Below are 115,343 nucleotides of genomic sequence, written 5' to 3' on the forward strand. Positions count from 1 at the left end.
GGCCTGGGGCCCGGTCCGGGTCGCCATCGCGGCCGAGCAAGCCGTCGGCTCGGACGTGCTCGCGCCCCTGTACACCGCGATGGGCACCCGGATTCACAACCAGGGCAACAAGAATTTCCCTGAGGTCATCGCCGAGTCGCTCGAAGAACTCGGCCTCCCCGCCGAGCTGGCCGAAGCGGCCACCAGCGACAAATTCGACGAGGCGCTGCGCAAGAGCCACCACGCCGGGATGGACGCCGTCGGCCCCGATGTGGGGACGCCGACCATCCACGTCAACGGCGTCGCGTTCTTCGGTCCGGTGCTGTCGCGCATCCCGCGCGACGAAGAAGCCGGCAAGCTGTGGGACGCGTCGGTGATTTTCGCTGCGTACCCCCACTTCTGGGAGCTCAAGCGCTCCCGCAACGAGGCTCCCGAATTCGACTGAGCGCAAACCGCCGCTAGTCACGCTCACCAGGGTCGGCCCAGGTAATCTCGTCGGCGTTCCGCAAGGAACGTCTGGACGCCGTTACGGTGGTCAGACACATCCGAAACATGAGCCACAACGATGCAACTGGTGGGGAGCGACGTGCCGACGGACAGTTTCGTCCTTCGACGTGCGGGTTTGAGTAGGATGCGCTGATGTCGCTGGAGACGGGCGCAACCTTCGCCGGGTACACCGTGCGTCGGTTGCTGGGTTCAGGGGGAATGGGCGATGTGTACCTCGTCCAGCACCCCAGGCTGCCCCGCCTCGACGCCATGAAGGTGCTCCGGGAAAACGCCTCCGTCAACGAGGAATTCCGCATCCGGTTCGAGCGCGAAGCGAACATCGCGGCCGGCCTGTGGCACCCGCACATCGTCGGCCTGCACGACCGCGGTGAGTTCGAGGGCCGGCTGTGGATCACCATGGACTACGTCGACGGCACCGACGCCGCGCAGCTGGTCAAGTACGAGTACCCGAACGGCCTGCCGCTGGAGCTCGTCGTCGACATCGTCAAGGCCATGAGCTCGGCCCTGGACTACGCCCACCAGCGCGGTTTGCTGCACCGCGACATCAAGCCGGCCAACATCCTGCTCAGCAACATCGACAGTGATGAGCGGCGAATCCTGCTGAGCGACTTCGGCATCGCCCGCCAGATCGGCGAGGTGACCGGCCTGACGTCGGCCAATCTGGCGATCGGCACCGTCTCCTACTCCGCGCCCGAGCAGCTGATGGGCGGCGACATCGACGGCCGTGCCGACCAGTACGCGCTCGCCGCCACCGCCTACCGGCTGCTCACCGGCCAGACGCCGTACCAGGACACCAACCAGATCGCGGTCATCAGCCAGCACCTCAGCGCACCACCGCCCAAGGCCAGCGACCTCAAGCCGTGGCTGGAACCGCTGAACGACGTGCTGATCAAGGCCATGGGCAAGTCGCCCGAGGACCGCTTCGATTCCTGCACCAAGTTCGCGCGGGCCTTCCAGCGCCAGGCCGAATCGGTCACCGAATCGCCCACGCTGAACCTGCGCACCGCCGAGCTGCGGCTCCCGACCGTCACCCCGGTGGTGGCCGAGGCTCCGGTGGCTCCGGCCGCCGAGCCGCCCTCCGCTCCTGAGGTGACGCCGCCGCCGGTCGCCCCGCCGCCGGTGCCTCCGGCCGTGGCCGCCGAACCGGTGCCCGAGCCTGAGCCGGAACCGGCGCCTGCCCCGGAGCCGGAAGCCGAGGTTGTGCAGGAGCCCGTCGCGCCGCCGCCGGCCCCGGAACGACCCACGCCGCCGTCGCAGCCCGATCCGTCACCGACGATCGAGCCGGTTTCGGAACCGACACCGCCTCCGGTGCCGGTCTCGGAGCCGACGCCGCCACCAGTGCCGCCGCGCGGTCCCGTCGGTCCGCCGCCTGAGGCGAAACCGTTTCGGCCGGAACCGGATTCGTCACCGTCGGCCCCGCCGTACCGGCAGCCGGTACCTGCGCCGCCGCCCCTGCCGCCGCAGCGGCACGTCCGGCCGACGCACGAGACGGTGTCGCCGACCGTCGTGCTGCCGGTCATCCCGGCCGATCCGGCGGCGCACGCGGCGTCCGGGATGGGCCGTCCCAGCGCACCGCCGCCGTCGTACTCGCAACTCGCGGCCGACATCGGCAAGACACCACCGGGCCGCGGCCAGTCGTCGGGCGGCAAGACCACCAAGATGTGGGTGATCGGCGGCGCGATCGCAACTGTCGTGGTCGTGTTGATCGCCGTCGTCCTCTTGAACTCCGGTGACGACTCGAGCGGCACCTCGGACGCATCCGGCACCAGCAGCCAGAGCAGTGGAGCGGACAAGCCGTCCTCGTCGTCGCACAAGCCGACACCACCCGTTCTCGTCGGCACGCCCGGCAACTACCAGACCATCGCCACCTACCTGAAGAGCAACAACATTCAGGAAGCGCTGGTGCATCGCAACGAGCCGGGCGCACCGGTGGTGACGCTGCCGATGCCGCCGGGGTGGGCCGACGCCGGACCGCAGACGCCGGCTTTCGCCTACGAATCGATCGTGTACAACGGTCCGAGCGCGGGCACGTACCGGCCCAGCGCCACGGCGCTGATCTCCCGGCTCGGCCCGACCGCCGATGCCCAGAAGATCCTCGACTTCGCGCCGGGTGAGCTGAACAACCTGCCGGGATTCACCGCAACCGATCCCGGCACGCCGGGCACGGTCGACGGCCACAAGTCGTTCCAGATCGCGGGTTCGTGGAATTCCAACGGGGTGACGAAGCTCATCACTCAGAACACCGTCGTCATCCAGGACGGGACCGGGCTGTACGTCATGCAGATCAACATCGACGGCGTCGCCGACCAGGCGGAGATCATCAAGCAGATCACCGAGGCCGTCGACCGCGACACGAAGATCGCCTCCGGCTGAGCCGGCGATTCTGTCCAGCGCCTCTGTTCTGCCAGAATGTGCGCCATGCGCGTATATCTCGGAGCGGACCACGCCGGATACGAACTCAAGCAGGCTCTGCTCGACCATCTGACCGCCGGCGGCCACCAGGCCGTCGACTGCGGTGCCTTCGCCTACGACGCGGAGGACGACTACCCGGCGTTCTGCATCGACGCCGCCAAGCGCACCGTCGAGGATCCGGGCAGCCTGGGCGTCGTCATCGGCGGCTCGGGCAACGGCGAGCAGATCGCGGCCAACAAGGTTCCGGGTGTGCGCTGTGCGCTGGCATGGAGCGTCGAGACCGCGCAGCTGGCCCGCGAGCACAACAACGCGCAGGTGATGGGTATCGGTGGCCGTATGCACAGCACCGAAGAGGCCTTCGCCATCGTCGACGCCTTTCTGGCCGCCGAATGGTCGCAGGCCGCGCGGCACCAGCGCCGCATCGACATCCTGGCCGAATACGAGAAGACGCACGTCGCTCCCGAGGTTCCCGGCGCCCAAGCCTGATCCCGGGGCCTGACTCGTGCCGGAGGGTCACACCCTGCACCGGTTGGCCCGCCTGCATCAACAGCGTTTCGGGCGGGCGCCGGTGCTGGTCAGCAGTCCGCAGGGCAGGTTCGCCGATGCCGCGGCCACCATCAGCGGCCGGGTGCTGCGCAAGGCCGACGCCTGGGGCAAGCATCTGTTCCACCACTACAACGGTGGGGCGGTGGTGCACATCCACCTCGGTCTGTACGGCACGTTCACCGAACAGCCGCTGCCGATGACCGCGCCCGTCGGGCAGGTGCGCATGCGCATGCTCGGGTCCGAATTCGGGACCGACCTGCGTGGCCCGACCGTCTGTGAACTGATCGACGAGGCCGGCGTCGACGACGTGGTCGCGCGGCTCGGTGCCGATCCGTTGCGCCGCGACGCCGACCCGGGATCGGCCTGGGCGCGAATCAGCAAGTCCCGCAGGTCAATCGGATCGATGTTGATGGACCAGACGGTGATCGCCGGGGTCGGCAACGTGTACCGCAGCGAGTTGCTGTACCGGCACCGGATCGATCCGCACCGGCCGGGCGCCGCGCTGACGGAGGCCGAATTCGCTGAGTTGTGGACCGATCTGGTGGCCCTGATGAAGGTCGGGGTACGGCGCGGCAAGATCGTCGTGGTCCGCCCGGAAGACGACCATGGCGCGCCGTCCTACGCCGCCGACCGCCCGCGTACCTATGTGTACCGGCGGGCGGGGGAGGCGTGCCGCGTATGCGGAGCCACGATCCGCACCGAGGTCATGGAGGGGCGAAACCTGTTCTGGTGCGCCGGTTGTCAGGTGTGACGGGCTAGTCGCCGCCACCGCCGCAGCCGCCACCGCAACCACCGCCACCGCAGCTGCTGCCACCACCGCCGCAGCTGCTCCCGGAGTCGCTGCTCCCGGAGTCCCCGCTGCCGGCGTCCCAGCCGTTGTTGTCGTTCCAGCTGACGTCCTGCCCCTGGCCGGAGTCGGCGAACTGGCTCTGGTCGAGGCCCTGCTGGTAGCCCTGGTCGAATCCCGATCCGTATCCGGACTCGAAACCCGTTGCGCCGTAACTGACTCCGTGCATGCCGTCGAACAGCGCATCGAACAACAGCACCGAGCCGACGCCCCATGCGCCGGCCACCAGCGCGGGCTTCCACCACGGCTCGGAGTACCAGCCCTCGGGCACCGGCCGGCCGGCCACCCGGCCACCGGGGTAGTAGTTCGGTGTCGCGGCCGTCGGCCCGGGTGAGGCTTGAATCTGCCTGCCGTCGAACTGGATTCGGCGGTCTTCGGTGACCTCGCCCGCGCCGCGCTGGCCGGCCAGCGCCTGCAGCGGCGGCCCGGGGTCGATGCCCATGGCGGTCCGCGCGGCCCGCACGTAGTACAGCCCTTCCATCGCACTCTGCTTGGCGAACGCCGCCTGCTGGGCAGTGGTGGCCTGCTCGATCTGCGACGCGGCGGCGTTGTAGCGCTCGGACGCGTCGGCCAGGGCCTGACGCGAGGCGTCGTCGGTGCCGGTCAGATTGAACACCTGGCCGCCGAGCATCTCGATGATGCGGCGGGCGTCGGCCTTCGCGTTGGCCAGGGCGGCGGCCTTGTTGGCCTTGCTCTGCCTGCTGAACAGGAAGAACCCGACAGCTGCGATGACGATCAGGATGAGCACGAACTCCATGCAGGAAGCTTACCGATGAGGTGTCGCCCACATAGTTATGGACATTTATGTCCGTATCTATTACGGTCGTCATCATGAACCTGACATTCCACGTCTTCGACACCGAACGCGGTGCGCTGGCGACCGCACCCGGAATCGTCACCAGTTACCCGGGTGGCGACACCGCAGTCCGAGAACTGGAACCACTCGGCGCGGGAGCGCGTCCCATCGCCTGGAACCACGGCGGCGCCATCGACTACGCCGCTTTGGGGCAGTGGGTGGCCTTCCACCGCAACCGATCTGCGGAGGCCCCGGTACTCGTGGCGCCGTACCTGCCGTCGGCTCGCGGTGATCACGACCCGACCGATGACGCCCGCGTCGCCGCCCGGCTGACCGCCGCAACCGGCGTCGCGCACGTCGTGACGGTGGACCCACACTCGCCGGTCTGGGCCGACGAAGCCCGGCGCGGGGGAGCGGCCGTCACCGTCATCGAGGCAGTCGACCTCGTCGGCTGCGGTGCTGCGCACCAACCGGGCTGGGCAGGCGTCGTGGCACCTGACAAGGGGGCCCGCGACCGCGCCGGACGGGTGGCCGCCCGGTTGGATGTACCGCTGTATGTCGCTGGTAAGCAACGCAATCCGGCCAACGGCAAGCTGTCGGGTTTCGTCGCCCCCGAAGGTCTGCCGGACGACGGCCGGTTGCTGGTGATCGACGACATCTGCGACGGCGGGGGCACCTTCGCCGGGCTGGCCGATGCCATCCGCACGAGCAAACCCCAACTGGCGCTGCACCTGTGGGTCAGCCACGGCTGTTTCACCGGGCGCTGGCGGGAGAACCTCGCCGGCTACGCCTCGGTCACCAGCACCGACTCCCGTGGCACTCCGGCCGGCGTGCACGTCCAACCGCTGGAACCGTTCATCGTCCAAGCGCTGACCAATCTGATCTGAGGAACTCATGACCATCGAAGCAACCACCACGTACCGGCCGGAAACCATTGCGGCCCTGGACGTTCTGATGGATACCGACGCCTACAAACTGGACCACCGCCGGCAGTACCCGGTCGGCACGGAGTACGTCTACTCCAACCTGACCGCCCGTGGCAGCCGCATCCCCGGGGTGGCCTGGACCGCGTTCTTCGGCCTGCAGGCCTACCTGCGGGACCTGAACCAGCGGTGGAGTGTCTTCTTCGCTGCCGACGTCGACGAGGTCTGCCGGGCCTACGTGGACCGGGTGACCCAGGTGTTGGGTCCCAACGACGTTGGTGCCGAGCACATTCGGCAACTGCACGCCTACGGGCGGTTGCCGCTGCGGGTGCGGGCATTGCCGGAAGGCGCCATCGTGCCGGTCGGCGTCCCGTACCTGACCGTCGAGAACACCGCGCCCGAGTTCTTCTGGCTGACCAACTACATCGAGACCGAGATGTCGGCCGCGCTGTGGCAGCCCATCACGTCTGCGACAACCGCGTGGCGTAACCGGACGCTGCTGGATGCCCGCGCACTGGACAGCGGCGCCGACCCCGCCGCGGTCGACTGGCAGGGGCACGACTTCTCCTTCCGGGGCATGGCCGGCGGCGCGGCCGCCGCTGCATCGGGGGCCGCGCACCTCCTGGCGTTCACCGGGACCGACTGCCTGCCGGCGCTGGGCTGGGTCGACCGGAACTACCCGGGCTCACCCGAGGGCACCGTGATCGGCGGCAGCGTCCCCGCCACCGAGCACAGCGTCATGTGCGCGGGCACCCAGGACGACGAGGTCGCCACGTTCGCCCGGCTGCTGGACCTGTACCCGGCCGGCATCGTGTCGATCGTCAGCGACACCTGGGACCTGTGGCACGTCTGCACCGGCATCCTGCCGACGCTGAAAGAGACGATCACCGCGCGCGCCGGCAAGGTGGTGATCCGACCCGACAGCGGCGATCCCGAACGCATCCTGTGTGGCGACCCGCAGGCCCCAGTGGGCAGCCCCGCGAACAAGGGCGTGGTGAACCTCCTGTGGGAGGTTTTCGGCGGCACGGTCAACGCTGCCGGCTACCGGGAGTTGGACCCGCACATCGGCGTCATCTACGGCGACTCGATCACCCACGACCGGGCCGACGCCATCACCGCCAACCTGATGGCCCAGGGGTACGTGTCCACCACGCCGGTACTCGGATTCGGTTCGTACACATACCAATACGTCACACGCGACACCTTCTCCATCGCGATGAAGGCCACCTGGGTGCAGGTCGACGGGCGCGGCCGGGACATCGCCAAGGCCCCGGTCACCGATCCGGGCAAGCGCAGCGCGCGGGGCCGGCTGGCCGTGGTCCGCGACGAGCGTGGACGTCTGACCCTGGTGCAGGGTGCGGCCGGTGCCGTCGAGACGACGGACGCCATGCGGACGGTGTTCGAGGACGGGGTCGTCGTCAACCCCGTGTCCTTCGCGGAGGTGCGCGCTACCGTGCGACGTGACTGGGCGACATACGTCGCCGGCGAGGAGGACGCCCGTCATGGCTGAGTCGCCGGCCACCTGGCTGAGCGTCGACGTCTTCGCGGTGAGCCCCGGCGATGAGCCGGGGCTCATCCTGGCGCGTCGGCAGCGCGAGCCGCATCAGGGGGACTGGGCACTGCCCGGGGTGGTGCTCGATGCCGCCAACGGGGAGACGGTCGCCGCCGCGGCAGCCCGTGCGCTGCGCGACCGGGCCGGCGCCGAGCCGATCGAAGGACCGCCGACAGTGGCCCTCGTCGTGTCCGACCCGAAGCGCGACGAGCGTGGCCACACCGTGTCGCTGGTCAATGTGATGCGCGCGCACCCCGGCGACGACGCCATCGTGGTGCGCGACGGAGAGCCCGTGCCGCCCTTGCCGTTCGGGCACAACGCGATGATCCGAGAAACCGCGGCCACGGTGTCGCAGCGGCTGTTGTCGGATCCCGCAACCGTCGCGGCGATGTTCGGCGCCGGGTGCACGGCCCTCGAGGTCTGCAGGCTGACGGAGTTGCTGTTCCACCTGTCGGGTGGCACGGGGGCCGAGCCGATTCCGCTGGCCGCGATGCGGCGCCGGCTGGAACGCGCGGCGCTGTTCGCCCCCGATGGCAACCGGCCCGCCCACACCCGGCCGGTGACGGTGTTCAGGGTGGCCGGATAAACGTCTCCTGCGTAAAAGCTGGCAAATTGCTGGTGCATGCGGTGAGGCGCGGCGCGGAGCGCGCACGTTACGTTCCTGTGAACACGGCGGCGACCTGGGAAAATGGTTCCAGTACAAGTCGCGACCTGCTAGTTTACGAGTTACGCTCCCGGCACCCTGCTGGGAGGAGATCAGCTTATGGCAGACGCAGAGACCGCACCCGTGGCAAACGTCGACACCGAGTCGGCGCCGACGCGATGGTTCAACACCGACACCGGCAAGGTGCTGATAATCGGCGTCGGTGCCGTCGTCATCTTGTTGATCCTGCTGGCGATCGGAGCCCTCGCCGGATTCAAGATTCCGCCGCCCGCGCCGGAGACACCGTCCGCGCCCAGCAGCTCCACCACGTCGGCCCCTGCATTCACGTCGGCGGCCTCGACGACCGGCACGCCGGCGCCCGCACCTCCGCCTGTCACCACACCGACAGCGACGGTCCCGGCGAGCCCGAAGCCGGCACCACCGACCGGCCCCTCGACGCAGATCACGCAGGCCCCGACGACGTACACGGCGCCTCCACCCAGGCAATACACGCCGCCTGCCGGCGCACCGGCGTCCTCGACCACAGCCGCGTCACCGACGGCGACGGCGACGGCGTCTGCGGCACCGAGTTCCGAGGCTCCCGCCCCGGCCAATCCGCCGCAGTTCAACGTCATTCGCACGACGAACGGCGTCGCGCGCCCGATTCCGGGTAGCAGCTAGGCGCCGGGTCCGGCGCACGAACAAAACTGCACGGCCGTTAATGTTGGTGAAGTGTCACAGCAACTTCCCAGCATCACGGTGTCCCCGTCGTGGCAGAAGCGATTCGACTTCTTCAACGCGTATGGTCTGCCGAATTCGTCGCCGGAGTCCAAGGCCGCCTACAAGACCCTGACGTTCCTGGAGCGGGTGAAGCTCACCTCGAACATCCTGGCGTTCCTGTTCGGTCCCATCTATTTCTTCGTGAAGGGCATGTGGCGCAAGGGCCTGACCCTGTTCGGAATCTTCGTGGCGGTCGAGGTGGTCCTGGTCGTGCTCAACGTGTCGGACACCCTCGTCCGGGCCATCGGGTTCGGCCTCGCCGCAATGGCCATGACGACCGCGAATTATGCGTACTACCTGCACGTGGTGCGGGGCAGCCAGTCCTGGAACTTGTTCGAGGGGCACGGCAGGCGGCACTAGCCGCCGAGCTGCAACTGCTTCTGCTGTCGCGGGCTCAGTGCAGTCAGTCGGATGTCGCCGCCGTAGATCGCGAGGACCCGCGGATCCATCACCCGGCGCCACAGCATCGGAACCAGGCTGAGGACCAGCATCGCGGTGTAGTTGCTGGGCAGCTGCGGCGCGTTGTCCGCGTGCCGGATCCCCTGGTAACGATGGGACGGGTCGGTGTGGTGGTCTGAGTGCCGCTGCAGATGCAGCAGAAACACATTCATGATGATGGTGTTGCTGTTCCAGCTGTGCGTGGCGCGCAGCCGCTCGTAGCGGCCCGACGGCAGTTTCTGCCGGCGCAGCCCGTAGTGCGACAGGTAGTTCATGGCCTCCAGCAGGAAGATGCCGATGAGCGCCTGCCCGAACAGCCACGGCAGGACCACGGGCCGGAACCACAATGCCAGTCCGGCGAACAGGATGACGCTCAACAGCCACCCGTTGAGCACATCGTTGCGCAGGCTCCAGCGTGAATGGCCTTGACGGTCAAGGCGTTTGGCCTCGATCCGCCAGGCCGAGCGAGTGCTCCCGACGACCGACCGCACCACGAAGAAGTACACGTTCTCACCGAAGCGGGCACTCGCCGGGTCCTCCGGCGTCGCGACGCGCACGTGGTGGCCGCGGTTGTGCTCGACGTAGAACTGCCCGTACCAACTCTGGGCGAGCGCCAACTTGCTGAGCCACCGTTCGGCGCGCTCGCGCCGGTGCCCCAACTCGTGGGCCGCGTTGTTGGCGATGCCGCCGGACAGACCGACCGCGACCATCAGCCCCAGCTTGTCGGTGAACGCCAACGTCAGCCAGCCGCCGCCGGCCCACACCCAGCAGCCGAAAGCCAGCGCGAGGTACTGCGTGGGTAGGAACATGTGGGTGGCGAAGCGGTAGTACTTGTCCTGCTGCAGCTCGGCCAGGATGCGGTCGGGCGCCCGGCCGGGCTTCTCCCGCCCCAGCAGATGGTCGATGCCGGGCCCCGCCACCAGAATCACGAAGAGCGCGGTCCACCAGAAAACGTGCAGCCGGGTGGTCCACACCAGGAGCCAGGACAGCGTCACGACGCCGGGGGCGGACGGGACCAATAGCCAGAGGTATCGCTTCGGGTCTCGCCACGTGCCCTCAGCAACTTCTGAGCCCACGTCGAAAGGCCGCCTGTTTCGGCGGTCCGATGGGGTGATCGACGCGGTCATCGGAGCATTTATACCGCCACTGCCGGCGAGTCTCGACTCGGATGGCAAAAATATTTGCCAGGCAGCTTTGCATTTTTGTAGAAATTGGCTTTGAGCTGCGTTTTATGGTTGGAAAGCACCTCGAGTTCGACATTGCGGCAATTTGCATTGAATTGCCAGGAAACTCCCAGAATCGGACGGAATTGACGCGGCGACAAAATCGATTAATCGGCCGCCTGGTCAATAATCATCGGAAACTCTTCGGGCAAAGTCATTAGGCGGGGGAAGTATCGAAGTCGTCGAGTCGCCTGGGGTCAGGTGGCCCGACGGTCTCCTGGCGGCGGAAAGTGAGACCCAAAAGAAAAGGACCGGCCTGGTCAGGCCGGTCCTATGGAGCGGGCGACGGGAATCGAACCCGCGTAGCTAGTTTGGAAGACTAGGGCTCTACCATTGAGCTACGCCCGCGTGCACTGCTGCGATCACAGTACCGGCAGACAGTACCGGGACAGCGGCCGCCAATCCAATTGATGGTGTCGTGTGTCTAGGACGTAGTATCTCGACCGCGGTAATGCGACCGCGACGAGGCACGGGGTGTAGCGCAGCTTGGTAGCGCATCCGCTTTGGGAGCGGAAGGCCGCAGGTTCAAATCCTGTCACCCCGACCACCGACTGATGGCAAGTATCAAAAAACAAGGAGTAACGCTGTGAAGAGCACCGTGGAGCAGTTGAGCCCCACCCGGGTTCGCATCAACGTGGAGGTGCCCTTCACCGAGCTTCAACCCGAGTTCGACCAGGCCTACAAGGAGCTGGCCAAGCAGGTCCGCCTGCCCGGCTTCCGTCCCGGCAAGGCCCCGGCCAAGCTGCTCGAGGCCCGTGTCGGCCGCGGCGCGGTGCTGGAGCAGGTCGTCAACAGCGCCATCCCGGCCAAGTACGGCGAGGCCGTCACCACGCAGGACGTCAAGCCGCTGGGCCAGCCCGAGATCGACATCACCAAGCTCGAGGATAACGACGAGCTCGTCTTCACCGCCGAGGTCGACGTCCGTCCGGAGATCACCCTGCCGGACCTGAAGGCCATCAAGATCACCGTCGACCCGATCGTCATCAACGACGACGAGGTCGACGCCGAACTGCAGAACCTGCGCGCCCGCTTCGGCACCCTGACCGGTGTCGAGCGCGCCGCCGCCGACGGCGACTTCGTCTCGATCGACCTGTCGGCCACCGTCGACGGTGAGGACGTGCCGGAGGCCAAGACCGAGGGCCTGTCGCACCAGATCGGTTCCGGTCAGCTGATCGAGGGCCTCGACGAGGCCATCATCGGCCTGAAGGCCGGCGAGTCCAAGGACTTCCCGACCACCCTGGCCGCCGGTGAGCACGCCGGCAAGGAGGCCGTGGTCTCCGTCACCGTCAAGTCGGTCAAGGAGCGCGAGCTGCCCGAGCCGGACGACGACTTCGCCCAGCTGGCCAGCGAATTCGACACCATCGACGAGCTCAAGGAGAGCCTGGTCACCCAGGTTCGCCGGGTGAAGCAGGTCGGCCAGGCCGAGCAGATCCGCGACAAGGCCGTCGAGACGCTGCTGGAGCAGATCGAGGTGCCGCTGCCCGAGGCCATCGTCCAGGCGACCGTCGACGAGACCGTCCACAACGCCATCCACGGACTCGACCACGATGAGGCCAAGTTCGACGAGCAGCTCAAGGAGCAGGGCAGCAGCCGCGAAGAGTTCGACGCGGACTCCCGCACCAACGCCGAGAAGGCCGTCAAGACCCAGCTGCTCATGGACGCCATCGCCGACGAGCTGGACGTCAAGGTCGGCCAGGGCGATCTGATGGAGCGCATCGCCCTGATGGCCCGCCAGTACGGCATCGAGCCGCAGCAGCTGATCCAGATCCTGCAGCAGAACAACCAGCTGCCGTCCATGTTCGCCGACATCCGTCGCGGCATGACCATCGCCGCTGTGGTTTCCGGCGCGACCGTCACCGATACCGACGGCAACGCGGTCGACACCGCGGAGTTCTTTGGCCCCGCCGCTGGCGCAGAGGTCGAGGCCGCTGACGAGACCGAGGCTGAGGCTCCGGCCGCCGACGAGGCTCCGGCCGAGGAAGCCAAGGATGAGAAGCCTGCCAAGGCCAAGAAGGCGAAGGCCGAGGCCAAGGATGAGGCAGCCGAGAAGCCGGCCAAGGAGAAGAAGGCCAAGAAGGCTGCCAAGGACTCGAAGGACGAGGACTAAGTCTTCAAAATCTGAGCGTGGTTCAGGTGCCGCAGGTGTCTTGATTGATGCCTGCGGCACCGTCCGCTCTACGGCGTCAGTGACGCTGTGAGCGAACTAGGCCGCGTCGGGGACTCGCGGCCGTCGGCCGTTGGTTAGTGTCGTGTGGACGAACTCGAGAAAGCAGGTATCCAGTCGTGACTGACATGCGTTCAAGCGCACCGGGGCTCAACCTCACGGACTCGGTCTATGAGCGTTTGCTTGCCGAGCGCATCATCTTCCTGGGCTCGCAGGTCGACGACGACATCGCCAATCGGCTGTGCGCCCAGATCCTGCTGCTGACGGCCGAAGATCCGTCCAAAGACATCCACATGTACATCAACTCGCCGGGTGGCTCGATCAGCGCCGGCATGGCGATCTTCGACACCATGGAGTTGTCGGAGTGCGACATCGCCACCTACGCGATGGGCATGGCCGCGTCGATGGGTGAGTTCCTGCTGGCCGCCGGCGCCAAGGGCAAGCGTCATGCGCTGCCGCACGCGCGCGTCCTGATGCACCAGCCGCTCGGTGGCGTGACCGGTAGCGCGGCGGACATCGCCATCCAGGCCGAGCAGTTCCACGTCATCAAGAAGGAAATGTTCCGGCTCAACGCCCAGTTCACCGGCAAGAGCATCGAGCAGATCGAGGCCGACTCGGACCGCGACCGCTGGTTCACCGCGCAGGAAGCGCTGGAGTACGGCTTCGTCGACCACATCATCACCCGCGCAAACCTCAACGGCGGTAAGGGAGCCTCGAAGTGATCTCCAAGCACCTGAACCCGGAGCTCGCCCCGCAGGCGCGCTACATCCTGCCGCAGTTCACGGAGCGGACGCACACCGGCGAACGGATCGTCGATCCCTACGCCAAGCTGTTCGACGAGCGCATCATCTTTCTGGGCGCCCAGGTGGACGACGTGTCGGCCAACGATGTGATGGCCCAGTTGCTCGTGCTGGAGTCTCAGGACCCTGACCGCGACATCACCATGTACATCAACTCGCCGGGTGGCTCCTTCACCTCGCTGATGGCGATCTACGACACCATGCAGTACGTCCGCGCCGACATCCAGACGGTGTGCCTCGGACAGGCGGCCTCGGCCGCAGCGGTGCTGCTGGCCGCGGGTACCCCCGGCAAGCGCCTGGCCCTGCCCAACGCCCGCGTGCTGATCCACCAGCCGTCTCTCGGTGGCGTGATCCAGGGTCAGTTCTCGGACCTGGAGATCCAGGCCGCCGAGATCGAGCGCATGCGCACCCTCATGGAGGAGACGCTCGCGCGCCACACCGGCCGCAGCGCCGAGCAGGTCCGCAAGGACACCGACCGCGACAAGATCCTCACCGCGGCCGACGCCAAGGAGTACGGGATCATCGACACGGTCCTGGAATACCGGAAGCTCTCGGCCCAGAAGGCCTGAGTCTCACAACGCGTAGCGGCCGCCAACCTGTTCAGGTTGGCGGCCGCTGACGTTTGTTCAGTCCTTGGCCGAGGTGGCCTTCGAGGCGGCGGCGGACGATGCGCCGCTCTTGGCGGCCTTCTTGTCCTTGGTCATCTTGTCGGTGGCCTTCTTGTCGGTGGCCTTCTTGCCCTTCGTCGAATCATGTTGCGCTGACGACGAATTGCCGGTGCCGGACTTCTCGGATTCCGGCTTGGTGTCGGGCTTTTCCGGCTTGCCGGCGGGTGCCGGATCGGTGTCGGACTTGGCGGACGAATCGTCGGTCGCCGCGGTCGGGGTCGTGGTTGCGGTCGACGCCGACGAAGTCCGCTTGGTCCGCGGTTTGTGCACGGTCTTGGTGGACTTCTTCTCGGTCTGGGTGGACGGCTTCTCGGCGCCTGCGGCGTCATTCGTGCCCGGGTCGCCGGCAGCGGGGGAGTCCGGCCCCGACGCCTTGTCGGTCGCGGCGGTCGCGCGCGGGGCGGTCGACGCCAGCGACAAGGTGGGCGACAGCTGCGGCTTCAACACGTTGAACGGCAGCGCCTTGCCCGTCACCAGTGCCGAGATGAAGTTCGCGACGGCGATCGCCGGTGACAGGGCCGCGAACGCCGCGCCGGCGATGGGCGCGAGCGGAGCGAGTGCCGGCGGCAGCTGCAGCGCTGACGCCAGTGCGGACGGCGCGGCGGCCAAGGCCGAGCCGGCGGCGTTGGTCGCGTCGGTCACGCGCGTCTTGACGGTCTCGATGGCCTGCTGGACCGGGTTGGCCGCGGCCGGGGGTGCCGGGCTGTCGGCTGCCGCCGGTGCCGGGCCGGCGGCAGCCGGGACCAACGACGTCACCACCTGCGTCAGGTTGCGGACCAAGTCGTACGCGAACGTCCCCACCACCTGGAACGGGAGGGTGAACGCATAGGACACCAACGCGATCGGTAGCCACGGGAGATAGAAGGGATCAGTGGCCGCGCGATTCAGCATCACCAGCGGTATGGAAACCACGGAGACGGCGGTGCTCTTGGCTGCCTCGACCACGGCTTGTCCGAGGGCTGTGATCGCGTTGATGACAACGCTGCCGGCAGTGGCGAGCGGGTCGGTGGCGGCCAGGGGCGCCGGCGCTGCGAACGTGTTCGTCGCCGCGGTGGACGTGATCTGCTCGAGCAACGCCTGCTCGCGGGTCGTCATTTCCTGGACGAACGCGGCGAACTGGACCGCGCGAGTGTCCAGTCGCGGGGCGCTGATCGGCGCGGCGTGGGTCTGGATTGCGAGCTGGCCGTTCGGCGTCAGGACGCAGGCCGCCGCGACGACGCCGGCCAGGGGCAGGCATTGGAGCCGCCGGCGCGCGGTGGAGGTCGTGGCAGGGCTGGGGTGATTCATCGCGCGGTGCCTTCCCGTATTCGATTGCGTGCGTTGGTCGCAGGGGAGTGGTCCTCCCCGGCATGAAGACTAATTGACGCAGTTGGAACATTATGTCGAATGTCGAAGGCCGCCGCTCGCCGCGCGCCAAGAATTCGCCAAGGCGCCCACCGCACGCTGTGACGCGACCACGAATTCCGGCCTATGAACAGGACCTGCGATGAGCCGACACCCACACCGCACCGCCGCCGCTCTGGCTGCGGCCGCTCTCGCCGTGTCCCTGACGGTCGGATTGCCTGTGGCCCAGGCGAATCCCACTCCAGATGCCTCGCTGCATGTGCCGTGGAGCCAGGTCGGTGACGGCTGGACGCTGGCCACCTGGAACCCGGTTCGCGGACGCCTTCCCGGGGAGCCCCGCGATGCTGACGAGGCCCCGCCCGCCAAGACCGCCAACACGCTGTTCCTCATCGACCCCGCGGGGCACCGGTACGCCATTACCACCTTTGCCCCGAACGACAAGGGGTGGAAACCGACTCTGGTGGACTGGTCGGGCGATGGCGGTCGCGCGCTCTTGTCGATGGGCGACTCGGTCATCGTTGTCGACCTGCACACCGGCAACCAGACGTCTTTTCCGTCCGACGCGTCCGCCCGCTTCAGTCGGCCGAATGGCGAAGCGATCGTGCTGTCGACCTCCGTCCCGGACCGGCCCGGCACCTTGCGGCGCGTCGACCTCGCCGGCAACGTGCAACTGACCTACCCGACCGAGAATGCCGCGGGCGCGGGCCGCTTCAGCGGCAATTACCTCGAAACCCCGGACGGCACCACCCTCGTGCTGTCGACCAACAACCGCGGCCATGACGAACCGGCGCGGACCGACAACAGCTTCGTGCTCATGGGTAACGACGGGACCGTCGAGCGCGTACTGCCCGTGCCGATGCCTGACGCCGTCTGCCGGACGACCCGGTGGCTGGCACCAACGGATTTCGTCGCCAGCTGCTCCACACAGAAGTCCGCGGCCAGCCAGCTCTGGAAGGTTCCGATCGACGGATCGGCTCCGACCGCGCTGACGGCAGTCAACAACGCCAAGAACGAACCCGGATTCGAAGGCGACTACGGCGACGTCGGGCTCTGGCAGCTGCCGTCCGGCACCTTCGTGCAATCCCTCGGCGCCTGCGGCGTGGTGTTCCTGTCTCGGGTGACGGCCGATGGCCACACCCAGCGGGTCAAGGTTCCCGGCGCCGGAAACAACATCGACGTCATCGGTGCGTCCGGCGGCGCGCTGGTCCTGAAGTCGACGAGCGGGTGCAGCCCGTCGGAGGCGCTGCTGTCCTATGACCCGGCGGCGAATGCCACCAAGGTGCTGCTCGGCCCTACCGTCAACGACGGGCACGTCGTCGACGCCCTGACCTTCGGTCAGGGTTACCGGTCATGAGGCGGTTCGCCGCCGCAGCGGCGGCAATGGCGGCAATGGCGGCGGCGGTGATCCTGTCGCCGGCGGCGTATGCCGACGACGGTCGCACCACCGAAGCCTGCGCCTGGGTGCACACCGACGAGGCCGCGGTCTTTCTCGAAGGCCCGGCGACCGCCGATCCGATTCGGACTCAGCTACCTGAATTGTCTTGTGGCTACCGGGTATTGGACGAACCGGTGGGTGGACGCAGCCTGGAATCCGACGTCCGGTTCGCCGACGCGTTCCCGTCGGACGCCGCGACGACATTCCGGCAGGTGGCCGCTTGGCCCGGGGCCACCGAGGTCGACGGCGTGGGCCTGCGGGCGGTCTGCGCGTATGAACCGAAGGTCACGCCGCCGTCGACGACGCTCACCGTGTTGTTGACGGGCGACCGGCTCTACCGGGTGACCGGCAGCTACGTGTGGCGTTGCGACACTTTGAAGACGTTCGCGGAACTGGCAATAGCCCGCATCGGCCCATAGCACCCGATACCCTCGGCCAATGCGGCCGACCGGAATCGATTTCGGTGTGCTCGGCACTCTGCGAATGGCGGTCGACGACCGCGATGTATCGCTGGGCGCACCCAAACAACGGGCTGTTTTCGCGATGCTTCTGCTCAATCGCGGTCGCGCGGTGTCGGTGGATGCGTTGATCGAAGCCGTCTGGGAACTGTCACCTGCCGCGGCTGCCCGCACCGCTCTGCACTCCTATGTCTCCAATCTCCGAAAGGTCCTGGCGGAGTCCGGAATGCCGCGCGAGACGCTGGCCGCCGCGCCGCCCGGCTATCGGCTCGACGTGCCGGAAGAGGTAACCGACCTGGGGCGCTTCGAGAAGGAAAAGGTCGCCGGCGTGCGGGCCGCGGCGGCCGGCCACTTCGCGCCCGCCGCCGCGCACCTGTCGGCCGCGTTGGCGCAGTGGCGCGGACCGGTCCTCGGTGATCTGTCCGACTTCGCCTTCGTCGGAACGGTCGCCGCCGCGCTGGTCGACGATCGGATCGCGGTGGAGACCGCCCGAGCGGAAGCCGAAATAGCCTGTGGCCAGGCAGCTCTGGTGATCGGCCCGCTGGAATCGCTGGTGGCTGACCATCCGTACCGGGAGCCGCTCTGGGCGCAGCTGATCACCGCCTACTACAGCTGCGGGCGGCAAGCGGACGCGCTCGATGCGGTCCAGCGGGTGAAGTCGATCTTGGCCGACGACCTCGGTATCGACCCCGGCCACGCGATAAGCGCTCTGCAGCAACGCATTCTGCGGCAGGAACCACTCGACGTGCAGGGGACTGCGCAAGCGACCGCGGTGCACACCATCGGCCGGCTCAGATCGGGCACCACGCGATCGGCCTCGTCCAGAGCCGGCCTACGCGACGCCACCGGGCGATGGTTTGCCTTGCGCGCGATGGCGACCCGCATCGGCCGCCTGGCGGACAACGACATCGTGCTCGACGCGGCAGACGTCAGCCGGCACCATGCCGTCATCGTCGATGCCGGGACCGGTCCGGTGATGGTGGACCTGCGCTCGGCCAACGGCGTGTATGTGCAGGGCGCGCGGATCGAGGCCAACACCAATCTGTTCGACGGTGATCGCATCCGCATCGGTGCACATGAGTTCACCGTCGAACTCGGGTAGGGGCACACCAAGAATCTGCCAAGGGCGGCGGCGAACGCTGGGGGCATGAGGATTACGGCTCTTGCCCTGGCCGCGACGGCGACCTTCCTGAGCTTGGCGCCGATCGCGTCGGCCCTGCCGTCGTGCGGCGCTCTCGGTGGGACGGCCGACGGCACCGGCATGTGCCGCATCCGCGAGGTCGGGACCGGGTATGAACGGACCGTCGCTTTCCCAGTCGACTATCCCGACCAACAGGCGGTAGCGGACTTCCTGGCCCGGGACCGCGACGGGTTCGTCGGCTGGGTGGACAAATTCAACCGCGGCCGGGTGTACACCGAGACGGTGACGCCGACGGTGTACCGCGCGGCGCGCACCCAGAGTCTGGTGCTCAAGATCGTGGACCCGACGGGCTTCGCCCACGAAGGACATCCCGACATCCGGTACCGGACCTTCACCTACGGGGACGCTGGGCCCATCACCATCGACACCCTGTTCGGTCCGGGCTCCGATCCGGCGGCGATCCTGACGCCGGTGGTGCAGCACGCGTTGAAGACGCGCAATGCGGCGCTGATCGACCCGGACCGCGGCTCGTACCGGAACTTCGCGCTCACCGACGAGGCCGTCACGTTCTTCTTCGGTGAAAGCCAACTCGTGGGCAACGGCGGCCCGCTCACCGTGGCGGTGCCGGTGGGGGAGCTGGGCGGTCGGCTGCAGGGGTAGGCCCACGGCCACGAGCTTGCGCCGGCCGCGAAATGCGTCGGCGGCTTCGATGTGCACACGGTAGGGTTGCGGATAGGTGAACAGCCCTGATCAGAGTCCTGCCGAGCCGACGCCGACCGGCGCCGGAAAGACACGCCAGAATCACGGTCAGCGCGCCGACAGGTGGCAAGCCACCGATCGGGCTATGTTCTCCAGCACACGGATAAATACCACCGAGCGATTCGACCCTTTCGGTCGCACCGCAACGGAGCGAACGGGTAGCGTCGGGTTCACACCCGAAATAACCCACTATCTGGTGTAACGACTGACGGCGACCGGAGAAAGTAGGGCCTCACCCCATGGCGCGCATCGGAGACGGCGGTGACCTGCTGAAGTGCTCGTTTTGTGGCAAGAGCCAGAAGCAGGTAAAGAAGCTGATTGCTGGACCTGGCGTCTACATCTGCGACGAGTGCATCGATCTCTGCAACGAGATCATCGAAGAGGAGCTCGCCGACGCTGACGACGTCAAGCTCGATGAGCTGCCCAAGCCCCAGGAGATCCGGGATTTCCTCGAGGGCTACGTCATCGGTCAGGACAACGCCAAGAAGACGCTCGCCGTGGCCGTCTACAACCACTACAAGCGCATCCAGGCGCAGGAGAAGTCGCGCGATGCCCGGGGTGAGCCCGTCGAGCTCGCCAAGTCGAACATCCTGATGCTGGGCCCCACCGGCTGCGGTAAGACCTACCTGGCGCAGACCCTGGCCAAGATGCTCAACGTGCCGTTCGCCATCGCCGACGCGACAGCGCTGACGGAGGCCGGCTACGTCGGCGAGGACGTCGAGAACATCCTGCTGAAGCTGATCCAGGCCGCCGACTACGACGTCAAGCGTGCCGAGACCGGCATCATCTACATCGACGAGGTCGACAAGATCGCCCGCAAGAGCGAGAACCCGTCGATCACGCGCGACGTGTCCGGCGAGGGCGTGCAGCAGGCGCTGCTGAAGATCCTCGAGGGAACGCAGGCGTCGGTGCCGCCGCAGGGTGGGCGTAAGCACCCGCACCAGGAGTTCATCCAGATCGACACCACCAACGTGCTGTTCATCGTCGCCGGTGCGTTCGCGGGCCTGGAGAAGATCGTGTCCGACCGCGTCGGCAAGCGCGGTCTGGGCTTCGGCGCCGAGGTGCACTCCAAGGCCGAGATCGACACCCAGGACCACTTCGCCGAGGTGCTGCCCGAGGACCTGATCAAGTTCGGTTTGATCCCCGAGTTCATCGGCCGTCTCCCGGTCGTGGCTTCGGTGACCAACCTGGACAAGGAATCGCTGGTGTCGATCCTGTCCAAGCCGAAGAACGCTCTGGTCAAGCAGTACGTCCGGCTGTTCGAGATGGACGGGGTGGAGCTGGAGTTCACCGAAGACGCCCTCGACGCCATCGCCGACCAGGCCATCCACCGCGGAACCGGTGCCCGTGGCCTGCGCGCCATCATGGAAGAGGTCCTGCAGCCGGTGATGTTCGACATCCCGAGCCGCGACGACGTCGCCAAGGTGGTCGTCACGAAGGAAACCGTGCAGGACAACGTGCTGCCGACCATCGTGCCGCGCAAGGCGTCCCGCTCGGAGCGCCGCGACAAGTCCGCTTAGTTCTCTACAGGAAACGCCCCCGCCACGGCGGGGGCGTTTCCTTTTGGACCGTTATCGGACTACGCGATCCGGGCGGGTGTAGACGTTCATCGACTCGTCGCGCAGGAACGCCACGAGGGTGAGCCCCGCCTGGCTGGCCAGGTCGACCGCCAACGACGACGGCGCGGACACCGCCGCCAACAGCGGGATGCCGGCCATGACGGCCTTCTGCGTCAGTTCGAACGACGCCCGGCCGCTGACCAGCAAGACCGTGCCGGTCAACGGGATGCGGTCGTTCTCGAGTGCCCACCCGATCACCTTGTCCACGGCGTTGTGCCGGCCGATGTCCTCGCGGGCGACGAACATCTCGCCGTCGCCGCTGAACAGCGCGGCGGCGTGCAGCCCGCCGGTGCTGTTGAACACCTTCTGTGCCCGGCGCAGCTGCTGGGGCATCGCCGAGAGCGTGGCGTTGGTGACGGTGGACGGATCGTCGCCGGGGGAGTAGTGGCTGACGGTTCGGACGGCGTCGATGGACGCCTTGCCACATACGCCGCACGACGAAGTGGTGTAGAAGTTGCGCGTGACGTCGACCGACGGCGGCGGGACATGGGGTGCCAATGTCACGTCGAGCACGTTGTAGGTGTTGGTGCCGTCGTCGGTGGCGCCGCGGCAGTACGCGACGCGGGCGATGTCGTCGCGGCGGGCTATCACGCCCTCGGTGAGCAGAAACCCTTGGGCCAGTTCGACATCCGAGCCAGGAGTCCGCATGGTGACGGTGAGGGGAGTGCCGTTGACCCGGATTTCCAGGGGTTCCTCGACGGCCAGGGTCTCCGGCCGGGATACCGCGCCGCCGGCGGTGACGTGTTCGGCCCGGCGCCGGGCGGTTACGCGCCCCATGGCTGGTCCGATCCGTCCTCGCTGCGCTCGACCCCCGGTGCCAGCCTGATCACGACGGCCTTGGATACCGGGGTATTGGATTTGCGGGCGGTGTGGTCCAAGGGGATCAAGGGATTGGTCTCCGGGTAGTAGGCCGCGGCGTTGCCCGCGGGCGTCGAATAGGGCACCACCAGAAAGTCTTTCGCGCGGCGCTCCTGGCCGTCGAATTCGGATACCAGGTCGACGCGGCTGCCGCCGGTCAGGCCGAGGGCCGCGATGTCGGCCGGGTTGACGAACACCACGCGCCGACCGCCCTTGACGCCCCGATATCGGTCGTCCAGGCCGTAGATGGTGGTGTTGTACTGGTCGTGGCTGCGCAGGGTCTGCAGTACCAGCCGCCCTTCGGGCACCGGCACCCACTCGACGGGTTCGATCGAGAAGTTGGCTTTGCCTGTGTGCGTGGGGAATTCGCGGGAGTCGCGCGGCGGGTGGGGCAGCTGGAAGCCGTCGGGCTCACGGACCCGGGTGTTGTAGTCGGCGCAGCCGGGGACCACGTCGGCGATGGCGTCGCGGATTCCGTCGTAGTCGGCGTTGAAGGATTCCCACGGCACCGGGTGCTCGGGGCCCAGCAGCGTCCGCGCCAACTGGCAGACGATCGCGACCTCGCTGCGTACCTGGTCGCTGGGTGGCGTGAGGCCACCGCGCGACAGATGCACCATCGACATCGAATCCTCCACCGACACCACCTGTTTGCCGCCGGCCTGGAAATCCTTGTCGGTGCGTCCCAAGGTGGGCAGGATCAGCGCCGTGCGGCCGTGAACGAGGTGGCTGCGGTTGAGCTTCGTCGAAATCTGTACCGTCAGAGCGCAATTGCGCATCGCCGCGGCGGTGACGTCGGTGTCGGGGGTGGCCGAGACGAAGTTGCCGCCCATCCCGACGAAGACTTTGGCCCGTCCGTCCCGCATGGCCCGGATCCCGTCGACGGTGTCGTGACCGTGCTTGCGCGGCGAGCTGATCCCGAACCGGGTGTCCAGCGCGCCCAGGAACTCGTCGGGCATCTTCTCCCAGATCCCCATGGTGCGGTCACCCTGCACGTTGGAATGCCCGCGGACCGGACATACGCCCGCGCCGGGCTTCCCGATCATGCCGCGCATGAGCAGGAGGTTGGTGGCCTCACCGATGGTGGCCACCGCGTGCGTCTGCTGCGTCAGGCCCATGGCCCAGCAGATGATGGTGCGCTCCGATCGGATCAGCGCATCGGCGACCCGCTGCAGCTGGTCGCGGCTGATCCCGCTGGCCTCGGTGACGGTATCCAGTTCGACTGTGCGGGTGCGGGATTCGTACTCGACGAAGCCTGCGCAGTGCCGGTCGATGAAGTCGCGGTCCAGCACCGTCCCCGGCGAGCGGTCTTCGGCTTCCAGGAGCAGCCGGCCCAGACCGGCGAACAGGGCCATGTCGCCGCCGATCCGGATCTGCACGAACTCGTCGGCGATCGGCACACCGTGGCCGACGACGCCGTGCACCTTCTGCGGATCCTTGAACCGCATGAGTCCGGCCTCGGGCAGCGGGTTGATCGCGATGATCGTGGCGCCGCCCGCCTTTGCCTTCTCCAGTACCGACAGCATGCGCGGGTGGTTGGTGCCCGGGTTCTGTCCGGCGATGACGATGCAGTCGGCGTGCACCATATCTTCGACGGTGACCGAGCCCTTGCCGATGCCGATCGATTCGACCAGCGCAGCGCCTGACGACTCGTGGCACATGTTCGAGCAGTCCGGCAGGTTGTTGGTGCCATAGCTGCGCGCGAGCAGCTGGTACAGGAATGCGGCTTCGTTGCTGGTGCGGCCGGAGGTGTAGAACAGCGCTTCGTCGGGGCTGCCGAGAGAGTTCAGTTCGGCGGCGATCAGCGCGTAGGCGTCGTCCCAGTCGATCGGCCGGTAGTGGGTGTCGCCGGGTGCCAGCACCATCGGATGGGTGAGCCGGCCCTGCTGGGACAGCCAGTATTCGGGCTGGTCGGCCAGGTCGGCAACCGAATGCCGGGCGAAGAATTCGGGGGTGACGCGGCGCAGCGTGGCTTCCTCGGCGACGGCCTTTGCGCCGTTCTCACAGAACTCGGCGAGCTTGCGGCCGCCGTGCTCCTCGGGCCAGGCGCAGCCGGGGCAGTCGAAGCCGTGCCGCTGATTGATCTTGCTCAGCGTCTCGGCGGTGCGCAGCGGCCCCATCTGTTCGATGGCGCGCCGCATGCTGACCATCACGGCCTTGACCCCCGCGGCTTCGTGTTTCGCACCGGTGACCGCTACGTCGTGTTCGTCATAGGAGGCGTCGACGTCGTTGCCGCTGGCGGTGGTCATCTTCCCAATCTAATCGCCGCGATCGACGAGTCACGGGGGAAAGAAGGTCATCGGCGATCGGCATTTCAGATGCCGTGATAGGCGGCGCCTATCGCCGCGCGGTACGACGTCGGGCGAGGTCGAGCGGCAGACGAAAAGTAGACGGCCTGAGTGACCTAAGCCTCTAGAGGAACGTGCCCAGTCGGAATAAAATACCCCCAGGGGTATATTGATATACCCGTAGGGGTATAGCTCAGAGTGGTGCTACCCAACGAGGAGAAAGAAGCCGGTGATGATCCTGCAGCAGTACTACCTGGATTGCCTGTCACACGCGTCCTACCTGATCGGTGACGAAACCACCGGTCGCGCAGTCGTCGTGGACCCGCAGCGTGACGTGGCCGGATACGTTGCCGATGCCAAGGAACACGGGCTGAGCATCGAATTGGTCATCGAGACCCACTTTCACGCCGACTTCCTTTCTGGGCACCTCGAGCTGGCGAAAGCCACCGGAGCCAAGATCGTCTACTCGTCCGTCGCCGAGACCGAGTTCGAGTCGATGGGTGTCGCCGACGGTGAGCGGTACTCGCTGGGCGACGTGACGCTGGAGTTCCGCCACACCCCCGGGCACACCCCCGAGTCGATGAGCGTGGTGGTCTACGAGCACGCGGATGACCAGGCGCCGTATGGCGTCATGACGGGGGACACGTTGTTCATCGGCGATGTGGGTCGCCCCGACCTGCTGGCCTCGATCGGCTTCACGCGAGAGGAGCTGGCGGACAAGCTCTATGAGTCGCTGCACAACAAACTGATGACGCTGCCCGATGCGACCCGGGTGTACCCGGCGCATGGCGCGGGCTCGGCCTGCGGCAAGAATCTGTCGACCGACCTCTCGTCGACGATCGGCGAGCAGAAGGCGACGAACTACGCGCTGCGGGCCGCCGACAAAGGGTCGTTCCTCAACCTTGTCACCGAAGGGCAGCCGCCCGCGCCGGGCTACTTCGTCTACGACGCGATCCTCAACCGCAAGGACCGCGAGCTGCTGGACGAGACCAAGACGCCCTCGGCGATGACCTACGAGCAGGCTCGTGCGGCGATCGACGCCGGTGCCGTCCTGGTGGACGGTCGTGGCCCGGAAGAATTCGCCCTTGGGCACCTGCGGGGCGCGGTCAACATCGGCCTGCAAGGTCGTTACGCGGAGTTCGCCGGCTCGGTCCTGCCGTCCGACGTCGACATCGTGCTGTTCACCGAGCCCGGAGCGGAACTCGAGGGCAAGAACCGGCTCGCCCGAATCGGCTTCGACCGGGTGATCGGCTACGTGGCCGAGCCGTACCAGGCGTTGGTCGACCACGAGGGTGACGTCCAGGTGGCATCGAGGCTGACCGCCAAGGCTTTTGGTGACCGGGCAGCCGAACTGCCGAATCTGCAGATCGTCGATGTTCGCAACCCCGGTGAGGTCGCGGCCGGGACCATCCCGAACGCCATCGGCATCCCGGTGGGGCAGCTGCCCGCTCGGCTCGGTGAGCTCGACCCCGCCAAACCGACCGTCGTCTATTGCGCCGGTGGATACCGCTCGTCGGTGGCGGCAAGTCTGTTGCGGCGGAGTGGATTCAACGACGTGAGTGACATTTTGGGCGGGTATGGCGCCTGGGCAGAAGCCGTCGAGAACGCCTGAAGATAGGAGACATCGCAGATATGACCATCACTGCCAAGCACCAGATCGTGATCGTCGGCGGCGGAACCGCCGGCATCACGGTCGCGGCGCGACTGCTGCGCAAGGGCTACTCCGACGTCGCGGTCATCGAACCCTCGGACAAGCACTACTACCAACCGCTGTGGACGCTTGTCGGCGGCGGGCAGGCACAGGCCTCCGCGACCGAGCGCGCCGAGTCCTCGGTGATGCCCAAGGGTGCGACGTGGATCCGGAACGCCGCGAGCGCTTTCGATCCCGACGCCAACACGGTGACATGTACGGACGGCGCCACGTACGAATACGACGCGCTCGTGGTCTGCCCGGGCATCCAACTCGATTGGGATCGCACCGAGGGGCTGACAGAGACCCTGGGTCGCGACGGCGTCTCATCGAACTACCGGTTCGATCTCGCGCCGCGGACCTGGGATTTCATCCGGAACTTGCGGTCGGGTACCGCCGTGTTCACCGTTCCTTCCGGAGCTATCAAGTGCGCCGGCGCGCCGCAGAAGATCGCGTATCTGGCGTCCGACTACTGGCGGTCACAGGGCGTGCTCAAGGACATCGACGTCCACCTGGTCATGCCGGGCGCACGGCCTTTCGGAATTCCCGCGATCGCAGACAGTCTCGACAAGGTGATCGCCGACTACGGCATCACCTTGCACACCAACTCCGAGGTGAACCTGGTCGACGCGGCGGCACACAAGGTCGGCCTCACCAGTGTTGCGGCGGGTGGTACCGACGCCATGCTGCCGTACGACGTTCTTCACGCCGTGCCGCGCCAGTCCGCACCGGACTGGATCAAACGCAGCGCGCTGTCGACGGGCGATGCCATGGGCTATGTCGACATCGACAAGTACACCATGCAGCACGTGCGGTACCCCAACGTCTTCAGCCTCGGTGACGCCGGTTCGTCGCCGAACTCGAAGACCGGCGCCGCCATCCGCAAGCAAGCCCCGGTAGTGGTCGAGAACATCGACTCCTTCCTGAATGGGCGTCCGCTCCGGGCGTTCTATGACGGCTACTCGTCGTGTCCGATCGTCACCTCGTCGGACGCGATGTTGCTCGCCGAATTCGACTACGACCTCAACCTGGAGCCCTCGTTCCCCCTACTCGACCCGACCATCCCACACCGGGCGTACTGGTATCTGAAGAAGTACGGGCTGCCGTTCATGTATTGGAATCTGATGCTGAAAGGCATTGTCTAGCAGTGCAATTGAATGACCACGAAAGGAGATCCCAATGACCGTCAAAACCCTGACCGCCGCCGATTTCGAGGCGACCATCACCGATAACGCCATCGTGCTCATCGATTTCTGGGCGTCGTGGTGCGGTCCGTGCCGTGCCTTCGCACCGGTTTTCGATCGATCGGCGCAGTCACACCCAGATGTGGTGCACGCCAAGGTCGATACGGAAGCACAGCAGCGGCTTGCCGCGGCGCTCGAAATCCAGGCGATCCCGACGATCATGGCGTTCCGCGACGGCGTCCTCGTGTATCGCCAACCCGGCGCGATGCCCGCTGCGGCCCTCGAAGATCTGATCACCCGCGTCAAGGCACTCGACATGGCCGACGTGCGGGCTCAGATCGCGGGCAAGACGCACTGACCGAATGAATATCGTTCTCGCCCTGGGTCTCGGCGCCGTGATCGGCGTTCTGCTCGGCCTGCTCGGCGGAGGCGGGTCCATCTTGGCGGTTCCGGCGCTGGTCTATGTCCTGGGGCTGGGGATCGAGCAGGCAATTCCGTTGTCGCTGTTGGTCGTCGGCATCGCGTCGGCGACAGGCGCGCTGCCGAAGATTCGTGCCGGCCAGGTCCAATGGCGGTTGGCTGCCATCTTCTCGGCCGCCGGGATCCCGGCAACCGTCGTCGGTAGCGTCATCGGCCGCCACCTGCCGCAGCCGGCACTACTCGTCGGCTTCGCGATGGTGATGGTGCTGGCCGGAATCCGGATGTTGCAGGACAACGCCGGCACCGGCACCGCATGCAGAGTCGGCAATTCGGGAATCGACTGGCGGCGCTGTGCCTCGAGATCGATCCCGGCCGGATTCGTCGTCGGCCTGCTGACCGGACTCTTCGGTGTCGGCGGCGGGTTTCTGATCATTCCGGCGCTGGTGTTGATGCTCGGGGTGGAGATGCCCGTCGCGATCGGTACCTCGCTGCTCATCATCGTCGTGAACTCGTTGGCGGGTCTGTTGTCCCACCTCAGCGGCACCACCATCGACTGGACCAGCGCGGCGGCGTTCGTCGGCACCGCAATGGTCGGTTCGCTGATCGCCGGCCACCTGGGCACCCGGCTCGACACCCGGCGGCTGCAGCATTGGTTCGCCTACCTCGTCTTCGCTGTCGCCGCTTATGTGCTCATCGACACGATCGTCGTGAGCTTCTCGTGACCCGATCGGCGGCCGTCCGCGAATCTTCACCAGACCGACATGTCGCCGCCCCGTTGCGTGACGTGCGCGGTTGCGCAGCTTCTGGACAATGGCCGTATGGATACCGATACCGGCCGCAATACGCCGGGTCGCCGCGTCTGGGCCGACCCGCTGGCGTTGGGATTCCAGGCGCACCGGCAGCTGATGTTGCTGCGCCTACGCTGGCATGGCCGCCGTCTGGACACCCGTCCAGACGGCCAACCGGACTGACGCCTAATCGCTTGTGCCGCCGGGTATTTCCGGTGTGGCCAAGTGTTAGCGCAGACGGCTACTGATCGGTAACTCGTTTCTTAGGAATCCCACCTGGAAGAACGTGACGAAAGCCACATTTTGACAGGTGTCAAGCGACTGCAATCCATTTGACGTGCGTATTCATGTGGTCGCCACCCGGCCTGCAATGGCGCGTCCTGGCTAGTGCACCCTAAGAGAAGTGCAATAATCGGTACTAGCAGTGACATCAAAATTTTGGCGGCGCCGAGCTGGCGATCGTGAGCACCGTTCTGCGGCGTCTCCGGAAACAGTGCGACGGACTCCGAAACAGAGTGTGAAAGGCAGGCGTCGTGGGTCTTAACGACGGCGACAACGGCACCTCGCGGCAGAAGCTCGAGAAGGTCGTCATCCGCTTCGCTGGTGACTCCGGTGACGGTATGCAGCTGACCGGTGACCGGTTCACTTCGGAAGCCGCCCTCTTCGGCAATGACCTTGCGACGCAGCCGAACTACCCCGCCGAGATCCGCGCACCACAGGGCACCCTGCCCGGTGTTTCGTCGTTCCAGATCCAGATCGCGGATTACGACATCCTCACCGCCGGCGACCGCCCCGACGTGCTCGTCGCGATGAACCCGGCCGCGCTCAAGGCCAACGTCGCCGACCTCCCGCGCGGCGGCATGATCATCGCCAACTCCGACGAGTTCACCAAGCGCAACCTGGCCAAGGTCGGTTACGCCGAGAACCCGCTGGAGAACGATGAACTGTCCGAGTTCGTCGTCATCCCGGTGGCCATGACCACGCTGACGCTGGCCGCGGTAGAAGCCATCGGCGCGACCAAGAAAGACGGTCAGCGCGCCAAGAACATGTTCGGGCTCGGCCTGCTGTCCTGGATGTACGGCCGCGAGCTGGAGCACAGCGAGGCCTTCATCCGCGAGAAGTTCGGTCGCAAGCCCGAGATCGCCGAGGCCAACGTCCTCGCGCTCAAGGCCGGCTGGAACTACGGCGAGACCACCGAAGCCTTCGGCACCACCTACGAGGTGGCCCCGGCCAAGCTCAAGTCCGGTGAATACCGTCAGATCTCCGGCAACACGGCCATGGCCTACGGCATCGTCGCCGCCGGTCAGCTGGGTGACATCCAGGTGGTGCTCGGCACCTACCCGATCACCCCGGCCAGCGACATCCTGCACGAGCTGTCCAAGCACAAGAACTTCAACGTCCTGACCTTCCAGGCCGAGGACGAGATCGCCGGTATCGGCGCGGCCATCGGTGCCTCGTACGGTGGCGCGCTCGGTGTGACCAGCACGTCGGGCCCCGGTGTCTCGCTGAAGTCGGAGGCCATCGGGCTCGCGGTGATGACCGAGCTGCCGCTCATCGTCATCGACGTTCAGCGCGGTGGCCCGTCCACCGGTCTCCCGACCAAGACCGAGCAGGCCGACCTGCTGCAGGCGCTGTACGGCCGCAACGGCGAATCGCCCGTCGCGGTCCTCGCGCCGGCCTCTCCGTCGGACTGCTTCGACATCGCGGTGGAGGCAGTGCGGATCGCCATCGGCTACCACACCCCGGTGATCATCTTGTCCGACGGCGCGATCGCCAACGGCTCCGAGCCGTGGCGCATCCCGGACATCAGCAGCTACCCGGCCATCGAGCACACGTTCGCCGAGCCGGGCAAGCCGTTCCAGCCCTACGCGCGTGATCCCGAGACGCTGGGTCGCCAGTTCGCCATCCCGGGCACCCCGGGCCTGGAGCACCGCATCGGTGGTCTGGAAGCGGCCAACGGCTCCGGCAACATCTCCTACGAGCCCAAGAACCACGACCTCATGGTCCGGTTGCGCCAGCTCAAGATCGACGGCGTCAAGGTGCCCGATCTCGAGGTCGACGACCCGAGCGGCGAAGCCGAACTGCTGATGCTCGGTTGGGGCAGCTCGTACGGTCCGATCGGTGAGGCGTGCCGCCGCGCCCGTCGCAACGGCATCAAGGTTGCGCACGCTCAGCTGCGCCACCTCAACCCGTTCCCGGCCAACCTCGAAGAGGTCCTGCGCAAGTACGACAAGGTCGTCGTGCCCGAGATGAATCTTGGCCAGCTGGCCCTGCTGCTGCGCGGCAAGTACCTGGTCGACGTCCAGTCGGTGACCAAGGTCGAGGGCATGGCGTTCCTGGCCGACGAGGTCGAGGGCATCATCAGCGCGGCACTGGACGGATCGTTGCGCGAAAAGGAAACTGACAAGGCCAAGTTCGCACGGCTGGCAGCCGCCACCGTGGAAACCGGTGTGGGAGCAAACGCATGACGGATCTGATCGGTGCTGATCTGGGCCTGACCGAAGCCCTCAGCAAGAATGCCCTGGTTCCGACCACGGACCAGCCGCAGAAGGGCAAGGACTTCACCAGCGACCAGGAAGTGCGCTGGTGCCCGGGCTGTGGTGACTACGTCATCCTCAACACCATCCGTAACTTCCTGCCGGAGCTGGGCCTGCGCCGCGAGAACATCGCGTTCATCAGCGGCATCGGCTGCTCCAGCCGGTTCCCGTACTACCTGGAGACCTACGGCTTCCACTCGATCCACGGTCGTGCCCCGACCATCGCCACCGGCTTGGCGCTGGCGCGTCCGGACCTGTCGGTGTGGGTTGTCACCGGTGACGGTGACTCGCTGTCGATCGGTGGCAACCACCTGATCCATGCGCTGCGCCGCAACATCAACATCACGATCCTGCTGTTCAACAACCGGATCTACGGTCTGACCAAGGGTCAGTACTCGCCGACCTCCGAGGTCGGCAAGGTCACCAAGTCGACCCCGATGGGTTCGCTGGACCAGCCGTTCAACCCGGTGTCGCTGGCGCTGGGTGCCGAGGCCACATTCGTCGGCCGGGCGCTGGACTCCGATCGCAAGGGCCTGACCGAGGTGCTCAAGGGCGCGGCTGCGCACCGCGGTGCCGCCATCGTCGAGATTCTGCAGGACTGCCCGATCTTCAACGACGGCTCGTTCGACCCGCTGCGCAAGGAAGGCGCCGAGGACCGGCTGATCAACCTGGTCCACGGCCAGCCGATCACCTTCGGCGCAGAGAACGAGTTCTGCGTCACCAAGTCCGGCTATGGGCTGGAGATCGGTAAGACCGCTGACGTCGACCCGTCGGACATCGTGGTGCACAACGCTCAGCTCGACGATCCGGCCTACGCCTTCGCGCTGTCGCGCCTGTCGGAGCAGAACCTCGAGCACACCGTGATGGGTATCTTCCGTTCGGTGAACCGGCCGACCTACGACGACGAAGCGCGTAATCAGGTCAACTCGGCGATGGAATCCAAGGCGCACGACACCGCTGCTCTGCAATCCTTGCTGCGTGGCAAGGACACCTGGACCGTCGACTGATAGCGACGCATTGATCGAAGACGCCCCGCTGGCCGCAGTAGTACTGGCCGGCGGGGCGTCTCGTCGTATGGGACGAGACAAGGCCACCGTGCGTTTCCGCGGAGTGGCGGGGGAGACCACCTTCGTGGAGCAGGCGGTGGCGACCCTGCGTTCACGATGTGAGGCGGTGTTCGTGATCGCCGCGCGCGGCCAGGCGCTGCCCGACCTCGATGCGGAGGTGTTGCGGGACGCGACGCCCGGCGTGGGGCCCCTGTTGGCCACCGCCCGCGGGTTGCGGGCTGCGGCCGACGCCGGATACCCGAGTGCATTCGTGTGCGCCGTGGACATGCCGTATCTGACGGCCGAGCTGATCGATGAGCTGGCCGGACACGCGGCCCGGGTGGGCGCCGACGTGGTACTGCCCTGGGATGGGCGCGATCACTACCTGGCGGGTATCTACCGGACCGCGCTGGCCACCCGGGCCGACGAACTGGTGGCTCACGGGCGGCGCAGCATGCGGGCTCTCGTCGACACCTGCGACACTCAGCGGGTGGTGCTGGACCGGCAGCGGGCGCTGGTCAACGTCAACAGCCCGGACGACTTCGCCTGAGCATCTCAGCAAAGACCCGTGAGCGTGCTGCTCCATTATTGAATTTATCGCCGTGTGGCGAATTTAAATTTGAGCAATTACCGCAGTGTGCGATTAACGTGCAAATAGGATGTCGCAATTCCGGTGTATTCATGGATCTATTCGTCTGCGAATTCTGAACACGTTGCAGGACAACGGTTTTGGCTGTCGTGCCAGAGGGATGCTGGTTAACGGTAACTGAACACATCGCGTCGTCAGCCCGAAAAGTCCTGATCGGCGGCGGTGTCGGGCGGCCATACCCACTCTATTGCGGTTTGACGCATCCGTCGGCAGCGAATCGAGGCGTGCGCGCGTATTGATCGCACTCCGCGACACGCCGGAGGTTTAGCCTGAAGCGCGGCAAAATGTGGCGCTGACCTGCGACGACTGTGACCAATGTGAATTGAATTCTGTGTGCCAGGCCACAATTTCATGGTGACCTCTATCACGAAATGTTGCCGAACTGTGATTTGTTAGCGGGGCTTTATATGTCGCGTGACCTGCTTATGTTCCTCTCAGGTTCGGTCGTGATCTGCTTGTTATCTGGACGGGATGGGTTCGACATCGCGCAGTGAATTCTTGCTACGGTCCTCGTGCTGCTCCAAAAGAGCAAATAACTGAAAAACCATGAACCTGCGTGTGAGCGGGATCGCGGTGGGACCAGAGCAGATGGCCTGTTGCCCGTAGTGTCCGCCGGCTTCGAGCCCGGACCGATCAAACCGCCCCCGCTGTCGTGTCTGACCGAGACGGCACGATTCAGCCCCCCTAACGCCTGCCCGGCAGGCAGTAGTTCGCACCGCCTATGCGCGGGCGATGTTTGGCGCGCGCTCGGCGAGAGGAAGAACGTGAAGAACATCCGCACAACGCTTGGACTGGTTGCCGTTGCCGGGGCCGTTGCAGTTGCCCCGATGGTCATCGGTACCGGTACCGCGAATGCGGACGGCGGCCACAACTGGGACGCCGTTGCAGCCTGTGAGTCCGGTGGGAACTGGGGCATCAACACCGGCAACGGTTACTACGGTGGGCTGCAGTTCAACCTGGGCACCTGGCGTGCCAACGGCGGCTCGGGCATGCCCCACACCGCCAGCAAGGACGAGCAGATTCGAGTTGCCGAGAACGTCGCGTCCCGCCAGGGCATGGGCGCTTGGCCGGTCTGCGGTCGTCGGGGCTAGTTTCCAGCCCGGATAATCCCGCACCGGAGCGCCACAAGCGCTCGAACGAGACATCAGAGGGTGTCGGACCACACGGTCCGACACCCTTTGTCGTGTCTTGTCGGGTCGGCCTGGGTGATACGTCACTTGATGAAACGATGGGGGCATGGCGACGCACGACATCGCGACCGGCCTCGGCACCCTGAGGGTCCACGTCAGCGGCTCCGGTGCCCCGATTCTCCTGATGCCCAGCCTGTTGACCGACCACACGCTGTACGCAGCCCAGGTGGCCCACTTCTCCGCGAGCTACACCACAATCGCGGTGGATCCGCCAGGGCAGGGCGGCAGCGAACCGTTGCGCAGAACCTTCACCTTCGAGGAGAGCGCCCGCGCGTACCTCGATGTGCTGGACTGGTTGGGGCTGTCCTGGGCGCATCTGGTGGGCAACTCCTGGGGTGCCATGGTCGGCGGCACGATTTCCGCGATGTTCCCGGACCGGGTCGGGCGTGCGGTACTGCTCAACGGGACCGCGTCGGAGGGCCCCCGATGGGATCGTCTGCAACTCGCGCTGGCGGCGTGGATGACCCGACTGGCCGGGCGTCCACTCTTCGTGCGGTCTACGGTCGTGCCCCGCTTCCTCGGGCGGACCACGCGCCGGCAGCGGCCTGACCTGGTCGACGGACTCGTGGCGATGATCAGGCGCAACAACGCCCGGTCGGCGAGCTTTGCGGTCGAGAGCATCGTGGTCAGACGTCCCGACCAGCACGCGCTGTTCGGCCGGATCGTTGCCCCCACCCTGGTCGTCGCCGGTAGCGAGGACGCGAGTTTTCCGGTCGCCGAAGTGCGCCGCATGGCCGAGGCGATTCCCGGCTCGGAGCTGGTGATCCTGGATCAGATCGGACACCTGGCCGCCTACGAGGCGCCCGACGCCGTCAACGCGCTCATCGACGACTTCCTCGACGACGACCCCGGGCGTTGATCGCGCGAGCGACGCGCCGTCATGTGCTAACAACGGAGCATGGCCCTGACTCCGTTCGATGACCTGGATTCGTACCTCTCTCTACCCCGGGTGTCCGGGCTCGCGGTCTCGCCCGACGGCCGCCGCGTCGTCACGATGATCAGCGAACTGAACGAGAAGGCCACCGAATTTGTCAGCGCGGCTTGGGAACTCGACCCGGACGGACACCGCGAGGCGCGCCGGCTGACCTACGGCGCCAAGGGGGAGTCCCAGCCGACCTTCACCGCCTCCGGCGACCTGCTGTTCGTCGCGGCGCGACCCACCGATTCCGACGATGATCCACCGGCGGCTCTGTGGCAGTTGCCGGCGAACGGTGGTGAAGCGCAACGGGTTCTCGAGCTGGCGGGCGGCGTCGGTGCGGTGCACGCGGCTCGCGCCGCGGACGTCGTGGTGGTGACGGCGTCGATGCTCCCGTCGGCAGGCACGCCCGACGACGACAAGCGACTGCGCACGCTTCGCAAAGACAAGAAGGTGACGGCGATCCTGCACGCCGGCTACCCGGTGCGGCACTGGGATCACGACCTGGGACCGGACCACGCGCACCTGCTCCGTGTCGAATCCGGTGCGGCCCATGACATCACGCCGGAGCCGGGGATGGCGCTGAACGAGGCCACCGTCGACGTGAGCGCGGACGGGACGTTCGCGGTCACGTCCTGGGCGGTGCCGGCTCCGGGGGCCGCGCTGCGGAACGTCCTGGTCCGCATCGACATCGGCACGGGGGAGCGCACCGTGATCGCCGACGACCCGGGCGCCGACCTGGGCGGCCCGGCCATCTCACCGGACGGTAGCGCGGTCGCGTTCCTCCGTGAGACGCACTCGACGCCGGCGCAAGCGCCGCAGATCACCTTGTGCCGGCAGTCTTTTGGTGGCGAGCAGGTGGAACTCACCGCCCAATGGGACCGTTGGCCGACATCGGTGGTGTGGTCGCACGACGGGTCGACGCTGCTGGTGACCGCGGACGACAACGGCCGGGCGCCGATCTTCGCCGTCGACCCGTCGAGCGGAGCGGTCACCCAGTTGACCCACGACGACTTCGCCTACGGCGAAGTCCGCCCCGTCGCCGGTGGTGCGCTGTACGCCCTGCGCAGCAGCTACCTGACCCCACCCCATCCGGTCCGTGTCGACGCCGACGGCTCGGTCACCGTATTGCCGTGCGTCGAATTTCCTGAATTGCCAGGCGAATTGGCCGAGCTGACGGCCACGGCGGACGACGGCACCCCCGTCCGGTCCTGGCTGACGCTGCCCACGGGCGACGCTCCCGCGCCGCTGCTGCTGTGGGTGCACGGCGGACCGCTGGGCAGCTGGAACACCTGGCACTGGCGGTGGAATCCCTGGCTGCTCACCGCGCTCGGCTATGCGGTGCTGATGCCGGACCCGGCGCTGTCCACCGGATATGGTCAGGAGTTCATCCAACGTGGCTGGGGTGCTTGGGGTTTCGCGCCGTATACCGACCTGATGGCGGCCGTCGACGCCGCCTGTGATCATCCGCGCATCGACGCCGGCCGCATCGCCGCGATGGGCGGCTCGTTCGGCGGCTACATGGCCAACTGGATCGCCGGGCACACCGACCGATTCGCCGCGATCGTCACCCACGCCAGCCTGTGGGCCCTGGACCAGTTCGGGCCGACGACCGATGGTGCCTACTGGTGGGCCCGCGAGATGACACCCGAGATGGCCGAACGCAATTCGCCGCACCTGCACGTCGAGAACATCACGACCCCGATGCTGGTGATCCACGGCGACAAGGACTACCGCGTGCCGATCGGTGAAGGCCTGCGGCTGTGGAACGACCTGCTGACCCGGTCGGGACTGCCCGCCGACGACACGGGCGGCACCGCGCACCGCTATCTCTACTACCCGTCCGAAGGTCACTGGATCGCCGCGCCTCAACACGCCAAGATCTGGTATCAGGTGGTGGCGGCCTTCCTGTCCGAGCATGTGCTGGAGGAACACATCGACCTGCCCGACACCCTCGGCTGAGTCTGATTTGCCGCACTCCTCATCGCGGCTCGTTCCTCGCCGCTTGATCGTCGTACGGTTAGGTTGGCAGCATGACTGCACCGCAGCGCGAATTCGACATCGTCCTCTACGGCGCCACCGGCTTCGTCGGGAAGCTGACCGCCCAATATCTGGCCCAGCATGGAGGGAAGGCGCGGATCGCGCTCGCCGGCCGCTCGATGGACAAACTGGCCGCCGTCCGCGACTCGCTCGGCGCGGCCGGGCAGGGCTGGGGGCTGATCCAGGCCGACGCCTCGTCGCAGCAGAGCCTGGACGCGATGGCCGCCCGGACCCGGGTGGTCGTCACGACGGTCGGGCCCTACCTGAAATACGGCCTGCCGCTGGTTGCCGCGTGCGCCGAGGCCGGCACCGACTACGCCGACCTGACCGGGGAGAGCCTGTTCATCCGCGAGAGCATCGACCTGTTCCACAAGCAGGCCGCCGACACGGGAGCCCGCATCGTGCACTCCTGCGGATTCGATTCCATCCCTTCGGATCTCACCGTCTACGCGCTGTACAAGGCCGCCCAGGCGGACGGGGCGGGCGAGCTCACCGACACCGACTACGTGCTGCGCGGATTCTCCGGTGGCGTCTCCGGTGGCACCGTCGCGTCGATGCTGGAGCTGTTCACGCTGACGTCCGACGACGCGGAACTGCGGCGGACCATGATGGATCCCTACACGCTGACCACCGATCGCGGCGCCGAGCCCGACCTCGGACACCAGTCGGACACCCCGTGGCGCCGGGGCCGGGACATCGCCCCGGAACTGGCCGGGACCTGGACCGGTGCCTTCGTCATGGCGGTGGCGAACACGCGCATCGTGCGGCGGACCAATGCGCTACTGGGCTGGGAGTACGGCCGCCGGTTCCGGTACTCGGAGAACATGAGCCTCGGGTCGTCGCCGATCGCACCCGTGGCCGCGGCGCTGGGCACCGGAGTCAACGCGGCGGTGATGAACCTCGGCAGCCGCTTCTTCAACAAGTTGCCCCGCGGCCTGATCGACCGGGTCGTCCCGAAGCCCGGTACCGGCCCCAGCGAGCAGGCGCGGGACAAGGGCCACTACCGCGTCGAGACGTACACCCGGACCACCAGCGGGGCCCGGTATCGCTCCGTCATGGCGCAGCAGGGCGACCCGGGCTACAAGGCCACCGCGGTGCTCCTGGGGGAGTGCGGGCTGGCACTCGCCCTCGACCGCGACCGCCTCTCGGACTTGCACGGCGTACTGACGCCGGCCGCCGCGATGGGCGACGTGCTTCTGACCAGGCTCCCGGCCGCCGGCGTCACGTTCGAAACCGAAGCGCTGGGGCGCTGATTCGCGCAGCAAGCGCGGAAGTGCTGTGCCTCGTCGCCGACCCGGCTAGTGTCGGCGACGAGGTTCGCACACATCCCGGGGACATGAGGTGAAGCACCATGGCTGGTCTTGACGAACTGCTCAATCAGATTCCGACACAAGACATTGCGGCAAAACTAGGCGCGGATGAAAGCGAGGTGAACAGCGCCGTACAACAGCTGGTGCCACTGCTCGTCGGCGGCCTGCAGCACACCGCGCAGGACCCCGATAACGCAGCCGGCATCGAGAATGATGCCGCCGACCACGCGGCGAGCGGACTGCTCGACGGCGGCGTGACGGTCGACGAGGTCAACCAGGACCAGGGTGCCGACGCCGTCGCGAAGATCTTCGGTGGCAACGACAGCGGCCAGGTCGCGTCCGCACTGGCCGGCGGCGGCGCCGGCAACAGCGACCTGATCCAGAAACTGCTGCCGATCCTGGCGCCCATCGTGCTGGCCTACATCGGTAAGCAGCTCAGCGGCGGCGGTGCGGCGTCGGCGCCCGCGGCGTCCGGCGGTGGCGGGCTCGGTGACGTGCTCGGCAACATCCTCGGCGGCGCGCTGGGCGGTAACACCGCCGGCGGCAACTCGAACTCCGGTGACAATCCGCTCGGCAGCATCCTGGGCAGCGTCCTCGGCGGCGGTGGCAACCAGGGTGCCGGCGGCGTCCTCGGCAGCGTGCTGGGCGGGTTGTTCGGCAACCGCAAGTAGATCCTCGCGAGCAGCCGTAAAACTGTCCTGGACGTGGCGTTTTCGGACAGTTTTACGTCTGCTCGCAGGGGTTACCTAGAATTGGCCGGTGACTGCCAGCGATACACCTGATCCCGCGACCGTGAACGCGGCCGATGCCCTGCCCAAAACGTGGGATCCCAGCGCGGTAGAAGCTGACATGTACCAGGGCTGGGTCGACGCGGGATATTTCACCGCCGACCCGACCAGCGACAAGCCGCCGTACTCCATCGTGCTGCCACCGCCCAACGTGACCGGCAGCCTGCACATGGGCCACGCGCTCGACCACACCCTGATGGACGCGCTGACGCGGCGTAAGCGCATGCAGGGCTACGAGGTGTTGTGGCTGCCGGGCATGGACCACGCCGGCATCGCGACCCAGACCCTGGTCGAGAAGCAGCTCGCCGCCGAGGGCAAGACCAAGGAGGACTTCGGTCGCGACGGCTTCATCGAGAAGGTCTGGGAGTGGAAGCGCGAGTCCGGCGGCACCATCGGCGGGCAGATGCGCCGCCTGGGTGACGGCGTCGACTGGAGCCGGGACCGCTTCACCATGGACGAAGGCCTGTCGCGCGCCGTCCGCACCATCTTCAAGCGGCTGTTCGACGCCGGCCTGATCTACCGGGCCGAGCGGCTCGTGAACTGGTCGCCGGTACTGCAGACCGCGATCTCCGACCTCGAGGTCAAGTACGACGACGTCGAGGGCGAACTCGTGTCGTTCCGGTACGGCTCGATGAACGACGCGGAGCCCCACATCGTGGTGGCCACGACGCGCGTCGAGACGATGCTCGGCGACACCGCGATCGCCGTGCATCCCGATGACGAGCGGTACCGCGCGCTGGTCGGCAGCACGCTGCCGCACCCGTTCCTGGACCGCGACATCATCATCGTCGCCGACGAGCACGTCGACCCCGAATTCGGTACCGGCGCAGTCAAAGTCACCCCCGCGCACGATCCGAACGACTTCGAGATCGGCATGCGGCACAACCTGCCGATGCCGTCGATCATGGACACCAAGGGCGCCATCACCGGCACCGGAACCGAATTCGACAGCATGGACCGCTTCGAAGCCCGGATCAAGGTGCGCGAGAAGCTCGCCGCCGAGGGACGCATCGTCGCGGAGAAGCGGCCGTACCTGCACAGCGTCGGGCATTCCGAGCGCAGCGGCGAGGCCATCGAGCCGCGGCTGTCGATGCAGTGGTGGGTCAAGGTGGATTCGCTGGCCAAGGCGGCCGGCGACGCAGTCCGCGGCGGCGACACCGTGATTCACCCGACCAGCCTGGAGCCGCGCTGGTTCGCGTGGGTCGACGACATGCACGACTGGTGCATCTCCCGTCAGCTCTGGTGGGGTCACCGCATCCCGATCTGGCACGGACCGGACGGCGAGACCGTGTGCGTCGGTCCGGACGAAGAGCCGCCGGCCGGCTGGGAGCAGGACCCCGACGTGCTGGACACGTGGTTCTCCTCGGCACTGTGGCCGTTCTCCACCATGGGCTGGCCGGAGAAGACGGCGGAACTCGAAAAGTTCTATCCGACAACGGTTCTGGTCACCGGGTACGACATCCTGTTCTTCTGGGTGGCCCGCATGATGATGTTCGGCACGTTCGTGGCCGACGACCCCGTCCTGGACGGAGCGAAGGTCCCCTTCGAGAACGTCTTCCTGCACGGGCTGATCCGGGATCAGTTCGGGCAGAAGATGAGCAAGTCGAAGGGCAACGGCATCGACCCGCTGGACTGGGTCGAGATGTTCGGCGCCGACGCGCTGCGCTTCACCCTGGCCCGCGGCGCCAGCCCGGGCGGCGACCTGTCGATCGGTGAGGACCACGCCCGCGCGTCCCGCAACTTCGCGACCAAGCTGTTCAACGCCACCCGTTTCGCGATGATGAACGGTGCGGCACCCGCTGACCTGCCGGACGCGTCCGAGCTCACCGACGCCGACCGCTGGATTCTGGGCCGGTTGGAAGAGGTCCGCGTCGAGGTCGACAACACGTTGGACCGCTACGAATTCAGCCGGGCCTGCGAGGCGCTGTACCACTTCGCGTGGGACGAGTTCTGTGACTGGTACCTGGAACTCGCGAAAGCCCAGCTGTTCGAGGGCGGTTCGCGCACCGAGCACACCAAGGCCGTGCTGGCCGCGGTGCTCGACGTGCTGCTCAAGCTGCTGCACCCGGTGATGCCGTTCGTCACCGAGGCGCTGTGGAAGTCGCTGACCGGAGGTGAGTCGGTGGTCATCGCCGAGTGGCCGCAGGCGTCGGGTGTCGCGCTCGACGAGGTTTCCGCCGGGCGCATCACCGACATGCAGAAGCTCATCACCGAGGTGCGCCGGTTCCGCAGTGACCAGGGCCTCAACGACCGGCAGAAGGTGCCCGCCCGTCTGGTGGGTATCAGCGAAGCCGACCTGGACGCTCAGGTGGCCGCGGTGACGTCCCTGGCCTGGCTGACCGAGCCGGCCGACGACTTCAACCCGTCCGCGGCAGTGGAGGTCCGGCTGTCCAAGGGCACCGTCGTGGTCGAGGTGGACACCTCGGGCACGGTCGACGTCGCCGCTGAGCGTCGCCGGCTGGAGAAGGACCTGGCCGCCGCGCAGAAGGAACTCGCGCAGACCGCAGGCAAATTGGGCAACGAGGCGTTCCTCGCGAAGGCGCCCGAGGACGTCGTCGCCAAGATCAAAGCCCGTCAGCAGCTGGCCCAGGAAGAGGTCGACCGGATCAACGCCCGGCTGGCCGGGCTGCCGTCCGCATGAGCGCGCCCACACCTGACGAGATCGCCGAGTTGCTGCAGGTCGAGTACCTGCTCGACCAGCGGTGGCCGGAGACGAAGATCGAACCGAGCACCGTGCGCATCGAAGCGCTGCTGGAGATGCTGGGGTCGCCGCAACGCGGCTACCCGAGCATCCACGTGGCCGGCACCAACGGCAAGACGTCCGTCACCCGGATGATCGACGCCCTGCTGACGGCCTTCAGCCGCCGTACCGGCCGGACCACCAGCCCGCACCTGCAGGCCGCCACCGAGCGCATCGCAATCGACGGAAAGCCCATCAGCCCAGCGCAATACGTCGCCACGTACACCGAGGTCGAGCCGTTCGTGGAGATCGTCGACCGGCAGTCTCAGGCCGGTGAACTAGCCGGCCAGCTGGGTGAACCGGGCCCCAAGATGAGCAAGTTCGAGGTGCTCACCGCCATGGCGTTCGCTGCCTTCGCCGACGCGCCGGTCGACGTCGCAGTCATCGAAACCGGCTTGGGCGGACGCTGGGATGCCACCAACGTCGTCGACGCCCCGGTCGCCGTCATCACCCCGATCGGCTTGGACCACACCGACTTTCTCGGTGACACCATTGCCGCGATCGCGGGGGAGAAGGCCGGCATCATCGCCCGCCAGCAGCCTGACCTGGTGCCGACCGGCACCGACCTCAGTACCGTCGCAGTGATCGCCCGCCAGCCCGCCGAAGCCATGGAAGTGCTGATGGCCCAGGCGGTTACGGCCGACGCCGCCGTCGCGCGCGAGGACTCCGAGTTCGCCGTCCGGGCCCGGCAGGTCGCGATCGGCGGGCAGCTGCTGGAGCTGCAGGGCTTGGGCGGCGTGTACACCGACATCTTCCTGCCGCTGCACGGCGAACATCAGGCCCACAACGCCGTCCTGGCGCTGGCCGCGGTGGAGGCGTTCTTCGGTGCCGGTGCCGACCGTCAGCTCGACATCGACACCGTGCGCCAGGGCTTCGCATCGGTGACCAACCCCGGCCGGCTGGAGCGGTTGCGCAGTGCCCCAACGGTGTTCATCGACGCCGCGCACAACCCGGCCGGGGCCGCGGCCCTCGCCGACGCGCTGCAGACGGAGTTCGAGTTCCGGTTCCTGGTCGGTGTCATCTCGGTCATGGCGGACAAGGACGTCGCCGGCATCCTGACCGCGCTCGAGCCGGCGTTCGACCTGGTGGTGGTGACCCACAACGGGTCGCCGCGGGCCATGGACACCGACACCCTGGCCTCACTGGCGGAGGAAACCTTCGGCCCGGAACGCGTCACCACCGCGCCGAACCTGCCAGACGCCATCGAGGCGGCCACGGCGCTGGTCGAAGAGTCGGGCAACGACTACGGCGCGTCCGACGGCTTCTCGGGCGCGGGCATGGTGATCACCGGTTCCGTCGTGACCGCCGGTGCGGCCCGCACTCTGTTCGGAAAGGACCCGGCATGAGCGCGTCAGCGAGTAGCGGAGCGGATCGCGCATCGAATCAGCACCAGCAGCCCGATCCATGGAAGAGCTTCCGTGGCGTGATGGCCGGCACCCTGATCCTGGAAGTCATCGTGGTGCTGCTGGCGCTGCCGGTGGTGTCGGTGTTCCACGGCGGCCTGACGCCGCTCAGCAGCGGCTACCTCATCGGCATGGCGATCGTGCTGGCCCTGATGTCGGGGATGCAGGGCCGGTCCTGGGCGCTGTGGGCCAACATCGGGATTCAGTTCGTGTTGATCCTCGGGGCGTTCATAGACGTGACCATCGGCATCGTCGGCATCATCTTCCTGCTCGTCTGGGTCTTGATCGCGTACCTGCGGTCCGAGGTCAAGCGCCGCCAGGACCGGGGGCTGCTGCCCGGCCAACAGTCGTGATTTGTGCACGATAATCCGCGGTGAGCGCGGAAAATCGTGCACAAATCGCTGGTTTCGGTTACTGACTAGTACGCTGTCCGCCGTGACTGAGCAGACCCTTGTTTTGATCAAGCCCGACGGCGTCAAGCGCAACCTGATCGGCGAAATCATCAGCCGGATCGAGCGCAAGGGCCTGACCTTCGCTGCTCTTGAGCTGAAGACCGTCAGCGTCGAGTTGGCGACCAAGCACTACGCCGAGCACGAAGGCAAGCCCTTCTTCGGTGACCTGCTGGAATTCATCACCTCCGGCCCGGTGGTGGCCGCGATCGTCGAAGGCCCGCGCGCTGTCGCCGCCTTCCGTCAGATCGCCGGCGGCACCGACCCGGTGGAGAAGGCCGCGACCGGCACCATCCGTGGTGACCTGGCCCTGATCACCCAGGACAACCTGGTGCACGGCTCGGATTCCCCGGAGTCCGCGGCCCGTGAAATCGCCCTCTGGTTCCCCGCCAACTGACACAGTGGGCCGCCGGTAGCTGAGCTACCGGCGGCACCTCGTCGGAGATTGGCCGACGATGTGGGATACTGGCGTACGGGTGACCTGCTTCATACCAGGAGCGGACGCCCGGATGAAGACTTAGACGACGCGACCACCCGGAGAAATCCAGGTGCGGCGCCGACCGTCCAGCCATCATTCAGCCAGGCACCGAGGGCTCCCGTGGGCCGCTAGGTGCGAGACCACAACAATCTCGGGAGAAGTTCCCCGAGCCAATACAAGAAGCCCTCGCGTGGCCGCGTCGCACGACGCGCCCGGGGGCTTGAGGAGAATACGTGGCCGACGATGCCCAACTTGAAGCCCAATCCGAAGACGCCGGCAGTGCGGCGGAGCCGATAGAGCTCCCCGAGCGCCTGCGGATTTTCTCGCTGGCCCGAATCCTCGGGACCACCAGCAAGAACATCACCGAGACGCTGGCCGGCGTCGACGGTAGGCCCCGCAATCCCGCTTCCACGGTGACCCGTGCCGAGGCTGAGCGCGTCCGCGACCTGCTGGGTCTCGGTGGCGAGGCCGCTGACGCGCCGGAGGCGCCGGAGGCCCCGGCGCCTGCCGAGGCCGCTGAGCCCGCTGAGTCCGTAGCCGAGGTTGCCGTCGAAGCCGTCGACGTCGCCGAAGCTGCTGTCGAGATCGCCCGCGAGGCCGCCGAGGCCGGCGCCGCGGAGCCTGACGAAGCCGAGCCCGAGTCCCGGCTGCTGTTGGAGACGGTCCCCGCCACCCAAGCAACCTCGGCCGAGCCCGCCGACTACCTGCCGCTGTTCGTGGCACCGCAGCCGGTGACGTTCCGGCCCCCCGCCGAGCCTGACGATTTCGCCGACGACGACAGCGCCGACGACGCGGCAGACGGCGCCGACGAGGGTGGCGAGGACGGCACCGACGAAGACGGCGAGCGGCCCGCCAACCGGCGCCGCCGTCGCGGACGCCGTGGCCGCGGTCGCGGCAGGGGCGAGCAGAGCAGCGACGACGCGATCGACGGAGACGCCGAAGGCGAGACGCAGGACGCGTCGGCCGAGGGTGACGACGACAGCGACGGCGAGGCCGATGACGACTCCGGTGACGACGACGACGCGAACGCGTCGGACGGCGCGAGCCGGCGCCGCCGTCGTCGCCGCCGCCGCAAGTCGGGCGGTACCGGTGGTGACGACGCCGATGGCGAGACCGGTTCACCGGACGATCCGCCCAACACCGTCGTCCACGAGCGCGCCCCGCGCGCCAAGTCGGACAACAACGAAATTCAGGGCATCACCGGGTCCACCCGGCTCGAGGCCAAGCGCCAGCGCCGTCGCGACGGCCGTGACGCGGGCCGCCGCCGGCCGCCGATCCTGAGCGAGGCCGAGTTCCTGGCCCGCCGTGAAGCCGTCGAGCGCGTGATGGTGGTGCGCGACAAGATCCGCACCGAACCGCCGCACGAAGGTGCCCGCTACACCCAGATCGCCGTGCTGGAAGACGGCGTCGTGGTCGAGCACTTCGTCACCTCCGCGGCGTCCGCGTCCCTGGTCGGCAACATCTACCTCGGCATCGTGCAGAACGTGCTGCCCTCGATGGAGGCGGCGTTCGTCGACATCGGCCGCGGCCGCAACGGTGTGCTGTACGCCGGTGAGGTCAACTGGGAGGCCGCCGGTCTCGGTGGCAACAACCGCAAGATCGAGCAGGCGCTCAAGCCCGGCGACTACGTCGTCGTCCAGGTCAGCAAGGACCCGGTCGGGCACAAGGGCGCCCGCCTCACCACGCAGATTTCCCTGGCCGGGCGCTACCTGGTGTACGTGCCGGGTGCATCGTCGACCGGGATCAGCCGCAAGCTGCCCGACACCGAGCGCCAGCGTCTGAAGGAAATCCTCAAGGAGGTCGTGCCTGCCGACGCCGGTGTGATCATCCGCACCGCGTCCGAGGGCGTGAAGGAAGAGGACATCCGCGCGGACGTCAACCGGTTGCAGGAACGCTGGACCGAGATCGAGACCACCGCCGCCCAGACCAAGGGCAAGGCCGCCGGCGCCGCCGTGGCGCTGTACGAAGAGCCCGACGTTCTGGTCAAGGTGATCCGCGACCTGTTCAACGAGGACTTCTCGAAGCTCGTGGTGTCGGGCGACGAAGCGTGGAACACCATCAGTACCTACGTGAATTCTGTTGCGCCGGAATTGCTTTCGCGGATGTCGCAGTACGAGCCGGCGGGTGGCGGGACCGGCCCCGACGTGTTCTCGGTGTACCGCATCGACGAGCAGCTGGCCAAGGCGATGGACCGCAAGGTGTGGCTGCCCTCGGGCGGCACCCTGGTGATCGACCGCACCGAGGCCATGACGGTCATCGACGTCAACACCGGCAAGTTCACCGGTTCGGGCGGCAACCTGGAACAGACGGTCACCCGCAACAACCTGGAGGCCGCCGAGGAGACGGTGCGCCAGCTCCGGCTGCGCGATATCGGCGGCATCGTGGTGATCGACTTCATCGACATGGTGCTCGAATCCAACCGCGACCTGGTGCTGCGCCGCCTGACCGAGGCACTGGCCCGGGACCGGACCCGGCACCAGGTGTCCGAGGTGACCTCGCTGGGCCTGGTGCAGCTGACGCGCAAGCGGCTCGGCACCGGTCTGATCGAAGCGTTCTCCACGACGTGCACGCACTGCGCGGGCCGCGGCATCACGCTGCACGTCGACCCGGTGGACACCGCGGCCGCAATCAACCGCAAGGCCGAGCCCGCCGGCGGTAGTGGTGGCGGCGGCGGTCGGCGCAGCAAGCGGGCCAAGAAGGCGGCCCCGCGTCCCGAAGAAGAGCCGCAGGTGGCCAAGGTGCCGCCGCATCCGCAGGGTGAACACCCGATGTTCAAGGCCATGGCGGCGGCGAACGGCAAGCACGAGGACGAACTCGACGACGACGAGGCCACCGAGGGCATCGCTGACGAATCAGCCGATGGGGACGTGGTCGAGTCCGCCGCGGACGTGACCGCGCTGGTCCAGGCCGATGACGACCTGGACGCCGACGAGGACGACGAAGACTCGGACGACGACGACTCGGACGACGAGGACACCGAAGACGAGGACTCGGAAGACGATGAACTCGAAGTCGAACTCGACGAGGACTTCGAGGACGGCGACGACGACAGCGACGAGCTGGACCTCGATGACGACGAGGATGAGGACGCCGACGACTCGGATGACGAGGACGACGACGAAGGCGACGACGATTCGGACGACGAGGACGACGACGAAGAGGCTGATCAGCCCGCTGAACCGGTCGTCGCCCAGGCTCCCGTGGTCCGGCAGCGGCGGCGCGCCCCCGCTCGTCCCGCCGGTCCGCCGGTCGGAGGTGTCGATGGCTGATGCCGTGAGGGTCCACGCGGTTTGACCCTCGAATAGCTGGTCACGTACCCTTGACCAGTTGTCGCCTGGCTGCCGCCGGCGGCATTGGAGAAGCCTGGGATGCCCGCGCCACTCCAACCCAAGACCAGTGCTCGCCAGCCTTCGGGTGGCGCGCGCCCCGCAGTAGACGAAACGAAGAACAGAGGAACACCAACGATGGCAGCCGATAACGCCACGTACGCAATCGTCAAGACTGGTGGCAAGCAGTACAAGGTTGCCGTCGGTGACGTGGTCAAGATCGAGAAGCTCGACGCTGAGCAGGGCGCCTCGGTGTCGCTGCCCGTCGCTCTCGTGGTCGAGGGTGCGAAGGTCACCACCAGTGCTGACGCGCTGGCCAAGGTTGCCGTCACCGGTGAGGTGCTCGAGCACACCAAGGGCCCGAAGATCCGTATCCACAAGTTCAAGAACAAGACCGGCTACCACAAGCGCCAGGGCCACCGTCAGCAGCTGACGGTCGTCAAGGTCACCGGCATCAAGTAAGTAAGGGAGCGAACAGACATGGCACATAAAAAGGGCGCGTCCAGCTCTCGCAACGGTCGCGATTCAGCCGCCCAGCGGCTCGGCGTCAAGCGCTTCGGCGGCCAGGTCGTCAAGGCCGGCGAGATCCTCGTCCGTCAGCGCGGCACTCACTTCCACCCGGGCGTGAACGTCGGTCGCGGTGGCGACGACACCCTGTTCGCCACGGCCGCCGGCTCGGTGCTCTTCGGCGCCAAGCGCGGTCGCAAGACGGTCAACATCGTCCCGGTCGAGGCCTAACCTTTTCCACGAGGTGTGAAGCTGCCACGAGGTTTCGCCTCGTGGCAGCTTTTCTTTTTCCCTGGCGACAGGGAAGTGTTCCTGGGGCGAGCGAAGCGACGGGGACTTGGTTCGTGTGAGGGAGAGGACGTCAGATGGCACCCCGGTTCGTTGACCGTGTGGTGATCCACGCGCGCGCCGGTAACGGCGGCAATGGCTGTGCGTCGGTACATCGGGAAAAATTCAAGCCGCTCGGTGGGCCTGACGGCGGTAACGGCGGCAAGGGCGGCAGCATCGTTCTGGTCGTCGATCCGCAGGTGCACACGCTGCTGGACTTCCACTTCCGCCCGCACGTCGACGCCCCGTCCGGCAAGCCCGGCGCGGGCAGTAACCGCGACGGCGCTGCCGGTACCGACCTCGAGGTCCACGTGCCCGACGGCACCGTCGTGCTCGATGATCAGGGCCGCATGCTGGCCGACCTGGTCGGTGCCGGAACCCGGTTCGAGGCGGCCGCAGGTGGTCGCGGCGGGCTGGGCAACGCCGCACTGGCGTCGCGGGCGCGCAAGGCGCCGGGTTTCGCGTTGCTGGGGGAGAAGGGCGAGATCCGCGACCTGACCCTCGAACTCAAGACGGTTGCCGATGTCGGCCTGGTCGGTTTCCCGTCGGCCGGCAAATCGTCTCTGGTGTCGGCCATTTCGGCCGCCAAGCCGAAGATCGCGGACTACCCGTTCACCACTCTGGTGCCCAACCTCGGTGTGGTCTCGGCGGGCGACAACACCTTCACTGTCGCCGACGTCCCGGGCCTGATTCCGGGTGCCTCTGAGGGCCGCGGCCTGGGCCTCGACTTCTTGCGGCACATCGAACGTTGCGCCGTGCTGGTCCACGTCGTCGACTGCGCCACCCTGGAGCCGGGCCGTGACCCGATCTCCGACATCGATGCGCTCGAGGCCGAGTTGGCCGCGTATACGCCGACGCTGCAAGGGGATACGACCCTCGGTGACCTCGCCGAGCGGCCCCGAGCGGTGCTGCTCAACAAGATCGACGTGCCCGACGCCCGGGAACTCGCGGACTTTGTCAAGGAAGAGGTGGCCGCCAAGTACGGCTGGCCCGTCTACGAAATCTCGACCGTCAGCCGAGATGGCTTGCGCCCGTTGACGTTCGCGCTGTGGGACATGGTTGCGGCGTATCGTGCCGCGCAGCCGGTGGTGGCACCGCGCCGGCCGATCATTCGGCCGATCGCGGTCAACGAGACCGGCTTCACCGTCGAGTCGGATGGCTCCGGTGGCTTCATCGTGCGCGGCACCCGGCCGGAACGCTGGATCGCCCAGACGGCGTTCGACAACGACGAAGCGGTCGGCTACCTCGGTGACCGGCTGGCGCGCCTGGGCGTCGAAGACGAGCTGTTGAAGAAGGGTGCCCGCGCGGGCTGTGCGGTGACCATCGGTGACGTCACCTTCGACTGGGAGCCGCAGACGCCCGCGGGTGTGGACACGCAGATGTCCGGTCGCGGTACCGACCTCCGTCTGGAGCAGACCGATCGCATCGGCGCCGCGGAACGTAAGGCGGCCCGTAAAGAACGCCGTCGGTCAGCGGAGGATCCAGAGGACGAGTCGTGACGCAGAGCCCCGACGCGGTGCCCTCGGCGCACCGCGAGGCGGTGCGCACCGCGCGCAGCGTCGTCGTCAAGATCGGGACCACTGCGCTCACCGCGCCCAACGGCATGTTCGACGCCGGCCGGCTGGCGACGCTCGCCGATGCCATCGAGAAGCGCATGAAGGCCGGGTCGGATGTCGTGATCGTCTCGTCCGGCGCCATCGCCGCCGGTATCGAGCCGCTCGGCCTCACCAGGCGCCCGACCGACCTCGCCACCAAGCAGGCCGCGGCCAGCGTGGGCCAGGTGGCCCTGGTCAACTCGTGGAGTGCGGCATTCGGACGGTACGACCGGACTGTCGGGCAGGTGCTGCTGACCGCGCACGACATCGCGCAACGGGCGCAGCACAACAACGCTCAGCGCACGCTGGACCGGCTGCGCGCGCTGCACGCGGTGGCGATCGTGAACGAGAACGACACGGTGGCCACCAACGAGATCCGATTCGGCGACAACGACCGGCTGTCGGCCCTGGTGGCGCAGCTGGTCGGCGCCGACGCGCTGATCCTGCTTAGCGATATCGACGGCCTCTACGACGCCGATCCCCGTAAGGGCAACGCACGCTTCATCCCAGAAGTCGCCGCGTCGGGCGACCTCGACGGGGTGTCGGCGACGGGCGGCAGTCACCTGGGCACGGGCGGGATGGCATCCAAGCTGTCGTCGGCACTGCTGGCCGCGGATGCCGGCGTCCCGGTGCTGCTGGCCGCGGCCAGGGACGCGGCTGCCGCGCTGGCCGACGCCTCGGTGGGCACGGTCTTCGCCGCGCGTCCCGAGCGCATGTCGGCGCGACGGTTCTGGGTGCGCTACGCGGCGGAGACGACAGGGACCCTCACCCTCGATGCCGGTGCGGTACAGGCTGTCGTCCGGCAAAGAAAATCCTTGCTGCCCGCCGGGATCACCGCGGTCGCGGGCCGCTTTCACGGCGGCGACGTCGTCGAGCTGCACGGTCCCGACGGCAACGCGGTGGCGCGCGGCGTCGTGGCCTACGACGATGCCGAGCTCGCGGGCATCATCGGCCGGTCCACGCCCGAACTACCGGTGGAGCTGCGCCGACCTGCGGTGCACGCCGATGACCTGGTAGCAATTTGACGTCGACTTTGTGTGTATTTGGCTAGAATCAGTGCCTCATTCAATGTTTTCCCTGCTGGAGAAGGCCGACCTATTAAATTAGGGTTATGCTGCCTTCGACACGCACGCAGCAAACAGAATTGAGGGGGCGATGGCGAGACAGTCGGTGCTGGCGGTCGGCGCGCATCCCGATGACATCGAACTCGGCTGCGGCGGCGCGCTGGCAAAGCACGTAGCGGCCGGCGACCGGGTCACCATGCTGGTGGTGACGCGCGGCGAGGAGGGGCCGGGTGACTCCCAGGAGCGGGTGCGCGAGCAACTCCGCGCGGTGGAGGTGCTGGGCGTCCACGAGCTGCTGTGGGGACAGGGTTTCGGCGACTGCCGCGTTTCGCTGCAGGAGTTCGAACTGGTCCACCTGATCGAAGACGCCATCGAAAAGTCTGCTGCCACAATCGTTTACACCCACACTGCCAATGACAGCCACCAGGACCATCGGGTGGTTTCCCGATGCACCCTCGGTGCCGCGCGGTGGGTGTCGTCGATCATGACGTACGGCGGGCCGTCGGCCATCGGCTTCAATCCGACCGCGTTCGTCGACATCTCCGACTCGCTGGACAAGAAGATCGAAGCCCTGATGTCACACGTGTCGCAGGCCGAGGCCAGCGAGAAGGTCAGCGCCTCCTGGGTGCGCAGTTCCGCTGAGCACTACGGTTTCCTGTGCCGCCGCACGTTCGCCGAAGGATTCGAGCCGGCCCGACTGGTCGTCGATTTCTGACCCAGTGCCGACCTTTCTCATAGTCGGGGCCGGTCCGACGGGGCTGGGCGCTGCCGTCCGGCTGACCGAACTCGGGATCGACCATGTGGTGGTGGACGCCGGCGATCAAGTCGGTGGCATGGCCACGTCGGTACGCGACGCACACGGTTTCACCTGGGATCTTGGCGGCCACGTGCTGCACAGCCACTTCGCGGAATTCGACCGGGCGGTCGACGCCTCCGGCGTGAAGATGAACGACGTCGCCCGCAACGGCTGGGTGTGGCTGGACGGCAGCGGGCCGCATGCCCTGGTGCCCACGCCCATCCAGCAGCAACTCACCGAGATGCCGACCGACCTGTACCCGGACGCGCCGCTGCACAACCTCGCCGACTATTACCGGAACAATTTCGGTGGCAAACTTTTTGACGAGTTTTTCGGGCCCTACAACTACAAGATGTGGACGGTCTCACTCGACCAGATCGACTACGAATGGACGTCGTTGCGCAGCGGTAGCGCCGCGCCGAACGTGCCGCGTCTCGGTCTGGCGGGCTCGGCGAGCGGACCCGCGGGCAGCTTCCCGTATCCGATCGGCGGCACCGGCGCGCTGTGGCAGGGCGTCCACGACCAGATGCTGGCGCCCGGCACGGTGCGCCTGGGCACCCGCGTGGTCGACATCGATGTGGCCCGCCGGATCGCCACGCTGGACGACGGATCGACCGTGGCGTATGACCACTGCGTCAGCTCGGCGCCGCTGACGACGGCCTGGCGCTGGCTCGGTGGCGCCGGCGCCGAGGGGACGGCCGAGCGAAACACCCTGTGCGCCAGCCGTATTTACGCGGTGGGCCTGGGCTATCGCGGTCCCGCACCGGAGGCACTGGCCGACAAGACGTGGCTGTACTGCCCGGACCCCGCAGTGCCGTGGTACCGGGCCACGGTGCTGAACAACTACGACCCCGCCAACGCCGGCGACGGCCGCTGGAACGTGTTGTGCGAGGTGCCGCTGTTGCCGGGACAACCGCTGACCGCCGACGACGCCGTGCGGCGCACCGAGGAATCACTGCGGGCGCTGGGTGCCGAGTCCGAGTACGTCGTGAGCCGCTTCGTGCGGGAGGTGCCGATGGGTTACCCGGTGCCGACGCTGGGCCGTGACGACATCGTGCGGACCATCGACGAGCGGCTGCGTGCGCACGGTCTCTACAGCCGTGGCCGGTTCGGTGGGTGGCGCTACGAGTCGTCGAACCAGGACTACGGCTACATGCAGGGCAGGGAGGCCGTGGACAACGCGTTGTCCGGTACGCCCGAGGACGTCTATTGGCATCCGGACAGGTTCTGAGCCGCCAATTCGCCGACCAGTAGGGCGAGGATTTCCGAACAGCCGCTGTCGATCTTGACCGTGGCCAGGTCGTCGCCGCGGGTGTGGCCGCGGTTGATGATCGCGACGGGCTTGCCGGCGGCGGCCGCGTGCCGGACGAAGCGGTAGCCGGAGTACACCGTCAGCGACGATCCCGCGACCAACAGCGCGTCGGCCTCGTCGACCAGGGAGCACGCCTGCCGCACGCGGTCCTTCGGCACGCTGTCGCCGAAGTACACGATGTCCGGTTTGAGGATGCCGGCGCAGATGGGGCAATCCAGGTATCGAAACGTGGTGGTGTCTTCGACGACGGCGTCGGCGTCGGGTGCCACGCCGATGCTGCCGACTTCGGCCCGTGCGGTGAAGCCGGGATTGAGCCGTTCCAGCTCCTCGGCCAGCGCGGCGCGCGTCATGGTGTGCCCGCAGTCGAGGCAGACGACCTGCGCGTAGGTGCCGTGCAAGTTCACCACGGTCCGCGAGCCGGCTTTGGTGTGCAGGAGGTCGACGTTCTGGGTGATGACGCCGGTGACCAGACCCGCGCGTTCCAGCGCGGCCACGGCGCGGTGGCCCGCGTTGGGCCGGCGGCCGGCCATGTGCCGCCAGCCGATGTGGTTGCGGGCCCAGTACCGCTGCCGGAAGGCCGGGCCGGACAGGAACTGCTGGATGGTCATCGGATTGCTCGGCGGCGAGTCCGGCCCGCGGTAGTCGGGGATGCCCGAGTCGGTGGAGATACCGGCGCCGGTCAGCACGACGAGACGCCGGTCGGCCAACAGGTTGACCAGTTCAGGAGCCTGCACGTCATCGAGGGTAGGCCGTCGGCCGGGTGGCGCGACGTGACGGCACGTCCATCGTGCGTCGGAGCGGTGCAACAATCAGACGGTGGACTTCTACTCCGCCTACCGGCACGGGTTCGTCCGGGTGGCCGCATGCACGCACCACACCGCGCTCGCGGACCCCGCGGCCAACGCCGCGTCGGTGCTGAGCCTGGCCCGTGACTGCCACGATGAGGCCGTGGCGTTGGCGGTGTTCCCGGAGCTGACGCTGTCGGGGTACTCGATCGAGGACATCCTGCTGTCGGACACACTGCTCGAGTCGGTGACCGAGGCGCTGGCGTCGATCGTCGAGGCCTCGGCGGACCTGCTGCCGGTGCTGGTGGTCGGCGCGCCGCTGCGCCACCGGCACCGTATCTACAACACGGCGGTGGTGATCCACCGCGGCTCGATCCTCGGTGTGGTGCCCAAGTCGTATCTGCCGACCTATCGCGAGTTCTATGAATCGCGTCAGGTGGCGGCCGGTGGCGACATCGAGGGGACGATCCGGCTGGGTGGGGCCGACGTGCCGTTCGGCAGTGATCTGCTGTTCGCCGCCGCCGATCTGCCGAACTTCGTGCTGCACGTGGAGATCTGCGAAGACATGTGGGTACCGGTCCCGCCGAGTGCGACAGCCGCGCTGGCCGGTGCGACGGTGCTGGCGAACCTGTCGGGCAGCCCGATCACCATCGGCCGGGCCGACGACCGCAAGCTGCTGGCCCGCTCGGCGTCGTCGCGGTGCCTGGCGGCGTATGTGTATGCGGCTGCGGGGGAGGGCGAGTCGACGACGGATCTGGCGTGGGACGGCCAGACCATGATCTACGAAAACGGTGTGCTGCTGGCCGAATCCGAGCGTTTCCCGCGCGGCGAGCGACGCTCGGTCGCTGACGTCGACACCGAGCTGCTGGCCGCCGAACGGTTGCGAATGGGGACATTCGACGACAACCGGCGCCAGTTCGCGGACCGAACTTCGGACTTCCGGCGCATCGAATTCCTGCTCTCGCCGCCGGCGGGCGATATCGGCCTGCTCCGCGAGGTCGAGCGGTTCCCGTTCGTGCCGGCGGATCCTGCGCGGCTGCAACAGGATTGCTACGAGGCTTACAACATCCAGGTGTCCGGTCTCGAGCAGCGGCTGCGTGCGCTGAATTTCCCGACCGTGGTGATCGGCGTGTCCGGCGGGCTGGATTCCACGCACGCGCTGATCGTCGCGGCCAAGGCGATGGACCGTGAGGGTCGGCCGCGTAGCGACATCCTGGCCTTCACGATGCCGGGTTTCGCGACCGGTGACCGCACCAAGAACAACGCCACCGCCCTGGCCAAGGCGCTCGGAGTCACGTTCTCCGAGTTGGATATTCGTGACACCGCCCGGCTGATGCTCGCCGAGATGGGGCACCCGTTCGCGCGCGGTGAGGCGGTGTACGACGTGACGTTCGAGAACGTGCAGGCGGGGCTGCGGACCGACTTCCTGTTCCGGCTGGCCAACCAGCGCGGCGGCATCGTGCTGGGCACCGGCGACCTGTCCGAGCTCGGCCTGGGCTGGTCCACCTACGGCGTCGGCGATCAGATGTCGCACTACAACGTCAATGGTGGAGTGCCGAAAACCCTGATCCAGCACCTGATCCGGTGGGTGATCGCCTCGGGTCAGTTCAACGACGACGTCAACGACGTTTTGCAGTCGGTGCTGGACACCGAGATCACCCCGGAATTGGTCCCGGCAGCCGACGGTGAGGCAGTCCAGAGCAGCCAGGCCAAGGTGGGACCGTATGCGCTGCAGGATTTTTCGCTGTTCCAGGTGTTGCGGTACGGCTTCCGGCCGTCGAAGATCGCGTTCCTGTCCTGGCACGCCTGGCGTGACGTCGACGCCGGTGACTGGCCGGCGGGCTTCCCGGACGACGAGCATGTGGCCTACTCGCTGGCCGACATCCGGCACTGGCTGAAAGTCTTCGTCCAGCGGTTCTACTCATTCAGCCAGTTCAAGCGATCGGCGTTGCCCAACGGCCCGAAGGTATCTGCCGGCGGTGCACTGTCGCCTCGCGGGGACTGGCGCGCACCGTCGGACATGTCGGCGCGCATCTGGCTCGACGAGATCGAGCGCAACATTCCGGAGCCCTGAACGGGTCGTTCAGGCGCACCCCCGGTTTCAGAACGGTGGGGAGCTGTCGCCGTAGATGAGTTGTTGGGCGAGTTGAAGTTTGGCCTCTGACGTCGATGCGGACTCCAGTAGTTCGGCCCAGTTGAGTTCGCGTTCGTGCCGGGTATGTCGAGTGCGGTCGTCGATGCGGCTGCGCCGGCGGGTGGGCATCATGAGGTCGCGGCCGGGTTGGTCGCTGGTGGTCGTCGCGGCCGATGGTGGTGGCGCCGGCGGTGGTGACTGTTCGGGGAAGTGTTTGTCGGGGAACAGGATTCGGCTACCGGGCATCGTGGTGTAGGTGTGTCCGGTGGGTGCGGTCCAGACGATGGTGCCGTCGGGGTTCTGGCGGGTGTGCCATCCGGTCGGGCCGGTATAGAACGTCTTGACCAGGTGGTGCTTGCGGCACTTCGGGGTGAGGTTGCCCGGATGGGTCGCTCCGGCCGGCCACGCGATGGTGTGGTCGAGGTCGGAGTCGACGGCGGGGTGGTCGCAGCCGGGGTGCATGCAGGTGATGTCCCGCATCCGCACGTAGTGGTCGAGCGCGGCCGAGGGCCGGTACTGCGGTTGCCCGCCGACCGGAACCTGTGGCGCAGTAACCGTTTTCACGGTGGCGCCGCGGGCGGCGAGGTCTGCCAGCAGCACAGCGGGGACTACGGGCCCGTCCGGCAGGTACCCGACCGCCTTCTGGTCGACGACGGGTGGGGGTTCGGGCGTCGGCGCCAGCGCGTCGGCGACGGGGGTGTCGGCCGTGACCGGGGGCGTGACCTCGGGGGCGTCGAGTAGTGGGTCGCTGACTGGTTCGGGCGCAGCCTCGGCCAGCACATGGATGATGACCGCCGCGGCGCGCGGATCGGCACCGGCGGCCGGACAGTCGGGCCGGCCGCAGTGGCACGGGAGGCGGTCGCCGCGGGCGGCCAGGACGCCCATCGCGTCGGAGCGGCGCTGGGCGAGGCTGCGGGGGTCGTCGGGGCAGACCTCGTGGGCCATGGCGGTGAGGGTGCGCTTGAGTAGTGCGGCGTCGGTGGCCCGTAGCAGGGCCCACACGGTGGTGACTCCTGCCGGGTCGCCGGGCTTGCCGAACTCGACGTCGCGCCCGCGGACGGCGTTGCGGGAACGACGGACGGCGGCGGGGTCGAACTTTTCGATCCAACTGTCGATCTGCCGAATGGTGTCGGCCTTCGACAACGGTTCCCATTTGTGAGCAGAGCCCGCCATGGCGATGTCGATGAGGGTGAGTGTGGCGGGGTCTTGCACGTGTTCGGTGTGCCAGCAGATCTGCGTGACCAACCCGAGGGACAACTCTCCCGCGGCGAGCAGGGCGCCCACTTCGGGGAGGCGGTCACGCAATGCCAAAGCGAGTTGCATCTGGTTGGCGGCTTGCCATCGATTGATGGTGAGGGCAGCGCCGATCTCGCTTGCGGCGGCATCCCAGCCGTCGCACGCCCAGAGGTCGCGGTCTTCGTAGTCGGTGCAGCGGCGGTGGGTGAGTTCGGCGATGGCGGCCAGGCGGCGGGCCGCATGCTGGGCTTCGGTGCGGGCGGCGCCGGTCATCATGTCGACCAGGGAAGCGTCGTCGGCTTCCTTGGTTTCCACCACCGGTTCGAACATAGTTTCGATTCTAACGACGTCTACTGACTCAAAGTTGGTGGTAGGCGCCGATTGTGGATGAATCGCGTTCTGTGGATAACTTGCCCGGCGGGCGCTCAGGCGACGGCGAGCACGTTCGGCTCATCAAGGTCGTCGTCGGTCCGGCGCCGAGCCCGCGCCGCCGCGTGCACGACGAGTGCGAAGCTGACGGTGATCGGGATGACCGGGCCGTCCATGCCGCCGGCGAGGACGGCGTCGGCTGTGGTGAAGACCGGCGGCACGATCTGTGCGTACAAGCTCGCAGCGGTCGGCGCGGCGGCGAAACCCCAGAGGAGCCAGCGCCACTGTCGTTCTCGCACTGTGTCACCCGCGGCACGGGCGCGGACGATCCCGCGTGCGGCAAGTGCGATGGTGATCCAGGCCGGCACCAGGTGAAAGAGCGCGAGGCTGTGCGGGATCGGCGCGGGTAGCCGGAGCACCAGGCCGGCGTATGTCAGGGAGCCGACTACGGCCACTGCGACCGCAGCGCCATAGGTCCACGTCGGAACGGCACCGACGCTCGCGTCCACCCTCGGGCGCTGCGTCAGCATGAATGCGAACACGGCGCTGCCGGGCGCGATGACGCCGAGGGCGATGGAGCCCACACCGATGTTGGTCAGCAGATCGTGCTGTGGGATCAGTGGCTGTATCCCGATCCAGATCACCCGTAGCAACGGCGCCGTCATCATCAGGGCGATGCCATAGGTCATCCAGGCCTGGTGCGTGATCACGTCGCGACGGCGGATTGCGTAAACCGCGTACCAGGCGCTGCCGAGCGTGCCGATTGCCAAGGCGCGCAACTGTGTTTCGAACGCCGGGCCGATGAAGTGCTGAGCGGGTGGCGTGACGTACAGGAACACCAAGGCTGTCAGCATGCTGACGGACATCAGCGTGAGATAGCTGCGGCCGATCCACCGGTGCACCGTCGGCCGGCGGGTGCGCAACCGCGACGAGAACTGAAACAGCCCCAGCGTCAAGGCAAGTCCGGCGAGCGTCGTGTGGACCATGAGGACCACGCGATGTTCGGCATAGGCGTCATGACGGACCGATTCGACCGACCCGTCGCCGACGGCATAGCCGTGGCCGTTGAGGGCCGTGTTGACGGCGTCCTGCCAGCGCGCGATACCGGGGGCGAAAAGTGGCCAGGTGTAGTTGAGTGCGAGCGGCACATAGAATGCGGCGATGGCGACGGTGAGCGCGAAGAATCTCCGCGACACCGCGATTCCTTTGTGGCCGTCCATTTGAATGTCAGATTCTAGGGCCACCCCCGACCAACCTGCAGTATTTGCTGAACCTGAACGAGTGTGCGGGTTTCGGAGTGTTCGGGGGTGGCTGCGCGCGCCTGCACCTCGCTCAGGACGCCGCCCGCCATGACTGATCGACGCGGTCGAAAGCGATGGGCAGGGTGAGCGGTCCGCTCAGACCCATCAACGGCTTCCACGGCGCCGGCCCGGTGAGCCGGGCGTTGGGCATGCGCTGGGTCATCAGACTGAGCGCTTCGGCCAGTTCCATCTTGGCCAGATGCACGCCCAGGCAGTAGTGCATCCCGGCGCCGAAGGTCTGCATCGCCGGCGCGTCCTGGCGGGTGATGTCGAGGCGGTCGGGGTCGGCGTAGACGGCGGGGTCGCGGTTGGCCGCGCCGGTGTTCACCTGAAGGAAAGTTCCTGCGGGGAAAAGCATTCCGGCCAGTTCGACGTCCTCGCGGGCCATCCGCAGCGAGCTGATGACGATCGGGGAGTGCCGCATGGTCTCTTCGACAGCGCGGCCGGCCAGGTCGGGGTGGGCGCCCAGCAAGGCCCACTGGTCGGGGTGTTCGCACAGGACCTGGACCGAAGCGGCGACCTGGTTTCGGGTCGTGTCGGTACCGGCGGCCAGCAGACCGGTGGAGAGCATCCGAAGCTCGTCGGCGCTGAGTCGGTCACCGTCCTCTTCGGCGCGGATGAGGTCGGAGAGGAGGTCGTCGGTGAGGTGGTCGTGGCGGCGGCCGACCATGTCGTCGATGTAGTCGTCGAGGGCCTGCCAGGCGGTCAGGATCGCGCTCTCATTCTCGGCGACATGCCAGTCGAAGGCTTGCATGAAGTCGTCGACCCAGATCGACAACTGTTCCCAGTCCTCGGCCGGGGCGCCGAGCAACGCGCAGATGACCGGCGTGGGGTACTGGCGCGCGATATCGGTCACCACGTCGCAGTGGCCGCGCGCCACCTGCCGGTCGATCAGACCGCTGACGACGTCGACCACCGTGGTGCGCAAGCGTTCGATGGCGCGGCGGCCGAAGGCCGTCGCAATCAGGCGACGCAAGCGGGTGTGCTCGGGTCCATCGATACTGATGATCGACGAGCTGACCCGGTCCCACACCGGACCTGACGTGATGCCCTGGGCGACGAGGAACATGCCCTGAGGAATCCGGAATCGCGGGTCCCGCAGTACCTCGTGCGCGAGGTCGTAGGTCAGCACCTCCGGTCCATGTGGCCCCATGGCGATCGGGGATTGCGCGCGCGCCGGTCCGAGGATCGCCTGCGCTTCGTCCGGGCCCCGTGCGGCCGAATAGTCGATTGTCGGGAGCGCGACGTCGAAGACGCTCGGCATACCGCTTGCGCTGGTCATGCATTGACTATCCGGCGTTGTGGGCGGCAGATCATCGGCCAAGTGGCGTAGATCTGCGCGTCAAATACGTACGCCGTGGGCCGGCCCTTCAGTCGGCCGATCCGAGCGCATCCTCGATGGCCTCGTCGTACGGTGCGCAGTTGCCCGCGCCGGCGGTCAGGGTGGCGAGCGCGCCGCCCGTCACGGCGCGCAGGAGGGCACGATCCGGGTCCGCCCGCCAGCCCGCGGCCAGGACGCCGGCGAAGACGTCACCGGCGCCCGTGGTGTCGATCGCCTCGACCTCGGGTGCCGGGACGTGCGTCTCGCCGTCGGGGGTCCGGAGCAGAGCGCCTCGGGCGCCCTGGGTGACCACGAGATGTGCGACGGGCCAATGCCATTGGGCTGCTTCGGTTTGGTTGACGATCACCACGTCGGTGACGGCGGCCAGCGCGGCGAGCGCGTCTGGATCGGCGCCGAGAGGCGAGGCGTTGAGCACCACCGTGGCGTCGCCGTCCTTGGCCAGCCGCGCTGCCGCCAACGCGGTGGACGCGGGGATCTCCAACTGCAGCAACAGCACGTCGCAGTCGGCGACCACGGCGCGAACGTGAGCCGAATCGAGGGTCAGGTGCGCATTGGCGCCGGGCGCCACGACGATCATGTTCTCGGTCGGGTTGTCGGGGCTGCTGCCGACCATGATTGCCGCGGTACCGCTCGGGACCGGCAGGCTCACTGTTCCGACCAGGCCGACACCGTTGTCCTGCAGGTGCTTTCGCAACGCCGAGCCGGTGGCGTCGGCCCCGAGCGCGGCGACCAGCTGGACGTCGGCACCCGCGCGGGCCGCGGCGACGGCCTGATTGCCGCCCTTGCCGCCGGGCTCCGAATGCAGCGCTGACGCCAGCACCGTCTGCCCGGGTTCCGGGAGGTTGGCCACGCCGAACACCAGGTCCATGTTGACGCTGCCAACCACAGTGATCCGAGTCACCCGGCCACGGTAGCCCCGACCGGGCTCGAGCGCCGATACCTCGTTACCCTGGGTTAATGAGTGTGCACGCAGCTACGGACACCGATCTGCGCCAGCAGGTGCATGACGCCGCCCGGCGGGCCCGCGTCGCGTCGCGCGTGCTGGCCACACTGACCACCGAAGCCAAGAACCGTGCGCTGCACGCCGCGGCCGACGCCGTGCTCGCCGCCGCCGACGCGGTGCTGGCCGCCAATGCCGAGGACATCGACGTCGCGCGCGCCGCCGGTACCGCCGAGGCGATGATCGACCGGCTGGCCCTGAACCCGCAACGGCTCGATGGCATCGCCGCCGGGTTGCGCCAGGTCGCCGGGCTGCCTGATCCGGTCGGGGAGGTGCTGCGCGGCAGCACCCTGCCCAACGGCCTGCAGATCCGTCAACAGCGGGTGCCGCTCGGTGTCGTCGGCATGGTTTACGAGAGCCGGCCCAACGTGACGGTCGACGCCTTCGGTCTGGCGCTGAAGTCCGGCAACGCGGCACTGCTGCGCGGCAGCTCGTCGGCGGCCCGGTCGAACCAGGCCCTTGTGATCGCCCTGCGGGCGGCACTGGCCTCCGAGGGTCTGCCCGAGGACGCGGTGCAGCTGCTGCCCAGCGAGGACCGGGCCAGCGTCACCCACCTGATCCAGGCCCGCGGTCTGGTCGACGTGGTGATCCCGCGCGGCGGTGCCGGCCTGATCGACGCCGTGGTGCGCGACGCCACCGTGCCGACCATCGAGACGGGCGTCGGCAACTGCCACGTCTACGTCCACGAAGCGGCTGATCTCGACATGGCCGAGAGCATCCTGCTGAACTCCAAGACCCGCCGTCCCAGCGTGTGCAATTCGGCAGAGACCCTGCTGGTCGACCGGGCCATCGCCGACACCGCGCTGCCGCGGCTGGTGACTGCCCTGCAGGACGTCGGGGTGACGGTGCATTTGGACCCGACCGAGGACGAGCTGCGCGCCGAGTTCCTCTCGCTGGACATGGCAGTGGCAGTGGTGGACGGCCTCGATGAGGCTGTGGCGCACATCAACGAGTACGGCACCGGACACACCGAGGCGATCGTCACCACCAATCTCGCTGCGGCCCAGCGGTTCTCCGAACAGGTGGACGCTGCCGCGGTGATGGTCAACGCGTCGACCGCCTTCACCGACGGTGAGCAGTTCGGCTTCGGCGCCGAGATCGGTATCTCGACCCAGAAGCTGCACGCCCGGGGCCCGATGGGGCTGCCGGAACTGACATCCACCAAATGGATCGTGTGGGGCGACGGCCAGACCCGGCCTGTGTAAGAGGAGAAGAACTTGAGTACACCCGCTCGTTCCGTGCCGCTGTTCGGCGACAATGCCGCCATCGACGACGTCGCCAAGCGACTCGCCGAAACCGGATACCTGCCCGATACCGCAACGGCCACAGCGGTTTTCCTGGCCGACCGGCTGGGCAAACCGCTGCTGATCGAAGGACCGGCGGGCGTCGGCAAGACCGAACTGGCCCGGGCCATCGCCCAGTGCACCGGTTCGGAGCTGGTGCGGCTGCAGTGCTACGAGGGCGTCGACGAGTCCCGCGCGCTGTACGAGTGGAACCACGCCAAACAGATTCTGCGCATCCAGTCGGGTCAGCAGTCGGGCGACTGGGACCAGACCAAGATGGACGTGTTCAGCGAGGAGTTCCTGCTGAGCCGGCCGCTGCTGACGGCCATCCGGCGCACCGAACCCACGGTGCTGCTGATCGACGAGACCGACAAGGCCGACATCGAGATCGAGGGTCTGCTGCTCGAGATCCTGTCCGACTTCGCCGTCACCGTCCCCGAGCTCGGCACCATCAAGGCCCAGCAGACCCCACTCGTGGTTCTGACCTCGAACGCCACCCGCGAACTCTCCGAGGCGCTCAAGCGTCGCTGCCTGTTCCTGCACATCGATTTCCCGGACCCCGACCTGGAACGGCGCATCCTGCTGTCCCGGGTGCCCGAGCTGCCGGAGAAGATCGCCGACGAGCTCGTCCGCATCATCGGCGTGCTGCGCGGCATGCAGCTGAAGAAGCTGCCGTCGGTCGCCGAGACCATCGACTGGGGCCGCACCGTGCTGGCGCTGGGCATGGACACCCTCGACGACGCCATGATCGCCGCCACGCTGGGCGTGGTGCTCAAGCACCAGTCCGATCAGGTGCGCGCCGCCGGCGAGCTGAAACTGAACTAGGACTCGCCATGACCGGTCGAACCCCCGCGCAACCGCTTGCCCCGCAAGGTATTCCGGGCCACCTGGTGGGGTTCGTCGAGGCCCTGCGCAAGGTGGGCATCAACGTCGGGCCGTCGGAGACGGTCGACGCCGGACGGGTGATGGCCACCCTGGGTCTGGGTGACCGCATGGTGCTGCGCGAGGGCCTGGCCTGCGCGGTGCTCCGCCGGCCCGACCATCGCGAGACCTACAACGCGTTGTTCGACCTCTGGTTCCCCGCTGCCATGGGGGATCGGGCCGTCTTGGCGCTCGACGACGACGAGGATCCGGAGAACCGGCCCGACCGGATACCGCCCGAGGACGTCGAGGGCATGCGCTCGGCACTCATCGACCTGCTGTCGGATGCCGACATGGCCAACCTCGACGATCGGCTCATGGCGATGATCGCCCAGATCGTCGACGCCTACGGCAAGTACAACTCCAGCCGCGGCCCGTCGTACTCGTCGTACCAGGCGCTCAAGGCAATGGGGCTGGACCAGCTGGAGGGCAAGCTGCTGGCCGGGCTGCTGGCGCCGTACGGCGACGAGCCGACGCCCACCCAGGAGCAGATCGCCAAAGCGATCGCCGCCAAGCGCATTTCGCAGCTGCGGCACATGGTCGAGTCGGAAACGAAGCGGCGCACCGCCGAGCAGATCGGCCGTGACCACGTGCAGACCTACGGCATCCCGCAGCTCGCGGAGAACGTCGAATTCCTCAGGGCGTCGGGCGATCAACTCCGACAGATGCGCAATGTTGTTGCGCCCCTGGCCCGTACGCTGGCCACCCGGCTGGCGGCGCGGCGCCGTCGCTCCCATGCCGGCCAGATCGACCTGCGCAAGACGCTGCGCAAGTCGATGTCGACCGGCGGCGTGCCCATCGACGTCGTCCTCAAGAAACCGCACCCGGCCCGTCCTGAGCTGGTGGTGCTGTGCGACGTGTCGGGCTCTGTCGCGGGCTTCAGTCACTTCACCCTGATGCTGGTGCACGCGCTGCGTCAGCAGTTCTCGCGGGTGCGCGTCTTCGCCTTCATCGACACCACCGACGAGGTCACCGAGCTCTTCGGGCCGGACGCCGACCTGGCTGTCGCGGTGCAGAAGATCACCCGCGAGGCGGCCGTCTACACCAGGGACGGGCACTCCGACTACGGCCACGCCTTCGTCTCGTTCCTGGACAAATGGCCCAATGCGCTGTCACCGCGCACGGCCCTGCTGGTGCTCGGCGACGGCCGCAACAACTATCGCAACCCGCAGGCCGACCTGCTGGCGCACATGGTGGGCGCCAGTCGTCACGCGCACTGGCTCAACCCCGAGCCCAAGCACCTGTGGGGTAGCGGTGACTCGGCGACGGCCAAGTACCAGGACGTCATCACCATGCACGAATGCCGGTCCGCCAAGCAGCTCGCCTCGGTGATCGACAACCTGCTGCCGGTCTAGGCAGCGAGGTCCTGCCCCCGAGTTGGCTCCGAACACTGCCGTAAGCTGGCCAATCGTGACTCGACGCAGGCTGGGGGTGATGGGTGGGACGTTCGATCCCATCCACCATGGACACCTCGTCGCGGCCAGTGAAGTGGCCGACCTGTTCGAGCTCGACGAAGTGATCTTCGTGCCGACGGGGCAGCCCTGGCAGAAGCGCGACCGGCACGTCACCGCAGCCGAGGACCGGTACCTGATGACGGTCATCGCGACGGCCGCCAACCCGCGCTTCTCGGTCAGCCGTGTCGACATCGACCGCGGCGGCCCGACGTACACCAAGGACACCCTGCGCGACCTGGCCAGGCAGAACCCCGACACCGACCTGTTCTTCATCACCGGCGCCGATGCGCTGGCCTCGATCCTGTCCTGGCAGGACTGGGAAGAGCTGTTCTCCACGGCCAGGTTCATCGGGGTCAGCCGGCCCGGCTACGAGCTGGACGGCAAGCACATCGAGGAAGCCCAGAAAGAACTGCCGCCCGACGCGCTGACCCTCGTCGAGGTGCCCGCCCTGGCCATCTCATCGAGCGACTGCCGTCGGCGCGCCCAGGCCAATCGGCCCATCTGGTACCTGGTGCCGGACGGCGTCGTCCAATACGTATCCAAGCGTGGGCTCTACCAGGCTCGCGACCATGCCACGAACAAGCAGGAGAGTTCATGACCGCCACCCCCGAAGCTCTCGACATGGCGACGGTCGCCGCCCGCGCGGCGTCCGCCAAGCTCGGCGAGAACATCAGCGTCATCGACGTCTCGGATCAGTTGGTCATCACCGACTACTTCGTCATCGCCTCGGCGTCCAACGACCGCCAGGTCAACGCCATCGTCGACGAGGTCGAGGAGAAGATGCGGTGGGCAGGTCACAAGCCGGCCCGTCGCGAAGGCGCCCGCGAGGGCCGCTGGGTACTGCTCGACTACGTCGACATCGTGGTGCACATCCAGCACCAGGAGGAGCGCGAGTACTACGCGCTGGACCGCCTGTGGCGCGACTGCCCGGCCATCGAGGTCGATCTCGATGGCGAGCTCCCGGTGAACCCGGACGGTGACGACGTGTCCGACGAGGACGGCGAGTGAGGAACCGGCGCCTCCTGCTGCTGCGGCACGGCCAGACGGAGTACAACGCCACCAGCCGGATGCAGGGCCAGCTCGACACCGACCTCAGCGATCTGGGCCGGGCCCAGGCGGTGGCGGCAGCCGAGGTGCTGGCCAAGCGTCAGCCACTGGTGATCGTGTCCTCCGATCTGCGTCGGGCTCTCGACACCGCGACGACGCTGGGAGACCAGGCCGGCATGCCGGTGTCCATCGACGAGCGGCTGCGCGAGACGCACCTGGGGGACTGGCAGGGCCTGACCCACCACGACGTCGACGCGCTCGCGCCCGGCGCACGGCTGGCCTGGCGCGACGATGCCCGCTGGGCCCCGCACAACGGCGAGAGCCGGGTCGACGTGGCGAACCGCAGCCTTCCCGTGGTGGAAGACCAACTCCGTAACCTGCCCGAATGGGGTGTCGACGAGGTCGACCGCCCCGTGGTGCTCGTCGCGCACGGCGGGTTGATCGCCGCGCTCACCGCCGCCCTGCTGGAGCTGCCGGTGGACAACTGGCCAGTGCTCGGCGGCATGGGCAACGCCAGCTGGGTGCAGTTGTCCGGGCACAGTGCCGGACTGGCGGCTGACGACCCCGTGAAGTGGCGTCTGGATGTGTGGAACGCGTCGGCTCAGGTGGCGAACGATGTCCTCTGAAACACCGGCTGCTCCGAATAAGCCGGTCCTCCTCGTCTTCTGCGACTCGCTGTCCTACTACGGACCGACCGGCGGGCTGCCATCCGACGATCCGCGTATCTGGCCGAACATCGTTGCGTCCCAACTTGGTTGGGACCTCGAACTGATCGGCCGGATCGGCTGGACGTGCCGTGACGTGTGGTGGGCCGCGACCCAGGATCCGCGTTCGTGGGCGGCCCTGCCGAAGGCCGGTGCGGTGATCTTCGCGACCTGCGGCATGGACTCACTGCCGTCGCCGCTCCCGACGGCGCTGCGGGAACTCATCCGTTACGTGCGTCCGCCGTGGCTGCGCCGCATCGTGCGGGACGGCTACGGCTGGGTGCAGCCGCGACTGTCACCGATCGCCCGCCCGGCACTGCCCGCGCACCTGACCGTCGAATATCTCGAAGAGACCCGCGGGGCAATCGATTTCAACCGTCCCGGCATTCCGTTCGTCGCGACCGTTCCGTCGGTGCACATCGCGGAGACCTATGGCAGCTCGCACCGCTGGCGCGACGCCACCGTCTCTGCGATCACCGATTGGGCTGACGCCAAGCAGATTCCGATCGTCGATCTCAAGGCGGCCGTCGGCGACGAGGTGATGTCGGGCCGGGCGAATCCGGACGGTATCCACTGGAACTTCGAGGCGCACCGTGCCGTCGCCGAACTCATGCTCAAGGGGCTGGCCGAGGCCGGTGTGGTGTCGCAGCGGACTGACGACCAGCCATGACAGTGGTGGTGGTCACCGACTCGTCGGCGCGGCTTGACCCAGAAGAGTTGAAACGCTGGGACATTCGTGTGGTCCCGCTGCACGTGCTGCAGGACGGCATCGATTACGAGGACGGGATCGACCCGATCCCGCAGGATATCCAGGACCGCTCGCACGTGTCGACCTCCGGCGCGGCGCCCGCGGATCTGACCGACGTCTACAAGCAGGCGCTGGCCGACAGCGGCGGCGACGGGGTGGTGGCCGTGCATCTGTCGGCGGGCCTGTCGAGCACCTTCAGCTCCGCCGCGGCCGTCGGCCGCGAGCTCGGTTCCGCGGTGCGCGTGGTCAATTCACGATCGGCGGCCATGGGCGTCGGATTCGTTGCCCTGGCCGCGGCCCGGGCCGCGGCCACCGGTGCCGATCTGGATACCGTTGAGACGCAGGCGCGTTCGGAGTCCGGCAAGCAGCACGGATTCATCGTCGTGCATCGGTTGGACAACCTGCGCCGCAGTGGCCGCATCGGCACCGCGGCATCCTGGTTGGGCACCGCGTTGTCGCTGAAACCGTTGCTGCAGTTGGATATCGATGGCCGGCTGGTGCTGGATCAGCGGATCCGGACCATCGCCAAGGCGCATGCCGCGATGATCGAGCGCGTGGTCGCGCTGGTCGGCGACCGGCCCGCATCGATCGCGGTGCACCACGTCGACAATCACGACGATGCCGCTTCGATCGGTGCCGCGCTGACTTCCCGTCTGCCCCAGGTCGAATCGCTCGTGGTGACGGACATGGGACCGGTGCTGGCGGTGCACGTCGGCTCCGGTGCCGTCGGCGTGATCGTCAACACGCAGGAGTCGCGTCACCCGGGTCAGTGACCCGGTTCGAACGCCACCGGCAAGGTGGCCGGTCCGGTCACTCCGAGGAAGCTCTTCCAGACGGCCGGTCCGTCCAGGTGCAGACCCGGCATGCGCTTCGTCATGATCGTCAACGCCTCGGTGAGTTCGAGGCGCGCGAGGTGGGAACCGAGGCAGTAATGCAGCCCGCTGCCGAAGGACAGCGCGGTGGCCGGGTTGTCCCGATCGATGTCGAAGCGGTCCGGATCGTCGAAGACGCCTGGATCCCGGTTCCCGGCAGCGGAATTGGCGATGACCTGGGTGCCGGCCGGAATGATCAGGCCGTCGAGTTCGACGTCGACCTTGGCTTCGCGAGGCAGGCCGACGCCGATCGGCGAGTGCCGCAGTGCCTCCTCGACGGCTTTGTGGGCCAGGTCCGGACGTTCGGCCAACGTCGACCACTGGTGGGGATGTTCGCAGAACACGTGCAGTGTTGCGGCCAGCTGGTTCCGGGTGGTGTCGGTGCCGGCGACGAGCATCCCGGCCGCCAGCATCAGCAGCTCGTCGTGAGTCAGGTGGTCACCGTCGTCTTCGGCGCGGATCAGGTCGGAGATCAGATCGTCGGTCAGATTGTTGCGCCGGGTATCGATCATCGCGTCGACATAGTCGTCGAGGTGCCGCCAGGCGGCGAGAACCACCGGCTCATCCTCGACGATGTTCCACGCCACGAGCTTCATGAAGTCATCGGCCCAGTCGGAGAACAACTCCCAGTCCGCCCTCGGCGCGCCCAGCAGCGTGCAGATGACCGGGATCGGGTATTGCCGGGCGATGTCGGCGACGACGTCGCAGCGACCGGCAGGTGCGACCGCGTCCAGCAGTTCGTTGATCACCGAGGCGATCGTGGGCTGCAGGCGGGCGACCGCCCGCGGCGTGAAGGCCTTGGACACCAGCCGCCGGAGCCGGTGGTGTTCGTCGCCGTCCATGGCCAACAAACTGTGGGTGACGCGCTCCCACAGCTCGCCGGAGGTGATGCCCTGCGGCTCGAGTCCCATCGCCTTGGGCTCGGCGAACCGCGGATCGCGCAATGCGGTGTGCACCAGGTCGTAGGTGAGCAGCTCGGGCCCGTGCGGACCCATCGCGATCGGTGACCGCCGCCGCGCCGCGGCGAGGATTTCGTGCACCTCGTCCCAGCTGGTGGCGTCGGTGTAATCGATGGTAGGCAGATCGGCGTCGAACACGCTGACGGGACCGGACAGGGTGGCGGTCATGCGGACTCCTCGTGTTGTGCGGCGGCGAGTTTCGCTTCGCCGATGCGGTAGATGCCGGCCAGTGCCGACGGTTCGACGCCGACGTACTCGCAGATGAGGTCTGCCGCCACGCGTGCGTCGCGCAACCTCAGAGCCAGTGAGTACGCCAACGGCAGCCGACGTAGCGCCTGCTCGCGGAAGTTGACGTGGCCATGTGAATGAGCCTGCGCGGTACCCGGCCGACGGGAGTGAGTAGGCGGGTACTCGAATTGCGCCCGTCCTTAACGTCGGAGCAGCGCGGCGAGTTGGTCGCGGTTGGTGGTGCCGGTTTTGGCCATGGCGCGGTAGATGTGGCCTTCGACGGTGCGGGTGGACAGGGTGAGTCTGTCGGCGATGGCGCGGCTGGGGAGGCCTTGGCCGAGGAGGGTGACGATTTCGCGTTCGCGGTCGGTGAGGGGGAGTGGTTGTGCGGCTTGCTGTAGTGCAGGTGTGGTGGCGCCGCAGTGTTCGGCGAGTACTTGTGCGTGTGTTGCGCAGGTGAGTGCGGAGCCGCGTTGGTTGTGTCGGCGGTAGGTGAGGGCGGCGTGGGCGGCGGCGTCGATGGCTGCGACGAGTTCGCCGATGTCTTCGAAAGATGCTGAGACTGTGGCGAGTTCGTCGGCGTCTGCGGTGCGTAGTGCGGATGCGAACCGGGCGGCCAGGGCGGCGCGTGGGCCTTCGACGATGTGGGTGAGCTCTTTGAGTCGCTCTGTGCCGGTGCTGTCGCCGAACTGGGCTGCGGTCTGCCACGCCAGCACTTCGTACGCCGGCTGTCCTGCTTCTCGCGCGTCGGCCGCCGCGGTGTGGGTCAACTGCACCGCTTCGGTCAGCGATCCCTCGGCGGCGGCCACCCACGCCCGCGCGAGTGTCAGTTCGGCGCCGAGGAAGCGCAGTCCGGGATGCACGTTGGCTTCGAGGTCGGCCATGGCCCGTCTGGCGGCTGCGGCGTCGCCCGCGTAGGCCAGACCTTGCGTGACGCCCAGTCGGCACCGGAACGGCCAACCTCCCACCTCGCCCATCGGGGCCAGCTCGGTCAGTGCCTGCCGTAGTCGGTTCAACGCCACGGTGACCTGCCCGCCGGCGAGTTGGGCCTGCCCCAGATGGACATCACCGCTCTGCGGCAGCCAGGTGTCCTGCATGTTGTGCCAGGCCTGCCGGGCGACTTCCTCGGCGTCGCGCAAGAGGCCGGCGAGTTTGAGTCCGATCATGTGCCGGTAGCTGAGGCCGTTGCGCAGCACGGAACCGTTCGGCGCGACCGTCGCGGCGGTATGGCCCCGCGCGGCCGCCGTGTTCAGTTCGCGGACCCGGCCCAGCATCGCCAGCGCGCCGACGCTGGCCCAGTAGGCAAGGGCCGCGTCCTCGTCAGGCAGTGGTCCGCCGAGCGCCGCCGCGGCAGTCTGCATTGCCGCGTCCGGCCGTCCGAGATCTGCGTGGAAGACGGAACGCTCCGCTGCCAGGATCCGCTTGGCCAATGGATCGGTGACGGCGGCGTCCGCCTCGTCGAGGATGGCCTCGCCCGAGGTCGGCTGACGAAGGGTCCAGAAAGTGTTGTGGCCGCGCAGAGTAGCGACCTGAGCTCGTTCGAGATCCGTCAGCGCTCGTTCGGAAAGCTCGGTCAGCGCACGTTCAGCCGCCGCCGCGTGACCCAGCCAGACCGTACAGTACCCATGCTGGAGTTGGGCCGGTATGCCCCCGCCGGCCTCGACCGCTGCGCGTGAAAGCCGTTCTGCCAGAGGGGTATCCAACAGGTGGACAGCCGATCGGGCGGCTGACAGGAACAGATCGGGCTCGGGTGCGAGATCGGAGTCGAGCACCAAAGTGGCACGACGCACGAGGAGGGTGTCGTCCCGGTCCGGGCCGGCCGCCAACGCATTGGCAACAAGGCCGCGGAGCCGCCGCAGCCGAATCGCGGGCGCGCGTTCGCGGCGCACTTCGCCGTAGAGCGGATGCGCCAGGCGCACCTTCGCCGCGCCGTCGCCGGCGTCGAGGGTGATGAGGCTGCGCGCTTCGGCATCCTCGATCGCCGCCGGATCGGCGATCTCGGCGAGCAACCGGACATCAATCGGTTCACCGACCGCCAGGATGTCGATCACGTCGCCGACCGCGGCAGGCAGAGCACCCATCCGGGACTCGATCAGCTCCACCAATGCCGGCGCCACGGTGATCCCTTCGGCCCAGCGCCAGCGGCCGTGCTCGGGGGCCAGACGGCCCGCGGACACTTCCTGCTCCACCATATGGTGCAGGTAGAGGGCGTTGCCGCGCGTCAGGTTCCACAGCCGGTGCCCGGCGGCCGGGTCGATGACCCCGTCGAGGGTAAGGCTCAGGAGGCCGACGGTCTCGTCGGAAGACAACGGTTGCAGGTCGATCCGATGGAAGTGGCCGGCAGCCCAAATCTCTTGAACTCCAGGGGGAATCACCTCACCGTCCCGTAGGGTCAGCACGACTTTCGCGGTCCGCCGACGCACGATCTGATGCAGGACGAAAGCCGACAGATCGTCGAGCAGGTGGACGTCGTCGACGCCCACGATGACGGCCGCGCCGTCCGGTGTGGTGGTCAGGGCATCGACCATGAGCCGAACGAGTTGGGGGCCATCCATGTCCGCGGTCACCCACGCGGCGAACGCACCGAGGGGCAGCGCCCGCGCCGACGCAGTGGCGACCGCCCAGTGCGTCGTGCAACCGGAGTCTGCGGCGTGTGCCAAGGCCTCCCGCGCGATGCGGCTCTTGCCCACGCCGGCGGCGCCGTGCAGTATCACGCCGGACGAGTCGGGGTCGGACATCGCGGCGTCGATGGCCGCAAGTTCTTCCTTGCGGCCGGTCAGCGGCCATTTCAGGCGCACTTGGACAGCGTAGGCGGCAACACCGCAGCTTGGGCAGGGGCAGTATCACCCCTGCAAGAGCGCGGCGAGTTGGTCGCGGTTGGTGGTGCCGGTTTTGGCCATGGCGCGGTAGATGTGGCCTTCGACGGTGCGGGTGGACAGGGTGAGTCTGTCGGCGATGGCGCGGCTGGGGAGGCCTTGGCCGAGGAGGGTGACGATTTCGCGTTCGCGGTCGGTGAGGGGGAGTGGTTGTGCGGCTTGCTGTAGTGCAGGTGTGGTGGCGCCGCAGTGTTGGGCGAGTACTTGTGCGTGTGTTGCGCAGGTGAGTGCGGAGCCGCGTTGGTTGTGTCGGCGGTAGGTGAGGGCGGCGTGGGCGGCGGCGTCGATGGCTGCGACGAGTTCGCCGATGTCTTCGAAAGATGCTGAGACTGTGGCGAGTTCGTCGGCGTCTGCGGTGCGTAGTGCGGATGCGAACCGGGCGGCCAGGGCGGCGCGTGGGCCTTCGACGATGTGGGTGAGCTCTTTGAGTCGGTCTGTGCCGGTGCTGTCGCCGAACTGGGCAGCGGCTTGCAGACACATTACTTCGGCAGCGAATTGCCCGTTTTCTCTTGCGGTTTCGGCGGCAGCCAGCGCCAGCATGACAGCGGAACGGACCGAGCCTTGGCAGGCTGCCACCCACGCACGTGCCAACCCGTACTCGTAATCCACCATCCGCCAGCTGGGATGTCGCTGCCGCTCGAGTACGACCGCCGCTGAGGTGGCGTCGTCCACGGCGCCTCGCAGCGCCAGCGCAGTTGTCCACGACACGCGATACCGGTGTCCCCATCCGTTGGTCTCGTCCGTCGCCAACGCATCCACGATCGGAGCCAGCAGTCGACATGCGTCGGCGACCTGCCCGGCGGCCAGCGCTGCGCGACCGGCCACGGCTGCAGCTCTCATTCGCGCGGGGCCGGGCATGTCGTTGGCCTGCGATCGCGTTCGCCGCGACGCTTCGCACGCTTCGACGATATGGCCCGCTTGGACCAGCGCACTGACGCGGGCATCGGCCACGGCGAACCGGGTGAAGGCATGCTCCGTCGTCTGCGCCAACAACACATCCGTCGCGTCGGCTGCGGCGATGGCGGTCGCGGTGCGGCCGCAGTCGCCCGCGGACATGGTGATTGCCCAGCCACCTGTCGGTGCGGCGATTCCGGGTAGCTGGTCGAGGACCATGCCTTCGGATGAGGCAAGCGCTGCGGCAGGGTTGGCCATCACAGCCCAGTAGGTGGTACGGAGCGAGTCGATCCAGCCGCGGGCTTCTGGTGTCACCGCATACTGCGTCGCGTCGTCGAGAATCTGCTTCGCGCCCGCGGGGTCAGCGAGAGTCCACAACTTGATCGTCGCCCGCACATACGCGAGCCGGCAGTGGTCGGCCGCGGTGAATCCGCCGGTGGGGGTGGCGGCGATAACAGCCTCGGCTTCGGTGCCTCTGCTCAACCATGACAGCAGATTGGCGCGGACAAAATGTGCCTCGGCGCCCGCTCCCGCACGAATTGCGGCGTCGCCCAACCGATCTGCGAGGGCCAGGTCGGCCAGCCACATGGCGCCGACCGCTGCGCCGGCCAACAGCTGAGGGTCGGGCGCGAGGTCTGAGTCGATGCTCAATGTGGCACGACGTACCAGGATTCGGATGTCGTCTTGTGGACCGGCGGCGGCTAGTTCGGTTGCGACAACACCCCGCAGCCGGCGAAGTCGGGTCTGCGCCGCGCGGGCACGACGCACTTCTCCGTACAACGGATGGGCCAGGCGAACTTCGCTGGATTTCAGCGTGATCAGGCCCCGCACTTCGGCTTCTTCGATTCCTGTCGGATCAGCGATCCGGCGCAATGAGGCCAGATCGAGCGGCTCGCCCACGGCCAAGAGGTCCACGACCTCGCCGGCGGCCGCCGGAAGGCCGCGCAGCCTGGACTCGATCAACTCCACAAGGCTCGACGGGATGGCAATGTCGCCCGTCCAGGTCCACATGCCGCGAGACAGCGCGAGGCGTCCGTCGTCCACCTCCCGGTCGACAATATTGCGCAGGTACAGAGCATTGCCGCGGGTGAGCGCCCACAGCCGCCGCGCGGTGTCCGAGTCCACCGGTCCGTGCAGCGTCGCAGCGAGCAGCATCGAGGTCTCGTCGCGAGACAAGGGCTGCAGGTCGAGGCGCCCCAGCGCGTCACTCGAACGCACTTCATCGAGTCCCTGCGGTACCGGTACACAATCGCGAATTGTCAGGACGACTTTGGCGGCCCGCCGCTGGATGATCTGGTGCACGACGAACACCGACAGATCGTCGAGCAGATGGGCATCGTCGACACCTACCACTACCTGTCCACCCTCAGGGGCGGCGGTCAGCGAATCGACCACCCCGCGCACAAGTTGGAGAGAATCTGCAGCAGCCGGTGCCCAGGATGCAAACGCGCCCAAGGGAAGCGCGCGCGCCGATGCTGTCGCCACTGCCCACCGAATCCGGGTTCGATCCCGAGTTATGGCCTGCAACGCATCTCGGGCCAATCGGCTCTTCCCGACACCCGCCGCACCACACACCACGATGCCCGCCAGTGTCGGGTCCGACACGGCGTCGGTAATGGTCCGGACTTCTTCGTCGCGGCCGGTCAGCGGCCATTTCAACCGCATTGGAACAGGGTAGTCGGCGGCCCGCTCCGTGCACAGGTCCAACCGCGCAGGTAGGGCACTCCCACAGGGTGCCGGATTCGAGTACCCGTCTACTCGCGCTCAGGTGCCGTCGTCACCGCACCCTGAGATCAAGAGCGGCACCCCTCGCCGCTGACCCGATTGAAAGGCGACGACGATGAGCCACGTACTGCACCTCAGCTGGCCCCACGCCCTGGCAATGCACGCACCGACCGCCCCCCGGTGGCTCACCAACACCGAGCATGCCGTCGCCGACGCGGTGCATCGGCTGGCCGATGAGCACCCCGCGAGCCCGGTGTATGACACCCATGTCGAGTACCTCGAGGACGCGCTGATGGCGCGCGAAATGTATCGGCTGTGAACGCTTTTGGGCTAGCCGGCGAATCGGCCGGTGACCGGCGGCACATCCTTGAGCGTCAGGATGCCCGGCGCGGCGGCCACCACCGCGGGTACTGCGTTGGTCACGGGCAGCGCGGTGTAGATCATGCCGAGACCGTTCAGGCTGACCTCGCTCCAGTCCTTCGACGGGAGGCAGTACACGACGGTGCGCATGTTGGGCACGCCGAACACCTGGATGACGTGGCCGTGTGCGACGGGCTTCGGTGGGGTGACGTGCTCGCCCATGATCCAGTTGAAGCCGACGCTGACCACGTTCTTGTCGCCGACCCAGCCGCGGTGGTAGCCGTAGACGCTGGCGACGGTGCCCTTCTGGATCTGCATGAACCCGAGGTCGGAGTCCTCGGTCGCGGGGGTGAAGGTGACGTCGAAGGTGATCCGGTCCAGTTTGGCGCCGATGGCGTCGGCCATCATCGCGGCTGACTCGGCGAACACCTCACTCTCCAGACGCACGCTCTCGGCCAGGCCCGGTGTCTCGGGGTCCTTGCCGAAGCCCATCGCGGCCATGGTGCCGGCCGATTCGTAGACGCCGCAGTCGACCGACTCGGTGATACGGATTTCGTCGACGCTCTCGCAGGCGCTGGAGAGCACCATGCCCATCATGTTCGTCAGGCCGGGGTGTGCGCCGCTGCCGAAGATCGTGGAATTGCCTGCCTCGCAGGCCTTCTGGATGCGCGCCAGGTCCTCCGGCGACTGCTTGCCACCGGTGATCCAGGCCGCGGTGGAACAGACGTTGATGCCGGATTCGAGCAGCCGGACCAACTCGTCGACGCTGGGCCAGATCGGGTTGTAGCAGCAGGCGTCGGGCTTGAGGGCCACCAGCTCTTCGATGTCGTTGGTCGCCTTGATGCCGGTCGGTTCGGGCCAGCCGGCGAGTTCGGCGGCGTCCACACCGACCTTCTCGGCGCCGTACGCGTAGACGCCCACCAGTTCCATGTCGTCACGAGCGATGATCGCGTGCAGAGACCGCTTGCCGATGTTGCCGGTGGTCCACTGGATGACGCGCAGTGGTCGGTCGGTGGTCATGGAGGGCCTCCTCGTTGGGACTGTCGCTTTCGCTAGACACTATGCCGCAGGTGTCTACCGCCCTTAAGGGGTCCCGATGGCCGGGAAATTCATCATCAGTCGAAATGCGATGGAGATTGACAGGCGCACCCTTGCGGTCAGATAACAGCGGATTTCAGGCCTCGAGCGGGCGGATGAATATTGGCAGGCCGTCGGCCGGTGTGGGGCCAGTGCCCCATGCCATTTTCGGGTGGTACCCGGATGGCAGGCGCCAAACATGGCGTCGCAACAGTTCATGCATGATCGCTTTGACGTTCATCTCGGCGAACTGCTGGCCGATGCACTTGTGGACGCCGCCGCCGAACGGTGCGAAGGCGTATCGGTGTATCGGGCCTGCGTCGGTGCCGTCGAGGAATCGGCTGGGATCGAAGCGGTCGGGGTGGGGCCACCAATCGGCCAGCCGCATCGAGGCGTAGACGTTGATGGCGATCTGGCTCTTGCGTGGGATGTAGTGTCCGGCCACCTCGGTGTCTTCGATGGTCTGCCGGAACAGCGTGCCTGCCGGGGCGTACATACGCAGGATCTCTTTGAATGCAGCATCGAGGAGGGGGTAGCGGTTCAGGTCTTCCAGGGTCGGTTCATCGGTCGGGCGGCCAAACGCTTCCTCGCGTAATGCGTTTTGCCACGCGATATTTCGGCCCAGTTCATAGACCAACATCGAGATGGCGATGGCGCTGGTGTCGTGAGCTGCCATCAATAGAAAGATCATGTGATTGACGACGTCGGCGTCGACGAAGCGGTCGCCGTCCTCGCTGCGGCTGCGGCACAGCATCGAGAACAGGTCGGTGCCGGTGCCTGCTCGGCGAGCCGGAAGCTGGCAGGCAAAGTAGCGCTCCAGACGCTCCCGCGCCCGTAGCCCACGCGCCCATGTACCGCCGGGGACGTCGGCGCGGATGAAAGCCTGCCCTCCGCAGACCGTGTCGTGGAAGTCGGCGGCGAGCTGGTCAGCTTCGCCGCTCAGATGGGTGCCGACGAACACTTCGGCCGCCTGATCCAGTAACAACTGCTTGACGACGGTGTAGAAGGGAAAGCGTTGAACTGCAGTCCAACTCGTAACAGTTCGGGAGATTCCCGGGTGCATCAATGCCAGGTAACCGTCGAGCGCGTCGCGGGTGAATGCGTGCTGCATGATGCGCCGGTGATCGCGGTGTTCATCGGAGTCCAGGAGCATGATTCCGCGGTGGAAGAACGGGCCGATGACCGGCGCCCAGCCGCGAGCGCTGGAGAACGCCTTATCTTTGTTGACCCAGACCGCTTCCAGCGCTTGCGGTCCCATGAGTTGCACGATGCGGAATCCGACACCGCCGGCCCAGGACACGGGTCCGTAGCGGTCATAGCGCTCGCGGGCGAAATCCAGCGGGTCGACCAATGAACTCATGATGTGGCCGATCAGTGGGAACCCATAATTGCCCATCACCGGTTTGAGCCCGGAACCCTTCGGCGGATGGGCCAAGGCGTGCTCACGGCTGGGGTAGCGCGAGGTCACTGAGGCGGCCGCGCTCTGCAGACGATGTTTGGCGGCCGCTGTGCCGAGGACGGTCATCGGCCGATCCGGTCCAGGTAGGCACGCCGCCTGACGGGGTCGTAGTGCCCGGGTGGTCGCCTCAGCGTCGCAAGGTGTTTGACGCGCCGCAGCAGTAATTCTGGCGTCGCTTCTTCGATGGCACCGAACGGTGCCAGCCAGCGCGGCACGGTGACTTCATTGCGTGGACGGCGGGCACTGTCGGCGATCGCTATGGCGATATCGGCGGGTTGTCGGGTCGGTAGCAGATCCAGGGAAACGCCCGCCGTCAGCTCGGTATGCACTGCGGTCGGAAACACTGTCGTCACGGTGACACGTGTGCCTGCGATCTCGGCTCGGACGGCGCGGGACAGTGCGGCGACGGCATACTTGGTGGCGCAGTACACCGACATCCCGGGAGTGGTCACTTTCGCCGCCATCGATGCGACGTTGACGATGTGGCCGTGATCTCGCTCCAGCATGCCGGGCAAGAACTCGTGCATCCCATTGATCACGCCACCCAGGTTCACGGAGACCTCACGGTGGTACAGCGACAGCTTCTGCTCGGCGAACGGCCCCATGTACTGGATGCCGGCATTGTTGATCAGCATGGCGACGGGGCCGTCGGCTGCGGCCGCCGCGTGGTACGCGGCGACGCTGTCGGGATCGGTGACGTCCAGATGGACTGCGCGAGCGCCGATCTGCTCAGCGGCACGCCGCGCTTCGTCAGCGTCCAGATCGCCGATCCACACCCGGGCGCCTCGGCGGGTCAGTTCCTCGGCGGTGGCCCGACCGATGCCGCGCGCACCGCCGGTGACGCACGCGATTGCACCTGCCAGGTCGATCATGACGCGTCTGCGGTTTCGTCGCTGAACTCCCGTAGCGCGAAGTAGGCGATGAGCCGTACTTCGCCGTCGGGCATGGTGAGCAGTGCCCGCCCCAGATAGAGACCAGGTGTCAGTTCGACGATCTCGTCCCGAGTGCGTTTGATGGGGAACGTGCGCACGCTCGGGTTGCGGTACTCCTCGACGGAATAGTCCAGCGCGCGCACCGTGATGAACGGAGCGACCGCGGCGGTGTCGAGGCGATGGTTGAAGTGAAACCCATTGACCTCCTTACCGACACGGCGCAGGCCACGGTATCCCGGTGCGATGATCGGCATCGCTACCCGGGCGATCGGTGCGAGCCGGTTGAATCCGGTCCCTGCGGTGTGATCGAAGGATTTGCCGCGCCAGGTCGGTTCGATCTTGAGCAGCGGGTTGGCCAGGTGTGCCTCGGGAATGCCGAACAGCTTGCCGACGATCAGGCCTTCCAACGCGCCGTTGATCTCTTCCGGCGCATCGCCGCGACCGAACAGTGCCGCGAGTTGGTCTTGTCGTCCGCCGTTACCTAATTCCTTGATGTAGTCCCAGCCTTGCCGCTGCGCCAGGACCGGCGCAACGCGCGCGAGTTCACGCAGGTCACTGAGTGCGGACGTGCCGGTGTCGATGGCCGCCGTGCCGGCAAGCGGACGGACTTGAGGGGAGGTGCTCACGATGCTCCTTTCAAATTCTGGCACGATTTGGTACCAGACTAATCTGGTTCGAGACGGTGCCAGATATGGAGACGCCTTGTCAAGGGAAGGTGGAACGACGAAAAGGTGCGACGATCATGTGGTGTCCGAAGCCTCGTCCCGTGCGTACGCTGGTCAGTCGGCAGACGTTCGACGGCGCGATCGGCGAACTCGGCTGATCGAATCCGCGCTGGACGTCTTGGCCAATGGCGACTGGCGAGCCATCACCGTTGACAAGTTGTGTACGGCGGCGGGGCTGAACAAGCGCTACTTCTACGAGAGCTTCTCCGACCTCGATGCGGTGGCCACCGCAGTGGTAGACGACATCGCCGAGCAATTGCGTCTGGTCGCACTGGAGGCCACCGCAGCCAGTGCGACCCAGCCGCTGGCGGTGCAGGCTCTGTCGACAGTCAGTGCACTGGTGAATACGCTGGCCGACGATCCCAGACGCGCGACGGTGTTGCTGGGCGCAGTGTCCTTGTCGCCCGCTCTGCAGCGCCACCGCGACGACATCATGGTCGGCCTGACCGGCGTGCTCATCGAGCATGCGCGTACCGTGCACGATGTCGAGCTCGAAAGCGATCCGTTGGCTCAGGTGGCACCCGCGTTCATCATCGGCGGCACCGCAGATGCAATCCTCGCGTTCGTCGAAGGCCGGGCCAGCGTCACCAAAGACGAACTGGTCCAGAGCATTGCGACGCTCTGGCTGATCACCGGTAACGGTGCTGCGCAGGTGGCGCAGGCCCGACGGATGTCCTGAGAGGCGTCAGGTCCCTGGTCGGCAGAGTCGACCCGTACCTTCGCCGGGCGTCCCGGTCGCCGCCGGGAGGCACCCCCGGATTCGCCGACGGACGGACTGAGACTCCGATGCCGCCGGTGGCGGCTGAACGCTACGCCAGCCGGACGATTCATCCACAGAACGCGATTGATCCACAGGCGGCCCATGCGGCGCGATTTTCGCGGCGTTTCGGTCGGTCACGCTGCCTAACGTCGCGAGCATGGTCACCCAGACACCAGTCGATCGAGCGCAGCGCCGCCTGACCGCCCAGCCCGGAGATGCGACGGACGCCGACTGCGAATCCGCACCGAACGACGACACCTCGCTGTCACGCTGGTTGCCCGACGCGGTGCCCGGTAGCCCCGGGTGGCTCGCGTCGGTGCGGGCCGATCCGGGACGTGCGGGCGTCATCGCGCTCGCGGTGGTCGGCGTGGTCGCGGTCATGGTGACCGTGATCGCGGTACTCGGCGATGACAAGCCGCCCGTGACCGCGGCGAAACTGCCTCCGGTGCAGATGGTTTCGTCCAGCTCGGCTGGGCCACCCGCGCCGCCGGCCAAGACCGAGGATGTCGTGATCAGCGTGGCCGGTCTCGTTCACAAACCGGGGTTGGTGACGCTGCCCGCCGGTGCGCGCATCGCCGACGCGGTCACGGCCGCCGGAGGAGCGCTGGCCGGCGCGGACCTGGTCAGCCTCAACATGGCCCGCAAGGTGACCGACGGCGAGCAGATTCTGGTCGGCATCACCGCGCCGCTGGGCACGCCCGCGGTCATGCGCAGTTCAGCAGGCGCGACGTCCGGGCCGCCGGAGAAGCGGCCGCCCGGTGACGGAAAGGGCTCTGGTGCACAAGGACCCGTCGATCTGAACACTGCGACGGAGGAGCAGCTCGACGCGCTGCCCGGTATCGGCCCCGTCATGGCGAAAGCGATCGTCGCGTGGCGTGCGGCCAACGGCCGATTCGCGAGCGTCGATCAGCTGGGCGAGGTCGACGGCATCGGGCCGAGCCGGCTGGAGAAACTGCGCGAGCTGGTCAAGGTGTGACAGCGGATCCGGCGCCGGACGTCCCCGGTATCGACCTGCGCTTGGTGCCGGCCGCGTTGACGTGCTGGACGGTGACTGCAGCCGGCGTGTGGTGGGGGCCGTGGGCTGCGGTGTCGCTGGTTGTCATCGCGGTGGCGGCAGTCGTGGGCGTCGGGATGCGAGTGGGTTCGGTGCGGTGGCCCGCAGTGCTCGCCGTGGCGGCGGTGTGTACGGCGTTCGCGATCGTCGCGGCGGTGCGAGTGCATGCGATCGAGTCTCACCCGCTCGCGTCCCGGTTCGGCACAACGGTAGCGGTGACGGTCACGCCCACCGAGTCACCCAGGACGATCCAAGGTGGCCGGTTGATGTTCTCGGCGTCGTTGCAGAGGCTGCAGGACGCCGAATCATCAGGGCGGGTCCTGGTTTTCGCGCCGGCCGTGGGGTATTCGGAGGTCGGCGTGGGCCGCCCGATGGCGTTCCGGGCCCGGACCGCCGCGCCCAAGCGGCGCGACCTGTCGGTGGCCGTGCTCACCGCCGTGGGCACACCCCGGTTCGGGACCGCGTCGACCGGGCAGCGCGCGGCAGCAGACGTGCGGGCTGAATTCGGCGAGGCCGCAAGGTTGGCGTTGCCGCCCGATCAGGCCGCGATGCTCCCTGGCCTGGTGCTCGGCGACGTGTCGGCTGTCGAGTCGGATACGACGGCCGCGTTCCGCCGGGCGGGGTTGACGCATCTGACGGCGGTGTCGGGCGCGAACGTGACCATCGTGTGCGGCGCGGTGCTGCTCAGTGCGGCGTTGGTGGGACCGCGCATCGCCGTGACGCTGGCGGCGGTGACGCTGTTCGCATTCGTCGTGATCGTGCAACCCTCGCCGAGCGTATTACGGGCCGCGGCAATGGGTTCGGTGATGTTGATGGGCATGCTTGTCCACCGGCGCCGACAGGCCATCCCTGCGCTGTCGGCCAGTGTGCTGGTGCTCATGGTGATGTCTCCGGCGCTCGCGGTGGACGCCGGCTTCGCGCTGTCCGTGGTGGCGACCGCGGGACTGGTGGTGATCGCGCCGGGGTGGTCGCGCCGACTGGTGGGCCGCGGCTGGCCTAAGCCGATCGCTGACGCCGTGTGTGTGGCCGTCGCCGCGCAGCTCGTGACCGCACCGTTGGTGGCGGCGATCTCAGGAAGCCTCAGTCTGGTCGCGGTGGCGGCCAATCTGTTTGTCGCTCCGGTTATTCCGCCCATCACCATCCTCGGCACCGCGGCCGCAGCGGTGGCGTGGTGCTGGCCCGCCGCGGCGCAACTGCTGATCCGGTTCACCGGACCCGAACTCTGGTGGTTGCTACACGTCGCGCGGTGGAGTGCCGCGGTTCCCGGAGCGGCGGTCAGCGTCCCGTCGGGCTGGAGCGGCGCGCTGCTGCTCGGGGCGACGACGGCGGGAGGGGCGCTGCTGTTGGCCGCATGGCGCCGACGACGAGGAAATGAGATCCGGCCATGAACACCCGCGCCGCGTTGCAGAATTATTGACGTGAATGACGATCCGGCCGGGTCTGTGGCGGCGGCGGTTGCGGGACTCGAAGAGGCCGGCGTGGGGACCCTGGTCGGCACCGTGGTCAACGCTGCAGGCCTGACGCAGGTCAAGGTGGTTCCCCTCAACCGGGTGGCGGTGTTCGCCGAACATGGACTGGGTACCAGCCCGACGTGGCATGTCTTCGCCATCGACCAGACCGGCATCGTGGTGGGTGATCGGATCGGTGTGGTCGGGGACCGGCGGGTGCGGGTCGACCTCGCGGGTCTGGCCCTCATCGGGGATGGGCTCGCCTGGGCGCCCTGTTCGTTCTTAACTCAGGACGGCAACCAGGACCCGTACTGCGGTCGCGCTGTGCTGCAACGGGTTACGCAGCGACTGGCCGCAGCCGGGCTGACGGCCACCGTCGGACATGAGGTGGAGTTCGTGCTCGTCGGCCCGGACGGCGCGCGGCTGCCGTCCAATCTGTGGGCGCAGTACGGACTGGCCGGCGTGCTCGAATTCGAAGGGTTCGTCCGGGACGTGATGGATGCGGCCGCAGCCGCAGGTGTGTCGATCGAACAGTTCCATCCCGAATACGGAGCGAACCAATTCGAATTCTCGCTGACGCCGCGCGATCCGCTGGCTGCAGCCGACCAGCTGGTGCTCGCGCGAATCATCATCAGCCGCGTCGCCCGCCGCCACGGGCTGCGCGTCAGCCTGTCTCCGCTGCCGTTCGCGGGCAGCGTGGGTTCCGGTGCCCATCAACACTTTTCGCTGAACCGGGATGGTGCACCGGTGTTCTCCGGTGGTTCAGGGGAGCGCGGCATGAACGCTGCCGGCGAGTCGGCCGTCGCGGGGCTGCTGGCGGGTCTGCCCGGTGCGCAGGGTGTCCTGTGCGGCTCGATCGTGTCGGGACTGCGCATGCAGCCGGGGAGTTGGTCGGGTGCCAATGTCTGCTGGGGTACCGAGAACCGGGAGGCGGCCGTCCGCTTCGTCAGCGCGGCCTCTGGTAACCCGTACGGCGCCAATGTCGAGGTCAAGATCGTCGACCCGTCGGCCAGCCCGTATCTGGCGTCGGCGACCATCCTCGGCCTGGCGCTCGACGGCATCGTTCGTGAACTGCCGTTGCCACCCGAAGTCACCGTCGACCCGGCGTCCCTGACCGAGGCCCAACGACAGCACGCCGGAGTGGTGACGCTGCCGGCGAAACACATCGAGGTACTCGACGCGCTGCGGAACAGCGACGTGGTCCGCGACATCCTCGGGGACGCGCCGGTCGACGCTGTGCTTGGTGTGCGCGGCTACGAACAGCAGAACTACGGCGGCCTGTCCGACGCCGAACTGGCCGAGAAGTTCCGGCTGGCCTGGAGTCTGTGAGGGCTCAGCCATCCAACGGCCGGGTGATGAAGTCGTCCAGCGCTTCGCCGAATGGTGCGATTTCGAAGTCCGGCTCGTAGTAGGTAATTGCTTGTCCTGCCGGGAGATCGGGAGAGAAATATAGGGCGGTTTCGTCATTGACACCGGTGACGAACATCAAACGTTGCGTGCCAGGGAACGGCAGGTCTTCGAACCAGTCGAATGGTCACCTCTGTGACCAGCCAGTCGCCGACTGCCGCGGTCAGAGCCTGTTGATCGATATCGGCCATCGTCCTCCCCGGCATCACCAATCGCGCAGTGCAACCCTAAACCGGTATTCGCAACCCGCACTGCGCTGATTGTCAGCCCGACATGAAACGATCAACGGGTGAGTGGATCGACCGAGGCATTGCATCTGGTGCTGGGCGACGAGGAACTGCTGGTCGAGCGTGCCGTGGCCGACGTATTGCGTGAAGCGCGCAAGCGAGCCGGCAACGACAACGTTCCCGTCGACCGGCTGCGGGCCGGCGACGTGTCGACCAGTGAACTCGCCGAACTGCTGAGCCCGTCGCTGTTCGCCGAGGAACGCGTGGTGGTCCTGGAGTCCGCGGCCGAGGCCGGCAAGGACGCTGTCGCCCTCATCGCCGACGCGGCGGCCGACCTTCCCGGCGGCACCATGCTCGTCGTCGTGCACACCGGTGGCGGCCGGGCCAAGGCCTTGGCGGATCAGCTGAAAAAGCTTGGTGCCGAGGTGCATCCGTGCGCGAAGATCGCCAAGGCCGCCGAGCGCGCCGACTTCGTCCGCAAGGAATTCCGATCGCTCAAGGTCAAGGTCAGCGACGACGCCGTCAACGCCGTGCTCGACTCGGTCGGCTCCGACATCCGTGAACTCGCCGCGGCGTGCTCGCAGCTGGTGGCCGACACCGGCGGCCAGATCGATGTGGCGGCAGTGCGCCGCTACCACTCCGGCAAGGCCGAGGTGAACGGCTTCGACATCGCCGACAAAGCCGTCTCGGGTGACGTCAGCGGCGTCGCCGAGGCGCTGCGCTGGGCCATGGCCGGCGGTGTGCCGCATGTGGTCCTGGCCGATGCGCTGGCCGAGGCGGTGCACTCGATCGCGCGCGTGGGTGGCCAGTCGGGTGATCCGTATCGGCTTGCGGGGGAGTTGGGCATGCCGCCGTGGCGGGTCCAGAAGGCGCAGAAGCAGGCCCGGCGCTGGTCCCGGGACACCGTCGCCGAGGCGCTGCGCGTGGTCGCGTCGTTGAACGCCGATGTCAAAGGTGCGGCGGCGAGCGCCGACTACGCACTGGAGTCGGCGGTGCGTCGCGTCGCCGAGCTCGCCGACAGCTGAGCGGCCGGCCACTCCACGCGCACAACAAAACCGCGGCCCGATCATCGGGCCGCGGTTTCGCGGAAACTACAGGCTCAGATCAGAGCTTGTTGAAGGCCAGGGTCAGCGCCGACTTCTTGTTGGCGGCCTGGTTCTTGTGGATGACACCCTTGGTGGCGGCCTTGTCCAGCTTGCGGTTGGTGGCGACGAGCAGCTCGCCGGCCTTGTCCTTCTCGCCCGCCTCGACGGCCTCACGGAAGCCGCGGATAGCCGTACGCAGCGCCGACTTCACCGACTGGTTGCGCAGACGTGCACGCTCGTTGGTGCGGATGCGCTTTTCCTGCGACTTGATGTTGGCCACGCGTGTCGTTCCTTCTAAATCTCAAATTGGGCACGTCCGGGAAGAGCATGCTCGGTCTTAAGTCTGCGCTTCGCCCATCAACGGGCAGCGACTGTTCAGGTTACCAGCGTCCATGCGAAATCCCCAAAGCGCGGGATACGCGCCCTGGCCGGCGACGATCCCGAGCATATCTGTGAATGCCAAGTTGCCCTGCCGAAACCGCCAGGTTGATGCAGCATGTCTGCCATGAGCCCACGGACATCGCAGAGCGGCCCCGTACGGACGCGGCCCAGCTCCCCAGGGAATCGCTACGACGGTGTGTTCAACGGCTACGACGACGTCGACAGCTATGCCGCCGCGTACGACGAAATGTTCGATGACAAGGGTGTCGTGCGCGGTCTCTACAAGGGCGTCTTCGCCGAGTTGGCGCCGTCCGACACGTCCGAGCTGGCGGCCAGGTCCGAAGCGCTCGGCCGCGCGTTCACCGACCAGGGCATCACGTTCTCGCTGTCGGGTCAGGAGCGGCCGTTCCCACTGGACCTGGTGCCCCGCGTCATCTCGGCCGCCGAGTGGTCGAAGCTGGAAAAGGGCATCAAGCAGCGCGTGAAGGCGTTGGAGATGTACCTGGACGACGTCTACGGCGACCAGGAGATCCTGCGTGACGGGGTGATCCCGCGCCGGCTGGTGACCTCGTGTGAGCACTTCCACCGCGAGGCCGCCGGCATCGTCCCGCCCAACGGCGTCCGCATCCACGTCGCGGGCATCGACCTGGTCCGCGACGACAAGGGCGACTTCCGGGTGCTCGAGGACAACCTGCGCTCGCCGTCCGGGGTGTCCTACGTGATGGAGAACCGCCGGACCATGGCGCGCGTGTTCCCCAACCTCTTCGCAACGCACCGGGTCCGCGCGGTCGGCGACTACTCGTCACACCTGCTGCGGGCGCTGCGCAATGCGGCGGCCTCCAACGAGGCGGACCCGACCGTGGTGGTCCTCACGCCGGGCGTCTACAACTCGGCCTACTTCGAGCACTCCCTGCTGGCTCGGCAGATGGGCGTCGAACTCGTGGAGGGCCGCGACCTGTTCTGCCGCGACAACATCGTGTACATGCGGACCACCGAAGGCGAGCGCCAGGTCGACGTCATCTACCGCCGGATCGACGACATGTACCTCGATCCCATGCAGTTCCGGCCCGACACAGTGCTCGGGGTCGCCGGCCTGCTCAACGCCGCGCGGGCGGGCAACGTCGTCATCTCCAGCGCGGTGGGCAACGGGGTCGGTGACGACAAGCTGGTCTACACCTACGTGCCGACCATCATCGAGTACTACCTGGGCGAGAAGCCGCTGCTGGCCAACGTCGACACCTACCGCTGCTGGCTCGAGGAGGAGTGCGAGGAAGTGCTCGACCGGGTCCGTGAGCTGGTCATCAAGCCGGTCGAGGGTTCGGGTGGCTACGGCATCGTCTTCGGGCCGGACGCGTCGGAGAAGGAGATCGCCACGATCTCGAAGAAGGTCCGCGCCGACCCGCGTGGGTGGATCGCCCAGCCGGTGGTGCAGCTGTCGACGGTGCCGACGCGGATCGGCGACAAGCTGGCCCCACGGCACGTCGACCTGCGGCCTTTCGCGGTCAACGACGGTGACGACGTGTGGGTGCTGCCCGGAGGCCTGACCCGTGTGGCCCTGCCGGAGGGCTCGTTGGTGGTCAACTCCAGCCAGGGTGGGGGATCGAAGGACACGTGGGTGCTGGCTTCGCGCGCGTCGACCGCCGACCATGAGCTTTCGGCCGCCGAAGTCGTCCGTTCGCTGCCGTCGGCCGGCCAGGCCGCCGACGAGGGGCCGCCGCAACAGGCCGTCCAAACCGCCCATCAGCAACAGCAACAGCAACAGGCGGTGATGTACTGATGTTGGCGCGCAACGCGGAATCGCTGTACTGGATCGGCCGCTACGTCGAGCGGGCCGACGACACCGCCCGCATCCTGGACGTCACGGTGCACCAGCTGTTGGAGGACTCGAGCGTCGACCCCGACCTGGCATCCCGAACGTTGTTGCGGGTCTTGGGGATCGAGCCGCCCGCGGCTCCGTTGGACATGTGGTCGTTGACCGACCTGGTCGCGTTCGGGCACGGGGGCCAGGGTGACAACTCGATTGTCGAGTCGATCTCGGCGGCCCGCGAAAATGCGCGCGGCGCACGCGAAGTCACCTCGACCGAGATGTGGGAATGTCTCAACACCACCTACAACGCCCTGGCGGAGCGCGAGCGGGCCGCCAGAAGGCTTGGGCCGCACGAGTTCTTGAGCTTCGTGGAAGGCCGTGCCGCGATGTTCGCGGGCCTGGCCGACTCGACGCTGTCACGCGACGACGGCTATCGCTTCATGATGCTGGGCCGGGGGATCGAGCGGGTCGACATGACGGTGCGCCTGCTGCTGGCTCGCGTCGGTGACAGTGCGTCGTCGCCGGCGTGGGTGACGGTGCTGCGCTCGGCCGGTGCCCACGACACCTACCTGCGGACCTACCGCGGCGTGCTGGACGCCGGCCGCGTCGTCGAATTCATGTTGCTGGACAGGCTCTTTCCGCGGTCGGTGTTCTACTCGCTCCGGGTGGCCGAGCGGCATCTGGACGAACTGCACCACCGGCCACATGACCGCGTCGGCGCCACCGGGGAGGCGCAGCGCCTGCTCGGCCGGGCGCGCAGCGAGCTCGAGTTCCTGCAACCGGGCCTGCTGCTGGATTCGCTGGAGGCGCGCCTGGCTGGTCTGCAGCGCAGCTGCCGAGAAATCGGAGAAGCATTGGCGCTGGAGTACTTTCACGCGGCGCCGTGGGTCGCCTGGACGGACGCGGGGCACCCGGTGTCGGTTATCGAAGAAGGTGAGATCTGATATGTGGCGGCTCAGGGTTGTCCATGCCACCGGGTATGCCTACAAGTCGGCGGTGACGGCGTCGTTCAACGAGGCCAGGCTGACGCCGCGCTCGGACTCGCGGCAGAACGTCATCCTCAACCGCGTCGAGACCACACCGGCCACTCGTTCGTACCGGTACATCGACTACTGGGGCACCGCGGTGACGGCCTTCGATCTGCATGCACCGCACACCGAGTTGGAGGTGACGTCGTCCTCGGTCGTCGAGACCGACAAGGGTGAAATGCCCGCGGAACTGGTTACCTGGGACGACCTGGCGGGGGCCGGCGTGCGTGACCGGTTCGATGAACTGCTGGTCCCGACGGGGTACACACCGCTCAGCAAGCGGCTGCAGCGCGTCGGTCAGCGGATCATGAAGTACTACGACCCACAGGAAGCCGTGATCGCCGCGGCGAACTGGGTGAACACCGAATTGGACTACGTGCCCGGCACCACCGGCGTGCATTCCTCCGGGCTCGATGCGCTGCGCGAAGGCAAGGGCGTCTGTCAGGACTTCGCGCACCTGACGCTGATCTTGTTGCGTGGCATGGGGATTCCGGCCCGGTACGTGTCCGGCTATCTGCATCCGCAGCGCCGCGCCGAGGTCGGCGACACCATCGAAGGCCAGAGCCACGCCTGGGTGCAGGCCTGGACCGGCGGCTGGTGGGACTACGACCCGACCAACGACGTCGAGATCAACGAGCAGTACGTGACGGTGGCTGTGGGGCGGGACTATTCGGATGTCACACCGCTGAAGGGCATCTACTCCGGCGAGGGATCCACCGACCTGGATGTCGTCGTGGAAATCACCCGGCTCGCTTGACTTTCCCTTCGCACCGCCCGCTGCCGACTACCATGGATGTGAGGTGGATCACGATCGGAGGCGGGCGATGCGGATCGCGGACGTACTGACCAACAAGGGTGCCGCGGTAGCGACCATTGCCCCCGAAACCACGGTGTCGCAATTGTTGGCCAGCCTTGCGGCGTTGAACATCGGCGCCATGGTGGTGGTCGGGGCCGACGGATTGGCCGGCATCGTGTCCGAGCGCGACGTCGTGCGCGAACTGCACAAGCGCGGCGGTGGCCTACTGGGCCAGCCGGTTTCGGAGATCATGACGACCGTCCTCGCGACGTGCACGCCGCGCGACACCGTCGACCACTTGGTGGTGCTGATGACCCAGAACCGGGTGCGTCACGTCCCCGTTCTCGACGACGGCCGGCTGGCCGGCATCGTCAGCATCGGTGACGTCGTCAAGACTCGGATGGAAGAGCTCGAGACCGAGCAGCAGCACCTGCAGGACTACATCACCCAGGGCGGGTGAATTTCCCGCGAGCGGCCGTGTCTGTACCGCGACACGCCGCCGACTGCGAGCAATTTGGGGCCGCTCGCGGCCGGTGAGCGTGCGTTGAGTGTCCGTAATCTCCGCATGACGCGACCCGGCAGCGGCCGCTCACGGCAAGCTGGAGAAATGCGTGACATCGAGACGCGACCGGCCGGCCGCTCTGATATCGGGGCCTTGTCGCAGACTCTGGCCCGGGCCTTCGCCGACGACCCGGTGATGCGCTGGATGATTCCGGACGATCGCGTGCGCCGGCGGCGATTGCCGCGCTTGTTCAAGGCCCTCACCAGGTACCGGCATCTGGACAACGGCGGCGTCGAGATCGCCTCGTCGGCCGACGGCATCGGCGCTGCGGCGTTGTGGGATCCGCCGGGCAAATGGCAGCAGACGCGGAGCGCCGAGCTCCGCACACTCCCGGCCATGCTGCTGACTTTGGGTACTGCCGCCCTGCGTGGGCAGGCAGCCGCCGAGTTGATGAAGGCGCACCACCCGGAGGAACCCCATTGGTATCTCGCGGTCATCGGGAGTGACCCGACAGTGCGCGGCGGTGGTTACGGGCAGGCGCTGATGCGGTCCCGGTTGGACCGGTGCGACGCCGAGCACGCACCGGCCTATTTGGAGTCGAGCAACCCGGTGAACGTGCCGTATTACGCGCGGTTCGGGTTCGAGGTCACCGGCGAGATGACGCTGCCGAACGGCGGACCGAGCCTGATCCCCATGTGGCGGCCGGCGCGCTAGGAGCACTGAGCGCCCGCTCGTCGGGCGCGAGCAGCCCCTGAATGCACGCCGAAACCGGCGGGTCGCCGTACAAACACGGCCGCTCGCGGGAGGTATACCCCCCAAGGGGTGCTCGCGGGAAAGGGGCTCAGTCAGGTCCAGGAGTAGCTGGACCGGAGGCGGGCGGCGATGATCTCGAACTTGTCGCGAGCGAGGATGGCGCCCTCGCGACGGATGCCTTCCTCCGGCACGTCGAGCACCCGATCGAGGCGCACCCAGCTGGCGCGTCCCTCGTAGTCCCAGCTGCCCGAGCCGATGCCCACCCAGTCGGCGTCGCTCTGGTGGCGGTCCTGGCTGGACAGCATCAGCCCCAGCAGCGTGGAGCGATCGCGGCCCACCACCAGGACGGGACGGTCCTTGCCGCGGGTCGGATCGTCCTCGTAGACGACCCAGGTCCAGACGATCTCGCCCGGATCGGCCTTGCCGTCCAGGTCAGGTGAGTAGACGACGCGACGGGCGCGGTGCGCGGTGGGGACGATGTTCTCGGTGACCGGGCGACCCGCGGTGATCGCGGCCTGCGGCTCCGCCGGAACCGCACCGAGTGCCGTCAGTCCCACCTCGATACCGAACCGGATCCCCTGCTGGATGGTCCGAGACAGCCCGTCAGGCTGCTGCAAGGTGCGGATGAGCTTGGGCGCCTCGTTGAACACCAGTTGTTCCGCCAGACGCTGGAACGTCCTCCACTGCGACGCCATGACTTCGAGCATAGGGGAGTTTCCGGGCCGCGATTTAGCCGCCGGGGTCCTGGCTAGATACCCTGGTGGGTGCGCACAGTGCGCTAAGAACCGTCGTCACCAGGAGATTCCCATCAGCAGTTTCGCCGACAAGACGTTCACTGCGCCGGCGCAGATTCGGAACTTCTGCATCATCGCCCATATCGACCACGGCAAGTCCACGCTGGCCGACCGCATGCTGGGAATCACCGGTGTCGTCGCCGACCGGGACATGCGGGCCCAGTACCTGGACCGCATGGACATCGAGCGCGAGCGCGGTATCACCATCAAGGCGCAGAACGTGCGGCTGCCGTGGGAGGTCAACGGCGAGCAGTTCGTGCTGCATCTCATCGACACCCCGGGCCACGTCGACTTCACCTACGAGGTGTCGCGCGCCCTGGAGGCCTGCGAGGGCGCCGTGCTGCTGGTCGACGCCGCCCAGGGCATCGAGGCCCAGACGCTGGCCAACCTGTACCTGGCGCTGGACCGGGACCTGACCATCATTCCGGTGCTCAACAAGATCGACCTGCCCGCCGCCGACCCCGATCGGTATGCCGGTGAGATCGCCCACATCATCGGCTGTGAACCGTCCGATGTGCTGCGCGTCTCCGGCAAGACGGGTGAGGGCGTGCGTGAGCTCCTCGACGAGGTGGTGCGGCTGATCCCGGCGCCCGTCGGCGACGCGGATGCGCCCGCGCGGGCCATGATCTTCGACTCGGTCTACGACATCTACCGCGGCGTGGTGACCTACGTCCGCGTCGTCGACGGCAAGCTCAATCCCCGCGAGAAGATCAAGATGATGTCCACCGGGGCGACGCACGAGCTGCTCGAGGTCGGCATCGTCTCACCTGAGCCGAAGGCCTCCGACGGCCTCGGCGTGGGGGAGGTCGGTTATCTGATCACCGGTGTGAAGGACGTCCGCCAGTCCAAGGTCGGTGACACCGTGACGTCGGCCCGCCACGGTGCCACCGAAGCGCTGACCGGTTACCGCGAACCGCGGCCCATGGTCTACTCGGGTCTGTACCCGGTGGACGGGTCGGACTATCCGGTGCTGCGGGAGGCGCTCGACAAGCTGCAGCTCAACGACGCCGCCCTGACGTACGAGCCGGAAACCTCTGTGGCCCTTGGCTTCGGGTTCCGATGCGGCTTCCTCGGTCTGTTGCACATGGAGATCACCCGGGAACGGCTGGAACGTGAGTTCAACCTCGACCTCATCTCGACCGCACCCAACGTGGTCTACCGCGTGGTCAAAGAGGACAACACCGAACTCGTCGTGACCAACCCGTCCATCTGGCCCGAGGGCAAGGTGCGCGCCGTCTACGAGCCGGTCGTGAAGACGACGGTCATCGCGCCCAGCGAATTCATCGGCACCATCATGGAGCTGTGCCAGCAGCGGCGCGGTGAGCTCGGCGGCATGGACTACCTGTCCCCGGAGCGCGTCGAGCTGCGCTACACCATGCCGCTCGGCGAGATCATCTTCGATTTCTTCGACTCTCTGAAGTCGCGCACCCGTGGCTACGCGTCGCTGGATTACGAAGAGGCCGGCGAGCAGGAAGCCGACCTGGTGAAGGTCGACATCCTGCTGCAGGGCGAGGCCGTCGACGCATTCAGCGCCATCGTGCACAAGGATGGCGCCTCGGCGTACGGCAACAAGATGACGACCAAGCTCAAGGAGCTGATCCCGCGCCAGCAGTTCGAGGTGCCGGTGCAGGCGGCCATCGGATCGAGAATCATTGCGCGCGAGAACATTCGGGCCATCCGCAAAGACGTCCTGTCCAAGTGCTACGGCGGTGACATCACCCGTAAGCGCAAACTGCTGGAGAAGCAGAAGGAAGGCAAGAAGCGCATGAAGACCATCGGCCGGGTCGAGGTGCCGCAGGAAGCCTTCGTCGCGGCCCTGTCTTCCGACGCGGCCAGCGACAAGCCCAAGAAGTAGTGATCTGTGCACGATTTTCCGCGGCAGCCGCGGAAAATCGTGCACAGATCGCGGTTACGCCGCGTGGTGTGGGCGTGCTGAGTGATGGTGCGCATGCAGCCCGGGGATCATCATCGGCACCTCGTCGCGGTAATCGCGGTACGCGTCCCCGAGGGACGCGACCAGATCGTGCTCCTCGAACTGGACCGCGATCAGGATGTATCCGGTGGTGGCGAGTGCGAACATCAGATGTCCCGCGGTCATCGTCGGGGTGGCCCAGAACGCCACGATGAAGCCGACCATGATCGGGTGCCGCACCACCCGGTAGAACAGCGTGGTCCGGAAAGTCATGTCGCGGTAAGGCTCTCCGCGCCAGGCCAGGTACACCTGCCTCAGCCCGAACAGATCGAAGTGGCTGATCATGAACGTCGACAGCAGCACGATCGCCCAGCCCACCCAGAACAGGGTGAGCAACACGTAGCGTCCGGCGGGTGCACCGACGTGCCAGACCACCTGCGGCATGCTCCGCCACTGCCAATACAACAGACCCAGCAACAGGCTCGACATCAGGACGTAGGTACTGCGTTCGATCGGCTGCGGGACGATGCGGGTCCACATCCGCTTGAACGCGGGCCGCGCCATCACGCTGTGTTGCACGGCGAACAGGCCGAGCAGGATCAGGTTGACCACCACGGCCTCACCGATCGATGCGGTGATCCCGTGGTCGACGGTGCGGGGCACCACCACGTTGCCCACGAAGCCGATGGCGTAGAGGAACGAGGCCAGGAACACCGCGTAACACAGCACGCCATAACCAAGTGTCAGATAGCGCTTCATCCTGTCCTCCGATTCTCGGAATGCTCCGGTGCCGTCCGCGCCGGTAGACGTGCAGGCAGCGTGGGGAGGGCCCTACGCGCGGCCTGGAGGTCGGAGACGAGTGCTGCGCGGCAGCCTGGCCGCAGGGAGAGAGGAGGGGCCGGCAGCCCGCCGGTACGTGATGTCATATCCGGTGCCGCAGCCCCTGGTCACCTCTTCAATATAGGCCGCAAACCCGCAGGTGGGTATGCCTTTCTCGGGTGCCGGCCAAACGCGAATGCCCCTGTCACGCTCGGCGTGTCAGGGGCATTCGTGTTGGCGTGCGACTAAGGCGAACCCTCGGCGATGCGGCGGACCGCGTCGATGAACACGTCGATCTCCTCGAACGTGTTGTAGAACGCGAACGACGGACGCACCGTCGCCTCGAGTCCGAGGCGCCGCAGGATGGGCTGGGCACAGTGATGCCCGGCCCGCACCGCGATGCCTTCGGCGTTGAGCGCCTTGCCGACCTCGAGCGGTTCGTGCCCGGCCAACACGAAGGACAGCACGCTGGCCTTCTCGTCGGCCGTGCCCACCAGTCGCACGCCCGGAATGGCCGCCAACCGCGGGGTGGCGTACTCCAGCAAGGCGTGCTCGTACGCCGCAATCCGTTCGATGCCAATGCGTTCCACGTACCGGATGGCCTCACCGAGCCCGACGGCATCGGCGATGTTGCCGGTGCCTGCCTCGAACTTGTTCGGCGGTCCCTGGAACACCGAGCGCTCCAGCGTCACATCGGCGATCATGTTGCCGCCACCCTGCCACGGCGGGGTTTCGGCCAGCACGTCCTCGCGTCCGTACAGCACCCCGATGCCCGTCGGCCCGAAGATCTTGTGCCCGGAGAACACGAAGAAATCCGCACCGAGCTCGGCCACGTCGATCGGGATGTGCGGGACGGACTGCGCACCGTCGATCAGCACCCGGGCCCCGTAGCGGTGGCCCAACTCGACGATCGTCTCGACCGGCGTCACCGTGCCGAGCGCATTCGAAACCTGCGTCGCCGCAACCAGTTTCGTGCGGGGGCCCAGTAGGTCCTCGAACTCGCTGAGCAGCAGGTTGCCGGCGTCGTCGACCGGCGCGACCTTGATGACCGCCCCAGTCTGCTGCGCAATCAGTTGCCACGGAACGATATTGGCGTGGTGCTCGAGGTGGGTGATGACGATCTCGTCACCCGGGCCCAGGTGCTTGCCGCCCCACGAGTACGCGACCAGGTTGATGGCCTCGGTGGTGCCGCGAACGAAGATGATCTCCTCGGTCTTGGACGCCCCGATGAACCGCCGGACCGCCTCGCGGGCATCCTCATAGGCATCCGTCGCGCGGGCCGCCAACTCGTGCGCGGCCCGGTGGATGTTCGAGTTCTCGTGGGCGTAGAAGTACGACAGCCGGTCGATGACCGACTGCGGCTTCTGCGTCGTGGCCGCGTTGTCGAACCAGATCAGCGGCTTGCCGTTGACCGTCTCCTTGAGGATCGGGAAATCGGCCCTGATCGCGTGGACGTCGAAGACCTCGTGGTCGTCTTCGATGACCGGAACAGGCTGGGCCGCAACAGGTTCGACCGGGGGCTGCAGAAAGTAGTAATTCCCGCCATCTTCGGACGGTGCCGGAGCGCCTGACCAGCCGAGATCGGGCACCGATGGCACCGTGCCCGGCCACGTCGGTGCGGGGCCGCGCTGGGGCGAGCGAAGCGACGGGGGAGAGCTGGGTGCGACCGGAGCTGACGGCGCCCCCGCCAGCACGCCCGGCACCGTCGGGACCAAGCCAGACGGCACCGCGAACGCCTCCAGCCCACCGAACGGGACGACCGGGCTCACCGCGTTGCCCCGCGGTGCGACCGGCGCTGTCCCCGGCGGAATCCCTTCCGGCCCAGGCGACGTCGGCGCCGGCGCGAACAGCTCCGGCACCGAGACGAACTCGCCCGGCGTGCCCGGGTGTGCCAGACCGGCCGCGGTGGCGGCTGCCGACGTCCCGGTTGTGGCATCCGGGGCCACTCCGCGCGGCGCCACCTGGGTGGTCACCGGCGGACTGTCCGGACCGGGCCGCAGGCTGGTGGCGTAGATCTGGCTCGCCAGCGCCGACAGGTCGTCCTCGCTCAGCGGCAGATCACTTGTACTCATGGAAGTGGTCCACTCCGACGTCCTCGAGGACCGCCAGCGCATCGTCGGTGAGCACCGCCAGCGACGAGTACAGCGTGACCAGGTAGGACGCGATGGCCGACCGGTTGATGCCGGTGAAGCGCACCGACAGCCCCGGGGCCTGCTCGCCGACGAGCCCCGGCTGGAACAGGCCGACCACACCCTGGCGTTCCTCGCCGGTGCGGACCAGGATGAACTTGGTCTTCCCGTCCACGACCGGCACCTTGTCCGACGGGATGATCGGGATGCCGCGCCAGGTGATGAACTGGGCGCCGAACAGGCTGACCACTGGTGGCGGCACGCCGCGACGGGTGGCTTCCCGGCCGAACGCCGCCACCCCGAGCGGGTTGGTCAGGAAGAACGCGGGAGTCTTCCACACCTTGGTGATCAGCGAGTCGAGGTCGTCCGGGGTGGGGGTGCCGCGCAGCGTCTGGATGGTCTGCTCGGGGGTGACCTGCGACAGCAACCCGTACTCCGGGTTGTTGATCAGCTCGGACTCCTGGCGTTCCTTGATGGTCTCGATGGTCAGGCGCAGCTGTTGGGCGACCTGGTCATGCGGACTGGAGTACAGGTCCGACACCCGGGTGTGCACGTCGAGCAGCGTCGAGATGGAGCGCAGCGTGTACTCGCGCGGGCTTGTCTCGTAGTCGACGTAGGTCTCCGGCAGCGGTTCCTCGTTGCCCGAGCCCTGCTCGGCGTGGATCGCGACCTGCTCGGGGTTGACCACGCGGTTGACGCGGTAGATACCGGCCTCGACCGGAACCCAGCTCAGCAGGTGCAGCAGGAATCGCGGGGTGATGGTCGACAGTTGCGGAACTGTCTTGGTGGCATTGGCTAGCTGCCTTGCGGCGAGATCGCCGAGGGCCTGCGATTCGTTCTGCGCAGACGTCATGGGGGGCTACCTCCGACGGGTCGTAGTGGGATGCGGCGGCCACGATACGGCGCTACGGCTGCCCGCACAGGGTTAGCGCGCAGCGTGGTTGAAACCCGGTTTGCTGCGACCGATCGGCCATGGCTTTTCTGCGCGAGTGCCGTATGGTAGGCGGCATGACCCACGACGGATCGCTGCGCATGCCCATGCGGCGCTGCTTCGTCGTGCCGTGTTGTTGTTGATTTTCTGACGCCGGCCCTCTGCGTTCTGCCCGCCCATCTTCTGGCGGAGCACGTAAACGCGCTGTTCACAGCCTCCAGAAAGCCACACAGCAATGTCTTCATCTCTGCTCGCTCTGACCTCCATTCCGCCGCTCGCGCGGGCCCGCACCTCCGTCGCGGTCCGCCGTACCGTGCGCCGGGACGCCGAGATCACCCGGATGACCCGCTACCGCGGCGGCACGTATTCGCCGACCGTCGACACCGTGGTGTTCGCCGACGGGACGACGGCGCGCACCGACCTGATCCGGCTCAACCCGAACATCGACGCGTACTCGCTGGACTTCCTCGGCGTGGCCCCGACCCGGCCGTCGCAGTACCGGCCCGCGAACTGGTCGGCCGTCCCCAACGTGGCAGCGCGCGCGTTCGAGGCCGAGGTCGACTGGATCATCCGCAACTCGTACCCCACCCTCGGGACGGTCGAGTTGAGCCGCCGGGTACGCGCGGCGGGCCATCTGAGCGGTGACGCCCACCTGGCCGAACATGAGGCCATCGCCGCGACACAGGCCGCGATCTGGCATTTCACCAACGGCCTGCGCCTGGACACCCGTCCCCTCAACGTGCCAGTCGCCGTCACACCGCAGCCGGGCGCGATCACCTACGAGTTCGATGGTGAGCCTCAATTGGGCAGCTACACAGTCGAATTGGTCAGTGATGCGGCCGTGTCGTTGGTGCTGCAGAAGTCGGCCGACGGGGCGCGGTGGCGCGACGTCGCGGCGTCGGGACTCAATGTCGCCGCTGGTTACGGGCGCCACCGCCGGACCATCGGCGTCGGGGCCACCGCTTCGGACAGCAGCCCGGGGCGCCAGCACCGGGGGTACCGGTTCTACCGGCTGCTGGTGCTCGCCGACAGTGATACGTTCGTCGAGATCGACGAGGTGGCCTTCACGCTCAACGGCTCCGGGCATCACCGCAATGCCGAACGCGTTGTGGCGCTGTACAACTACCTCGTGGCCGGCGCCGAGGCGGCGCGCAACGTGACGGTGGTGCCGCGGCTGATCGCAGACCGCGCAGTGGTCGGTGACGTCGTCGGCCCGTTCCGGTTCGAGGCCACCGACGCGGCGACGCTCACCGCGGTGGGCGGCACGCTCATCGACGCGGCGGGTGCGCCGATCACCGCGCCGGTTCTTCCCGGAACCGACATCTATGTGCGGCCCGCACCGGCGGCGCGCCGGGTTGCCGTCACCGCGAGTGTGCCTGCGGCGCAGAACGGTTTCGGCGGTCGCGTCATCACCGGGGTGGCGCACGACAGCAGCCTGACGCCCGTCGCCCTCGCGGTGCCGACCCCGACCGTCATCGACTTCGAGCTCACCTTCTAGTCCGTGGGATTTGTGCACGATTTTCCGCGCGGCCCGCGGAAAATCGTGCACAAATCACCTGTCACATCGGCGCGTTGGCGGGCTGGAACACCCCGCTGCTGTCGGCCTCTTCTTCGGCGCGGATCACGTGCACGACGGCGTTGATCAGTGCCAGGTGGGTGAACGCTTGCGGGAAGTTGCCCAGGTGCCGGCCGGTGCGGGGCTCGATCTCCTCGGCGTAGAGGTGCAGCGGGCTGGCGAACGACAGGAGTTTCTCACAGAGGTGCCGGGCCCGGCTCACTTCGCCGATCTCGACCAGCGCGGACACCAGCCAGAACGAGCAGATGGTGAAAGTGCCTTCCTCGCCGGACAATCCGTCGTCGGTCTCTTCGGTGCGGTAGCGCAGCACCAGACCTTCCTCGGTGAGCTCTTCGGCGATGGCCAGCACGGTCGCACGCACCCGCGGGTCGTCGGCCGGCAGGAACCGGGTGAGGATCGCGAGCAGCAGTGAGGCATCGAGGGCGTCGTCGCCGTAACGCTGCGTCAGCACTCCGCGCTTGTCGACACCGTGGGTGAGGACGTCTTCCTTGATCTCATCGGCGATCTTGCGCCACTGCTGCGCGTAGGACTTTTCCCCTTGCAGCTCAGCGAGTTTCGAACCGCGGTCCAACGCCACCCAGCACATGATCTTGCTGGACGTGAAGTGCTGCGGCTCGCCGCGCACCTCCCAGATGCCGCGGTCGGGTTCCTTCCAGTGCTTGATCGCTTCTTCCACTTGGTTTTTCAGCACCGGCCACAGCATCTCGGGAATCTGCTCGCGGGACTTGGCGTGCAGGTAGACCGAATCGAGCATCGTGCCCCAGATGTCGTGCTGCATCTGGTTGTAGGCGCCGTTGCCGATCCGGACCGGCCGTGAGTAGTCGTAGCCGGACAGGTGATGCAGTTCCTCCTCGACGAGGCTGCGCTCGCCGCCGACGCCGTACATCACCTGAAGGGGATGGCGCTCACCATTGTTCGCGCCGGACACGTCGGCGATGAACGAGAAGAAGTCGTCGGCCTCGCGGTCCAGCCCCAGGGTGTACAGGCCCCACAGTGCGAACGTGGAGTCGCGGATCCACGAGTACCGGTAGTCCCAGTTCCGTTCGCCCTGCGGGGTTTCCGGCAGCGACGTGGTACTCGCGGCCAGTAGTGCGCCGGTCGGTGAGTAGGTCAGGCCCTTGAGGGTCAGCGCGCTGCGCTGCAGGTACGACCGCCACGGGTGGTCCGGGAAGTCGCCGACGTTGATCCACTGCCGCCACGCCTCGCTGGTCTTCCACATCTTGTCGGAGGCCTCGTCGAAGGTCTGGGGCGCCGGGTGTTTGGACCACGACAGCGCGACGAACACCTTGTCGCCCTCGGTGAGCCTGGTCCTGGCCCGCGCCTCGTGGCCCTCCAGACCGATCCGCAGGTTGGTGGTCAGCCGCATCGTCGGATGCGCCTCCGGGTTCTTGCCGGCCCGCGCGATGGCCTCGCCGTAGGCGGCCGCCGAGTACTCCCAGGCCGCGCTTTCCCGGTGGTAGTCGAACGAGGGTTCACAGCTCATGACGAACTCGACGGTGCCGCTGACGCAGCGGACGGTGCGCAGCAGGATGTGCTCGGCGTCCCAGTCCATCGGGGTGCGACGGTGGGTCCGCGACCGGGTCTCGATGTCGTGCCACGGCCCCATCACGAGGGCGTCGCGCACGATGGCCCAGCCGGTGTGCGTCTGCCACGTGGTCTCCAGGATCAGCGAGCCCGGGAGGTACCGCCGTGCGGACGGCACCGTCACCCCGTAGGGCGCGAGCCGGAAGTGGCCGGCGCCGCGGTCCAGGATGGAGCCGAAGACGCTGGGGGAGTCCGGGCGCGGTACACACATCCACTCCACGGAGCCCGCCGAGGAGATCAGGCAGGTGTTCTCGCAGTCGGACAGGAAGGCGTAGTCCGCGATCGGTGGGAACGGCGTGCGTACCGCCGTCGAAATCGCACCGCCGGTCAGCGAATCGTCGCCCGCGGCGGCGAGATGAGGAATCCCGTGACCATTCGCCAAGATGTGGCCCGGGTCGTTGGACTGACCTGACTTGTCCGTGTGTGGCAGCACCATTCGCACATCATCGACTGCATCTGCGGTTGGCGTCCACTGAAAGGCCCGAGGAGGCCTGCCGGATTCAACCCATCGCGATTCGAAAGGGCGCACACCGTAGGCTGGAATCGATGAACGGCATTCTGAATTGGTGGGACGGCGTTGAGCTGTGGCTGTCCGGTCTGTCGTTCGTGCTACAGACCATCATCGTGATGCCTGTGGTGCTGCTGCTCGCATACGGCCTGGCAGTGCTGCTCGACGTGGCTCTGGGCTACACCATCACCCTGCTGCACCGGGCCCGCCACGTCGAGGAGGACGCACTGTGAACGGACTGCCTCAGTCGAGGGTGACCCTGATCCTGGTGCTGCTGGTGGTGCTCGTCATTGTCACCTGGCTGCTCACTCGCTGAGCAGTAGCTGCCGAGCAACCTCTGATATTCTTCCCGCCATGCACGCAGCGTCCGGCACTACCGAGGGCCACATCCTGGCTCTCATTGCCGTGGGTACCCGCGCTGTTGCTGACGTCGCCTGTTGTCGCTGACCCGTTTCCGTCCGCGGTTTCTGGGATCGGCGTTGGCCACTGCTATGCCCACGTGCTGATCAACCACCTTGCCGTGTGACGGGTAGCTCATCCCGTAAACCCGCAAGGAAGGTCCACCAATGCACAAGATCATCAAGAACTGGCGACCCGCCACCGCGGTCGCTGCCGTCGTGGCCAGCACCACGGTGCTCGCCGCCTGCGGTGGCGGCGCGAGTGACGTCGCCGGCGGTGGTGGCGGTGCGCAGTCGGGTGCCAACACCACCCTCACCCTGGTGGCCTATGCCGTGCCGGAGCCCGGCTGGAGCAAGATCATCCCGGCGTTCGCCGCCACGCCCGAAGGCAAGGGTGTCGCGGTGACGACGTCGTACGGCGCCTCGGGTGACCAGTCGCGCAAGGTCGAGTCGGGCGCACCCGCCGACATCGTCAACTTCTCGGTGGAGCCCGACGTCACCCGCCTGGTGAAGGCCGGCAAGGTCAGCAAGGACTGGAACGCCGATGCCACGAAGGGAGTCCCGTTCGGTTCGGTGGTGTCGCTGGTCGTGCGCAAGGGCAACCCCAAGGGCATCAAGGATTGGGACGACCTGCTCAAGCCGGGCATCGAGGTCGTCACACCGAGCCCGCTGAGCTCGGGTTCGGCCAAGTGGAACCTGCTCGCGCCGTACGCCGTGAAGAGCAACGGTGGCAAGGATGCCCAGGCCGGCATCGACTTCGTCCGGCAGCTGGTCGTCGAGCACATCAAGACGCGTCCGGGCTCGGGCCGGGAAGCCACCGACCTGTTCCTGCACGGCACCGGTGACGTGCTGATCAGCTACGAGAACGAGGCCATCAACGTCGAGCGGCAGGGCAAGGACGTCGAGCACGTCAACCCGCCGCAGACCTTCAAGATCGAGAACCCGGTGGCTGTCGTGACGTCGGGTCCGCACCAGGACAAGGCCAACGCGCTGAAGAACTTCCTCTACACCGCGGAGGGCCAGAAGCTGTGGGCCCAGGCGGGGTTCCGTCCGGTCGATCCTGCCGTCACCGCCGAATTCGCCAAGGACTTCCCGACCCCGGAGAAGCTGTGGACCATCGCTGACCTGGGTGGATGGAAGACGGTCGATCCGGCGTTGTTCGACAAGGAAAACGGCAGCATCACCAAGATCTACAAGCAGGCCACTGGATGACAAGCACTGTTCAGTTCGACGGCGTCCCGGCCCGGCCCGAGTCCAATGGTGACTCGGCCGGGCCGGGTCCCGGTGTGCGGAACGCCCTCGGCAGCACGTCGTTACGGGTCGGGGCGGCGAGCATCTGGTTGTCCGTCATCGTGTTGCTGCCGCTGGCCGCGATTCTGGTGCAGTCCGCCCGCGGCGGCTGGGGGTACTTCTGGTCCGCGGTGACATCAAATTCAGCACTCGCCTCCTTCCGGGTGACGCTGGAGGTCTCGGCGGCCGTTGCGCTCATCAACCTCGTCTTCGGGCTGTTGGTGGCGTGGGTGCTGACCCGGGACGACTTCCTCGGTAAGCGACTCGTAGACGCGGTCATCGACCTGCCGTTCGCGTTGCCGACCATCGTGGCCAGCCTCGTGATGCTGGCGCTCTACGGTCCGGCCAGTCCGGTCAACCTGCATCTCCAGCACACCAAGTGGGGCATCGGCGTTGCCCTGCTGTTCGTGACGCTGCCGTTCGTGGTGCGGTCGGTGCAGCCGGTGCTGCTCGAACTGGACCGGGAAACCGAGGAGGCGGCCGCGTCACTGGGCGCCAACAACTTCGTGATCTTCACCAAGGTCGTGCTGCCGGCGCTGCTGCCCTCGCTGCTCTCGGGCGCCGGCCTGGCCTTCTCGCGCGCCATCGGCGAATTCGGCTCGGTGGTGCTGATCGGTGGCGCGGTACCCGGCGAGACCGAGGTGTCCTCGCAGTGGATTCGGACGCTGATCGAAAACGACGACCCCACGGGCGCAGCGGCGATCTCGATTGTGCTGCTGTTGATCTCGTTCGTCGTGCTGTTCGTACTGCGGGTCATCGGATCGCGCGCGGCCAAGCGTCAGGAGCTTTCCGCATGACCCTCTCGCCACTGGTTCGCTATCTCGCCCGGTACGTCGCGTTGGCCTACATCGCAGTGCTCGTCATCGTGCCAGTCGGCCTGATCCTCTGGCGGACATTCCAGCCCGGTCTGGGCGAGTTCTTCGCCCAGATCAGCACGCCGGCAGCGATTTCCGCGCTGCAGTTGTCATTGCTCGTCGTCGCCATCGTGGTGCCGCTCAATGTGCTGTTCGGAGTGCCGACCGCATTGGTGTTGGCCCGCAACAGGTTCCGCGGCAAGAGTGTGCTGCAGGCGGTGATCGACCTGCCGTTCGCGGTCTCGCCCGTCGTCGTCGGTGTGGCGTTGATCCTGTTGTGGGGATCGGCCGGCCTGCTGGGCTTCGTCGAGCACAGCTGGGGATTCAAGATCATCTTCGGCTTCCCCGGCATCGTGCTGGCCAGCATCTTCGTGACCGTGCCGTTCGTGATTCGCGAGGTCGAACCGGTGTTGCACGAACTGGGCACCGACCAGGAAGAAGCAGCCTCCACCCTGGGCGCGCAGTGGTGGCAGACGTTCTGGCGGATCACGCTGCCCTCCATCCGCTGGGGCCTGACCTACGGCGTCGTCCTGACCGTTGCCCGCACGCTGGGGGAGTACGGCGCCGTCGTCATGGTGTCCTCCAACCTGCCCGGCCAATCCCAGACCCTCACCCTGCTGGTCTCCGATCGGTACAGCCGCGGCGCCGAATACGGCGCTTACGCCATGTCGACAGTGCTGATGGCCGTCGCGGTGATCGTGCTGATCGTGCAGGTAATCCTCGACGCCCGGCGTGTCCGGGCGGCACAATGAGCTTTCGATAGGAAGAAACCGATCATGAGTGACGAGCAGAAGCAGGGCAGCCCGCCCGCCATCACGGTGCGCGGTGCCAACAAGCACTACGGCGACTTCGCGGCCCTCGACAACGTCGACTTCGACGTGCCCGAGGGGTCGCTGACCGCGCTGCTCGGCCCGAGTGGGTCGGGCAAGTCCACTCTGTTGCGGGCCATCGCCGGCCTCGACACCCCGGACACGGGCACCATCACCATCAAGGGCAACGACGTCACCGGCGTGCCGCCCCAGCGCCGTGGCATCGGGTTCGTCTTCCAGCACTACGCGGCGTTCAAGCACCTCACCGTGCGCGAGAACGTCGCGTTCGGCCTGAAGATCCGCAAGAAGCCCAAGTCCGAGGTCAAAGCGAAGGTCGACGACCTGCTGGAAGTGGTGGGCCTGAGCGGTTTCCAGACGCGCTACCCCAGCCAGCTCTCCGGCGGCCAGCGTCAGCGTATGGCACTGGCCCGGGCCCTCGCGGTCGATCCCCAGGTGCTGCTGCTCGACGAGCCGTTCGGTGCCCTCGACGCCAAGGTCCGTGACGACCTGCGCACCTGGCTGCGTCGTCTGCACGACGAGGTGCACGTCACCACCGTGCTGGTCACGCACGACCAGGCCGAGGCGCTCGACGTCGCCGACCGGATCGCGGTGCTGAACAAAGGTCGCATCGAGCAGGTCGGGTCGCCGACCGAGGTCTACGACAGCCCGGCCAACCCGTTCGTGATGTCGTTCCTCGGCGCGGTGTCGACGCTCAACGGGACGCTGGTGCGCCCCCACGACATTCGCGTGGGCCGCAACCCCGACATGGCCATTTCTGCGGCCGACGGCGATGTGGCGGCCACCGGAGTGCTCCGGGCCAAGGTCGACCGCGTGGTGGTCCTCGGCTTCGAGGTTCGCGTCGAGCTGACGACCGCGGCGGACCACACGCCGTTCACCGCCCAGATCACGCGCGGTGACGCTGAAGCGCTGCAGCTCCTCGAAGGTGACACCGTGTACGTCCGGGCCACCCGCATCCCGCCGATCGCGGGACACACGCAAGAAGTCGAGGCGGTGCTGGCGCGCGCCTGAGCCACAAGGGATTACGCACCGCGGCCGTGCAACCGGACTGATCTGGTTGCACGGCCGCGGTGTTTGCGTTGACCCCGCGCCGAGGGCGGGAAAGCATCAGGCGAACGAATGTCAGATGTACATCGCCGGGTCGATGTAGCTGGTCGGGTCGACGGCAGGCTCGCGCTGCTTCTCGGTACGCGGGCGCACGATCGCCGGAATTCCGGTCGCGATCGAATCTGCCGGAACATCGTGTGTGACAACGGCATTGGCGCCGACGGCGGAGTCGTCACCGATGATGATGGGGCCGAGCACCTTGGCGCCCGCACCGACGGTCACCCGGTTGCCGATGGTGGGGTGCCGCTTGCCGTGATTGAGACTGCGGCCGCCGAGGGTCACCCCGTGATAGAGCATGACGTCGTCACCGATCTCGGTGGTCTCGCCGATCACCACGCCCATGCCGTGGTCGATGAAGAACCGGCGGCCGATGGTCGCCCCCGGGTGAATCTCGATGCCCGTGAGGAACCGGGTGAACTGTGCCAGCACCCGCGCGGGTCCACGCCCGCCCGGCCTCGTCCACAGCTTGTGGGCCAGCCGGTGCGACCAGATGGCATGCAGGCCGGAGTACACCAGGGCGTTCTCGACATCGCCGCGCGCCGCCGGATCGTGGCCGCGGGCGTTGTCCAGGTCCTCGCGGAGGGTCGCCAACAGGGTCATGCGGGGTCAGTCCCGGATGTGCTCGTACAGGGCCGTGGAGACGTACCGCTCACCGAAGTCGGGGATGATCACCACGATCAGCTTGCCGGCGTTCTCGGGGCGCTTGGCCAGCTCCAATGCGGCCCACACGTTGGCGCCCGCCGAGATGCCGCCCAGGATGCCCTCGTCGGTGCCCAGCGCGCGGGCCACCTCGATGGCGTCGGGGAACGCGACGTCGATGATCTCGTCGTACACGGAGCGGTCCAGCACCTCGGGGACGAAGTTCGCGCCGAGGCCCTGAATCTTGTGCGGCCCGGCCTGCCCGCCGGTGAGGATGGGGGAGTCGACCGGTTCGACGCCGACGATCTTCACGTCGGGCTTGCGGGACTTGAGGACGTGCCCGACGCCCGTGAGGGTGCCGCCGGTTCCGATGCCGGCGACGAAGATGTCGACCTCGCCGTCGGTGTCGGCCCAGACCTCCTCGGCCGTGGTCTTCTCGTGGATCGCGGGGTTGGCCGGGTTGGCGAACTGGTCGGCGGCGACGGAGTTGGGGGTCTCGGCGAGAATCTGCTTGGCCTTGGCGACCGCGCCGGCCATGCCCTCGGCACCCGGCGTCAGCACGATCTCGGCGCCATATGCGCGCAGCATGACCCGTCGTTCGACGGACATGGTCTCCGGCATGGTCAGGATGACCTTGTAGCCGCGGGCCGCACCCACCAGGGCCAGCGCGATGCCGGTGTTGCCGCTGGTGGCCTCCACGATGGTGCCGCCGGGCTTGAGCTCACCGGACTGTTCGGCGGCGTCGACGATCGCCACGCCGATCCGGTCTTTCACGCTGTTGGCCGGGTTGTAGAACTCCAGCTTCGCGACGACCTGTGCACCAGCGTTCTCTGTCACCCGATTGAGCCGGACCAGCGGGGTGCGGCCGACCAATTCGGTGACATTGGCGTAGATCTTGCCCATCGATGACCTCTCGTCGGACCTGCTGGTGAAATTGTGATGCCCGCGCGGCACTGCCGTGCCACACCTGACCGTCACGCCGCGACAGGCACCTGCCGAATCTGCTGAATCGCAGGTGCTCCGTCAAGGGTTTCGATCATCACAAAATCTATCTGCTTGGGACAACGCGTCACCCCGGGGTCGGTATTTCATACCTCGATGCGGGAGCCCAGGACCACCGTACGGTCGAGTGGCAGCCGGAAATAGGCCGCGGCGTCGGAAGTGATGTACGACGTACCGATGAAAAGCCTTGTCCGCCACGGGGCCATCGAGGGCTCCTTGCCCATCACCAGATCGACCTTGGACAGGAAATAGGTGGCGCCGGAGAGATCCAGTGGCCCCTCGGTGTGAGCCGAATCGAGCAGCGCGAGGGCAGCGGGCACGTCGGGCCGGTCCATGTAGCCGTACGTGGCGGTGACATGGATGATGCCGTCGTCGGTGTAGCCGAGGTCGTCGATGGCCAGCCGGTCGGCGGGGGCGACGCGTGGCACCGTCGCCGTCACCAGGGACAGCACCACCACGTGCTCGTGCAGCATGCGGTTGTACTTGACGTTGGCGCGCATGGCCAGCGGCGCGGTCTCGATGCCGCGGTTGAGGAACACCGCGGTGCCCGGTACGCGCGTCAGCGGCGGGTCGCTGGAGACGATGGAGTCGACGAACTGGCGCAACGGCCCTTCGACAGCGTCGCGGGCCCGGGTCACCACCGCGCGGCCCTGCTGCCAGGTGGTCATCACCGTGAACGCGATCAACCCGATCAGCAGCGGCAGCCAGGCGCCGTGCACCAGCTTGGTCAGGTTGGCGGCGAGGAACAACAGGTCCACGGTGAGCAGCGGGATGCCGATGGCGATCACCGACCACACGGGCCAGTTCCATCTGGCCCGCGCGATGTTGAGGAACAGCAGGGTGGTGATGGTCATGGTCCCGGTCACCGCCATTCCGTACGCATAGCCGAGCGCGGCGGAGCTGCGGAACGCGAATACCAGGGTCAGGACGGCGAACAACAGCATGCTGTTGATCCAGGGCACGTAGATCTGGCCCATCGTGGACGCCGATGTGTGCAGGATCCGCAGTCGCGGCAGATAGCCCAGATGGGCGGCCTGGGCGGCGACGGAGAACGCTCCGGTGATCACGGCCTGCGAGGCGATCACGGTGGCCGCGGTGGCCAGGAGCACCATCGGCAGCCGGCCCCAGTCAGGGGTCAGCAGGAAGAACGGTGCGTCGTGAACCGTCGGGTTCTGCAGCAGCAGCGCGCCCTGCCCGAAATAGCTCAGCACGCACGCCGGGAACACCAGCAGCAGCCACGCAAAGGTGATCGGCTTGCGGCCGAAATGGCCCATGTCCGCGTACAGGGCTTCTGCGCCGGTCACCGACAGCACCACGGCGGCCAGCGCGAAGAACGCGATGTGGAAATGTCCGGCCATGAAGCTCAGTGCGTACCCGGGGTTCAGGGCGCGCAGGATCTCGGGCTCTCTGGCGATCCCCGTCACTCCGCACGCGCCGATCACCGTGAACCACACGATCATCACCGGACCGAAGAACTTTCCGACGACCGCGGTGCCGCGGCTCTGCACGCTGAACAGCGCGATGATGATCACCGCGGTGATCGGGACCACCCAGTCCGTGAGGCCGGGGTCGATGGTTTTCGAGCCTTCGACCGCGGACAGCACCGAGATGGCCGGGGTGATCATCGAGTCACCGAAAAACAATGCGGCACCGAGGATTCCGAGTGCGGCGAGGACGGACGCGGTGCGCTTGCCGAGCTTGTTCGACGAGCGCTTGACCAGGGTGATCAGCGCCATGACGCCGCCCTCGCCGTCGTTGTCGGCACGCATCACCAAGCTGACGTAGGTGATGGTGACGATCAGCATCACCGACCAGAACACCAGGGAGACGACGCCGTAGATGTTGTCATGGGTGATCGGCACCGGGTGCGGGTCATCGGGATTGAACAGCGTCTGCATGGTGTAGATCGGGCTGGTCCCGATGTCGCCGAAGACGACGCCCAGCGCGCTGATGGCCAGGCCGGCCGAACCCAGAGGGCCCAGCCCCTTACGGCCGGTGTCGGGGTGTGTGCCCACGCGCGGTGTCTCCTTGGTCCGGATCGTTGTCGACGGTCCGGATCGTAGGCGACGGAAGCGTGGTGCGTGATCAGGATCGAGCCGCGGGCGATCGCGGGTCGCGCCGTTGACGCGGCGGCACACCAGGAGGACCGATGTCGGCAGCGCCATCATGGACAGCAGTTGCAGCAGGTCAGACATCGGTTGTCCCGGATATTCGCATGAGCCCGAGTCAACCGGTGTCGTCGCTGCGGTGCCACGATCTATACGCGATCCATACGGCGGCGGCCGCAGTCTTGCCAGGATTCAGACGGCTTACGCCGCGTGCCGGACGGCAGCGACGTCGTCGAAGCGGTCCAGTACGGTCTCGGCGACGAGCCGGTGCGAGCCCAGCGGCTGGGCCATGGGAATCCGGTGTGTGGCAGCGAATTCGGCGACTCGGTCGGTGATTGTGCCGTGGGCCAGGAACCAGGGCGCGATGACCAGCCGCGTCGCGCCTCGATCCAGCAACTGCTCGGCGGCTTCGGCCAGGTTCGCCTGCGGGCCGGTGGCGAACGCCGTCGTGGCCTGCCAGTGGGTGCCCGCGACCATTCCGGTGGCCACCGCGCCGGTGCGTGCGTTGGCCGCCGCCGAAGACGAACCCACTGCCGTCACCAGGACGCCGACGCCGGCGTCCAGTCGGGACACTCCGGAGTGCGTGAGCCGCTGGCTCAGCACGTGGATCAGGCGGTCGTCTTCGCCGAGTACATCGGCCTGCCGGACCGCCGGATTGACCGCGGCGATCATCTCGGGGATGTCGATGCGCGCGTGATAGGCGTCGGCCAACAGCAGTGGCACGACGACACCATCGGCGCGGGAGCCGGCCAGCACGTCCCGCAGATTCGGCGAATTCTGTTCGCAGAACGCCACTTTGACATCGAGGCCACGCCGCGAGGCAGCCACCGTGCGAGCCACCTCGCGGGCGTTCGCCGCGGACCGCGGATCGGCACTGCCGTGCGCGGTGAGAATCAGTTGCAAGACAACCTCAGGACGCGTGCAGACCGCATTCGGTCTTGGACAGACCGGCCCAGCGACCACTGCGTGGGTCAGCGCCCTCGACCGGCTTCTGCGTGCACGGAGCGCAGCCGATGGACGGATAGCCTTCGTCCACAAGCGGATTCACGAGAATGCCGTTGGCTTCGATGTACGCCTGCATGTCGTCGTCGCTCCACGCGGCGATCGGGTTGATCTTCACCAGACCGAATGCCTCGTCGAAACTGATGAGCGGAGCGTTGGCGCGCGTCGGCGCCTCGACCCGGCGGATACCGGTCACCCAGGCCGTGTAGCCCTTGAGCGCCTTGGACAGCGGCTGCACCTTGCGCAGGTTGCAGCAGCGGGCGGCGTCGCTGGCGAACAGGTCCTTGCCCACCAGCTGATCCTGCTCGGCGACGGTCTGCTCGGGCGTCACGTTCACCACGTTCACCCCGTACACGGCCTCGACCGCGTCGCGGGTGCCGATGGTCTCGGCGAAGTGGTAGCCCGTGTCCAGGAACAGCACGTCGACGCCGGGATGGACCTTGGCCGCCATCTCGACCAGCACGGCGTCCTGCATGTTGGAAGCCACCACGTACTGGCCGGAAAAATTGTCCTCGACCCAGCGCAGCAGTTCCTCGGCAGTGGCGTCGGCCAGTTCTTCGGCCCCGCGCTCGGCGAGTGCCCTCAGTTCGACTGCAGTCATGCCACTCACGTCTACGTTCACCTCAAATCAGCTTCGTCGGCCCGAATGGCCCACTGAGCGAAACGCTCGCCGGCCTCGCGTTGTTTCACGAAGTTGCGCACGACACGATCGATGTAGTCGCCGAGCTCGGTGGCCAGCACCTTGTGCTGACGCAGCTTGCGGCCGAAACCGCTGTCCAAGCCGAGGCTGCCGCCCAGATGTACCTGGAAGCCCTCTTCGGGACCATTCCCGTCGTCGATCATCTGGCCCTTGAAGCCGATGTCGGCGATCTGGATGCGGGCGCACGAGTTCGGGCAGCCGTTGAGGTTGATCGTCACCGGGACGTCGAGCTCGGCGTTCAGGTCGGCCAGCCGCTGCTCCAGCTCCGGAACCAGGGACTGGGCCCGAACACGGGTCTCGGCGAACGACAATTTGCAGTACTCGATGCCGGTGCAGGCCATCAGGTTCTTGCGCCAGTGCGACGGCCGCGTCTGCAGGCCCAGGGCGTCCAGGCCGGCGATCAGTTCTTCGACCTTGTCGTCGGCGACGTCGAGGATGATCAGCTTCTGGTACGGGGTCAGGCGGATCCGGTCGGAGCCGGCGGCCTCGGCCAGGTCGGCGACCTTGGTCAGGATGGTGCCCGACGAGCGACCGGCGATGGCCGCGACGCCGACGGCGTTCAGGCCGTTCTTGAGCTTCTGCACGCCGACGTGGTCGATGGTGTGCGGAACCTGCTCCGGGGCGGGACCGTCGATGAGCTTGCGCCCGAGGTACTCGGTCTCGAGAACTTCCCTGAATTTTTCTACGCCCCAGTCCTTGATCAGGAACTTCAGGCGGGCCTTGGAGCGCAGGCGGCGGTAGCCGTAGTCGCGGAAGACCTTGGTGATGCCCTCCCAGACGTCCGGCACCTCGGCCAGCGGCACCCACGCGCCGAGGCGCTGGGCCAGCATCGGGTTGGTGGACAGCCCACCGCCGACCCAGATGTCCAGGCCGGGGCCGTGCTCGGGGTGGTTGACGCCGATGAAGGCGATGTCGTTGATCTCGTGCGCGACGTCCTGCAAGCCGGAGATGGCGGTCTTGTACTTGCGCGGCAGGTTGGAGAACTCGGGGTTGCCGATGTAGCGGCTGACGATCTCGTCGACGGCCCAGCTCGGGTCGAGCACCTCGGTGAGCGACTCACCGGACAGCGGGCCACCCAGCACCACACGCGGGCAGTCGCCGCACGCTTCGGTGGTCTGCAGGCCGACGGATTCGAGGCGCCGCCAGATCTCGGGCACATCCTCGATCCGGATCCAGTGGTACTGGATGTTCTCCCGGTCGGTGATGTCGGCGCTGTCCTGCGCGAACTCGACAGAGATTTCACCGATGGTCCGCAGGGCCGCGCTCGTCAGCGCGCCACCGTCGCAGCGCACCCGCATCATGAAGTACGGGGCTTCCAGCATGTCGGCGTTGTCGTCGCCGGTGAAGGTGCCGTCGTAGCCCTGCTCGCGCTGGGTGTAGAGACCCATCCAGCGGTAGCGGCCGCGCAGGTCGTCCTTGTCGATGCTGCTGAAGCCCTGCTTGGAGTGGACGTCGATGATGCGCTGGCGCACGTTGAGTGCGTCGTCCTCCAGCTTGAACACCTCGTTGGGGTTCAGCGGCTCGCGATTGCCCAGTGCCCACTGGCCTTCATCGCGGGTCTTGGCAGGTTTTGCTGTTGTCACGGGGTGGTTTCCTTCGCACAAGAGCAGGCGTTGGATCACGCGTTAGCCGGGGGCTGTCCGGCATTGCCGATCCTGTGCCGGCTGAAAGATCTGATTGTCAGAGCTGAGGCATCAAGGCGGGCATCAAGGCAGACAGCAACAGCTGCATACGCGCTTGAAGTCGACATGCCGCCGCATTACCAATGCGGAACCGAGGGCGCGGTTGAGGCTGGCGGACACCCCGTCATTCTGCCACGAGCAGGGCATTCGGCCTAACCGGGCCAGGTTGGCGATCAGCGTGAGCAAAACTTCACCAGCCGCGATGGGACACTGGTTGCCATGAACCCCGATCAGCGGCACGGCGCTTCCGTGGCCGGTCCGTTCGGGATCTACATCCACGTGCCCTTCTGCGCGACGCGGTGCGGGTACTGCGATTTCAACACCTATACCGCCAGTGAGCTGGGCGGAGCCAGTCCCGAGGGCTGGCTGACGGCACTGCGCACCGAGTTGGCGATGGCAGGTGCCCAGGTCGAGCTGCCGGTCGACACGGTGTTCGTCGGCGGCGGTACCCCATCCCTGCTCGGTGGCTCCGGACTCGCAGCGGTACTCGACGCGGTGCGGGACAACTTCCGCCTCGATCCCGGGGCCGAGGTGACCACCGAATCCAATCCGGAGTCGACGTCGCCGGAGTTCTTCACCGCGCTGCTCGAGGCCGGCTACACCCGCATTTCGCTCGGTATGCAGTCGACGGCACCGCACGTGCTGCTGGCACTCGACCGCACCCATTCGGCGGGCCGCGCCCCGGCGGCCGCCCGTGAGGCCCTGGCGGCCGGGTTCGCGCACGTCAACCTCGACCTCATCTACGGCACGCCGGGGGAATCCGACGACGACCTGCGCCGCTCCGCCGACGCCGCGATCGAGGCCGGCGTCGACCACGTCTCGGCCTATGCCCTGATCGTCGAGGACGGCACGGCCCTGGCCCGGAAGGTCCGGCGCGGCGAGCTTCCTGCGCCCGACGACGACGTGCTCGCGGCCCGCTACGAGCTGCTGGATACGCACTTGAGCCGGGCCGGCCTCGATTGGTACGAGGTGTCGAACTGGAGCCGTCCGGGCGGCGAGTGCCGACACAATCTGGGTTATTGGGACGGCGGCCAATGGTGGGGTGCCGGACCGGGCGCGCACGGGTTCGTCGGCAGTCGGCGGTGGTGGAATGTGAAGCACCCCAATGCTTATGCCCAGGCGCTGGCCGAGGGCAGCCTGCCGGTCGCGGACTTCGAGGAGCTGGACGACGCCACCCGCCACGTCGAGGACGTCATGTTGCGGCTGCGGCTGCGCAGCGGTCTGCCGGTCGCCGTCCTCACCGCGGCGGAGCGGGACCGGGCGCAGGAGGTGGTGGCAGACGGTCTCGTAGAGGTCACCGGCGACCGTCTGGTGCTGACCGATCCGGGCCGGTTGTTGGCCGACGCCGTGGTGCGCACCGTCCTGGCCTGAACAGCGGGCGGGTGCGCATACCCCACACCCAGTGGCTATGGTTAGGCAAACCTTAGTCATCGGCGGAGTGGGTATTCGTATGACCAACGCAGAACCGTCGCCGCGTGAGCAGCTCAAACGGGCGAAGCTCGCGGCGGCGCAGGATCGCGTGGCGCTGAAAGAGCTGCTGGCCCCGGTGCGCGGCCGCACCGCGCTGGCGCAATTGCTGCAGCTGATCGCGGCAGCGGCGACGGTGGTGCCGTTCATCGGCATCGTCGAGTTGGGCCGGTGCCTGCTTGCCGGCGGCCCGATCGACGCGGGCCGGGTGTGGACCATCGTCGCGGTCTTCATCGGCGGCGGCCTCGGGGTGCGCACACTGGCCGGCGGCCTGGCGCTGACGCTCACCCACCACGCCGACGTCCAGTTGCAGGGTGAACTTCGCCGTCGGCTGGTGACCACGCTCGGGCGGCTTCCGCTGGGCTGGTTCGGTGCGACGTCCTCCGGTGAGGTGCGCAAGGCGGTCCAGCACGATGTGGGCGAACTGCACCACCTGGTGGCGCACGCCGCGGTCGAGAAGACCGGGGCGCTGGCGACGCCGGCGTTCGGCCTGGCGTACTGCTGGTACCTGGACTGGCGGCTGGGCCTGCTGGCCATCGGCACCATTCCGATCTACCTCGTGGTCTACGGCGTCCTGATGCGCGGCGCGACGGCCCGCATGGGGCAGATGAACGAGGGCATCGCCCAGATCAGCGCGACCATCGTCGAGTTCATCGCCGGCGTCTCGGTGGTCAAGACGTTCGGCGAAACCGGCAAGGCGCACAAGCGATTTGCCGATGCCGCCGACGAATTCAACGACGGCTTCGCAGGTTTCGTCGGCCCCATGGTCCGGCTGCGCGCGGTGTCCTCGGTGTTCGTCGAGGCACCGGTGGTGCTGCTGGTCAACCTGGCCGGCGGCCTGTGGTTCATCCGCAGTGGTTGGGTCACGCCCATCGAGGTGCTGGGATCGACCCTCGTCGCCGTCACCATCCCGACGGCGGTACTGGCCGTCGGCTACTCGGCCGCCGCGAGCCGCCAGGCAGTGGCCGCGGCCGGACGGCTGACGGCGCTGCTGACCGCCCCCGAGTTGCCGATTGCCGAGAACCCGCAAGTACCGCAGGATAATTCGGTCAGCTTCTCGGGCGTCGAGTTCTCGTATGACGGCACCAACACAGTGCTGCAGGACATTTCGCTGGAGCTGCCGGCCGGCAGCATCACCGCGCTGGTCGGCCCGTCCGGCAGTGGCAAGTCCACGCTGGCGACGCTGGTGCCGCGCTTCCACGATGTCACCGCGGGCGCGGTGCGCATCGGCGACGTCGACGTCCGCCAGATCGATCCCGCGGTGCTGTACCGGCACGTGGGATTCGTCCTACAGGACGTGCAGCTGCTGGGCATGAGCGTGGCCGACAACATCCGGCTGGGTCGCTCCGGCGCCGACGACGCGGACGTACACGCCGCGGCGCGCGCCGCGCACATCCACGACCGGATCATGGCCCTGCCGCGCGGGTATGACTCGGTCGTCGGGGAGGACGCGCACTTCTCCGGCGGTGAGGCCCAGCGCATCAGTATCGCCCGCGCGTTGCTCGCCGATACCCCGATCCTGGTGCTCGACGAGGCCACGGCCTTTGCCGACCCGGACTCCGAGGCGCAGATCCAGGCGGCGCTGTCGACCCTGATCGAGGGC

At 67.3% G+C, this 115,343-nt stretch carries 101 protein-coding genes, 2 tRNA genes and 1 pseudogene (2 of these 104 only partly in view); 71 read left to right on the forward strand and 33 right to left on the reverse strand.

What is annotated here, in order from left to right:
• From ACWW1C_RS07605 to ACWW1C_RS07620, 4 genes are all read left to right on the forward strand, one after another.
• A protein-coding gene (locus tag ACWW1C_RS07605; protein ID WP_455982865.1) for a mycothiol-dependent nitroreductase Rv2466c family protein crosses the window boundary here: on the forward strand, positions 1-424 show its 3' portion. The gene continues 197 nt to the left of window position 1, outside the view; only the last 424 of its 621 coding nucleotides appear in the window; its start codon lies off the left edge, out of view; the stop codon is at positions 422-424.
• Between the two features lie 194 nt (positions 425-618).
• Positions 619-2,859, forward strand: a complete 2,241-nt coding sequence (locus ACWW1C_RS07610) for an LpqN/LpqT family lipoprotein (RefSeq protein ID WP_455982866.1) — start codon at positions 619-621, stop codon at positions 2,857-2,859.
• Positions 2,860-2,904: 45 nt separating this feature from the next.
• Positions 2,905-3,384: a ribose-5-phosphate isomerase gene (locus ACWW1C_RS07615; protein WP_455982867.1), complete on the forward strand. Its 480-nt coding sequence runs from the start codon at positions 2,905-2,907 to the stop codon at positions 3,382-3,384.
• A gap of 16 nt (positions 3,385-3,400) precedes the next feature.
• Complete coding sequence (locus tag ACWW1C_RS07620; protein ID WP_455982868.1) at positions 3,401-4,195, forward strand: Fpg/Nei family DNA glycosylase; 795 nt, start codon at positions 3,401-3,403, stop codon at positions 4,193-4,195.
• Positions 4,196-4,199: 4 nt separating this feature from the next.
• Here ACWW1C_RS07620 and ACWW1C_RS07625 read toward each other — a convergent pair whose 3' ends face one another.
• Positions 4,200-5,048 (reverse strand): DUF1542 domain-containing protein, encoded by an 849-nt coding sequence (locus ACWW1C_RS07625; RefSeq protein WP_455982869.1) that lies wholly within the window; start codon positions 5,046-5,048, stop codon positions 4,200-4,202.
• Between the two features lie 74 nt (positions 5,049-5,122).
• Between ACWW1C_RS07625 and ACWW1C_RS07630 the strand changes: the two genes are divergently transcribed.
• Genes ACWW1C_RS07630 through ACWW1C_RS07640 form a run of 3 tightly spaced genes read left to right on the forward strand, consistent with a single transcriptional unit; the run spans position 5,123 to position 8,148 of the window.
• Positions 5,123-5,974 (forward strand): phosphoribosyltransferase family protein, encoded by an 852-nt coding sequence (locus ACWW1C_RS07630; RefSeq protein ID WP_455982870.1) that lies wholly within the window; start codon positions 5,123-5,125, stop codon positions 5,972-5,974.
• A 7-nt stretch (positions 5,975-5,981) separates the two neighbouring features.
• Positions 5,982-7,520 (forward strand): nicotinate phosphoribosyltransferase, encoded by a 1,539-nt coding sequence (locus ACWW1C_RS07635; RefSeq protein WP_455982871.1) that lies wholly within the window; start codon positions 5,982-5,984, stop codon positions 7,518-7,520.
• On the forward strand, positions 7,513-8,148 hold the full coding sequence (locus tag ACWW1C_RS07640) for an NUDIX domain-containing protein (RefSeq protein WP_455982872.1): 636 nt from the start codon (positions 7,513-7,515) through the stop codon (positions 8,146-8,148). Before ACWW1C_RS07635 ends, ACWW1C_RS07640 begins: the two co-directional genes overlap by 8 nt.
• Before the next feature lie 170 nt (positions 8,149-8,318).
• On the opposite strand, the gene ACWW1C_RS07645 is transcribed toward ACWW1C_RS07640, so the two are convergent.
• A complete protein-coding gene (locus tag ACWW1C_RS07645; RefSeq protein ID WP_455982873.1) occupies positions 8,319-8,840 on the reverse strand; it encodes a hypothetical protein in 522 nt (173 codons plus the stop codon).
• A 97-nt stretch (positions 8,841-8,937) separates the two neighbouring features.
• On the opposite strand from ACWW1C_RS07645, the gene ACWW1C_RS07650 reads away from it, so the two are divergent.
• Positions 8,938-9,345, forward strand: a complete 408-nt coding sequence (locus ACWW1C_RS07650) for a DUF2628 domain-containing protein (RefSeq protein ID WP_455982874.1) — start codon at positions 8,938-8,940, stop codon at positions 9,343-9,345.
• Here ACWW1C_RS07650 and ACWW1C_RS07655 read toward each other — a convergent pair.
• Both ACWW1C_RS07655 and ACWW1C_RS07660 read right to left on the reverse strand, forming a co-directional pair.
• Entirely contained in the window at positions 9,342-10,499 is a 1,158-nt protein-coding gene (locus tag ACWW1C_RS07655) for an alkane 1-monooxygenase (protein WP_455982875.1), read from the reverse strand. The two genes, ACWW1C_RS07650 and ACWW1C_RS07655, sit on opposite strands and share 4 nt — an antisense overlap.
• Before the next feature lie 421 nt (positions 10,500-10,920).
• A tRNA-Gly gene (locus ACWW1C_RS07660) sits at positions 10,921-10,994 on the reverse strand.
• A gap of 122 nt (positions 10,995-11,116) precedes the next feature.
• Between ACWW1C_RS07660 and ACWW1C_RS07665 the strand changes: the two genes are divergently transcribed.
• From ACWW1C_RS07665 to ACWW1C_RS07680, 4 genes are all read left to right on the forward strand, one after another.
• Positions 11,117-11,193, forward strand: a tRNA-Pro gene (locus ACWW1C_RS07665).
• A gap of 39 nt (positions 11,194-11,232) precedes the next feature.
• Positions 11,233-12,753 carry a trigger factor gene (tig, locus tag ACWW1C_RS07670; protein ID WP_455982876.1) on the forward strand — a complete coding sequence of 507 codons (1,521 nt, stop codon included), beginning with the start codon at positions 11,233-11,235 and terminating at the stop codon, positions 12,751-12,753.
• 185 nt (positions 12,754-12,938) lie between these two features.
• Complete coding sequence (locus tag ACWW1C_RS07675; RefSeq protein ID WP_409431670.1) at positions 12,939-13,532, forward strand: ATP-dependent Clp protease proteolytic subunit; 594 nt, start codon at positions 12,939-12,941, stop codon at positions 13,530-13,532.
• 11 nt (positions 13,533-13,543) lie between these two features.
• Positions 13,544-14,179 carry an ATP-dependent Clp protease proteolytic subunit gene (locus ACWW1C_RS07680; RefSeq protein ID WP_455984189.1) on the forward strand — a complete coding sequence of 212 codons (636 nt, stop codon included), beginning with the start codon at positions 13,544-13,546 and terminating at the stop codon, positions 14,177-14,179.
• A gap of 57 nt (positions 14,180-14,236) precedes the next feature.
• On the opposite strand, the gene ACWW1C_RS07685 is transcribed toward ACWW1C_RS07680, so the two are convergent.
• Positions 14,237-15,565 carry a hypothetical protein gene (locus ACWW1C_RS07685; protein ID WP_455982877.1) on the reverse strand — a complete coding sequence of 443 codons (1,329 nt, stop codon included), beginning with the start codon at positions 15,563-15,565 and terminating at the stop codon, positions 14,237-14,239.
• 199 nt (positions 15,566-15,764) lie between these two features.
• On the opposite strand from ACWW1C_RS07685, the gene ACWW1C_RS07690 reads away from it, so the two are divergent.
• The 5 genes from ACWW1C_RS07690 (at position 15,765) to clpX (ending at position 20,935) form a co-directional block, all read left to right on the forward strand.
• The gene (locus tag ACWW1C_RS07690; protein WP_455982878.1) at positions 15,765-16,976 is read left to right on the forward strand and encodes a hypothetical protein; all 1,212 of its coding nucleotides are present in this window, start codon (positions 15,765-15,767) and stop codon (positions 16,974-16,976) included.
• On the forward strand, positions 16,973-17,476 hold the full coding sequence (locus ACWW1C_RS07695; protein WP_455982879.1) for a hypothetical protein: 504 nt from the start codon (positions 16,973-16,975) through the stop codon (positions 17,474-17,476). Before ACWW1C_RS07690 ends, ACWW1C_RS07695 begins: the two co-directional genes overlap by 4 nt.
• A gap of 19 nt (positions 17,477-17,495) precedes the next feature.
• Positions 17,496-18,617 (forward strand): BTAD domain-containing putative transcriptional regulator, encoded by a 1,122-nt coding sequence (locus tag ACWW1C_RS07700; protein WP_455982880.1) that lies wholly within the window; start codon positions 17,496-17,498, stop codon positions 18,615-18,617.
• 45 nt (positions 18,618-18,662) lie between these two features.
• A complete protein-coding gene (locus tag ACWW1C_RS07705; RefSeq protein WP_455982881.1) occupies positions 18,663-19,316 on the forward strand; it encodes an RsiV family protein in 654 nt (217 codons plus the stop codon).
• 338 nt (positions 19,317-19,654) lie between these two features.
• Positions 19,655-20,935: an ATP-dependent Clp protease ATP-binding subunit ClpX gene (clpX, locus tag ACWW1C_RS07710; protein WP_455982882.1), complete on the forward strand. Its 1,281-nt coding sequence runs from the start codon at positions 19,655-19,657 to the stop codon at positions 20,933-20,935.
• Between the two features lie 51 nt (positions 20,936-20,986).
• Here the strand turns inward: clpX and fdhD are convergent, their stop codons facing one another.
• Positions 20,987-21,811 (reverse strand): formate dehydrogenase accessory sulfurtransferase FdhD, encoded by an 825-nt coding sequence (fdhD, locus tag ACWW1C_RS07715; protein WP_455982883.1) that lies wholly within the window; start codon positions 21,809-21,811, stop codon positions 20,987-20,989.
• A complete protein-coding gene (locus ACWW1C_RS07720; protein ID WP_455982884.1) occupies positions 21,799-24,138 on the reverse strand; it encodes an FdhF/YdeP family oxidoreductase in 2,340 nt (779 codons plus the stop codon). Before ACWW1C_RS07720 ends, fdhD begins: the two co-directional genes overlap by 13 nt.
• 271 nt (positions 24,139-24,409) lie before the next feature.
• Here ACWW1C_RS07720 and ACWW1C_RS07725 point away from each other — a divergent pair, with 271 nt between their 5' ends.
• The 24 genes and pseudogenes from ACWW1C_RS07725 to ACWW1C_RS07840 all read left to right on the forward strand — a co-directional run bounded on the left by ACWW1C_RS07725 (position 24,410) and on the right by ACWW1C_RS07840 (position 52,651).
• Positions 24,410-25,789: a rhodanese-like domain-containing protein gene (locus tag ACWW1C_RS07725; RefSeq protein ID WP_455982885.1), complete on the forward strand. Its 1,380-nt coding sequence runs from the start codon at positions 24,410-24,412 to the stop codon at positions 25,787-25,789.
• 20 nt (positions 25,790-25,809) lie between these two features.
• Positions 25,810-27,012 (forward strand): FAD-dependent oxidoreductase, encoded by a 1,203-nt coding sequence (locus ACWW1C_RS07730; protein WP_455982886.1) that lies wholly within the window; start codon positions 25,810-25,812, stop codon positions 27,010-27,012.
• 34 nt (positions 27,013-27,046) lie between these two features.
• Positions 27,047-27,409 carry a thioredoxin gene (trxA, locus tag ACWW1C_RS07735; protein WP_455982887.1) on the forward strand — a complete coding sequence of 121 codons (363 nt, stop codon included), beginning with the start codon at positions 27,047-27,049 and terminating at the stop codon, positions 27,407-27,409.
• 4 nt (positions 27,410-27,413) lie between these two features.
• Complete coding sequence (locus ACWW1C_RS07740; RefSeq protein WP_455982888.1) at positions 27,414-28,193, forward strand: sulfite exporter TauE/SafE family protein; 780 nt, start codon at positions 27,414-27,416, stop codon at positions 28,191-28,193.
• 96 nt (positions 28,194-28,289) lie between these two features.
• Entirely contained in the window at positions 28,290-28,442 is a 153-nt protein-coding gene (locus ACWW1C_RS07745; protein ID WP_455982889.1) for a hypothetical protein, read from the forward strand.
• Positions 28,443-28,792: 350 nt separating this feature from the next.
• Complete coding sequence (locus tag ACWW1C_RS07750; protein ID WP_455982890.1) at positions 28,793-30,727, forward strand: 2-oxoacid:acceptor oxidoreductase subunit alpha; 1,935 nt, start codon at positions 28,793-28,795, stop codon at positions 30,725-30,727.
• The gene (locus tag ACWW1C_RS07755; protein WP_455982891.1) at positions 30,724-31,803 is read left to right on the forward strand and encodes a 2-oxoacid:ferredoxin oxidoreductase subunit beta; all 1,080 of its coding nucleotides are present in this window, start codon (positions 30,724-30,726) and stop codon (positions 31,801-31,803) included. The genes ACWW1C_RS07750 and ACWW1C_RS07755 overlap by 4 nt, the downstream gene beginning before the upstream one ends.
• A gap of 67 nt (positions 31,804-31,870) precedes the next feature.
• Positions 31,871-32,392 (forward strand): molybdenum cofactor guanylyltransferase, encoded by a 522-nt coding sequence (gene mobA, locus ACWW1C_RS07760; RefSeq protein ID WP_455984190.1) that lies wholly within the window; start codon positions 31,871-31,873, stop codon positions 32,390-32,392.
• 968 nt (positions 32,393-33,360) lie between these two features.
• Positions 33,361-33,582: pseudogene (locus ACWW1C_RS07765) on the forward strand (transglycosylase family protein); the annotation flags it as partial.
• Between the two features lie 145 nt (positions 33,583-33,727).
• Positions 33,728-34,540 carry an alpha/beta fold hydrolase gene (locus ACWW1C_RS07770; RefSeq protein ID WP_455982892.1) on the forward strand — a complete coding sequence of 271 codons (813 nt, stop codon included), beginning with the start codon at positions 33,728-33,730 and terminating at the stop codon, positions 34,538-34,540.
• A gap of 39 nt (positions 34,541-34,579) precedes the next feature.
• Positions 34,580-36,559 (forward strand): S9 family peptidase, encoded by a 1,980-nt coding sequence (locus tag ACWW1C_RS07775; RefSeq protein ID WP_455982893.1) that lies wholly within the window; start codon positions 34,580-34,582, stop codon positions 36,557-36,559.
• A gap of 71 nt (positions 36,560-36,630) precedes the next feature.
• Positions 36,631-37,890, forward strand: a complete 1,260-nt coding sequence (locus ACWW1C_RS07780) for a saccharopine dehydrogenase family protein (RefSeq protein ID WP_455982894.1) — start codon at positions 36,631-36,633, stop codon at positions 37,888-37,890.
• 98 nt (positions 37,891-37,988) lie between these two features.
• Entirely contained in the window at positions 37,989-38,618 is a 630-nt protein-coding gene (locus tag ACWW1C_RS07785; RefSeq protein WP_455982895.1) for a DUF937 domain-containing protein, read from the forward strand.
• 88 nt (positions 38,619-38,706) lie between these two features.
• The gene (locus ACWW1C_RS07790; protein WP_455982896.1) at positions 38,707-41,376 is read left to right on the forward strand and encodes a valine--tRNA ligase; all 2,670 of its coding nucleotides are present in this window, start codon (positions 38,707-38,709) and stop codon (positions 41,374-41,376) included.
• Complete coding sequence (gene folC, locus ACWW1C_RS07795) at positions 41,373-42,821, forward strand: bifunctional tetrahydrofolate synthase/dihydrofolate synthase (protein WP_455982897.1); 1,449 nt, start codon at positions 41,373-41,375, stop codon at positions 42,819-42,821. The genes ACWW1C_RS07790 and folC overlap by 4 nt, the downstream gene beginning before the upstream one ends.
• Positions 42,818-43,231 carry a DUF4233 domain-containing protein gene (locus ACWW1C_RS07800; RefSeq protein WP_455982898.1) on the forward strand — a complete coding sequence of 138 codons (414 nt, stop codon included), beginning with the start codon at positions 42,818-42,820 and terminating at the stop codon, positions 43,229-43,231. The genes folC and ACWW1C_RS07800 overlap by 4 nt, the downstream gene beginning before the upstream one ends.
• Positions 43,232-43,313: 82 nt before the next feature.
• Positions 43,314-43,724, forward strand: a complete 411-nt coding sequence (ndk, locus tag ACWW1C_RS07805) for a nucleoside-diphosphate kinase (protein WP_406775710.1) — start codon at positions 43,314-43,316, stop codon at positions 43,722-43,724.
• A gap of 314 nt (positions 43,725-44,038) precedes the next feature.
• On the forward strand, positions 44,039-47,074 hold the full coding sequence (locus tag ACWW1C_RS07810) for an Rne/Rng family ribonuclease (protein ID WP_455982899.1): 3,036 nt from the start codon (positions 44,039-44,041) through the stop codon (positions 47,072-47,074).
• A 195-nt stretch (positions 47,075-47,269) separates the two neighbouring features.
• Positions 47,270-47,593 carry a 50S ribosomal protein L21 gene (gene rplU, locus ACWW1C_RS07815; protein WP_020102181.1) on the forward strand — a complete coding sequence of 108 codons (324 nt, stop codon included), beginning with the start codon at positions 47,270-47,272 and terminating at the stop codon, positions 47,591-47,593.
• Positions 47,594-47,611: 18 nt separating this feature from the next.
• Positions 47,612-47,869, forward strand: coding sequence for a 50S ribosomal protein L27 (gene rpmA, locus ACWW1C_RS07820; RefSeq protein ID WP_455982900.1), 258 nt, complete (start codon positions 47,612-47,614; stop codon positions 47,867-47,869).
• 134 nt (positions 47,870-48,003) lie between these two features.
• Positions 48,004-49,464, forward strand: coding sequence for a GTPase ObgE (gene obgE, locus ACWW1C_RS07825; RefSeq protein WP_455982901.1), 1,461 nt, complete (start codon positions 48,004-48,006; stop codon positions 49,462-49,464).
• Positions 49,465-49,481: 17 nt separating this feature from the next.
• Positions 49,482-50,585, forward strand: a complete 1,104-nt coding sequence (gene proB / locus ACWW1C_RS07830) for a glutamate 5-kinase (RefSeq protein WP_455984191.1) — start codon at positions 49,482-49,484, stop codon at positions 50,583-50,585.
• Between the two features lie 130 nt (positions 50,586-50,715).
• Positions 50,716-51,339, forward strand: a complete 624-nt coding sequence (locus ACWW1C_RS07835) for a PIG-L deacetylase family protein (RefSeq protein ID WP_043394250.1) — start codon at positions 50,716-50,718, stop codon at positions 51,337-51,339.
• Positions 51,340-51,343: 4 nt separating this feature from the next.
• On the forward strand, positions 51,344-52,651 hold the full coding sequence (locus ACWW1C_RS07840) for a protoporphyrinogen/coproporphyrinogen oxidase (protein ID WP_455982902.1): 1,308 nt from the start codon (positions 51,344-51,346) through the stop codon (positions 52,649-52,651).
• Here ACWW1C_RS07840 and ACWW1C_RS07845 read toward each other — a convergent pair.
• A complete protein-coding gene (locus ACWW1C_RS07845; protein ID WP_455982903.1) occupies positions 52,627-53,466 on the reverse strand; it encodes an NAD-dependent protein deacetylase in 840 nt (279 codons plus the stop codon). The two genes, ACWW1C_RS07840 and ACWW1C_RS07845, sit on opposite strands and share 25 nt — an antisense overlap.
• Before the next feature lie 82 nt (positions 53,467-53,548).
• Between ACWW1C_RS07845 and ACWW1C_RS07850 the strand changes: the two genes are divergently transcribed.
• Positions 53,549-55,591, forward strand: coding sequence for an NAD(+) synthase (locus tag ACWW1C_RS07850; RefSeq protein WP_455982904.1), 2,043 nt, complete (start codon positions 53,549-53,551; stop codon positions 55,589-55,591).
• Positions 55,592-55,618: 27 nt separating this feature from the next.
• Here ACWW1C_RS07850 and ACWW1C_RS07855 read toward each other — a convergent pair whose 3' ends face one another.
• The 4 genes from ACWW1C_RS07855 to ACWW1C_RS07870 form a co-directional block, all read right to left on the reverse strand.
• Positions 55,619-57,217 carry a DUF222 domain-containing protein gene (locus tag ACWW1C_RS07855; protein ID WP_455982905.1) on the reverse strand — a complete coding sequence of 533 codons (1,599 nt, stop codon included), beginning with the start codon at positions 57,215-57,217 and terminating at the stop codon, positions 55,619-55,621.
• A 95-nt stretch (positions 57,218-57,312) separates the two neighbouring features.
• On the reverse strand, positions 57,313-58,452 hold the full coding sequence (locus ACWW1C_RS07860) for a DUF2306 domain-containing protein (RefSeq protein ID WP_455982906.1): 1,140 nt from the start codon (positions 58,450-58,452) through the stop codon (positions 57,313-57,315).
• 136 nt (positions 58,453-58,588) lie between these two features.
• Positions 58,589-59,839: a cytochrome P450 gene (locus ACWW1C_RS07865; protein ID WP_455982907.1), complete on the reverse strand. Its 1,251-nt coding sequence runs from the start codon at positions 59,837-59,839 to the stop codon at positions 58,589-58,591.
• 88 nt (positions 59,840-59,927) lie between these two features.
• Positions 59,928-60,767, reverse strand: a complete 840-nt coding sequence (locus ACWW1C_RS07870; protein ID WP_455984192.1) for a PfkB family carbohydrate kinase — start codon at positions 60,765-60,767, stop codon at positions 59,928-59,930.
• A gap of 89 nt (positions 60,768-60,856) precedes the next feature.
• Between ACWW1C_RS07870 and ACWW1C_RS07875 the strand changes: the two genes are divergently transcribed.
• The 8 genes from ACWW1C_RS07875 (at position 60,857) to ACWW1C_RS07910 (ending at position 67,829) form a co-directional block, all read left to right on the forward strand.
• Positions 60,857-62,104, forward strand: a complete 1,248-nt coding sequence (locus ACWW1C_RS07875; RefSeq protein WP_455982908.1) for a glutamate-5-semialdehyde dehydrogenase — start codon at positions 60,857-60,859, stop codon at positions 62,102-62,104.
• A gap of 12 nt (positions 62,105-62,116) precedes the next feature.
• Positions 62,117-63,007, forward strand: coding sequence for an AAA family ATPase (locus tag ACWW1C_RS07880; RefSeq protein WP_455982909.1), 891 nt, complete (start codon positions 62,117-62,119; stop codon positions 63,005-63,007).
• A gap of 8 nt (positions 63,008-63,015) precedes the next feature.
• Positions 63,016-64,458 carry a vWA domain-containing protein gene (locus ACWW1C_RS07885; protein ID WP_455982910.1) on the forward strand — a complete coding sequence of 481 codons (1,443 nt, stop codon included), beginning with the start codon at positions 63,016-63,018 and terminating at the stop codon, positions 64,456-64,458.
• Between the two features lie 79 nt (positions 64,459-64,537).
• Entirely contained in the window at positions 64,538-65,155 is a 618-nt protein-coding gene (nadD, locus tag ACWW1C_RS07890; RefSeq protein WP_455984193.1) for a nicotinate-nucleotide adenylyltransferase, read from the forward strand.
• Positions 65,152-65,565 carry a ribosome silencing factor gene (rsfS, locus tag ACWW1C_RS07895; protein ID WP_455982911.1) on the forward strand — a complete coding sequence of 138 codons (414 nt, stop codon included), beginning with the start codon at positions 65,152-65,154 and terminating at the stop codon, positions 65,563-65,565. The genes nadD and rsfS overlap by 4 nt, the downstream gene beginning before the upstream one ends.
• The gene (gpgP, locus tag ACWW1C_RS07900; RefSeq protein ID WP_455982912.1) at positions 65,562-66,230 is read left to right on the forward strand and encodes a glucosyl-3-phosphoglycerate phosphatase; all 669 of its coding nucleotides are present in this window, start codon (positions 65,562-65,564) and stop codon (positions 66,228-66,230) included. Before rsfS ends, gpgP begins: the two co-directional genes overlap by 4 nt.
• On the forward strand, positions 66,220-66,978 hold the full coding sequence (gene octT / locus ACWW1C_RS07905) for a diglucosylglycerate octanoyltransferase (protein ID WP_455982913.1): 759 nt from the start codon (positions 66,220-66,222) through the stop codon (positions 66,976-66,978). Before gpgP ends, octT begins: the two co-directional genes overlap by 11 nt.
• Positions 66,975-67,829, forward strand: coding sequence for a DegV family protein (locus tag ACWW1C_RS07910; RefSeq protein ID WP_455982914.1), 855 nt, complete (start codon positions 66,975-66,977; stop codon positions 67,827-67,829). The genes octT and ACWW1C_RS07910 overlap by 4 nt, the downstream gene beginning before the upstream one ends.
• On the opposite strand, the gene ACWW1C_RS07915 is transcribed toward ACWW1C_RS07910, so the two are convergent.
• From ACWW1C_RS07915 to ACWW1C_RS07925, 3 genes are all read right to left on the reverse strand, one after another.
• Positions 67,823-69,055, reverse strand: coding sequence for a cytochrome P450 (locus tag ACWW1C_RS07915; RefSeq protein ID WP_455982915.1), 1,233 nt, complete (start codon positions 69,053-69,055; stop codon positions 67,823-67,825). The genes ACWW1C_RS07910 and ACWW1C_RS07915 overlap by 7 nt on opposite strands.
• A gap of 260 nt (positions 69,056-69,315) precedes the next feature.
• A complete protein-coding gene (locus ACWW1C_RS07920; RefSeq protein ID WP_455982916.1) occupies positions 69,316-71,913 on the reverse strand; it encodes a LuxR C-terminal-related transcriptional regulator in 2,598 nt (865 codons plus the stop codon).
• 45 nt (positions 71,914-71,958) lie between these two features.
• Positions 71,959-74,550: a LuxR C-terminal-related transcriptional regulator gene (locus ACWW1C_RS07925; protein ID WP_455982917.1), complete on the reverse strand. Its 2,592-nt coding sequence runs from the start codon at positions 74,548-74,550 to the stop codon at positions 71,959-71,961.
• 175 nt (positions 74,551-74,725) lie between these two features.
• Between ACWW1C_RS07925 and ACWW1C_RS07930 the strand changes: the two genes are divergently transcribed.
• Positions 74,726-74,929: a hypothetical protein gene (locus tag ACWW1C_RS07930; RefSeq protein ID WP_455982918.1), complete on the forward strand. Its 204-nt coding sequence runs from the start codon at positions 74,726-74,728 to the stop codon at positions 74,927-74,929.
• Positions 74,930-74,940: 11 nt separating this feature from the next.
• On the opposite strand, the gene ACWW1C_RS07935 is transcribed toward ACWW1C_RS07930, so the two are convergent.
• From ACWW1C_RS07935 to ACWW1C_RS07950, 4 genes are all read right to left on the reverse strand, one after another.
• Positions 74,941-75,990 carry an NAD(P)H-dependent amine dehydrogenase family protein gene (locus tag ACWW1C_RS07935; RefSeq protein ID WP_455982919.1) on the reverse strand — a complete coding sequence of 350 codons (1,050 nt, stop codon included), beginning with the start codon at positions 75,988-75,990 and terminating at the stop codon, positions 74,941-74,943.
• Between the two features lie 154 nt (positions 75,991-76,144).
• Positions 76,145-77,572: a cytochrome P450 gene (locus ACWW1C_RS07940; RefSeq protein ID WP_455982920.1), complete on the reverse strand. Its 1,428-nt coding sequence runs from the start codon at positions 77,570-77,572 to the stop codon at positions 76,145-76,147.
• On the reverse strand, positions 77,569-78,378 hold the full coding sequence (locus ACWW1C_RS07945) for an SDR family NAD(P)-dependent oxidoreductase (RefSeq protein ID WP_455982921.1): 810 nt from the start codon (positions 78,376-78,378) through the stop codon (positions 77,569-77,571). Before ACWW1C_RS07945 ends, ACWW1C_RS07940 begins: the two co-directional genes overlap by 4 nt.
• Positions 78,375-79,064, reverse strand: coding sequence for a hypothetical protein (locus ACWW1C_RS07950; RefSeq protein ID WP_455982922.1), 690 nt, complete (start codon positions 79,062-79,064; stop codon positions 78,375-78,377). The genes ACWW1C_RS07945 and ACWW1C_RS07950 overlap by 4 nt, the downstream gene beginning before the upstream one ends.
• Before the next feature lie 121 nt (positions 79,065-79,185).
• On the opposite strand from ACWW1C_RS07950, the gene ACWW1C_RS07955 reads away from it, so the two are divergent.
• From ACWW1C_RS07955 to ACWW1C_RS07970, 4 genes are all read left to right on the forward strand, one after another.
• The gene (locus tag ACWW1C_RS07955; RefSeq protein ID WP_455982923.1) at positions 79,186-79,842 is read left to right on the forward strand and encodes a TetR/AcrR family transcriptional regulator; all 657 of its coding nucleotides are present in this window, start codon (positions 79,186-79,188) and stop codon (positions 79,840-79,842) included.
• Between the two features lie 238 nt (positions 79,843-80,080).
• The gene (locus ACWW1C_RS07960; protein ID WP_455982924.1) at positions 80,081-80,899 is read left to right on the forward strand and encodes a ComEA family DNA-binding protein; all 819 of its coding nucleotides are present in this window, start codon (positions 80,081-80,083) and stop codon (positions 80,897-80,899) included.
• Positions 80,896-82,365 (forward strand): ComEC/Rec2 family competence protein, encoded by a 1,470-nt coding sequence (locus ACWW1C_RS07965; protein WP_455982925.1) that lies wholly within the window; start codon positions 80,896-80,898, stop codon positions 82,363-82,365. Before ACWW1C_RS07960 ends, ACWW1C_RS07965 begins: the two co-directional genes overlap by 4 nt.
• A 30-nt stretch (positions 82,366-82,395) precedes the next feature.
• The gene (locus tag ACWW1C_RS07970; protein WP_455982926.1) at positions 82,396-83,754 is read left to right on the forward strand and encodes a glutamine synthetase family protein; all 1,359 of its coding nucleotides are present in this window, start codon (positions 82,396-82,398) and stop codon (positions 83,752-83,754) included.
• A 4-nt stretch (positions 83,755-83,758) separates the two neighbouring features.
• On the opposite strand, the gene ACWW1C_RS07975 is transcribed toward ACWW1C_RS07970, so the two are convergent.
• Entirely contained in the window at positions 83,759-83,911 is a 153-nt protein-coding gene (locus tag ACWW1C_RS07975; RefSeq protein WP_455982927.1) for a hypothetical protein, read from the reverse strand.
• Between the two features lie 231 nt (positions 83,912-84,142).
• On the opposite strand from ACWW1C_RS07975, the gene holA reads away from it, so the two are divergent.
• Complete coding sequence (gene holA / locus ACWW1C_RS07980) at positions 84,143-85,084, forward strand: DNA polymerase III subunit delta (protein ID WP_455984194.1); 942 nt, start codon at positions 84,143-84,145, stop codon at positions 85,082-85,084.
• 79 nt (positions 85,085-85,163) lie between these two features.
• On the opposite strand, the gene rpsT is transcribed toward holA, so the two are convergent.
• On the reverse strand, positions 85,164-85,424 hold the full coding sequence (gene rpsT, locus ACWW1C_RS07985) for a 30S ribosomal protein S20 (RefSeq protein WP_064860034.1): 261 nt from the start codon (positions 85,422-85,424) through the stop codon (positions 85,164-85,166).
• A 225-nt stretch (positions 85,425-85,649) separates the two neighbouring features.
• Between rpsT and ACWW1C_RS07990 the strand changes: the two genes are divergently transcribed.
• The 5 genes from ACWW1C_RS07990 to ACWW1C_RS08010 all read left to right on the forward strand — a co-directional run bounded on the left by ACWW1C_RS07990 (position 85,650) and on the right by ACWW1C_RS08010 (position 90,372).
• The gene (locus ACWW1C_RS07990) at positions 85,650-87,302 is read left to right on the forward strand and encodes a circularly permuted type 2 ATP-grasp protein (RefSeq protein WP_455982928.1); all 1,653 of its coding nucleotides are present in this window, start codon (positions 85,650-85,652) and stop codon (positions 87,300-87,302) included.
• Positions 87,302-88,276: an alpha-E domain-containing protein gene (locus tag ACWW1C_RS07995; RefSeq protein ID WP_455982929.1), complete on the forward strand. Its 975-nt coding sequence runs from the start codon at positions 87,302-87,304 to the stop codon at positions 88,274-88,276. The genes ACWW1C_RS07990 and ACWW1C_RS07995 overlap by 1 nt, the downstream gene beginning before the upstream one ends.
• Before the next feature lies 1 nt (position 88,277).
• On the forward strand, positions 88,278-89,117 hold the full coding sequence (locus tag ACWW1C_RS08000; protein ID WP_455982930.1) for a transglutaminase family protein: 840 nt from the start codon (positions 88,278-88,280) through the stop codon (positions 89,115-89,117).
• Positions 89,118-89,184: 67 nt separating this feature from the next.
• Entirely contained in the window at positions 89,185-89,616 is a 432-nt protein-coding gene (locus ACWW1C_RS08005; protein WP_455982931.1) for a CBS domain-containing protein, read from the forward strand.
• 147 nt (positions 89,617-89,763) lie between these two features.
• Positions 89,764-90,372: a GNAT family N-acetyltransferase gene (locus ACWW1C_RS08010; protein WP_455982932.1), complete on the forward strand. Its 609-nt coding sequence runs from the start codon at positions 89,764-89,766 to the stop codon at positions 90,370-90,372.
• A gap of 131 nt (positions 90,373-90,503) precedes the next feature.
• Here ACWW1C_RS08010 and ACWW1C_RS08015 read toward each other — a convergent pair whose 3' ends face one another.
• Positions 90,504-91,118, reverse strand: a complete 615-nt coding sequence (locus ACWW1C_RS08015; RefSeq protein WP_455982933.1) for a type II toxin-antitoxin system PemK/MazF family toxin — start codon at positions 91,116-91,118, stop codon at positions 90,504-90,506.
• Between ACWW1C_RS08015 and lepA the strand changes: the two genes are divergently transcribed.
• The gene (lepA, locus tag ACWW1C_RS08020) at positions 91,105-93,060 is read left to right on the forward strand and encodes a translation elongation factor 4 (RefSeq protein WP_455982934.1); all 1,956 of its coding nucleotides are present in this window, start codon (positions 91,105-91,107) and stop codon (positions 93,058-93,060) included. The genes ACWW1C_RS08015 and lepA overlap by 14 nt on opposite strands.
• A gap of 54 nt (positions 93,061-93,114) precedes the next feature.
• Here lepA and mddA read toward each other — a convergent pair whose 3' ends face one another.
• From mddA to ACWW1C_RS08035, 3 genes are all read right to left on the reverse strand, one after another.
• A complete protein-coding gene (gene mddA, locus ACWW1C_RS08025; protein WP_455982935.1) occupies positions 93,115-93,876 on the reverse strand; it encodes a methanethiol S-methyltransferase in 762 nt (253 codons plus the stop codon).
• Between the two features lie 305 nt (positions 93,877-94,181).
• Entirely contained in the window at positions 94,182-96,008 is a 1,827-nt protein-coding gene (locus ACWW1C_RS08030) for a family 2A encapsulin nanocompartment cargo protein cysteine desulfurase (RefSeq protein WP_455982936.1), read from the reverse strand.
• Positions 95,995-96,918, reverse strand: a complete 924-nt coding sequence (locus ACWW1C_RS08035; RefSeq protein WP_455982937.1) for a family 2A encapsulin nanocompartment shell protein — start codon at positions 96,916-96,918, stop codon at positions 95,995-95,997. Before ACWW1C_RS08035 ends, ACWW1C_RS08030 begins: the two co-directional genes overlap by 14 nt.
• 313 nt (positions 96,919-97,231) lie before the next feature.
• On the opposite strand from ACWW1C_RS08035, the gene ACWW1C_RS08040 reads away from it, so the two are divergent.
• Positions 97,232-98,494: a thioester domain-containing protein gene (locus ACWW1C_RS08040; RefSeq protein WP_455982938.1), complete on the forward strand. Its 1,263-nt coding sequence runs from the start codon at positions 97,232-97,234 to the stop codon at positions 98,492-98,494.
• A 61-nt stretch (positions 98,495-98,555) separates the two neighbouring features.
• Here ACWW1C_RS08040 and ACWW1C_RS08045 read toward each other — a convergent pair whose 3' ends face one another.
• A complete protein-coding gene (locus tag ACWW1C_RS08045; protein WP_455982939.1) occupies positions 98,556-100,592 on the reverse strand; it encodes a glycoside hydrolase family 15 protein in 2,037 nt (678 codons plus the stop codon).
• A 110-nt stretch (positions 100,593-100,702) separates the two neighbouring features.
• On the opposite strand from ACWW1C_RS08045, the gene ACWW1C_RS08050 reads away from it, so the two are divergent.
• From ACWW1C_RS08050 to ACWW1C_RS08075, 6 genes are all read left to right on the forward strand, one after another.
• Positions 100,703-100,897, forward strand: a complete 195-nt coding sequence (locus ACWW1C_RS08050; protein WP_455982940.1) for a hypothetical protein — start codon at positions 100,703-100,705, stop codon at positions 100,895-100,897.
• A 121-nt stretch (positions 100,898-101,018) separates the two neighbouring features.
• A complete protein-coding gene (locus tag ACWW1C_RS08055) occupies positions 101,019-101,111 on the forward strand; it encodes an Ms4533A family Cys-rich leader peptide (RefSeq protein WP_350224460.1) in 93 nt (30 codons plus the stop codon).
• A 119-nt stretch (positions 101,112-101,230) separates the two neighbouring features.
• Positions 101,231-102,274, forward strand: a complete 1,044-nt coding sequence (locus tag ACWW1C_RS08060) for a sulfate ABC transporter substrate-binding protein (protein ID WP_455982941.1) — start codon at positions 101,231-101,233, stop codon at positions 102,272-102,274.
• Positions 102,271-103,149 carry a sulfate ABC transporter permease subunit CysT gene (gene cysT, locus ACWW1C_RS08065; RefSeq protein ID WP_455982942.1) on the forward strand — a complete coding sequence of 293 codons (879 nt, stop codon included), beginning with the start codon at positions 102,271-102,273 and terminating at the stop codon, positions 103,147-103,149. The genes ACWW1C_RS08060 and cysT overlap by 4 nt, the downstream gene beginning before the upstream one ends.
• On the forward strand, positions 103,146-103,958 hold the full coding sequence (gene cysW, locus ACWW1C_RS08070; RefSeq protein ID WP_455982943.1) for a sulfate ABC transporter permease subunit CysW: 813 nt from the start codon (positions 103,146-103,148) through the stop codon (positions 103,956-103,958). The genes cysT and cysW overlap by 4 nt, the downstream gene beginning before the upstream one ends.
• A 24-nt stretch (positions 103,959-103,982) precedes the next feature.
• Positions 103,983-105,044 (forward strand): sulfate/molybdate ABC transporter ATP-binding protein, encoded by a 1,062-nt coding sequence (locus ACWW1C_RS08075; RefSeq protein WP_455982944.1) that lies wholly within the window; start codon positions 103,983-103,985, stop codon positions 105,042-105,044.
• A gap of 111 nt (positions 105,045-105,155) precedes the next feature.
• On the opposite strand, the gene epsC is transcribed toward ACWW1C_RS08075, so the two are convergent.
• The 7 genes from epsC to ACWW1C_RS08110 form a co-directional block, all read right to left on the reverse strand.
• Positions 105,156-105,740, reverse strand: a complete 585-nt coding sequence (gene epsC, locus ACWW1C_RS08080; RefSeq protein ID WP_455982945.1) for a serine O-acetyltransferase EpsC — start codon at positions 105,738-105,740, stop codon at positions 105,156-105,158.
• Between the two features lie 6 nt (positions 105,741-105,746).
• Positions 105,747-106,682, reverse strand: a complete 936-nt coding sequence (cysK, locus tag ACWW1C_RS08085) for a cysteine synthase A (RefSeq protein WP_455982946.1) — start codon at positions 106,680-106,682, stop codon at positions 105,747-105,749.
• Positions 106,683-106,867: 185 nt separating this feature from the next.
• Positions 106,868-108,976 carry a potassium transporter Kup gene (locus ACWW1C_RS08090; protein ID WP_455982947.1) on the reverse strand — a complete coding sequence of 703 codons (2,109 nt, stop codon included), beginning with the start codon at positions 108,974-108,976 and terminating at the stop codon, positions 106,868-106,870.
• 114 nt (positions 108,977-109,090) lie between these two features.
• Positions 109,091-109,792: a sirohydrochlorin chelatase gene (locus ACWW1C_RS08095; protein ID WP_455982948.1), complete on the reverse strand. Its 702-nt coding sequence runs from the start codon at positions 109,790-109,792 to the stop codon at positions 109,091-109,093.
• A gap of 7 nt (positions 109,793-109,799) precedes the next feature.
• On the reverse strand, positions 109,800-110,492 hold the full coding sequence (locus ACWW1C_RS08100) for a phosphoadenylyl-sulfate reductase (protein ID WP_455982949.1): 693 nt from the start codon (positions 110,490-110,492) through the stop codon (positions 109,800-109,802).
• Positions 110,493-110,509: 17 nt separating this feature from the next.
• Positions 110,510-112,174, reverse strand: coding sequence for a nitrite/sulfite reductase (locus ACWW1C_RS08105; RefSeq protein WP_455982950.1), 1,665 nt, complete (start codon positions 112,172-112,174; stop codon positions 110,510-110,512).
• 123 nt (positions 112,175-112,297) lie between these two features.
• Complete coding sequence (locus ACWW1C_RS08110; RefSeq protein ID WP_455984195.1) at positions 112,298-112,420, reverse strand: Ms4527A family Cys-rich leader peptide; 123 nt, start codon at positions 112,418-112,420, stop codon at positions 112,298-112,300.
• 72 nt (positions 112,421-112,492) lie between these two features.
• Between ACWW1C_RS08110 and hemW the strand changes: the two genes are divergently transcribed.
• Together hemW and ACWW1C_RS08120 are read left to right on the forward strand one after the other, a co-directional pair.
• Positions 112,493-113,644, forward strand: a complete 1,152-nt coding sequence (gene hemW / locus ACWW1C_RS08115) for a radical SAM family heme chaperone HemW (protein ID WP_455982951.1) — start codon at positions 112,493-112,495, stop codon at positions 113,642-113,644.
• A 79-nt stretch (positions 113,645-113,723) separates the two neighbouring features.
• On the forward strand, positions 113,724-115,343 hold the 5' portion of the coding sequence (locus ACWW1C_RS08120; RefSeq protein WP_455982952.1) for an ABC transporter ATP-binding protein. It continues 183 nt past the right edge of the window; only the first 1,620 of its 1,803 coding nucleotides appear in the window; its start codon is at positions 113,724-113,726; the stop codon falls past the right edge of the window.

The sequence above is a fragment of the Mycobacterium sp. HM-7 genome (assembly GCF_053852335.1).

What these genes read in the sequence shown, in the direction of transcription:
- ACWW1C_RS07610 (WP_455982866.1), top strand. Translation starts at nt 619, where the DNA reads ATGTCGCTGGAGACGGGCGCAACCTTCGCCGGGTACACCGTGCGTCGG.
- ACWW1C_RS07615 (WP_455982867.1), top strand. Translation starts at nt 2,905, where the DNA reads ATGCGCGTATATCTCGGAGCGGACCACGCCGGATACGAACTCAAGCAG.
- ACWW1C_RS07625 (WP_455982869.1), bottom strand. Translation starts at nt 5,048, where the DNA reads ATGGAGTTCGTGCTCATCCTGATCGTCATCGCAGCTGTCGGGTTCTTC.
- ACWW1C_RS07630 (WP_455982870.1), top strand. Translation starts at nt 5,123, where the DNA reads ATGAACCTGACATTCCACGTCTTCGACACCGAACGCGGTGCGCTGGCG.
- ACWW1C_RS07635 (WP_455982871.1), top strand. Translation starts at nt 5,982, where the DNA reads ATGACCATCGAAGCAACCACCACGTACCGGCCGGAAACCATTGCGGCC.
- ACWW1C_RS07640 (WP_455982872.1), top strand. Translation starts at nt 7,513, where the DNA reads ATGGCTGAGTCGCCGGCCACCTGGCTGAGCGTCGACGTCTTCGCGGTG.
- ACWW1C_RS07645 (WP_455982873.1), bottom strand. Translation starts at nt 8,840, where the DNA reads ATGACGTTGAACTGCGGCGGATTGGCCGGGGCGGGAGCCTCGGAACTC.
- ACWW1C_RS07675 (WP_409431670.1), top strand. Translation starts at nt 12,939, where the DNA reads ATGCGTTCAAGCGCACCGGGGCTCAACCTCACGGACTCGGTCTATGAG.
- ACWW1C_RS07685 (WP_455982877.1), bottom strand. Translation starts at nt 15,565, where the DNA reads ATGAATCACCCCAGCCCTGCCACGACCTCCACCGCGCGCCGGCGGCTC.
- ACWW1C_RS07690 (WP_455982878.1), top strand. Translation starts at nt 15,765, where the DNA reads ATGAGCCGACACCCACACCGCACCGCCGCCGCTCTGGCTGCGGCCGCT.
- ACWW1C_RS07695 (WP_455982879.1), top strand. Translation starts at nt 16,973, where the DNA reads ATGAGGCGGTTCGCCGCCGCAGCGGCGGCAATGGCGGCAATGGCGGCG.
- ACWW1C_RS07700 (WP_455982880.1), top strand. Translation starts at nt 17,496, where the DNA reads ATGCGGCCGACCGGAATCGATTTCGGTGTGCTCGGCACTCTGCGAATG.
- ACWW1C_RS07705 (WP_455982881.1), top strand. Translation starts at nt 18,663, where the DNA reads ATGAGGATTACGGCTCTTGCCCTGGCCGCGACGGCGACCTTCCTGAGC.
- clpX (WP_455982882.1), top strand. Translation starts at nt 19,655, where the DNA reads ATGGCGCGCATCGGAGACGGCGGTGACCTGCTGAAGTGCTCGTTTTGT.
- fdhD (WP_455982883.1), bottom strand. Translation starts at nt 21,811, where the DNA reads ATGGGGCGCGTAACCGCCCGGCGCCGGGCCGAACACGTCACCGCCGGC.
- ACWW1C_RS07720 (WP_455982884.1), bottom strand. Translation starts at nt 24,138, where the DNA reads ATGACCACCGCCAGCGGCAACGACGTCGACGCCTCCTATGACGAACAC.
- ACWW1C_RS07725 (WP_455982885.1), top strand. Translation starts at nt 24,410, where the DNA reads ATGATCCTGCAGCAGTACTACCTGGATTGCCTGTCACACGCGTCCTAC.
- ACWW1C_RS07730 (WP_455982886.1), top strand. Translation starts at nt 25,810, where the DNA reads ATGACCATCACTGCCAAGCACCAGATCGTGATCGTCGGCGGCGGAACC.
- trxA (WP_455982887.1), top strand. Translation starts at nt 27,047, where the DNA reads ATGACCGTCAAAACCCTGACCGCCGCCGATTTCGAGGCGACCATCACC.
- ACWW1C_RS07740 (WP_455982888.1), top strand. Translation starts at nt 27,414, where the DNA reads ATGAATATCGTTCTCGCCCTGGGTCTCGGCGCCGTGATCGGCGTTCTG.
- ACWW1C_RS07745 (WP_455982889.1), top strand. Translation starts at nt 28,290, where the DNA reads ATGGATACCGATACCGGCCGCAATACGCCGGGTCGCCGCGTCTGGGCC.
- ACWW1C_RS07755 (WP_455982891.1), top strand. Translation starts at nt 30,724, where the DNA reads ATGACGGATCTGATCGGTGCTGATCTGGGCCTGACCGAAGCCCTCAGC.
- mobA (WP_455984190.1), top strand. Translation starts at nt 31,871, where the DNA reads ATGGGACGAGACAAGGCCACCGTGCGTTTCCGCGGAGTGGCGGGGGAG.
- ACWW1C_RS07770 (WP_455982892.1), top strand. Translation starts at nt 33,728, where the DNA reads ATGGCGACGCACGACATCGCGACCGGCCTCGGCACCCTGAGGGTCCAC.
- ACWW1C_RS07775 (WP_455982893.1), top strand. Translation starts at nt 34,580, where the DNA reads ATGGCCCTGACTCCGTTCGATGACCTGGATTCGTACCTCTCTCTACCC.
- ACWW1C_RS07780 (WP_455982894.1), top strand. Translation starts at nt 36,631, where the DNA reads ATGACTGCACCGCAGCGCGAATTCGACATCGTCCTCTACGGCGCCACC.
- ACWW1C_RS07785 (WP_455982895.1), top strand. Translation starts at nt 37,989, where the DNA reads ATGGCTGGTCTTGACGAACTGCTCAATCAGATTCCGACACAAGACATT.
- folC (WP_455982897.1), top strand. Translation starts at nt 41,373, where the DNA reads ATGAGCGCGCCCACACCTGACGAGATCGCCGAGTTGCTGCAGGTCGAG.
- ACWW1C_RS07800 (WP_455982898.1), top strand. Translation starts at nt 42,818, where the DNA reads ATGAGCGCGTCAGCGAGTAGCGGAGCGGATCGCGCATCGAATCAGCAC.
- rplU (WP_020102181.1), top strand. Translation starts at nt 47,270, where the DNA reads ATGGCAGCCGATAACGCCACGTACGCAATCGTCAAGACTGGTGGCAAG.
- rpmA (WP_455982900.1), top strand. Translation starts at nt 47,612, where the DNA reads ATGGCACATAAAAAGGGCGCGTCCAGCTCTCGCAACGGTCGCGATTCA.
- obgE (WP_455982901.1), top strand. Translation starts at nt 48,004, where the DNA reads ATGGCACCCCGGTTCGTTGACCGTGTGGTGATCCACGCGCGCGCCGGT.
- ACWW1C_RS07835 (WP_043394250.1), top strand. Translation starts at nt 50,716, where the DNA reads ATGGCGAGACAGTCGGTGCTGGCGGTCGGCGCGCATCCCGATGACATC.
- ACWW1C_RS07855 (WP_455982905.1), bottom strand. Translation starts at nt 57,217, where the DNA reads ATGTTCGAACCGGTGGTGGAAACCAAGGAAGCCGACGACGCTTCCCTG.
- ACWW1C_RS07865 (WP_455982907.1), bottom strand. Translation starts at nt 59,839, where the DNA reads ATGACCAGCGCAAGCGGTATGCCGAGCGTCTTCGACGTCGCGCTCCCG.
- ACWW1C_RS07870 (WP_455984192.1), bottom strand. Translation starts at nt 60,767, where the DNA reads ATGGACCTGGTGTTCGGCGTGGCCAACCTCCCGGAACCCGGGCAGACG.
- ACWW1C_RS07875 (WP_455982908.1), top strand. Translation starts at nt 60,857, where the DNA reads ATGAGTGTGCACGCAGCTACGGACACCGATCTGCGCCAGCAGGTGCAT.
- ACWW1C_RS07885 (WP_455982910.1), top strand. Translation starts at nt 63,016, where the DNA reads ATGACCGGTCGAACCCCCGCGCAACCGCTTGCCCCGCAAGGTATTCCG.
- nadD (WP_455984193.1), top strand. Translation starts at nt 64,538, where the DNA reads ATGGGTGGGACGTTCGATCCCATCCACCATGGACACCTCGTCGCGGCC.
- rsfS (WP_455982911.1), top strand. Translation starts at nt 65,152, where the DNA reads ATGACCGCCACCCCCGAAGCTCTCGACATGGCGACGGTCGCCGCCCGC.
- octT (WP_455982913.1), top strand. Translation starts at nt 66,220, where the DNA reads ATGTCCTCTGAAACACCGGCTGCTCCGAATAAGCCGGTCCTCCTCGTC.
- ACWW1C_RS07910 (WP_455982914.1), top strand. Translation starts at nt 66,975, where the DNA reads ATGACAGTGGTGGTGGTCACCGACTCGTCGGCGCGGCTTGACCCAGAA.
- ACWW1C_RS07915 (WP_455982915.1), bottom strand. Translation starts at nt 69,055, where the DNA reads ATGACCGCCACCCTGTCCGGTCCCGTCAGCGTGTTCGACGCCGATCTG.
- ACWW1C_RS07925 (WP_455982917.1), bottom strand. Translation starts at nt 74,550, where the DNA reads ATGCGGTTGAAATGGCCGCTGACCGGCCGCGACGAAGAAGTCCGGACC.
- ACWW1C_RS07930 (WP_455982918.1), top strand. Translation starts at nt 74,726, where the DNA reads ATGAGCCACGTACTGCACCTCAGCTGGCCCCACGCCCTGGCAATGCAC.
- ACWW1C_RS07935 (WP_455982919.1), bottom strand. Translation starts at nt 75,990, where the DNA reads ATGACCACCGACCGACCACTGCGCGTCATCCAGTGGACCACCGGCAAC.
- ACWW1C_RS07940 (WP_455982920.1), bottom strand. Translation starts at nt 77,572, where the DNA reads ATGACCGTCCTCGGCACAGCGGCCGCCAAACATCGTCTGCAGAGCGCG.
- ACWW1C_RS07945 (WP_455982921.1), bottom strand. Translation starts at nt 78,378, where the DNA reads ATGATCGACCTGGCAGGTGCAATCGCGTGCGTCACCGGCGGTGCGCGC.
- ACWW1C_RS07960 (WP_455982924.1), top strand. Translation starts at nt 80,081, where the DNA reads ATGGTCACCCAGACACCAGTCGATCGAGCGCAGCGCCGCCTGACCGCC.
- ACWW1C_RS07975 (WP_455982927.1), bottom strand. Translation starts at nt 83,911, where the DNA reads ATGTTCGTCACCGGTGTCAATGACGAAACCGCCCTATATTTCTCTCCC.
- ACWW1C_RS07990 (WP_455982928.1), top strand. Translation starts at nt 85,650, where the DNA reads ATGAGCCCACGGACATCGCAGAGCGGCCCCGTACGGACGCGGCCCAGC.
- ACWW1C_RS07995 (WP_455982929.1), top strand. Translation starts at nt 87,302, where the DNA reads ATGTTGGCGCGCAACGCGGAATCGCTGTACTGGATCGGCCGCTACGTC.
- ACWW1C_RS08000 (WP_455982930.1), top strand. Translation starts at nt 88,278, where the DNA reads ATGTGGCGGCTCAGGGTTGTCCATGCCACCGGGTATGCCTACAAGTCG.
- ACWW1C_RS08005 (WP_455982931.1), top strand. Translation starts at nt 89,185, where the DNA reads ATGCGGATCGCGGACGTACTGACCAACAAGGGTGCCGCGGTAGCGACC.
- ACWW1C_RS08010 (WP_455982932.1), top strand. Translation starts at nt 89,764, where the DNA reads ATGCGTGACATCGAGACGCGACCGGCCGGCCGCTCTGATATCGGGGCC.
- lepA (WP_455982934.1), top strand. Translation starts at nt 91,105, where the DNA reads ATGACTTCGAGCATAGGGGAGTTTCCGGGCCGCGATTTAGCCGCCGGG.
- ACWW1C_RS08015 (WP_455982933.1), bottom strand. Translation starts at nt 91,118, where the DNA reads ATGCTCGAAGTCATGGCGTCGCAGTGGAGGACGTTCCAGCGTCTGGCG.
- mddA (WP_455982935.1), bottom strand. Translation starts at nt 93,876, where the DNA reads ATGAAGCGCTATCTGACACTTGGTTATGGCGTGCTGTGTTACGCGGTG.
- ACWW1C_RS08030 (WP_455982936.1), bottom strand. Translation starts at nt 96,008, where the DNA reads ATGAGTACAAGTGATCTGCCGCTGAGCGAGGACGACCTGTCGGCGCTG.
- ACWW1C_RS08035 (WP_455982937.1), bottom strand. Translation starts at nt 96,918, where the DNA reads ATGACGTCTGCGCAGAACGAATCGCAGGCCCTCGGCGATCTCGCCGCA.
- ACWW1C_RS08040 (WP_455982938.1), top strand. Translation starts at nt 97,232, where the DNA reads ATGTCTTCATCTCTGCTCGCTCTGACCTCCATTCCGCCGCTCGCGCGG.
- ACWW1C_RS08045 (WP_455982939.1), bottom strand. Translation starts at nt 100,592, where the DNA reads ATGGTGCTGCCACACACGGACAAGTCAGGTCAGTCCAACGACCCGGGC.
- ACWW1C_RS08050 (WP_455982940.1), top strand. Translation starts at nt 100,703, where the DNA reads ATGAACGGCATTCTGAATTGGTGGGACGGCGTTGAGCTGTGGCTGTCC.
- ACWW1C_RS08055 (WP_350224460.1), top strand. Translation starts at nt 101,019, where the DNA reads ATGCACGCAGCGTCCGGCACTACCGAGGGCCACATCCTGGCTCTCATT.
- ACWW1C_RS08060 (WP_455982941.1), top strand. Translation starts at nt 101,231, where the DNA reads ATGCACAAGATCATCAAGAACTGGCGACCCGCCACCGCGGTCGCTGCC.
- cysT (WP_455982942.1), top strand. Translation starts at nt 102,271, where the DNA reads ATGACAAGCACTGTTCAGTTCGACGGCGTCCCGGCCCGGCCCGAGTCC.
- cysW (WP_455982943.1), top strand. Translation starts at nt 103,146, where the DNA reads ATGACCCTCTCGCCACTGGTTCGCTATCTCGCCCGGTACGTCGCGTTG.
- ACWW1C_RS08075 (WP_455982944.1), top strand. Translation starts at nt 103,983, where the DNA reads ATGAGTGACGAGCAGAAGCAGGGCAGCCCGCCCGCCATCACGGTGCGC.
- epsC (WP_455982945.1), bottom strand. Translation starts at nt 105,740, where the DNA reads ATGACCCTGTTGGCGACCCTCCGCGAGGACCTGGACAACGCCCGCGGC.
- cysK (WP_455982946.1), bottom strand. Translation starts at nt 106,682, where the DNA reads ATGGGCAAGATCTACGCCAATGTCACCGAATTGGTCGGCCGCACCCCG.
- ACWW1C_RS08090 (WP_455982947.1), bottom strand. Translation starts at nt 108,976, where the DNA reads ATGTCTGACCTGCTGCAACTGCTGTCCATGATGGCGCTGCCGACATCG.
- ACWW1C_RS08100 (WP_455982949.1), bottom strand. Translation starts at nt 110,492, where the DNA reads ATGACTGCAGTCGAACTGAGGGCACTCGCCGAGCGCGGGGCCGAAGAA.
- ACWW1C_RS08110 (WP_455984195.1), bottom strand. Translation starts at nt 112,420, where the DNA reads ATGCCCTGCTCGTGGCAGAATGACGGGGTGTCCGCCAGCCTCAACCGC.
- hemW (WP_455982951.1), top strand. Translation starts at nt 112,493, where the DNA reads ATGAACCCCGATCAGCGGCACGGCGCTTCCGTGGCCGGTCCGTTCGGG.